The organism is Pseudomonas mercuritolerans, from assembly GCF_025706525.1.
Lineage (GTDB): Bacteria > Pseudomonadota > Gammaproteobacteria > Pseudomonadales > Pseudomonadaceae > Aquipseudomonas > Aquipseudomonas mercuritolerans.
The window spans coordinates 513,960-629,022 of the sequence record NZ_JAMSHA010000003.1 but is presented as its reverse complement, the minus strand read 5'-3'; the positions used below and the strand labels follow the sequence as shown (position 1 = coordinate 629,022).

At 60.6% G+C, this 115,063-nt stretch carries 98 protein-coding genes and 4 tRNA genes (1 of these 102 running past the window's edge); 52 read left to right on the top strand and 50 right to left on the bottom strand.

Going from position 1 to position 115,063, the window contains the following annotated elements:
* Positions 1-195: 195 nt before the first annotated feature.
* A complete protein-coding gene (locus tag ND528_RS11365) occupies positions 196-759 on the top strand; it encodes a DUF4174 domain-containing protein (RefSeq protein ID WP_016775365.1) in 564 nt (187 codons plus the stop codon).
* Positions 760-1,049: 290 nt separating this feature from the next.
* On the opposite strand, the gene ampC is transcribed toward ND528_RS11365, so the two are convergent.
* Positions 1,050-2,216 carry a class C beta-lactamase gene (ampC, locus tag ND528_RS11360; RefSeq protein WP_263470337.1) on the bottom strand — a complete coding sequence of 389 codons (1,167 nt, stop codon included), beginning with the start codon at positions 2,214-2,216 and terminating at the stop codon, positions 1,050-1,052.
* 159 nt (positions 2,217-2,375) lie between these two features.
* On the opposite strand from ampC, the gene ND528_RS11355 reads away from it, so the two are divergent.
* Positions 2,376-3,248 (top strand): LysR family transcriptional regulator, encoded by an 873-nt coding sequence (locus ND528_RS11355; RefSeq protein WP_122611228.1) that lies wholly within the window; start codon positions 2,376-2,378, stop codon positions 3,246-3,248.
* Between the two features lie 118 nt (positions 3,249-3,366).
* On the opposite strand, the gene gudD is transcribed toward ND528_RS11355, so the two are convergent.
* Positions 3,367-4,710: a glucarate dehydratase gene (gene gudD / locus ND528_RS11350; protein ID WP_263470336.1), complete on the bottom strand. Its 1,344-nt coding sequence runs from the start codon at positions 4,708-4,710 to the stop codon at positions 3,367-3,369.
* A 25-nt stretch (positions 4,711-4,735) separates the two neighbouring features.
* Positions 4,736-6,082 (bottom strand): MFS transporter, encoded by a 1,347-nt coding sequence (locus ND528_RS11345; RefSeq protein ID WP_263470335.1) that lies wholly within the window; start codon positions 6,080-6,082, stop codon positions 4,736-4,738.
* A 355-nt stretch (positions 6,083-6,437) separates the two neighbouring features.
* On the opposite strand from ND528_RS11345, the gene ND528_RS11340 reads away from it, so the two are divergent.
* Both ND528_RS11340 and ND528_RS11335 read left to right on the top strand, forming a co-directional pair.
* A complete protein-coding gene (locus tag ND528_RS11340) occupies positions 6,438-7,151 on the top strand; it encodes a FadR/GntR family transcriptional regulator (RefSeq protein WP_016775357.1) in 714 nt (237 codons plus the stop codon).
* Between the two features lie 91 nt (positions 7,152-7,242).
* Positions 7,243-7,473, top strand: a complete 231-nt coding sequence (locus ND528_RS11335) for a hypothetical protein (protein WP_071172961.1) — start codon at positions 7,243-7,245, stop codon at positions 7,471-7,473.
* Between the two features lie 168 nt (positions 7,474-7,641).
* Here the strand turns inward: ND528_RS11335 and trhP are convergent, their stop codons facing one another.
* On the bottom strand, positions 7,642-8,970 hold the full coding sequence (gene trhP, locus ND528_RS11330) for a prephenate-dependent tRNA uridine(34) hydroxylase TrhP (RefSeq protein ID WP_263470334.1): 1,329 nt from the start codon (positions 8,968-8,970) through the stop codon (positions 7,642-7,644).
* Positions 8,971-9,126: 156 nt separating this feature from the next.
* Here trhP and ND528_RS11325 point away from each other — a divergent pair, with 156 nt between their 5' ends.
* Positions 9,127-10,188, top strand: a complete 1,062-nt coding sequence (locus ND528_RS11325) for an AI-2E family transporter (RefSeq protein WP_263470333.1) — start codon at positions 9,127-9,129, stop codon at positions 10,186-10,188.
* Here ND528_RS11325 and ND528_RS11320 read toward each other — a convergent pair.
* The 3 genes from ND528_RS11320 to ND528_RS11310 all read right to left on the bottom strand — a co-directional run bounded on the left by ND528_RS11320 (position 10,185) and on the right by ND528_RS11310 (position 11,275).
* Positions 10,185-10,367 carry a hypothetical protein gene (locus ND528_RS11320; protein WP_130910467.1) on the bottom strand — a complete coding sequence of 61 codons (183 nt, stop codon included), beginning with the start codon at positions 10,365-10,367 and terminating at the stop codon, positions 10,185-10,187. The two genes, ND528_RS11325 and ND528_RS11320, sit on opposite strands and share 4 nt — an antisense overlap.
* Positions 10,368-10,470: 103 nt before the next feature.
* Positions 10,471-10,665 (bottom strand): hypothetical protein, encoded by a 195-nt coding sequence (locus ND528_RS11315; RefSeq protein ID WP_016770691.1) that lies wholly within the window; start codon positions 10,663-10,665, stop codon positions 10,471-10,473.
* A gap of 229 nt (positions 10,666-10,894) precedes the next feature.
* Positions 10,895-11,275 carry a hypothetical protein gene (locus tag ND528_RS11310; RefSeq protein ID WP_024013471.1) on the bottom strand — a complete coding sequence of 127 codons (381 nt, stop codon included), beginning with the start codon at positions 11,273-11,275 and terminating at the stop codon, positions 10,895-10,897.
* Positions 11,276-11,518: 243 nt separating this feature from the next.
* Between ND528_RS11310 and ND528_RS11305 the strand changes: the two genes are divergently transcribed.
* The gene (locus ND528_RS11305) at positions 11,519-12,337 is read left to right on the top strand and encodes a shikimate 5-dehydrogenase (protein WP_137214739.1); all 819 of its coding nucleotides are present in this window, start codon (positions 11,519-11,521) and stop codon (positions 12,335-12,337) included.
* Between the two features lie 201 nt (positions 12,338-12,538).
* On the top strand, positions 12,539-13,057 hold the full coding sequence (locus ND528_RS11300; RefSeq protein WP_263470332.1) for a cupin domain-containing protein: 519 nt from the start codon (positions 12,539-12,541) through the stop codon (positions 13,055-13,057).
* Between the two features lie 132 nt (positions 13,058-13,189).
* On the opposite strand, the gene ND528_RS11295 is transcribed toward ND528_RS11300, so the two are convergent.
* On the bottom strand, positions 13,190-13,834 hold the full coding sequence (locus ND528_RS11295; RefSeq protein ID WP_263470331.1) for a YceH family protein: 645 nt from the start codon (positions 13,832-13,834) through the stop codon (positions 13,190-13,192).
* A 125-nt stretch (positions 13,835-13,959) separates the two neighbouring features.
* Between ND528_RS11295 and ND528_RS11290 the strand changes: the two genes are divergently transcribed.
* On the top strand, positions 13,960-14,469 hold the full coding sequence (locus ND528_RS11290) for a DUF1993 domain-containing protein (protein ID WP_041477165.1): 510 nt from the start codon (positions 13,960-13,962) through the stop codon (positions 14,467-14,469).
* A gap of 158 nt (positions 14,470-14,627) precedes the next feature.
* Here the strand turns inward: ND528_RS11290 and sstT are convergent, their stop codons facing one another.
* Positions 14,628-15,860, bottom strand: coding sequence for a serine/threonine transporter SstT (gene sstT, locus ND528_RS11285; RefSeq protein WP_024013468.1), 1,233 nt, complete (start codon positions 15,858-15,860; stop codon positions 14,628-14,630).
* Between the two features lie 307 nt (positions 15,861-16,167).
* On the opposite strand from sstT, the gene ND528_RS11280 reads away from it, so the two are divergent.
* Positions 16,168-17,325, top strand: a complete 1,158-nt coding sequence (locus ND528_RS11280; RefSeq protein ID WP_122612098.1) for an MFS transporter — start codon at positions 16,168-16,170, stop codon at positions 17,323-17,325.
* Here the strand turns inward: ND528_RS11280 and nhaR are convergent.
* The gene (gene nhaR / locus ND528_RS11275) at positions 17,320-18,219 is read right to left on the bottom strand and encodes a transcriptional activator NhaR (protein ID WP_016775345.1); all 900 of its coding nucleotides are present in this window, start codon (positions 18,217-18,219) and stop codon (positions 17,320-17,322) included. The two genes, ND528_RS11280 and nhaR, sit on opposite strands and share 6 nt — an antisense overlap.
* A 133-nt stretch (positions 18,220-18,352) precedes the next feature.
* On the opposite strand from nhaR, the gene ND528_RS11270 reads away from it, so the two are divergent.
* Positions 18,353-18,595, top strand: a complete 243-nt coding sequence (locus tag ND528_RS11270) for a hypothetical protein (RefSeq protein WP_137214744.1) — start codon at positions 18,353-18,355, stop codon at positions 18,593-18,595.
* A 29-nt stretch (positions 18,596-18,624) separates the two neighbouring features.
* Complete coding sequence (locus tag ND528_RS11265; RefSeq protein WP_071172950.1) at positions 18,625-19,374, top strand: TerC family protein; 750 nt, start codon at positions 18,625-18,627, stop codon at positions 19,372-19,374.
* A 260-nt stretch (positions 19,375-19,634) separates the two neighbouring features.
* Here the strand turns inward: ND528_RS11265 and ND528_RS11260 are convergent, their stop codons facing one another.
* Complete coding sequence (locus ND528_RS11260; RefSeq protein WP_178083741.1) at positions 19,635-19,802, bottom strand: hypothetical protein; 168 nt, start codon at positions 19,800-19,802, stop codon at positions 19,635-19,637.
* 234 nt (positions 19,803-20,036) lie between these two features.
* Between ND528_RS11260 and ND528_RS11255 the strand changes: the two genes are divergently transcribed.
* The 3 genes from ND528_RS11255 to ND528_RS11245 all read left to right on the top strand — a co-directional run bounded on the left by ND528_RS11255 (position 20,037) and on the right by ND528_RS11245 (position 21,224).
* On the top strand, positions 20,037-20,708 hold the full coding sequence (locus tag ND528_RS11255) for a cysteine peptidase family C39 domain-containing protein (RefSeq protein ID WP_263470411.1): 672 nt from the start codon (positions 20,037-20,039) through the stop codon (positions 20,706-20,708).
* Between the two features lie 90 nt (positions 20,709-20,798).
* Positions 20,799-21,005, top strand: coding sequence for a DUF6021 family protein (locus tag ND528_RS11250; RefSeq protein WP_024013462.1), 207 nt, complete (start codon positions 20,799-20,801; stop codon positions 21,003-21,005).
* Positions 21,006-21,017: 12 nt separating this feature from the next.
* Entirely contained in the window at positions 21,018-21,224 is a 207-nt protein-coding gene (locus tag ND528_RS11245) for a hypothetical protein (RefSeq protein WP_137214746.1), read from the top strand.
* 53 nt (positions 21,225-21,277) lie between these two features.
* Here ND528_RS11245 and pbpG read toward each other — a convergent pair whose 3' ends face one another.
* Both pbpG and folD read right to left on the bottom strand, forming a co-directional pair.
* Positions 21,278-22,216: a D-alanyl-D-alanine endopeptidase gene (gene pbpG / locus ND528_RS11240; RefSeq protein WP_212616707.1), complete on the bottom strand. Its 939-nt coding sequence runs from the start codon at positions 22,214-22,216 to the stop codon at positions 21,278-21,280.
* Between the two features lie 230 nt (positions 22,217-22,446).
* The gene (gene folD, locus ND528_RS11235; RefSeq protein ID WP_016775338.1) at positions 22,447-23,301 is read right to left on the bottom strand and encodes a bifunctional methylenetetrahydrofolate dehydrogenase/methenyltetrahydrofolate cyclohydrolase FolD; all 855 of its coding nucleotides are present in this window, start codon (positions 23,299-23,301) and stop codon (positions 22,447-22,449) included.
* A 275-nt stretch (positions 23,302-23,576) separates the two neighbouring features.
* Between folD and ND528_RS11230 the strand changes: the two genes are divergently transcribed.
* The 10 genes from ND528_RS11230 (at position 23,577) to ND528_RS11185 (ending at position 32,973) form a co-directional block, all read left to right on the top strand.
* Positions 23,577-23,653, top strand: a tRNA-Arg gene (locus tag ND528_RS11230).
* A gap of 32 nt (positions 23,654-23,685) precedes the next feature.
* Positions 23,686-23,761 (top strand) — tRNA-His (locus ND528_RS11225).
* 57 nt (positions 23,762-23,818) lie between these two features.
* Positions 23,819-23,903, top strand: a tRNA-Leu gene (locus tag ND528_RS11220).
* Between the two features lie 77 nt (positions 23,904-23,980).
* Positions 23,981-24,056 (top strand) — tRNA-His (locus ND528_RS11215).
* Between the two features lie 401 nt (positions 24,057-24,457).
* Positions 24,458-25,768, top strand: coding sequence for a trigger factor (gene tig, locus ND528_RS11210; RefSeq protein ID WP_042609166.1), 1,311 nt, complete (start codon positions 24,458-24,460; stop codon positions 25,766-25,768).
* A 92-nt stretch (positions 25,769-25,860) separates the two neighbouring features.
* The gene (gene clpP / locus ND528_RS11205; RefSeq protein WP_016775336.1) at positions 25,861-26,496 is read left to right on the top strand and encodes an ATP-dependent Clp endopeptidase proteolytic subunit ClpP; all 636 of its coding nucleotides are present in this window, start codon (positions 25,861-25,863) and stop codon (positions 26,494-26,496) included.
* 112 nt (positions 26,497-26,608) lie between these two features.
* Positions 26,609-27,892, top strand: a complete 1,284-nt coding sequence (clpX, locus tag ND528_RS11200) for an ATP-dependent Clp protease ATP-binding subunit ClpX (RefSeq protein WP_016775335.1) — start codon at positions 26,609-26,611, stop codon at positions 27,890-27,892.
* A gap of 163 nt (positions 27,893-28,055) precedes the next feature.
* A complete protein-coding gene (gene lon / locus ND528_RS11195) occupies positions 28,056-30,452 on the top strand; it encodes an endopeptidase La (protein ID WP_263470330.1) in 2,397 nt (798 codons plus the stop codon).
* A gap of 149 nt (positions 30,453-30,601) precedes the next feature.
* Positions 30,602-30,874 (top strand): HU family DNA-binding protein, encoded by a 273-nt coding sequence (locus ND528_RS11190; protein WP_003183171.1) that lies wholly within the window; start codon positions 30,602-30,604, stop codon positions 30,872-30,874.
* 227 nt (positions 30,875-31,101) lie between these two features.
* Complete coding sequence (locus ND528_RS11185; RefSeq protein WP_263470329.1) at positions 31,102-32,973, top strand: SurA N-terminal domain-containing protein; 1,872 nt, start codon at positions 31,102-31,104, stop codon at positions 32,971-32,973.
* Between the two features lie 727 nt (positions 32,974-33,700).
* Here ND528_RS11185 and ND528_RS11180 read toward each other — a convergent pair.
* Positions 33,701-34,906: an MFS transporter gene (locus tag ND528_RS11180; RefSeq protein WP_263470328.1), complete on the bottom strand. Its 1,206-nt coding sequence runs from the start codon at positions 34,904-34,906 to the stop codon at positions 33,701-33,703.
* A gap of 118 nt (positions 34,907-35,024) precedes the next feature.
* Between ND528_RS11180 and ND528_RS11175 the strand changes: the two genes are divergently transcribed.
* Both ND528_RS11175 and ND528_RS11170 read left to right on the top strand, forming a co-directional pair.
* Positions 35,025-35,924 (top strand): LysR family transcriptional regulator, encoded by a 900-nt coding sequence (locus tag ND528_RS11175; RefSeq protein WP_263470327.1) that lies wholly within the window; start codon positions 35,025-35,027, stop codon positions 35,922-35,924.
* A 92-nt stretch (positions 35,925-36,016) separates the two neighbouring features.
* Positions 36,017-36,871, top strand: coding sequence for a DUF2242 domain-containing protein (locus ND528_RS11170; RefSeq protein WP_263470326.1), 855 nt, complete (start codon positions 36,017-36,019; stop codon positions 36,869-36,871).
* A gap of 389 nt (positions 36,872-37,260) precedes the next feature.
* Here the strand turns inward: ND528_RS11170 and ND528_RS11165 are convergent, their stop codons facing one another.
* Together ND528_RS11165 and ND528_RS11160 are read right to left on the bottom strand one after the other, a co-directional pair.
* Entirely contained in the window at positions 37,261-38,301 is a 1,041-nt protein-coding gene (locus ND528_RS11165; RefSeq protein WP_263470325.1) for an AraC family transcriptional regulator, read from the bottom strand.
* A gap of 3 nt (positions 38,302-38,304) precedes the next feature.
* Positions 38,305-39,435, bottom strand: a complete 1,131-nt coding sequence (locus tag ND528_RS11160; protein WP_263470324.1) for a nitrilase-related carbon-nitrogen hydrolase — start codon at positions 39,433-39,435, stop codon at positions 38,305-38,307.
* Positions 39,436-39,645: 210 nt separating this feature from the next.
* Between ND528_RS11160 and ND528_RS11155 the strand changes: the two genes are divergently transcribed.
* Both ND528_RS11155 and ND528_RS11150 read left to right on the top strand, forming a co-directional pair.
* The gene (locus tag ND528_RS11155) at positions 39,646-41,685 is read left to right on the top strand and encodes an NADPH-dependent 2,4-dienoyl-CoA reductase (protein WP_137214755.1); all 2,040 of its coding nucleotides are present in this window, start codon (positions 39,646-39,648) and stop codon (positions 41,683-41,685) included.
* 178 nt (positions 41,686-41,863) lie between these two features.
* Positions 41,864-42,790: a 1-aminocyclopropane-1-carboxylate deaminase/D-cysteine desulfhydrase gene (locus ND528_RS11150; RefSeq protein WP_263470323.1), complete on the top strand. Its 927-nt coding sequence runs from the start codon at positions 41,864-41,866 to the stop codon at positions 42,788-42,790.
* A gap of 3 nt (positions 42,791-42,793) precedes the next feature.
* Here the strand turns inward: ND528_RS11150 and ND528_RS11145 are convergent, their stop codons facing one another.
* From ND528_RS11145 to ND528_RS11135, 3 genes are all read right to left on the bottom strand, one after another.
* Complete coding sequence (locus ND528_RS11145) at positions 42,794-43,342, bottom strand: cytochrome b (protein WP_130911137.1); 549 nt, start codon at positions 43,340-43,342, stop codon at positions 42,794-42,796.
* A 196-nt stretch (positions 43,343-43,538) separates the two neighbouring features.
* On the bottom strand, positions 43,539-44,366 hold the full coding sequence (gene phnX, locus ND528_RS11140; RefSeq protein WP_212616698.1) for a phosphonoacetaldehyde hydrolase: 828 nt from the start codon (positions 44,364-44,366) through the stop codon (positions 43,539-43,541).
* A gap of 141 nt (positions 44,367-44,507) precedes the next feature.
* On the bottom strand, positions 44,508-45,617 hold the full coding sequence (locus tag ND528_RS11135; protein WP_263470322.1) for a 2-aminoethylphosphonate--pyruvate transaminase: 1,110 nt from the start codon (positions 45,615-45,617) through the stop codon (positions 44,508-44,510).
* 113 nt (positions 45,618-45,730) lie between these two features.
* On the opposite strand from ND528_RS11135, the gene ND528_RS11130 reads away from it, so the two are divergent.
* The gene (locus tag ND528_RS11130; RefSeq protein ID WP_263470321.1) at positions 45,731-46,591 is read left to right on the top strand and encodes a LysR substrate-binding domain-containing protein; all 861 of its coding nucleotides are present in this window, start codon (positions 45,731-45,733) and stop codon (positions 46,589-46,591) included.
* Between the two features lie 96 nt (positions 46,592-46,687).
* Here ND528_RS11130 and ND528_RS11125 read toward each other — a convergent pair whose 3' ends face one another.
* Positions 46,688-47,560: a LysR family transcriptional regulator gene (locus ND528_RS11125; RefSeq protein WP_122612111.1), complete on the bottom strand. Its 873-nt coding sequence runs from the start codon at positions 47,558-47,560 to the stop codon at positions 46,688-46,690.
* A 271-nt stretch (positions 47,561-47,831) separates the two neighbouring features.
* Between ND528_RS11125 and ND528_RS11120 the strand changes: the two genes are divergently transcribed.
* Positions 47,832-49,157 (top strand): MFS transporter, encoded by a 1,326-nt coding sequence (locus ND528_RS11120; protein ID WP_016775327.1) that lies wholly within the window; start codon positions 47,832-47,834, stop codon positions 49,155-49,157.
* A 72-nt stretch (positions 49,158-49,229) separates the two neighbouring features.
* Positions 49,230-50,621, top strand: coding sequence for an FAD-dependent oxidoreductase (locus ND528_RS11115; RefSeq protein WP_263470320.1), 1,392 nt, complete (start codon positions 49,230-49,232; stop codon positions 50,619-50,621).
* An 8-nt stretch (positions 50,622-50,629) separates the two neighbouring features.
* Here ND528_RS11115 and ND528_RS11110 read toward each other — a convergent pair whose 3' ends face one another.
* Entirely contained in the window at positions 50,630-52,018 is a 1,389-nt protein-coding gene (locus tag ND528_RS11110) for a type VI secretion system Vgr family protein (RefSeq protein WP_130910305.1), read from the bottom strand.
* A 221-nt stretch (positions 52,019-52,239) separates the two neighbouring features.
* Between ND528_RS11110 and ND528_RS11105 the strand changes: the two genes are divergently transcribed.
* Positions 52,240-52,944 (top strand): YebC/PmpR family DNA-binding transcriptional regulator, encoded by a 705-nt coding sequence (locus ND528_RS11105; protein WP_016775324.1) that lies wholly within the window; start codon positions 52,240-52,242, stop codon positions 52,942-52,944.
* A 102-nt stretch (positions 52,945-53,046) separates the two neighbouring features.
* On the opposite strand, the gene ND528_RS11100 is transcribed toward ND528_RS11105, so the two are convergent.
* The 4 genes from ND528_RS11100 to ND528_RS11085 all read right to left on the bottom strand — a co-directional run bounded on the left by ND528_RS11100 (position 53,047) and on the right by ND528_RS11085 (position 57,179).
* Entirely contained in the window at positions 53,047-54,360 is a 1,314-nt protein-coding gene (locus ND528_RS11100; protein WP_212616692.1) for a protein kinase, read from the bottom strand.
* Between the two features lie 220 nt (positions 54,361-54,580).
* A complete protein-coding gene (zapE, locus tag ND528_RS11095) occupies positions 54,581-55,711 on the bottom strand; it encodes a cell division protein ZapE (RefSeq protein WP_263470319.1) in 1,131 nt (376 codons plus the stop codon).
* Between the two features lie 209 nt (positions 55,712-55,920).
* Complete coding sequence (locus ND528_RS11090) at positions 55,921-56,676, bottom strand: anti-sigma factor family protein (protein ID WP_263470318.1); 756 nt, start codon at positions 56,674-56,676, stop codon at positions 55,921-55,923.
* Positions 56,673-57,179, bottom strand: a complete 507-nt coding sequence (locus ND528_RS11085) for an RNA polymerase sigma factor (protein WP_212616689.1) — start codon at positions 57,177-57,179, stop codon at positions 56,673-56,675. Before ND528_RS11085 ends, ND528_RS11090 begins: the two co-directional genes overlap by 4 nt.
* Positions 57,180-57,335: 156 nt before the next feature.
* On the opposite strand from ND528_RS11085, the gene ND528_RS11080 reads away from it, so the two are divergent.
* Both ND528_RS11080 and ND528_RS11075 read left to right on the top strand, forming a co-directional pair.
* A complete protein-coding gene (locus tag ND528_RS11080) occupies positions 57,336-58,442 on the top strand; it encodes a catalase family peroxidase (protein ID WP_137214766.1) in 1,107 nt (368 codons plus the stop codon).
* The gene (locus ND528_RS11075; protein WP_263470317.1) at positions 58,439-58,984 is read left to right on the top strand and encodes a cytochrome b; all 546 of its coding nucleotides are present in this window, start codon (positions 58,439-58,441) and stop codon (positions 58,982-58,984) included. The genes ND528_RS11080 and ND528_RS11075 overlap by 4 nt, the downstream gene beginning before the upstream one ends.
* 59 nt (positions 58,985-59,043) lie before the next feature.
* Here the strand turns inward: ND528_RS11075 and ND528_RS11070 are convergent, their stop codons facing one another.
* Both ND528_RS11070 and ND528_RS11065 read right to left on the bottom strand, forming a co-directional pair.
* Positions 59,044-60,195 carry a M14 family metallopeptidase gene (locus ND528_RS11070; RefSeq protein ID WP_263470316.1) on the bottom strand — a complete coding sequence of 384 codons (1,152 nt, stop codon included), beginning with the start codon at positions 60,193-60,195 and terminating at the stop codon, positions 59,044-59,046.
* A 418-nt stretch (positions 60,196-60,613) separates the two neighbouring features.
* On the bottom strand, positions 60,614-61,012 hold the full coding sequence (locus ND528_RS11065; RefSeq protein WP_130910313.1) for a DUF6124 family protein: 399 nt from the start codon (positions 61,010-61,012) through the stop codon (positions 60,614-60,616).
* Positions 61,013-61,142: 130 nt separating this feature from the next.
* Here ND528_RS11065 and ND528_RS11060 point away from each other — a divergent pair, with 130 nt between their 5' ends.
* Positions 61,143-61,802, top strand: a complete 660-nt coding sequence (locus ND528_RS11060) for a LexA family protein (RefSeq protein WP_212616686.1) — start codon at positions 61,143-61,145, stop codon at positions 61,800-61,802.
* A gap of 42 nt (positions 61,803-61,844) precedes the next feature.
* On the opposite strand, the gene ND528_RS11055 is transcribed toward ND528_RS11060, so the two are convergent.
* The 4 genes from ND528_RS11055 to ND528_RS11040 form a co-directional block, all read right to left on the bottom strand.
* Positions 61,845-63,794 carry an acetyl/propionyl/methylcrotonyl-CoA carboxylase subunit alpha gene (locus tag ND528_RS11055; RefSeq protein WP_263470315.1) on the bottom strand — a complete coding sequence of 650 codons (1,950 nt, stop codon included), beginning with the start codon at positions 63,792-63,794 and terminating at the stop codon, positions 61,845-61,847.
* Positions 63,794-64,606, bottom strand: a complete 813-nt coding sequence (locus ND528_RS11050; RefSeq protein WP_263470314.1) for a gamma-carboxygeranoyl-CoA hydratase — start codon at positions 64,604-64,606, stop codon at positions 63,794-63,796. The genes ND528_RS11055 and ND528_RS11050 overlap by 1 nt, the downstream gene beginning before the upstream one ends.
* 120 nt (positions 64,607-64,726) lie before the next feature.
* Positions 64,727-66,331, bottom strand: coding sequence for a carboxyl transferase domain-containing protein (locus tag ND528_RS11045; RefSeq protein ID WP_263470313.1), 1,605 nt, complete (start codon positions 66,329-66,331; stop codon positions 64,727-64,729).
* A 100-nt stretch (positions 66,332-66,431) separates the two neighbouring features.
* Complete coding sequence (locus ND528_RS11040) at positions 66,432-67,595, bottom strand: isovaleryl-CoA dehydrogenase (protein WP_263470312.1); 1,164 nt, start codon at positions 67,593-67,595, stop codon at positions 66,432-66,434.
* 300 nt (positions 67,596-67,895) lie between these two features.
* Here ND528_RS11040 and ND528_RS11035 point away from each other — a divergent pair, with 300 nt between their 5' ends.
* Positions 67,896-69,593: an AMP-binding protein gene (locus ND528_RS11035; RefSeq protein ID WP_263470311.1), complete on the top strand. Its 1,698-nt coding sequence runs from the start codon at positions 67,896-67,898 to the stop codon at positions 69,591-69,593.
* Positions 69,594-70,250: 657 nt separating this feature from the next.
* Here the strand turns inward: ND528_RS11035 and ND528_RS11030 are convergent.
* From ND528_RS11030 to ND528_RS11020, 3 genes are all read right to left on the bottom strand, one after another.
* Positions 70,251-71,150, bottom strand: coding sequence for a hydroxymethylglutaryl-CoA lyase (locus ND528_RS11030; RefSeq protein ID WP_137214772.1), 900 nt, complete (start codon positions 71,148-71,150; stop codon positions 70,251-70,253).
* Positions 71,151-71,295: 145 nt separating this feature from the next.
* Positions 71,296-71,691: a MerR family transcriptional regulator gene (locus ND528_RS11025; RefSeq protein WP_137214773.1), complete on the bottom strand. Its 396-nt coding sequence runs from the start codon at positions 71,689-71,691 to the stop codon at positions 71,296-71,298.
* Between the two features lie 198 nt (positions 71,692-71,889).
* Entirely contained in the window at positions 71,890-72,819 is a 930-nt protein-coding gene (locus ND528_RS11020; protein ID WP_056788837.1) for a LysR family transcriptional regulator, read from the bottom strand.
* Positions 72,820-72,990: 171 nt separating this feature from the next.
* Between ND528_RS11020 and ND528_RS11015 the strand changes: the two genes are divergently transcribed.
* Complete coding sequence (locus tag ND528_RS11015; protein ID WP_263470310.1) at positions 72,991-74,220, top strand: acyl-CoA dehydrogenase; 1,230 nt, start codon at positions 72,991-72,993, stop codon at positions 74,218-74,220.
* 121 nt (positions 74,221-74,341) lie between these two features.
* On the opposite strand, the gene ND528_RS11010 is transcribed toward ND528_RS11015, so the two are convergent.
* Positions 74,342-75,676, bottom strand: a complete 1,335-nt coding sequence (locus ND528_RS11010) for a phosphate ABC transporter substrate-binding/OmpA family protein (protein WP_263470309.1) — start codon at positions 75,674-75,676, stop codon at positions 74,342-74,344.
* A 179-nt stretch (positions 75,677-75,855) separates the two neighbouring features.
* Positions 75,856-76,668, bottom strand: coding sequence for an exodeoxyribonuclease III (gene xthA / locus ND528_RS11005; RefSeq protein ID WP_073471316.1), 813 nt, complete (start codon positions 76,666-76,668; stop codon positions 75,856-75,858).
* A 260-nt stretch (positions 76,669-76,928) separates the two neighbouring features.
* Here xthA and ND528_RS11000 point away from each other — a divergent pair, with 260 nt between their 5' ends.
* From ND528_RS11000 to ND528_RS10970, 7 genes are all read left to right on the top strand, one after another.
* Entirely contained in the window at positions 76,929-77,579 is a 651-nt protein-coding gene (locus ND528_RS11000) for a GNAT family N-acetyltransferase (protein ID WP_130910729.1), read from the top strand.
* A 66-nt stretch (positions 77,580-77,645) separates the two neighbouring features.
* Positions 77,646-79,373 (top strand): autotransporter assembly complex protein TamA, encoded by a 1,728-nt coding sequence (locus ND528_RS10995; RefSeq protein WP_263470308.1) that lies wholly within the window; start codon positions 77,646-77,648, stop codon positions 79,371-79,373.
* Positions 79,370-83,044, top strand: coding sequence for a translocation/assembly module TamB domain-containing protein (locus ND528_RS10990; RefSeq protein WP_263470307.1), 3,675 nt, complete (start codon positions 79,370-79,372; stop codon positions 83,042-83,044). The genes ND528_RS10995 and ND528_RS10990 overlap by 4 nt, the downstream gene beginning before the upstream one ends.
* Positions 83,045-83,279: 235 nt before the next feature.
* Positions 83,280-83,762: a MarR family winged helix-turn-helix transcriptional regulator gene (locus ND528_RS10985; RefSeq protein WP_130910732.1), complete on the top strand. Its 483-nt coding sequence runs from the start codon at positions 83,280-83,282 to the stop codon at positions 83,760-83,762.
* Positions 83,752-85,221 (top strand): efflux transporter outer membrane subunit, encoded by a 1,470-nt coding sequence (locus ND528_RS10980; RefSeq protein ID WP_263470306.1) that lies wholly within the window; start codon positions 83,752-83,754, stop codon positions 85,219-85,221. Before ND528_RS10985 ends, ND528_RS10980 begins: the two co-directional genes overlap by 11 nt.
* A gap of 15 nt (positions 85,222-85,236) precedes the next feature.
* A complete protein-coding gene (locus tag ND528_RS10975) occupies positions 85,237-86,439 on the top strand; it encodes an HlyD family secretion protein (protein ID WP_016775298.1) in 1,203 nt (400 codons plus the stop codon).
* A 163-nt stretch (positions 86,440-86,602) separates the two neighbouring features.
* Complete coding sequence (locus ND528_RS10970; RefSeq protein ID WP_024013426.1) at positions 86,603-88,132, top strand: DHA2 family efflux MFS transporter permease subunit; 1,530 nt, start codon at positions 86,603-86,605, stop codon at positions 88,130-88,132.
* A 122-nt stretch (positions 88,133-88,254) separates the two neighbouring features.
* Here the strand turns inward: ND528_RS10970 and lpxH are convergent, their stop codons facing one another.
* Positions 88,255-89,007: a UDP-2,3-diacylglucosamine diphosphatase gene (gene lpxH / locus ND528_RS10965; RefSeq protein WP_041477093.1), complete on the bottom strand. Its 753-nt coding sequence runs from the start codon at positions 89,005-89,007 to the stop codon at positions 88,255-88,257.
* Positions 89,004-89,510 (bottom strand): peptidylprolyl isomerase, encoded by a 507-nt coding sequence (locus ND528_RS10960; RefSeq protein ID WP_263470305.1) that lies wholly within the window; start codon positions 89,508-89,510, stop codon positions 89,004-89,006. The genes lpxH and ND528_RS10960 overlap by 4 nt, the downstream gene beginning before the upstream one ends.
* Positions 89,511-89,761: 251 nt before the next feature.
* Here ND528_RS10960 and ND528_RS10955 point away from each other — a divergent pair, with 251 nt between their 5' ends.
* Both ND528_RS10955 and cysS read left to right on the top strand, forming a co-directional pair.
* Positions 89,762-91,459 (top strand): glutamine--tRNA ligase/YqeY domain fusion protein, encoded by a 1,698-nt coding sequence (locus ND528_RS10955; RefSeq protein ID WP_186566387.1) that lies wholly within the window; start codon positions 89,762-89,764, stop codon positions 91,457-91,459.
* Between the two features lie 18 nt (positions 91,460-91,477).
* Positions 91,478-92,860 carry a cysteine--tRNA ligase gene (gene cysS, locus ND528_RS10950; RefSeq protein ID WP_263470304.1) on the top strand — a complete coding sequence of 461 codons (1,383 nt, stop codon included), beginning with the start codon at positions 91,478-91,480 and terminating at the stop codon, positions 92,858-92,860.
* 346 nt (positions 92,861-93,206) lie between these two features.
* On the opposite strand, the gene ND528_RS10945 is transcribed toward cysS, so the two are convergent.
* Positions 93,207-95,045, bottom strand: a complete 1,839-nt coding sequence (locus tag ND528_RS10945; protein ID WP_263470303.1) for a sigma-54-dependent Fis family transcriptional regulator — start codon at positions 95,043-95,045, stop codon at positions 93,207-93,209.
* Between the two features lie 383 nt (positions 95,046-95,428).
* Between ND528_RS10945 and ND528_RS10940 the strand changes: the two genes are divergently transcribed.
* From ND528_RS10940 to ND528_RS10915, 6 genes are read left to right on the top strand one after another with little or no spacing between them, the layout of a single operon-like run.
* Positions 95,429-96,523, top strand: coding sequence for an ABC transporter ATP-binding protein (locus ND528_RS10940; RefSeq protein ID WP_016775291.1), 1,095 nt, complete (start codon positions 95,429-95,431; stop codon positions 96,521-96,523).
* Positions 96,523-97,635, top strand: coding sequence for an ABC transporter ATP-binding protein (locus ND528_RS10935; RefSeq protein ID WP_016775290.1), 1,113 nt, complete (start codon positions 96,523-96,525; stop codon positions 97,633-97,635). The genes ND528_RS10940 and ND528_RS10935 overlap by 1 nt, the downstream gene beginning before the upstream one ends.
* Positions 97,632-98,498, top strand: coding sequence for a carbohydrate ABC transporter permease (locus ND528_RS10930; RefSeq protein WP_007912484.1), 867 nt, complete (start codon positions 97,632-97,634; stop codon positions 98,496-98,498). The genes ND528_RS10935 and ND528_RS10930 overlap by 4 nt, the downstream gene beginning before the upstream one ends.
* A gap of 9 nt (positions 98,499-98,507) precedes the next feature.
* Positions 98,508-99,308 (top strand): carbohydrate ABC transporter permease, encoded by an 801-nt coding sequence (locus ND528_RS10925; RefSeq protein WP_024013421.1) that lies wholly within the window; start codon positions 98,508-98,510, stop codon positions 99,306-99,308.
* Between the two features lie 10 nt (positions 99,309-99,318).
* The gene (locus ND528_RS10920) at positions 99,319-99,591 is read left to right on the top strand and encodes a DUF2160 domain-containing protein (RefSeq protein ID WP_038861868.1); all 273 of its coding nucleotides are present in this window, start codon (positions 99,319-99,321) and stop codon (positions 99,589-99,591) included.
* A gap of 47 nt (positions 99,592-99,638) precedes the next feature.
* Positions 99,639-101,381: an ABC transporter substrate-binding protein gene (locus tag ND528_RS10915; RefSeq protein ID WP_016775286.1), complete on the top strand. Its 1,743-nt coding sequence runs from the start codon at positions 99,639-99,641 to the stop codon at positions 101,379-101,381.
* 383 nt (positions 101,382-101,764) lie between these two features.
* Here ND528_RS10915 and nuoN read toward each other — a convergent pair whose 3' ends face one another.
* The 11 genes from nuoN to nuoC form a co-directional block, all read right to left on the bottom strand.
* Positions 101,765-103,228 carry an NADH-quinone oxidoreductase subunit NuoN gene (nuoN, locus tag ND528_RS10910; RefSeq protein WP_024013420.1) on the bottom strand — a complete coding sequence of 488 codons (1,464 nt, stop codon included), beginning with the start codon at positions 103,226-103,228 and terminating at the stop codon, positions 101,765-101,767.
* 7 nt (positions 103,229-103,235) lie between these two features.
* On the bottom strand, positions 103,236-104,768 hold the full coding sequence (gene nuoM / locus ND528_RS10905) for an NADH-quinone oxidoreductase subunit M (RefSeq protein WP_016775285.1): 1,533 nt from the start codon (positions 104,766-104,768) through the stop codon (positions 103,236-103,238).
* Positions 104,769-104,807: 39 nt separating this feature from the next.
* Positions 104,808-106,661: an NADH-quinone oxidoreductase subunit L gene (nuoL, locus tag ND528_RS10900; protein WP_263470302.1), complete on the bottom strand. Its 1,854-nt coding sequence runs from the start codon at positions 106,659-106,661 to the stop codon at positions 104,808-104,810.
* A complete protein-coding gene (gene nuoK, locus ND528_RS10895; protein WP_003180046.1) occupies positions 106,658-106,966 on the bottom strand; it encodes an NADH-quinone oxidoreductase subunit NuoK in 309 nt (102 codons plus the stop codon). The genes nuoL and nuoK overlap by 4 nt, the downstream gene beginning before the upstream one ends.
* 3 nt (positions 106,967-106,969) lie before the next feature.
* Positions 106,970-107,470 (bottom strand): NADH-quinone oxidoreductase subunit J, encoded by a 501-nt coding sequence (gene nuoJ / locus ND528_RS10890; RefSeq protein ID WP_007951462.1) that lies wholly within the window; start codon positions 107,468-107,470, stop codon positions 106,970-106,972.
* Between the two features lie 9 nt (positions 107,471-107,479).
* Positions 107,480-108,028 carry an NADH-quinone oxidoreductase subunit NuoI gene (gene nuoI / locus ND528_RS10885; protein WP_016775283.1) on the bottom strand — a complete coding sequence of 183 codons (549 nt, stop codon included), beginning with the start codon at positions 108,026-108,028 and terminating at the stop codon, positions 107,480-107,482.
* 11 nt (positions 108,029-108,039) lie between these two features.
* Positions 108,040-109,047: an NADH-quinone oxidoreductase subunit NuoH gene (gene nuoH / locus ND528_RS10880; RefSeq protein ID WP_016775282.1), complete on the bottom strand. Its 1,008-nt coding sequence runs from the start codon at positions 109,045-109,047 to the stop codon at positions 108,040-108,042.
* Positions 109,044-111,758: an NADH-quinone oxidoreductase subunit NuoG gene (nuoG, locus tag ND528_RS10875; RefSeq protein WP_263470301.1), complete on the bottom strand. Its 2,715-nt coding sequence runs from the start codon at positions 111,756-111,758 to the stop codon at positions 109,044-109,046. The genes nuoH and nuoG overlap by 4 nt, the downstream gene beginning before the upstream one ends.
* A 136-nt stretch (positions 111,759-111,894) precedes the next feature.
* Positions 111,895-113,250, bottom strand: a complete 1,356-nt coding sequence (gene nuoF / locus ND528_RS10870) for an NADH-quinone oxidoreductase subunit NuoF (RefSeq protein WP_263470300.1) — start codon at positions 113,248-113,250, stop codon at positions 111,895-111,897.
* Entirely contained in the window at positions 113,247-113,744 is a 498-nt protein-coding gene (nuoE, locus tag ND528_RS10865) for an NADH-quinone oxidoreductase subunit NuoE (RefSeq protein ID WP_003223804.1), read from the bottom strand. Before nuoE ends, nuoF begins: the two co-directional genes overlap by 4 nt.
* 2 nt (positions 113,745-113,746) lie before the next feature.
* Positions 113,747-115,063, bottom strand: partial view of an NADH-quinone oxidoreductase subunit C/D gene (nuoC, locus tag ND528_RS10860; protein WP_137214783.1) — the 3' portion only. 468 nt of this gene lie beyond the right edge of the window; the window shows 1,317 of its 1,785 coding nt (coding positions 469-1,785); the start codon falls outside the window, past its right edge; its stop codon occupies positions 113,747-113,749.

Sequence of the window (115,063 nt, the reverse complement as noted above, 5' to 3'; positions counted from 1 at the left end):
ATTTCGTTGGCAGAACGGCCACCCTAATGCGCTCATGATCGGTAATCAAATCTGCTTAGCGATCACACCTATTGTGTTGCGCAAAGTTCTCCCTGACCTAAGCTTCTGACAGGGCAATGCCTTTTTGCCAGACGCCGCCGGAACAATCGCCACGATGCGCAATCAGTAGTGCGTGGATATCAAAAGGAGATGCGCATGCTCATCAGGTCCCTGACCCTGACCCTCTTGCTGGCAATCGCTGGCCCCCTGTTCGCCGCCGACAGCGATTCACCCCTGGCCGGGGACGTGGGCCGCGCCCGCCCGCTGATCGTGATTGCGCAAAGCACTGTCGACCCGGTGTGGCTGAGCCTGAAAAAGTCACTGGAAGACCCGGCCAACAAAAAAGGCGTCACCGACCGCAACATCAAGGTCTACACCATCCTCAGCATGTCCGGCCAGCTCGACGGCAAGGACATGGGTCAGCAGGACACCATGGCCCTGCTGCGTTCGCTGAAGCTCGGTGCCGGCGCTTATCCAAAAGTGTTCCTGGTGGGCAAGGACGGCGAAACCAAGCTCTCCGCCTCGGGTGATGAAGCCAAGGCATTGAGCCTGGCAAAAATCTTCGAAACCATCGACGCCATGCCCATGGCCGAAAAAGAAGCCGCCGCTGCGGCCGCCGCCGCACAAACGCCTGCCGCCACCGAGCCGGAACCGGCCAAAGGCGCTAAGGGCAGCAAACCGGCGAAACCGAGCAAACCGCCGCAGATGCCGGATGATTGATTGCGCGTTGACTGAATGAAGCAAAATCCCTGTGGGAGCTGGCAAACCAGCTCCCACATTTTTTTGTGAAGTGCACAGTTCAAATGTGGGAGCGAGCCTGCTCGCGATAGCGGTTTTTCAGGCGCTGAAAGGTGACTGATCGAGCGCATTCGCGAGCAGGCTCGCTCCCACAAGTCATCTTCTGATCGAAAGTTGTTGCAGTCTGCGACACCTCCAACGTTAACCGAGTGAAAACCCGATCCTGTAGAAGCTGCCGCAGGCTCGGGCCGCGATCGGACGATCTCTCACTCCTAATCCGCCAACGCCGCGAAAACCGTATGCGCAATCTTCACCCGTTCGGCATTCGGGTAGTTCTTGTTGGCCAGAATCACAATGCCCATGTCACGCGACGGCACGAACGCCACATACGCGCCAAAGCCCCGCGTAGATCCGCTTTTGTTGAACAGCACGTTGGCCGGTTCAGCTTGCGGTGGGGTCAGCCACTCGACTTTGTGCGGTTCCATGGCCATGGGGGTCGAGTTGCCGTTTTGCAGCTTTTCAAGGCTGATCGGGTAGGCGTAGCGCTCCCAGCCCAGGCCTTGGGTCATGTCGCCGACGCGGTAATAACCGATGTGGGTGTTGGCGATGGCTTGGTGCAGATCAGGCGCAAGGCTGGCCGGTTTCAGCTGTGCCTGGACGTAACGCAGCAGGTCGGTGGCGCTGGTTTTGATGCCGTAGGCTTCGGCGTCGAGGGCGCCGGGGCTGACGCGTACCGGTTGGTCGGCGCTGTCGTAGCCTTGGGCATAAAGCTTCGACTGCGCTGACGGTACGCTGAGGAAGGTGTGCTGCAAACCGAGTTTTGGCAGCAGGGTTTGCGTCATTGCCTGGTCGAAGGGCTGGCCGAGGCTTTTCGCCGTCAGGTAGCCGAACAGGCCCAGGCTCGGGTTGGAATACAGGCGATGGCTGCCGGCGGGAAACTGCGGTTTCCATTGTTGGTAATAGCCGAGCATCCTGTCGGAAGAGTCCGCCTCAGCGGGGAATTGCAACGGCAGTCCGCCGGCGCTGTAGGTGCCCAGTTGCAGCACGCTGATGTTGTCGAAGGCGCTGCCCTTGAGCTCCGGCCAGAGTTGGCTGGCCTTGCTCGACAGGTCGAGTTTGCCTGTGGCCTGGGCGTAACCGGCGAGGGTGGCGGTGAAGGTTTTACTCACCGAGCCGACTTCGAAGAGGGTGTTTTCGCTGACCTTTTGCGCGGTGTCTTTAGCGGCGACCCCGTAGTTAAAGTAATGTGCCTGGCCATTCAGCGTGATCGCTACGGTCAGCCCCGGGATGTTGTTTTGCTGCATCACCGGGGTGACGGCTTGGCTGACCAGTGCCTGCAATTGCGCATCCGTCGGCGTTGCGGCATGACAGGCAACGCTGCCGAAGAACAGTGCGAAAGCGCTGTAGGAAAAGACCTTTCTCGGTTCTAAGGAACACATGATTGAATCACTCTCCATGAGTGTCGATTGTTGTATCCCGCTACACTGCGGGTGATTTTTCATCGGGCGGCCGATCAGCGCGGCCAATTTAGGCACTTCGCCGGCCATCGACAAACGATGAAAACTCGCATGAGCCATTAGAAAAATTTGGGGCAACGCATGATTCGACCGCAACTGCCGCTCAACGCTCTGCGCGCATTTGAAGCCTCGGCACGTCACTTGAGTTTTACCCGTGCTGCCGTCGAGTTGTGCGTGACACAAGCGGCGGTGAGCCATCAGGTCAAAAGCCTGGAAGCGCAACTCAACCTGACCCTGTTCAAACGCCTGCCCCGTGGGCTGATGCTGACCAGTGAAGGCGAAACCTTGCTGCCGGTACTCAGCACATCATTCGATCATATTGCGCAGATGCTCGAGCGTCTGGCCGGTGGGCAGTATCGCGACATGTTGACGGTCGGCGCGGTGGGTACATTTGCAGTGGGCTGGCTGTTGCCGAGGCTGGCGGACTTTCGGGGGAAACATCCGCTGATAGATTTACGCCTGTCGACCAATAACAACCGGGTTGACGTGGCGGCGGAAGGGCTGGATTACGCCATTCGTTTCGGTGCTGGCGCCTGGCATGGCATCGAGGCGACACGCTTGCTCGATGCGCCGTTGTCGGTATTGTGCGTGCCGGAGATTGCCCGGCAGCTGCACTCGCCGGCGGACCTGTTGCAGCAGACCTTGCTGCGTTCCTATCGCACCGATGAATGGCCGGAGTGGTTTCACGCAGCGGGCCTGGCGACGCAGGCCGCGCCACCGCAAAGCATCGTGTTCGATTCGTCGCTGGCAATGATGGAAGCCGCATTGCAGGGCGGCGGCGTGGCGTTGGCACCACCGCTGATGTTCGCCCGGCAACTGGCGGCAGATGCGATCTGCCAGCCGTTTGCGATCGAGATCACCACCGGCAGTTACTGGCTGACACGGTTGCAGTCGCGAGCGGAAACGGTGGCGATGAAAGCGTTCAAAACCTGGTTGCTGCAGATCTCAAGCTGAAAACCGATTTGTAGGAGCTGCCGAAGGCTGCGATCTTTTGATCTTCAAAACAGAATCAAAAGATCGCAGCCTTCGGCAGCTCCTACTCCCACAATTGAAATCAGCGGCGCCTGCTGGATTACCGCACCAGACACGGCCGCTTGTTATCGAATTTCCACCCCGAAATCAGGAACTGCATCGCCACGCTGTCATCCCGCGCGCCGAGGCCCATGCCTTTGTACAGTTCGTGGGCCTTGGCCACTTGATCCATGTCCAACTCCACACCCAGCCCGGGTTTTTTCGGCACCTGCACGAGACCATCGACAATCTGCAGCGGTGCCTTGGTCAGGCGCTGACCGTCCTGCCAGATCCAGTGGGTGTCGATGGCGGTGATCTCGCCCGGTGCGGCGGCGGCGACGTGGGTAAACATCGCCAGGGAAATATCGAAGTGGTTGTTGGAATGCGAGCCCCAGGTCAGGCCCCACTCGTGGCACATCTGCGCGACGCGTACCGAACCCTGCATGGTCCAGAAGTGCGGGTCGGCCAGCGGGATGTCCACTGACTGCAACTGAATCGCGTGGCCCATTTCGCGCCAGTCGGTGGCGATCATGTTGGTCGCGGTTTTCAGGCCGGTGGCGCGGCGGAATTCAGCCATGACTTCGCGCCCGGAATAACCGTTTTCCGCACCGCACGGGTCTTCGGCGTAGGCGAGTACGTGGTGCTGATCGCGGCACAGACGAATCGCCTCTTTCAGCGACCAGGCGCCGTTCGGATCGAGGGTGATTCGCGCTTCAGGGAAGCGCTCGGCCAGTGCCGTGACCGCTTCGATTTCGGCATCGCCGCTGAGCACGCCGCCCTTGAGTTTGAAATCCTTGAAACCGTACTTGGCGTGCGCCGCCTCGGCCAGGCGCACGACTGCTTCGGCGGTCATGGCCTTCTCGTGGCGCACACGGAACCAGTCGTTGTCGGCGTCCGGTTCGCTGCGGTAGGCGAGATCGGTTTCGTGTTGATCGCCGACGTAGAACAGATAACCGAGCATCTTCACTTCGTCGCGTTGCTGACCTTCACCGAGCAGCGCCGCCACCGGCACGTCGAGATGCTGGCCGAGCAGGTCGAGGAGGGCGGCTTCCAGGCCGGTGACCGCGTGAATGGTGATGCGCAGGTCGAATGTTTGCAGGCCACGGCCGCCGGCATCGCGGTCGGCGAAGGTCTGGCGCACCTGGTTGAGGATCTTCTGGTAGGTGCCGATGGGGCTGCCGACCACCAGATTGCGCGCGTCTTCCAGGGTCTGGCGAATGCGCTCGCCACCGGGCACTTCGCCGACGCCGGTGTGGCCGGCGTTGTCCTTGAGGATGACGATGTTGCGGGTGAAAAACGGCCCGTGGGCGCCGCTCAGGTTGAGCAGCATGCCGTCGTGACCGGCCACCGGAATGACCTGCATCTCGGTGATGATCGGAGCTTTGGCGGTGTCATGAACAGTCATTGTTGTTTTCCTTGTCGAGACGTAGTCAGGCGTGTTTCGGCGTGGCGTCGGCCACAGCCTTTTCAGCAGCGGGTTTCGGCGTGGTGCGCGCGGCGAAGACGATGATTGCGGCGATGATCGAGGTCGCGGCCAGACCATACAGGCCGCCCTGAATCGAACCGGTGTGTTGCTCCAGCAGACCAAACGTGGTCGGCGCGACGAAGCCGCCGAGGTTACCCACCGAATTGATCAGCGCAATCACCGCCGCCGCGATGCGTGCATCCAGATAAGCCTGGGGAATCGGCCAGAACAGCGACGAGGCGGATTTGAAACCCAGCGCCGCAAAGCAGATCGCGACGAAGGCAAAGATCGGCCCGCCAGTGGTGGACATGAACATCCCCGCTGCCGCGATCAACAGGGCAGTGGCGACCCAAGCTTGTTGATGTTTCCACTTCGCCGACAGCGAGGCGAAGGCGTACATGCCGACGATCGACAGCAACCATGGAATCGAGTTGAACAGGCCGACCTGCACGTCGCTGAGTTCGCCCATCTTCTTGATGATGCTCGGCAGCCAGAAAGTCGCCGCATAAATGGTCAACTGAATGAAGAAGTAGATCAGGCAGAACAGAATGATCTGCCGGTCCTTGAGCAGTTTGCCCAGCGACGGCCGGATCGGCGTCGCGGCTTCGCGGGCCTTTTGCTCGTCGTCGATGGCGCTGACCAACGCATCCTGTTCGGCGCGGCTCAGCCATTTGGCGTCGTGGGGTTTGGCATCCAGCCAGAACCAGACGAAAACGCACAGGCACACCGAAAACATCCCCTCGATGAAATACATCCACTGCCAGCCGTGCATGCCCAATCCGTTGATCTGCAGGAGCAGGCCGGACAGCGGGCCGGAGATCAGCGAGGCCACGGCCGAGCCGCTGAGGAAGATCGCGATCGCCTTGCCCCGCTCAACGCCAGGCAGCCAACGGGTGAAGTAATAAATCACCCCGGGAAAGAACCCGGCCTCGGCGACACCGAGCAGGAAACGCAAAATGTAGAAGTGGGTTTCGTTCTGAATGAACGCCATGCAGGCCGCGACTATGCCCCAGGTGAACATGATGCGGGTCAGCCAGATGCGTGCGCCGACTTTCTGCAAAAGCATGTTGGACGGCACTTCGAACAGCGCGTAACCGATGAAGAACAGCCCGGCGCCGAAGCCATAGGCGGCAGCACCGATGCCCAGATCGGTTTCCATGTGGGTGCGGACGAAGCCGATGTTCACCCGGTCAATGTAATTGACGATGAACATGATCACGAAGAGCGGCAGGACGTGGCGTTTGACTTTGGAGATGGCTGAGGCGAGCGTCGGGTCGACGCTGTCCTGCATCCCGGAGATGGAGGTTTTCACTGATGTTTCTCCCACTGATTATTTTTATGCGGGTAGGACTGGGCGCTGCGTTGTTGCTAGACATCATACAACTGTAATTTTTTGTCCTACAAGTGGGGAGGGGTGATTAAATTCTTCTTATTGTTCTGTTCTTTATGCGAAAACCGTATTTTAGCTCCTGTTCATTGAACATTTCGCCAGTCGAGCGCAGCGCCTCTTTGAGATGTGAATGGTGATGCGTAGTGGCTGGCTATGAAAAATATTCGACGTAATTGAGTGTTGTCATACAAGTTGATGGCCCGTCGACCGCTAAAATCCATCTCAACCGTCATCCCGCAGTGCTACGATCGGCAAGCCCCGATCACCGGAACCGATCATGCAAGAAGACCTCGACGCGCCCGCGCGCAAACGCACGCACAACCTCGCTCATGACCTGGTGGAAAAGCTCACCCAGAGCATCCTGCTCGGGCAACTGTCGCCCGGTGACAAGCTGCCTTCGGAGAACTCCATCGTGCAGGAGCACGGGGTCAGCCGTACGGTGGTGCGCGAGGCGATCTCCAAGTTGCAGGCCTCGGGGCTGGTCGAGACGCGTCACGGCATCGGCACTTTCGTGATCGAGCGCGCAGCGGAGCAGGGCCTGCGTCTGAATGTCGACACGGCGCTCGGTGTGCGCAGCATTCTCGAATTGCGCATGGGCCTGGAGACGCAAGCGGCGGCGCTGGCGGCGCAGCGGCGCAGTGAGCAGCAGGTGCAGCAGATGCGTCAGGCGCTGGATGACTATCAACGGCTGCTGGCGAACAACGACAGCTGCGTGGAGGCCGATCGGCGTTTTCATCTGCTGATCGCCGAGGCCACCGGTAACGCTTGCTTCAGCGAAATCATGCAGCACCTGGGCAGTGCGATGATCCCGCGCAATCGCCTGAATGCTGCCGAGCGCGGCGCGGCGGATCTGAGCAAGCTCGGCCACTTGGCCAATCTGGAACACGAGGCGATCCTGAATGCGATCAAGCGCCAGGACGCCGATGCCGCCCGCGCTGCGATGTGGCTGCACTTGACCAACAGTCGCGATCGCTTTATCGCCCAAGGCTGATGCCGCTGGTCTGACGTATCGCACACCGCCGACGGCCGCGCTTCCAAACAATACGCCCCGGATAATCCGGGCCAGTATTGTGAGGTGCAGCATGGCTGATGACTCGCTTGTTCCCGGTGGCATGGCGCCCACCGACCAGACCCGCCCCGTATCCGGCACCGACGAGCCGACCCTGAGCGATCACGATGCACCGCCGGGCATGGACCCGGGGCGCGATCCGCTGAGCGATGCCGACCGCCCGGATGACTGGAAGGATCCGCCGGATGACGAGGATGTACCGCCGGCGGATGAGCCGACACCATTGTCGGATGATATGCGCTGAGGTCTGGATTATTCATTGAGTGGGCCGGCCTCTTCGCGAGCAGGCTCGCTCCCACAATGGATGTATGTACGACACAGATCCACTGTGGGAGCGAGCCTGCTCGCGAAGACGGCATCGGCTTCGCCAGCAAATCACGGCCATGCTGCGAGTGCCAGACAAAATCGCCAGTCAACCAACACGCAAATCCCGCATCAACAACCCAAAGCGCAAATCCACTGCGTCCGGTATCGGCACGTACACCGTATGCCCATCCCCAGGCGCCACTTCGATCGCTTGGCCGCTGACACTCTGCAATTCATGCAGATCAAAATGGAAATTGCCCTTGGGCGTCATCAGTTCCAGATGATCGCCCACGGTAAAACGATTCTTCACTTTCACCTCGGCCAGGCGATCCCGGCGCTCGCCGGTCAGTTCGCCAACGAACTGCTGCCGCTCCGACACCGAACTGCCGTGCTGATAGTTCTGATATTCGTCATGCACATGCCGGCGCAGAAAACCTTCGGTGTAGCCGCGCTGGGCCAGCGACTCGAGATCCAGCATCAGGCTGCGATCAAACTCGCGCCCGGCCACGGCATCATCGATCGCCCGGCGATATACCTGGGTGGTGCGCGCGCAGTAGAAATGCGATTTGGTCCTGCCTTCGATTTTCAATGAATGCACGCCCATACGCGTCAGCCGCTCGACATGCTGCACCGCGCGCAGATCCTTGGCGTTCATGATGTAGGTGCCGTGCTCGTCCTCGAAAGCCGGCATCAATTCATCGGGGCGGTTGGCTTCCTGCAACAGGAAGACCTGATCGGTCGGAGCGCCGAGGCCCAGGGTCGGCTCGGGTTGAAAGGTCTGGACGATCTCGCCGAGCTGGTTTTCCGTGGCTTGTTGCGCCGTGTACTTCCAGCGGCAGGCGTTGGTGCAGGTGCCCTGATTGGCATCGCGCTTGTTCATGTAACCGGAAAGCAGGCAGCGCCCGGAATAGGCCATGCATAGCGCGCCGTGCACGAACACTTCCAGCTCCATGCCCGGCACCTGCTCGCGGATTTCGCCGATCTCTTCCAGCGACAGTTCGCGCGACAGAATGATCCGGCTCAGCCCCTGTTGCTGCCAGAACTCGACGCTCGCCCAGTTCACCGTGTTGGCCTGCACCGACAGGTGAATCGGCATCTGCGGAAAATGTCGGCGCACCAGCATGATCAGGCCCGGATCGGACATGATCAGCGCATCCGGGGCCATCTCGATCACCGGCGCCAGATCCTTGAGAAACGTCTTCAGCTTGGCGTTGTGCGGGGCGATGTTGACCACCACGTAGAAGCGCTTGCCCTGCGCCTGCGCCTCTCGAATGCCCAGCGCCAGGTTGGCGTGGTCGAACTCGTTGTTGCGCACCCGCAGGCTGTAGCGCGGCTGGCCGGCGTAGACCGCATCGGCGCCGTAGGCGAAGGCGTAGCGCATGTTTTTCAGGGTGCCGGCGGGGGCGAGAAGCTCGGGGGCGATGAGAGTTGGCATTTGGGTGTCGGTCGCAAAAGCCACGCAGGGTAGGGCAGCTGTCGCGAGGGTTTATTGATCTGCATCTATGCTCCATGAATAAACATGGCACTCGCGCGCTCGGCGGCTGACTAAGTGGGGCGGGCGTGCGTGACGCCTGACTGACATGGACCGGATATGAACGAAAAGAGTCTGCAATTCAAATCCCTGACAGTGCTGCTGGTGCTGGTCACGGTGGCCTTCATCTGGATCCTGCTGCCGTTCTACGCCGCGGTGTTCTGGGCTGTCATCCTCGGCATTCTGTTTGCGCCGGTGCAGCGCAGGGTGCAACAGAAATTCGGCTGGCCACGCAACGTAACGTCGCTGTGCACCCTGAGCCTGTGTCTGGTGATCGCGATTCTGCCGGTGATCATCGTCAGCATCCTGCTGGTGCAGGAAGGGGCGACGGTCTACAAGAACATCGAAAGCGGTGAACTGGATATCGCCGCGTATCTGGCGCAGTTCAAACACAGCCTGCCGCCGTATTTCCAGAACCTGCTCGATCGTTTCGGTGTGGGCGAACTTGACAGCCTGCGCGAGAAGATCGTCAAAGCGGCGATGCAGGGCAGCCAGGTGCTGGCGACTCAGGCGTTCAGCTTCGGCCAGGGCACGTTCGAATTCGTGGTGAGCTTTTTCATCATGCTTTACCTGCTGTTTTTCTTCCTGCGTGACGGCCCCGAGCTGGCGCGCAAGATGCGCACTGCCGTGCCGCTGGAAGAAAACCACAAGCGTCGCCTGCAACTGAAGTTCAACCGCGTGGTGCGCGCCACGGTCAAGGGCAACGTGGTCGTGGCCGTGACCCAAGGCGCGCTGGGCGGGCTGATTTTCTGGTTTCTCGATATTCCCAGCGCATTGCTCTGGGCGGTGCTGATGGCGTTTCTGTCGCTGTTGCCAGCAGTCGGCGCGGGGATTGTCTGGGCGCCGGTGGCGGCGTACTTCCTGCTTAGCGGCATGATCTGGCAGGGCGTGGTGCTGGGCTTGTTCGGCGTATTCGTGATCGGCCTGGTCGACAACGTGCTGCGCCCGATTCTGGTGGGCAAGGACACGAAAATGCCCGATTACCTGATCCTGGTCTCGACCCTTGGCGGCCTCGCAGTCTTTGGCCTCAACGGCTTTGTGATCGGGCCGCTGATTGCCGCGTTGTTCCTGTCGAGCTGGGCGCTGTTCGTCGAGACCAAGCCCAAGGTGCAACTGCCTTAAGCACGGAACGAGGCGCTGGCGACCTGTTGCGACAAAGCCTGCGCTGCCGGCAACGAAGTGAGCGGGCCGCTGATCGGCTCGCCATCGCGCACCAGATACCAGCAGGCGAGCAAGCCCGAGGCGCGGAGTGAAGCGGGAACTGCGCTGCCGATCACCGACATGATTTGAACCTGTGCCATGGGGAAACCTCCATCAAACTGATGGGGCTACCTTAGGGGCTCGTTGGCGCTGCGGAAAATCAACGCTTTCGATAGTGGTCATTGATGCCAGTGAGGTCTGCCGTCATTCGACCACTTGATCGAGCATGTGCATGACTTCGCGTTCATTGAGCAGGCCCTTGTGCACGAGGTTTTCGGCGAGCAGGGAAAGCAGCTTGGCGCAGCGATGGCCTTCCAGATGCTTGAGTTCGGTGAGCGCGCTGTACACCTTGCTCGAGGTGCACAGACCGACGATGCGGTGCGGGTTTTGTGTGGGCATACAGTCGTCCTTGTTGTTATCGATCTGTTGTTTACGGACGGATTCAGATTGCGGTTCCGTCATGACAAAGCGGTGACCGTTTGATGAAAAAAGCCCGACGGTCGATTCCATCATGCCGACTTTAGCTGCTCGAACTGTCCTCACAGCGACCTTGGCGAGATTTTTTCAGACGTTGGCCGACCAGCGGTCATAAAAAAGCCCCGCTCGAAAGCAGGGCTCTGTGTTGCGCTTACCAGCGTGGACCGCCGTAGTAGCCATGCGGGCCGCCGTAGTAGCCGTGGGGACGACCGTAATAACCACGAGGCGGGCCATAGTAGACGGGGGCCGGCTGCACGTAGACCGGTTGTTGCACATACACCGGCGCCGGTTGGTAGTAGACCGGTGGCGGCGGTTGCTGCACGTAGACCGGTTGCGGCTGAACATAAACCGGTTGTTGCTGCACATACACCGGTCGATCCTGGTTGATCAGTGCCGAGCCGATGATGGCCGAGCCGACGATCGCGCCAAACACTGCAGGGCCCTGCCAGCCATGGCCACCACCCGCTTCAGCCTGGCCGGTGACGGCAAGTGCGCCAATCAACAAAGCCATGATGGGAAGTTTACGAATCATGATAAGTCCTCGGTTCTTCGACCCGGCGCCGCGGCCTGAATCAGGCCCACAGTTGTCGCGGGGATACAGCTAAGACAGCAAATTTGAGAAATTCAGCACAGCCGCTGGGTAAATTTTGTGTAAGGTCTGTACCGGCTTCTTTACCCGGCTGCGCGGCGCCACAAACAAGCCTCAATGATGATTCAGAACCCGGTGGGCTGGCCAATCCCGTCCATCCGAAAGTGCGTTTGAAGGAGAAGTTTCATGCAGATGAACCCGAACAAAGACACCCAACTGTGCATGTCCCTGTCCGGGCGGCCGGGGAATTTCGGTCTGCGTTTTCACAACCATTTGTATGAACAGCTGGGCCTGAACTTCTACTACAAAGCGTTCAGCAGCCAGGACCTGACCGGCGCGGTCGGCGGCATTCGGGCACTGGGCATTCGTGGCTGCGGCGTGTCGATGCCGTTCAAGGAGGCCTGCATTGCGCTGGTCGATGAACTGGATGCCTCGGCAGCGGCGATCCAGTCGATCAACACCATCGTCAACACTGGCGGCCATCTCAAGGCCTACAACACCGACTACATCGCTGTCGCGCAGTTGCTGGAGAGCCACGCGGTGCCGAAACATTCAACCTTCGCCCTGCGCGGCAGCGGCGGCATGGCCAAAGCGGTGGCCAGCGCCCTGCGCGATGGTGGCTACAAGAACGGTTTGATTGTCGCCCGTAACGAGCGCGCCGGCCGCGCCCTGGCGGATTCGCTGGGTTATCGCTGGCAGGCCGAGCTTGGCAGCGAGCGCCCGCAGATGCTGATCAATGTCACCCCGGTAGGCATGGACGGCGGGCCGGAGGCGGGGCAACTCGCGTTTGAGCCTGAAGTGATCAAAGCGGCTGAGACTGTATTCGACGTGGTGGCAATCCCTTCGGAAACCCCACTGATTGTGCGTGCACGAGCCGAGGGCAAGCGGGTAATCACCGGGCTTGAGGTGATTGCGATTCAGGCGCTGGAGCAGTTCGTGCTGTACACCGGGGTGCGGCCGAATGAGGCGCAGTTTGCGGCGGCGGTGGATTTTGCGCGTAGCTGATTGAGTTTTGTGGTGGCGGGTCTGGCCGCTTCGCGAGCAGGCTCGCTCCCACAGGTTGAGCGTGTTCCTCCAGTTGGAATGCGATTGAATGTGGGAGCGAGCCTGCTCGCGAAGGCGGCGCTGCGGTTCTGGATCACTATCTATAATCCTCGCCAGCACGCACAGACGTGCCCACCACAAAAACCATAACCGAGGCCGCCCATGCATCCGCCCATCCTCAACCTCAACGAGGTCGAACTCGAACCCCTTCCCGAAGCCCTGGCCCCTGAAGGCGAAACCGCCGGGCGTTATCAGCAGCGTTTCGCGCGGATCGGCCAGCAACTCGGTGCGCAGAAGCTCGGTTATCGCCTGTATGCACTGCCAGCGGGCATGCGCGGCAGTCCGTTCCACAGCCATCGCGTCAATGAGGAGATGTTCTACGTGGTGGCCGGGGAGGGCGAGGTGCGGTTGGGAGGCGAGCGTTTTCCGATCCGCGCCGGTGATGTGATTGCCTGCCCACCGGGCGGACCGGAAAAGGCTCACCAGATCATCAATACCAGTGCGGATGAGCTGCGTTATCTGGCGATCAGCACTCAGCAGCAGCCAGAGATCTGCGAGTATCCGGATTCGAACAAGTATGCGGTGATGGATAATTTCGCGGTGGATGCCGAGGGCAACGCCTCGGGCTTTGTCGCTGTCGCGCGGCAGGTGGATGGGGTGGATTATTGGGATGGGGAATGAAGCGGGCAGCTGAATATCGCGCAGACCCTGGGGGAGCGAGCCTGCTCGCGAAGGCGGTAGGTCATTCGAGGTCGTGGTGACTGACACTACGCTTTCGCGAGCAGGCTCGCTCCCACAATGGCTTTGCGGTGGTTATTCGAGGCGGGCCAGGCGTTCTTCCAGTGCCGCGATGCGGGCCTCGAGTTCTTCGATATGCTCCAGGGAAACGCCACTGCTCGAGCGCTCCCCGGGATTCTGCCGCGCCGCCAGGATCGCTTCGATATCCGCCGGATCGCCCAAGGCATGGGTATAACGATCCTCACGCTGCCCGGCCTGACGCGGAATCAATACCGCCAGACCGCGTGCGATCAGGCGTTCGAGCTGATGCACGACCTGCTCGGCGTCTTCGAATTCGTGCATGCGCCCGCTGCGGGTCAGCAGTTCGTTGACGGTCTGCGGACCGCGCAGAAACATCAGACCCGTCAGAATCACCTGCGCCGGCACCAGTTCCAGCGCCTTGTCGACCTTGTGCTCCCAGCGGTCGGCACGGCTGCCCATGACCAGCCGGGTAAACCCACGACCCTCCAGAGCGCGCAGGCTCTGCCCGACCTGGCCCTGATTGAGGTTCATCACCGGTTCGCGACTGGTTTTCTGATTGCAGGCCAGCACCAGCGCGTTGAGGGTCAGCGGATAGGTTTCCGGGCTGGTGGCCTGTTTTTCGATCAGCGCACCGAGAATGCGGATTTCCGTGGCATTGAGCCGTGGCTGGTCGGAGGTGGATTCTTGTTCGTTGCTCATCGCGCGTTCCCTCTGCAGTCGAAGCCGCCTAGCCTAGTCCTTGCCAAACAAAAGGCAAGCCGTGTGCTCATCAAGCATGGCTATAATCGCCACCACGTATTACCCAGCCATCACATGAGATTGCCATGACCATTTCACTGTACGCCGCATCCGTCCCGGTTTTTCAACAAATGCTCAACGCCCTGAGCGATGTGCTGAAAAAGGCCGAAGCCCACGCCAGCGCGAAAAACATCGACCAGAGCGTCTTCCTGCAAGCGCGTCTGTACCCGGACATGTTCCCGCTGGTGCGTCAGGTGCAGATCGCCGTGGATTTCGCCAAAGGCGTGTCGGCGCGTCTGGCTGAAGTCGAACTGCCGAAGTACGACGACACTGAAACCACCTTCGCCGAACTGCAAGCGCTGATCACCAAGGTCCTGGCGTTCATTGGCGAGATCAAGCCAGAGCAGATCGATGGCAAGGAAGGCATCGAAATCGTCACCCGTCCGGGCACGCCGAAAGAGAAGCGCTTCAGTGGTCAGGCGTATCTGCTGACTTACGGCTTGCCGCAGTTCTTCTTCCACGTCACCACCACCTATGCGTTGCTGCGTCATAACGGCGTTGAAGTGGGCAAGCGCGATTACATGGGCGCGTTCTAAACCCCCGGATACGAAAAAGCCCGCCAAGGTTCGCGCCTTGGCGGGCTTTTGTTTTCCTGTGGGAGCGAGCCTGCTCGCGAATGCGGCGTATCAGGCGCTATTAATGCTGAATGTCTCGCCCCTTTCGCGAGCAGGCTCGCTCCCACAAGGTAAGGCGGTTACGCCGTACGCTGAGCCTTCTCTTCTTCGCCCAGGCAAGCCGCCGCGGTAAACAGTACGTCAGTCGACGAGTTCAGCGCGGTCTCCGCCGAATCCTGCAGCACGCCAATAATGAAGCCCACTGCCACGACCTGCATGGCGATCTCGCTCGGGATGCCGAACAGGCTGCACGCCAGCGGAATCAGCAGCAGCGAACCACCGGCCACACCCGAAGCGCCACAGGCGCAAATCGCGGCGACGACGCTGAGCAGGATCGCGGTCGGAATGTCCACAGCGATGCCCAAGGTGTGCACCGCCGCCAGGGTCAGCACGGTAATGGTGATCGCCGCACCGGCCATGTTGATCGTCGCGCCCAGCGGGATCGATACCGAGTAGGTGTCTTCGTGCAGGCCCAGGCGCTTGCTCAATTCCAGATTGACCGGAATGTTCGCCGCCGAGCTGCGGGTGAAGAACGCGGTGATGCCGCTTTCGCGCAGGCACATCAGGGTCAACGGGTACGGATTGCGGCGCAGCTTCCAGAACACGATCAGCGGGTTCATCACCAGCGCGACGAACAGCATGCAGCCCAGCAGCACCGCCAGCAGGTGCGCGTAGCCGAGCAGCGCGCCAAAACCGGAGGTGGCCAGTGTCGACGCGACCAGGCCGAAGATGCCCAGCGGCGCGAAGCGAATGACCACGCGGACGATAACTGTGACGCCGTTGGACAAGTCACCGAGCACTTCGCGAGTGGTGTCGCCAGCGTGGCGGATGGCAATGCCCATGCCGATCGCCCAGGCCAGAATGCCGATGAAATTGGCATTCATCAGCGCGCTGACCGGGTTATCGACGACGCTCAGCAACAGGCTTTGCAGCACTTCGCCGATGCCGCCGGGCGCAGTCACGGCAACGTTTTCGGTGGACAACACCAGATTCGACGGGAACGCCATGCTGGCGACCACGGCCACCACCGCAGCGCTGAATGTACCCAGCAGGTACAGGAACAGGATCGGCCGGATGTGGGTTTCCTGGCCGTGCTTGTGGTTGGCGATCGAGGCCATCACCAGCACGAACACCAGAATCGGCGCCACGGCTTTCAACGCCGAGACAAACACCTTGCCGATGAACGCGGTGGACTTCGCCAGCTCCGGTGCAATCAGGGCCAGGGCAATACCGGCGATCAGACCAATGACGATCTGGCTGACCAGACTCAAGCGTTTCAGGCGTTGCAGTAACGAAGGGGATGAAGCGGTCATAGCGGCATCTCTGTTTTTTATAGGGTGCGAAGCGTCGTGGGCAGTCACGAAACGCCTGTCGAAGTGACATCAACGCCGCCAAACGGCACGTTGAACAGCTGTACGATTTTCAGGGCGCGGACTTTATCACAGCGTAGGCGTGAACCTTCAGGCCTGTGACGATCTGCCACCGGATCGGCCCGGCAGATCGGCAGTTTTGGGCAACTCAGTGCGGACGCAGTCTGTTAAGCTTCGCCATCCTCATTTTCAAGTTCTGCCAGCGGGCCTCCGGGTCATCGCTGGTGTCGTCGTTTTGCTGGAGTTGCGCATGCTGTTGCCTATTCTTCTGTTGTCCGCCGCCGGATTCACGGTGCTGACCACGGAATTCGTCATTGTCGGCCTGCTGCCGGCGATCGCCCGCGACCTCGAAGTCAGCATCCCGCAAGCCGGGCTGCTGGTGACCTTGTTCGCCTTTACCGTGGCGCTGTTCGGCCCATTCCTGACCGCTTATTTCGCCCGTTTTGAACGGCGCAAACTGTTCATCAGCATTCTGATCATGTTCGGTCTGGCCAATACCGTTGCAGCGTTGGCGCCGAATATCTGGGTGATGGCCATCGCGCGTCTGATTCCGGCGTTGGGTTTGCCGGTGTTCTGGGCATTGGCCAGTGAAACCGCCGTCGACATCGTCGGCCCGGATTTCGCCGGCCGCGCCATCGCCAAGATCGGCTTCGGTATCGTCTGCGCCACGGTGTTCGGCATTCCGGTCGGCACGCTGATTTCCGACGCGTTCGGCTGGCGCAGCGCATTCGGCATTCTGGCGCTGATCGCGTTTGCCAAAGCCTTGCTGCTGTTTGTCTACCTGCCGAAAACCAGTCTGCACCAGCATCAGGTCAGCTTCCGTTCGCAGTTCAAGATCCTGCGCAGCCCGCTGATGCTCGGCCATATCTTGTTGTCGATCCTGGTGTTCAGCGGCATGTTCACCGCTTACACCTACCTTGCTGACATCCTCGAACGACTTGCCGGTTTCAACGGCACCGTGGTCGGTTGGTGCCTGATGGCGTTTGGCGCCGTCGGGCTGATCGGCAACTCGCTCGGTGGGCGAGCGGTGGATCGGCATCCGCTGGGGGCGTCGGTGTTGTTCTGTGCGTTCATGATCGCCGGCATGGTTTCGCTGGTGCCGAACATTCATTCGCCAGTGGGTCTGGCGGTGGCGATGGGCATCTGGGGCGTGACTCAGGCGGCGCTGTTCCTGGTCAGCCATGTGCGCCTGATGAAAGCCGCGCCGGAAGCGCCGGCCTTCGCCGCGTCGCTGAACATCGCCGGGGCCAATCTCGGCATTGGTCTGGGCGCGATGGTTGGCGGCCGGGTGATCGACACTGCCGGGCTGGGCTTTCTCGGCTTTGCCGCTGCCGGCTTCATTTTGCTTTCGGTGTTCCTCGCCATGGTGCTGATGACGCTGAAGCCGCGTGAAGTCTGCGCTTCATAACCCGGTAAACAGCTCGCGTCGGGCACCCTCGGTAATCGCTACGATGCCAGGGTGCTTGACCTTGCGCTCAACGGAAATGGCATAGAACGACTCGCTCACGGCGTCGGTCTGGCCGATCAACTCGACGCCGTACTGGCGCTTCACTTCCTCGGCAATTACGCTCGGACCGATAAAGATCCCGCTGCCGGATTGGCCGAAGGCCTGCATCAAAGCACTGTCATCGAACTCGCCGACGATCTGCGGCTGGATCTGCTGTTCGGCGAACCAGCGCTGCAAACGGCTGCGCACCACGGTTTCCGCGCCGGGAATCAGCAGCGGTGCGCCGTGCAGGCTGCGCGGGAAATCCTGGCCATACTGCGCGGCGAGTTCGGCGGTGGCGAAAAAACTGATCCCGCATTCACCGAGCTTCTGGCTGTAGCCTTTGATGTCCAGATGCGAAGGCATCGGACTGTCGGAAATCACCAGATCCAGACGCTGAATGGCCAGATCGGCGAGCAGGCGCTCGAGCTTGTCTTCGCGGCAGGTGATGCGCAGCGGCTCGCTCAATTCCATGGTCGGCGCGATCAGGCGATAAACAATCGATTTGGGCACCACGTCGGCCACGCCGACGCGAAAGAGGATCTGCTGCTCGTTGGGCTGCGCACGCAGCATCAGCTCCAGCTCGCCGCCCAACTGAAACATCTGCTCGGCGTAGGGCAGGGCCTGGCGCCCGGCTTCGGTGAGTTCCAACTGGCGGCCAACCCGGCGAAACAATTCCACGCCATAGGTTTGTTCAAGCAGTGAGATCTGTCCGCTGATGGTCTGTGGCGTTAGGTTCAGTTGCTCGCAGGCGCGGACGATGCTGCCGGTTTTGGCCACAACCCAGAAGTAATGCAGTTGTCGGTAATTAAGCATATCGGTCGCCACTTCGTGAAAACCGAAGTATAGCCGCTAAAAATACGAATTTTCCTGAAGTGTTCATCTCCCTAGAATGCCCAGCCATCGACGGCCGGTGTGTGCGCCAGTCTGTTCATTCGAAGGAAACCTTATGAAATACACATTTCCCGCAGTGATGTTTGCGTCTTTACTGGTTCTGGCCGGTTGTGATCAGGCGGAAAAAAGCGCCCAACAACTGATGGGCGCGGCGGCTGAAACCGCCAAACAAGCGATTGACGACACCCATAAAGCCGCTGAGCAAGCGCTCAGTGATGCCACCGGTGGTTTGATCGAGAAAAAAGAAACCCCGGAAAAATCAGCGGAAGAATCCGAATCTTCCTCCAAGACCATCTAAACCGTCTTACACAGAGTCAGGACTGACCCATGGAATATCTGTTAGAACTCGCCGCCAGCCCCACCGCTTGGGTTGCTTTGGCCACACTGGTGGTAATGGAAATCGTGCTCGGCATCGATAACCTGATCTTTATCTCGATCCTGACCAACAAGTTGCCCGAACAGCATCGGCAGAAGGCGCGCCGTATCGGTATCGGCATGGCCCTGATTCTGCGTCTGGCACTGCTGAGCACCATCGCGTTCATCGTGCAGTTGACCGAGCCTGTGATCGAAATCCTCGGCCAGGCGTTCTCCTGGAAGGACATGATCCTGATCGCCGGTGGCCTGTTCCTGGTGTGGAAAGCCACGACCGAGATCCATCACAGCATGGACCCGTCGCCGGAAGACCCGAAAACAGCGACTTCGACCGTAACGCTTGGTTTTGCCGCAGCTATCGGTCAGATCCTGATGCTCGACATGGTGTTCTCGATCGACAGCATCATTACCGCTGTCGGCATGACCGAACACTTGCCGATCATGATCATCGCGGTGGTGGTGTCGGTGCTGGTGATGCTGCTCGCGGCTGACCCGCTGGCCAAGTTCATCAACGATAACCCGACGGTGGTCATGCTGGCGCTGGGCTTCCTGATCATGATCGGCATGACGCTGATCGCCGAAGGCTTCGGCGCTCACGTACCGAAAGGTTATGTGTACGCGGCCATGGCTTTCTCGGCCGGTATCGAGGTGTTGAACATGATGTCGCGCCGGGCGAAGCAGAAGAAGGTTGCTCAGCAGGCGTAATTGCTGAGAACACAAAAACCGCCTGGGCTGGTTGAGCTCAGGCGGTTTTTTTCGCTTTGATATTGGCGGTGTGTTTGAGAACCAGCCCCTCATCGGAACGCCGCCCGCCCAGCCCTCTCCCGAGGGAGAGGGAGACGATTTTTGGGCTTTTCAAATGCTGAGTTCGGCTGGATATTTCAAGTCGGCGTAACTCAAAAGAACAACCCCGGTCAGTTCCCTCTCCCTCCGGGAGAGGGCTAGGGTGAGGGCGCTTTTAATCTTCAATGCGCAGTAACGTGTCGCACTGGATGTTTCTCTGTCTTCTCATCCGGCATCGTCTGCACCGGATGATGATGGCGCCGCGAAATCCGCAGCACGCCCCACAACATGGCAGTCGCCACGGCCAGCCAGCCGGCTATCAACATCACGATGGTCATGGTCAGGCTCATTGATGCCTCCTCTTCGCCCTGCATCGGGCGCCCGCTTTTCGCAATTCGCTCTATTTGAGTGACAGTCTAGTCAATGGGGTGTTTCAAGCTATTGACCAAAGGTCGTTAGCCACCAATCAGTTTGCTCTATGCAATCGCAGAGTCTGCGGTTTAAGGCTATACCGCGGGCGGGTGCGGCTCTATGATCGCTGGCGTTGCCGGAACACGATGACCGGCGTCTGGAAGAGAGTGACGATGGTGCAGGTATTTTCTCGAGTGCGTGGAGCGTTGCTTGCCAGCGTTTGCGTGGTGTTGCTGAGCGGATGTGCGGGCAACGTAGCGCCAGAAGTCAAACGCTTGCCGGAGCGGGTTGAGCTCAGTGGCACCTTCTATCGTGGCGAAGCCAACCAGAGTGGGCCACAGGTGCTGGCCAGTCTGCTGTCGCAACAAGGCATCGTCATCACCCCGGGCCTTCTCGAAAAGCCGCTGCACTTGCCGGGTGCCGAGGACAAGCTGCAGCAGAACATGCAGAACCTCGCCCGCGAATACGGTCTGGTGGTTTATCCGCTCGACAGCAAGCTGCCGGCCTTGCTGACCCAGGTCGCAGCGGGCTACCCGGTCATGGTGCGTTTCAGCGAAGGTTCGGCATTCTGGGCCGAGCCGCGTTACGCGATCCTGTCCGGCTACGATCGCAATAAACAGAAGGTCCTGCTGCGCGCCGGCATGAACCGTCGGCAGTTGATGGATTTCGGCAGCTTTCAAGCAGCGCTCGAAAAGGCCGGTGGCTGGGCAATCCTGATTCAGAAACCGGCGCAGATCCCGGCAGCCGTCGACCGCTCCCGTTGGCTGAAAGCCGCCGATGAACTGGCGCAGGCCGGTGAGGAAAACGCTGCGGCGCAGGCTAGAAAGGCTTTGGCGGCGCAATAAGCCTCCGTTCGTCATCTGCCGGGCACGACTGCGCCCGGCCAGCCTCTGAAGATTAATGCCCGTGCTTCGCGGGTGAATCAAGGAGGCAACATGGCAGATTCCCCAAACCCGAAAGGCCCGCACTCGTCCGAACATTCCTCCGGTGACGATCTGGGATTCGATCCGGATTCGCCGGACCTTGACGATCCGCAAGTCGATCCGGTCGGGCCGGCGAAGGCGCCGCTGGATGTCGAGCCCGGTGAAGATCCGAAGAAACCGGCCAAGCCCTATGATCCGTTAGCCGATCTGAAACCTTGATGTGAGGTGCATATGAGTACCGATTCAAGCTTCGATGACCACAAACCTGACAGCGTACCGACCACTTCGGAGCCAGAAGTTGATCCTGTGCTGGATCCAGACAGCCCGATGCGCGACCCGCTGGCGCGGCCAAATGTGCTGACTCCGGACGTTTCGCCAGAGCCGAGCTCTGGCGATGGCATCCCCGATGACGACAAGATGCCGCTGCCCAACGACTGATGCGCAGACGAAAAAAGCCCCGAAGATTCGGGGCTTTTTCATCAACGCTGGATTTACTTGGCCGCCTCGACTACGCCGCTCTGACGGCTCTTGAGGTTTTTGTCGGCTTTGTACTGCTGTGCCACCGCAGGAACACTGGCGCTGCGCCCGGTTTCCACCCAGCTGCGGATACGGCTGGCATCGGCAAAATGCGTGTATTTGCCAAACGCATCGAGAATCACCAAGGCGACCGGACGGTTGCCCATCTTCGTCACCAGCACCAGGCAATGGCCGGCCGGGTTGGTGAAGCCGGTCTTGGTGATCTTGATGTCCCAATCGGCCTTATTGACCAAGTGGTCGGTATTGCGGAAGCCCAGGGTGTAGTTAGGCTTGCGGAACGCCACGGTTTTTTCCTTGGTGGTGGTCAGTTGCACCAGAAGCGGTTGCTTGTGCGCAGCCACCAGCAGTTTGCTCAGGTCGCGGGCGGTGGAAACGTTGCGCTCCGACAAGCCGGTCGGCTCGACAAAGTGCGTGCTGGTCATGCCCAGCGCCTTGGCCTTGGCGTTCATTGCCGCGATAAAAGCAGCGTAGCCGCCCGGATAGTGATGGGCGAGGCTGGCGGCAGCGCGGTTTTCCGAGGACATCAAGGCGATCAGCAGCATCTCGCGGCGTGGCAGCTCACTCTTGAGTTTGACCCGGGAGAACACGCCCTTCATTTCCGGAGTGTTCCTGATGTCGACATCGATCCATTCGTCCATGTTCTGTCGAGCTTCTACCACTACCAGGCCAGTCATCAGCTTGCTGACGGAGGCGATCGGCACGATCACGTCAGGGTTGCTGGAATAAATGACTTTATTGGTCTGCATATCCATGAGCAGGGCGCTGCCGGACGCGATCTTCAAGCTCGAAGCGTCCCGTGGGGCCGCAGTGGTTTCCGCAGCGTTGATCGTTGGCGTGATGAATGTGCCTGTAACAGCAAAAAACAGGCTCAGAATCGAGAGACGAATTTTCACGCGGGCGAACTCTAAAAGGTTGGATATACCGTTAGTTTGTAACGGGTTATTTCTTTAAACCGGCGCATTTTAGGAGTATGGCTGAAGAACTGTCGATGGTTGTTTGAAAGACCTGAAAATCTCGTGAAAAGGCCTGTAAAAAGAGCGGTTTCCGGCGAACGGTTGAAGTTTTTTCTCAGACATGAAAAACCCCGCGCGGGGCGGGGTTCTTCTCTTGCCGAAAAAACCGCTCAGACGTGCAGGGTTTCTGCCGCGTAGAGGGTATTTTCCAGCAGGCAGGCGCGGGTCATCGGGCCAACGCCGCCTGGTACCGGGGTGATCCAGCCAGCGCGGGGCAGGGCGGTTTCGTAGACGACGTCGCCGACCAGTTTGCCGTCGTCCTGACGATTGATGCCGACGTCGATCACGATCGCGCCTTCCTTGATCCACTCGCCCTTGACCAGACCCGGCTTGCCAGCGGCAACGACCACCAGATCAGCACGGCCGACGTGGCCGGCCAGATCCTTGGTGAAGCGGTGGGTCACGGTCACGGTGCAGCCGGCCAGCAACAATTCCATGGCCATCGGGCGACCGACGATATTGGAGGCGCCGACGACCACGGCGTCCATTCCGTAGAGATCTGCACCAGTGCTTTCGAGCAGGGTCATGATGCCTTTCGGTGTGCAGGGGCGCAGCAGTGGGATGCGCTGGGCCAGGCGACCGACGTTGTACGGGTGGAAACCGTCGACGTCTTTGTCCGGGCGGATGCGTTCCAGCAGTTTGGAGGCGTCGAGGTGTTCGGGCAGAGGCAACTGCAGGAGAACGCCGTCGATGGCCGGGTCGTCGTTGAGGCGATCGATCAGATCGGTCAGGGCGTCCTGAGTGGTGTCGGAGGGCAGGTCGTAGGCTTGAGAGAGGAAGCCAACCTCTTCACAGTCTTTACGCTTGTGCGAGACATAAACCTGAGAGGCAGGATCGCTGCCGACCAGGATCACCGCGAGGCCGGGGGTGCGCAGGCCTTGCTGGCGACGCTCGGCAACTCGTTGGGCGATCTGCTGGCGCAGGCTGGCGGCGATCGATTTGCCGTCGATTAGTTGTGCAGTCATTGCGCGTGATTAACCATCGAGAGGGGAAAAAATGAGAACGCATTCTCGCATGTCGAGCGGTGAGGGCAAAGGCGCTTGGTCAGCAAATTCCGCTAACTCCTTTAATTAAATGAATTTTTTTCAAAAAGGATTTGACGACCTTTGGAGCCCTCTATACTATTCGTCGCACTTGTCGGGCACAGCCTAGCACTGGTTAAGAAGGTGAAGCGGAATCAAGGTTCTGCGACACTGGAAAGCACTTAGTTTGTAGTCCTTTAAGAGTACAGATTAACAAGGCGCCCGTAGCTCAGCTGGATAGAGCATCCGCCTTCTAAGCGGATGGTCGCAGGTTCGAGTCCTGCCGGGTGCGCCATTAGGCAGCTTTGGCACAAGTAACGCGATATGGTGGGCGTAGCTCAGTTGGTAGAGCACGGGATTGTGACTCCCGTTGTCGTGGGTTCGATCCCCATCGTCCACCCCATATTTCGAAAGGCGCCAGATTTAACGGTCTGGCGCCTTTGCTTTAAAAGCTTCATCCGCGGATGTGGTGGAATTGGTAGACACACTGGATTTAGGTTCCAGCGCCGCGAGGCGTAAGAGTTCGAGTCTCTTCATCCGCACCAAATAAAGCTTCATCAATGCCTCGGGCCTGATGAAGTTTCGACAAAGAAGTTGTTTGGCTTTTTTGTTACGCAATATGGTGGGCGTAGCTCAGTTGGTAGAGCACGGGATTGTGACTCCCGTTGTCGTGGGTTCGATCCCCATCGTCCACCCCATATTTCGAAAGGCGCCAGATTTAACAGTCTGGCGCCTTTTTTGTTTTAGCGGTTTCGAAATCCGGCCATGGCCGATTTCGAAGCGCAGGGCAGGGCACTTCATCGCTTTTAAAGGATCGGATGACGCTGAACTGCTCGTCGTTCCGGTTTTGCTGGAATGGCTGTCAGGGCTGATCTGATTGTTTCTTCTATATATAGAAGCGTTGATGCAGGGCCCTGACCTGAGCACTTGTATTCGCCAGTGGAGTGCACGGCATTCGTGCGGCGCTCCCTATAAATTGCCTGCTGTTTTTTTACCCGTTTCCAGTAGGGTGACTTCTTGAGTTTGACCCACTAGAATGCATGCCCTTGATTCTGGGGTCGGAAACGGCCGGCTAACGTCTGTGCAACGAGGAATATCCATGCAAGTTTCTGTTGAAAATACTACTGCTCTCGAGCGCCGCATGAGCGTCACCGTGCCGGCAGAGCGCATCGAGACTCAGGTCAACAAGCGTCTGCAGCAGACTGCCCAAAAGGCCAAAATTGCTGGCTTCCGTCCAGGCAAAGTGCCAATGAGCGAAATCAAGCGCCGTTTCGGTGCTGATGCGCGTCAGGAAGCTGTAGGCGATGTGATCCAGTCTTCGTTCTACGAAGCTGTGGTTGAGCAGAAGCTCAACCCTGCCGGTTCGCCTTCGATCGAGCCAAAGTCGCTCGAAGCGGGCAAGGATCTGGAATACGTTGCTGTATTCGAAGTCTTCCCTGAGTTCACCGTTGCTGGCTTCGAAGGCATCACCGTTGAGCGTCTGAGCGCTGAAGTGGCTGACGCTGACCTGGACAAGATGCTCGACATCCTGCGCAAGCAGAACACCCGTTTCGAAGTGGCCGACCGTGCCGCGCAGAACGAAGACCAACTGAACATCGATTTCGTTGGCAAGGTTGACGGCGAAGTGTTCGCTGGCGGCTCCGCCAAGGGCACTCAGCTGGTACTGGGTTCCGGTCGCATGATCCCGGGCTTCGAAGAAGGCCTGGTTGGCGCTAAGGCTGGCGAAGAGCGCGTTCTGAACCTGACCTTCCCTGAGGACTATCAGAACCTGGACCTGGCTGGCAAAGCCGCCGAGTTCACCGTGACCGTCAACACTGTGTCCGAGCCTAAGCTGCCTGAGCTGAACGAAGAGTTCTTCGCTCAATTCGGCATCAAGGAAAGCGGCATCGACGGTTTCCGCACCGAAGTTCGCAAGAACATGGAGCGTGAACTGCGTCAGGCGATCAAATCCAAGGTCAAGAATCAGGTAATGGATGGTCTGCTGGCCACCAACCCGATCGAAGTGCCAAAGGCTCTGCTGTCCAACGAAGTTGACCGTCTGCGCGTGCAGGCTGTTCAGCAATTCGGCGGCAATATCAAGCCAGACCAACTGCCGGCCGAGCTGTTCGAAGAGCAAGCCAAGCGCCGCGTCGTGCTGGGTCTGATCGTTGCTGAAGTGGTCAAGCAGTTCGATCTGAAGCCTGATGAAGCTCGCGTTCGCGAAATGATTCAGGAAATGGCTTCCGCTTACCAGGAGCCTGAGCAGGTCGTGTCGTGGTACTACAAAAACGAGCAGCAACTGAACGAAGTGCGTTCGGTTGTGCTGGAAGAACAAGTTGTGGATACTGTTCTGCAGAAAGCTAGTGTGACCGACAAATCGGTCTCCTACGAAGAAGCAGTCAAGCCGGTAGAAGCTCCAGCAGCCGACTGATTGATTTTGCGTTAGAAGTGCACACCATAAGCCAGCTCTCGAGCTGGCTTATGCGTATTCAAGACATAACTATTTGGGAGCGACTGCAGAGCATGTTCCGTAATTCTTATATTCAGCAGAACTCTGATATCCAGGCCGCCGGCGGCCTGGTCCCGATGGTTGTCGAGCAGTCCGCTCGTGGCGAACGCGCCTACGACATCTACTCGCGCCTGCTCAAGGAGCGAGTGATCTTTCTGGTGGGCCCGGTAGAGGACTACATGGCCAACCTGATCTGTGCGCAACTGCTGTTCCTTGAAGCGGAAAACCCGGACAAGGACATCCATCTGTACATCAACTCGCCGGGCGGTTCGGTGACTGCCGGCATGTCGATCTACGACACCATGCAGTTCATCAAGCCGAACGTATCGACCACCTGCATCGGTCAGGCCTGCAGCATGGGCGCATTCCTGCTCACCGCAGGTGCACCGGGCAAGCGTTTCTGCCTGCCGAACTCGCGCGTGATGATTCACCAGCCACTGGGCGGTTTCCAGGGCCAGGCGTCGGACATCGAAATCCACGCCAAGGAAATCCTCTTCATCCGCGAGCGTCTGAACATGCTGATGGCCAAGCACAGCGGCCGTACTCTGGAAGAAATCGAGCGCGATACCAATCGCGACAACTTCATGAGTGCCGAAGCTGCGAAGGAATACGGCCTGATCGACGAAGTGATCAACCAGCGTCCAGCTTAATATAAGCAGCGCAAAACAGGCCTGATCGGCATGTCCGATCAGCGGCGGGCTTGAAAAAGCCCGCAATAGCCTTCATCTTGTGTTGCAAGCCTATCGGATTTGGATCGAACGAATGACTGACACCCGCAACGGCGAGGACAACGGCAAGCTGCTCTATTGCTCCTTCTGTGGCAAAAGCCAGCATGAAGTGCGCAAATTGATTGCCGGCCCCTCGGTCTTTATCTGCGACGAGTGCGTCGACCTGTGCAATGACATCATCCGCGAGGAGGTGCAGGAAGCACAGGCCGAAAGCAGCGCGCATAAATTGCCTTCGCCTAAAGAAATCAGCGGCATCCTTGACCAGTACGTCATTGGTCAGGAGCGTGCGAAAAAGGTTTTGGCCGTAGCGGTGTACAACCACTACAAGCGCCTGAACCAGCGTGACAAAAAGGCTGACGACGTCGAACTCGGCAAGAGCAACATCCTGCTGATCGGCCCGACAGGCTCCGGTAAAACCCTGCTGGCCGAAACACTGGCCCGCTTGCTGAACGTTCCGTTCACCATCGCTGACGCAACTACCCTCACCGAGGCAGGTTACGTGGGTGAAGATGTCGAGAACATCATTCAGAAGCTGCTGCAGAAGTGCGATTACGACGTAGAGAAAGCCCAGATGGGCATTGTCTACATCGACGAAATCGACAAGATTTCCCGCAAGTCCGACAACCCGTCGATCACCCGTGATGTTTCCGGTGAAGGCGTGCAGCAGGCCTTGCTCAAGTTGATCGAAGGCACGGTCGCTTCGGTACCGCCGCAAGGTGGCCGCAAGCATCCGCAGCAGGAATTCCTGCAGGTCGACACCCGTAACATCCTGTTCATCTGCGGCGGCGCGTTCTCTGGCCTGGAAAAGGTCATTCAGAATCGTTCCACCAAGGGCGGCATCGGCTTCAACGCCGAAGTGCGCAGCAAGGAAGAGGGCAAGAAAGTCGGCGAATCCCTACGCGAAGTCGAGCCTGACGATCTGGTCAAGTTCGGTCTGATCCCGGAATTCGTCGGTCGTCTGCCGGTCCTGGCGACACTGGACGAGCTCGACGAGGCTGCGCTGATGCAAATCCTCACCGAGCCGAAAAATGCTCTGACCAAACAGTATGCCAAGCTGTTCGAGATGGAAGGCGTGGATCTGGAATTCCGCTCCGACGCGCTTAAATCGGTCGCCAAGCGTGCCCTGGAACGTAAAACCGGTGCCCGTGGCCTGCGTTCGATTCTCGAAGGTGTATTGCTCGACACGATGTATGAAATCCCCTCGCAGTCCGAGGTGAGCAAAGTCGTGATCGATGAAAGCGTCATCGAAGGCAAGTCCAAGCCACTGTATATTTACGAAAACAGTGAGCCGACGGCCAAGGCAGCGCCGGACGCGTAAGTGTCTACCGCGCCGCAACAAGGAAGGGGCCTTCGGGCCTCTTTTTTTTTATGTCATTTTTTACCTCCGCATTACGCTTGTTTTTTTTCGAGGCAGCCCCCATCTTGGTTTCAAGCTTAATTCCATCTGATTACGGCCATACGGCCGCCGTAGAGGCGAAATCATGAAGACAACCATCGAATTGCCTCTCCTGCCATTGCGTGATGTCGTGGTTTATCCGCACATGGTTATCCCGCTGTTCGTGGGGCGCGAGAAATCCATCGAAGCCCTCGAGGCCGCGATGACGGGTGACAAGCAGATTCTGCTGCTGGCTCAGAGAAACCCGGCTGACGATGATCCCGGTGAAGACGCTCTCTATCGCGTGGGTACGATTGCCACGGTTCTGCAGCTGCTGAAGCTGCCTGATGGCACCGTCAAGGTTCTGGTCGAAGGTGAGCAGCGTGGCACCGTCGAACGCTTCAGCGAAGTCGAAGGCCACTGCCGCGCCGAAGTCTCGCTGATCGAAGAAGTCGACGCCGCCGAGCGCGAGTCGGAAGTCTTCGTGCGCACGCTGCTGTCGCAGTTCGAACAATACGTCCAGCTGGGCAAGAAGGTTCCGGCTGAAGTCCTGTCGTCGCTCAACAGTATCGATGAGCCCGGTCGTCTGGTCGACACCATGGCCGCGCACATGGCGCTGAAAATCGAGCAGAAGCAGGAAATCCTCGAGATCATCGATCTGTCGGCCCGTGTCGAACACGTGCTGGCGCTGCTGGATGCCGAAATCGACCTGCTGCAGGTTGAAAAACGCATCCGCGGTCGCGTCAAGAAGCAGATGGAGCGCAGTCAGCGCGAGTACTACCTGAACGAGCAGATGAAGGCCATTCAGAAAGAACTCGGTGACGGCGACGAAGGCCACAACGAAATCGAAGAGCTGAAAAAGCGCATCGATGCTGCCGGCCTGCCGAAAGACGCGCTGGCAAAGGCGACTGCCGAGCTGAACAAGCTCAAGCAGATGTCGCCGATGTCGGCTGAAGCCACCGTGGTGCGTTCCTACATCGACTGGCTGGTGCAGGTGCCGTGGAAGGCGCAGAGCAAAGTACGCCTCGACCTGGCCCGTGCAGAAGACATTCTCGACGCCGATCACTACGGCCTCGAAGAGGTCAAGGAGCGCATCCTTGAATACCTCGCCGTGCAGAAGCGCGTGAAGAAAATCCGTGGCCCGGTGTTGTGCCTGGTCGGTCCACCAGGCGTGGGTAAAACCTCGCTGGCGGAATCGATTGCCCATGCCACCAACCGTAAATTCGTACGTATGGCCTTGGGCGGCGTGCGTGACGAAGCGGAAATCCGTGGTCACCGCCGGACCTACATCGGTTCGATGCCGGGAAGATTGATTCAAAAGATGACAAAAGTGGGCGTACGCAACCCGCTGTTCCTGCTCGATGAAATCGACAAGATGGGCAGCGACATGCGTGGCGATCCGGCGTCGGCGTTGCTGGAGGTGCTCGATCCCGAGCAGAACCACAACTTCAACGATCACTATCTGGAAGTCGATTACGACCTGTCCGATGTGATGTTCCTGTGCACCTCGAACTCGATGAACATCCCGCCAGCGCTGCTGGACCGGATGGAAGTGATTCGTCTGCCGGGTTACACCGAAGACGAGAAGATCAACATCGCCGTGAAATACCTCTCGCCGAAACAGATCGCCGCTAATGGTCTGAAGAAGGGCGAGCTGGAGTTCGACGAGGAAGCCATCCGCGACATCATCCGTTATTACACCCGTGAAGCGGGCGTGCGGGGTCTCGAGCGGCAGATCGCCAAGGTCTGCCGCAAGGCAGTCAAAGAGCATGCGCTGGAAAAACGCTTCTCGGTAAAAGTGACAGCTGACTTGCTCGAGCATTTCCTTGGCGTGCGCAAGTTCCGCTACGGCCTGGCCGAGCAACAGGATCAGGTGGGGCAGGTGACTGGCCTGGCGTGGACTCAGGTTGGTGGCGAATTGCTGACCATCGAGGCCGCAGTGATTCCGGGTAAAGGGCAACTGATCAAGACCGGTTCGCTCGGTGATGTGATGGTCGAATCGATCACTGCCGCACAGACCGTTGTGCGCAGCCGCGCCAAGAGCCTGGGCATCCCGCTGGACTTCCACGAGAAGCGCGACACCCACATTCACATGCCGGAAGGTGCTACGCCGAAAGACGGACCTAGCGCTGGCGTGGGCATGTGCACCGCGTTGGTCTCGGCATTGACCGGCATTCCGGTGCGCGCCGATGTCGCCATGACCGGTGAGATCACTCTGCGTGGGCAAGTGCTGGCAATTGGCGGTTTGAAAGAAAAACTGCTGGCGGCACATCGCGGCGGAATCAAGATTGTGATTATTCCGGAAGAAAACGTCCGCGATCTGAAGGAGATTCCTGACAATATCAAGCAGGATCTGCAGATCAAACCGGTTAAATGGATTGACGAGGTCCTGCAAATTGCGCTGCAATACGCGCCGGAGCCCTTGCCGGATGTGGCTCCGGAGATAGTTGCCAAGGACGAAAAACGCGAGTCTGATGCCAAGGAAAGAATTAGCACGCATTAATACGTTTTAGCCTGGGGGGCTTTCCTTGACAGCATTTTAGAGCCCTTGTTATAAAGCGGCTCTTAAGTGTCTGTAGGCCATTCAGCACTCGTTTTTGCTTTCACCAAAAAACTTAGAAACATCTCAAAATAGATATAAGGGGACTTAGAGTGAACAAGTCGGAACTGATTGATGCTATCGCTGCATCCGCTGATATCCCGAAAGCTGCTGCTGGCCGTGCGCTGGACGCTGTAATCGAATCCGTCACTGGCGCTCTGAAGGCTGGCGACTCCGTTGTTCTGGTTGGTTTCGGTACTTTCTCCGTGACTGACCGTCCGGCTCGTACCGGTCGCAACCCGCAAACCGGCAAGACTCTGGAAATCCCGGCTGCCAAGAAGCCAGGTTTCAAAGCCGGTAAAGCGCTGAAAGAAGCTGTTAACTGAGTTTCCAGGTTTTTACCCATCCGGGTCGGGGTCAAGCCTGACTTGGCAGCGGAGCGGTAGAGCAGGTGGCTGAAAGAGCCACCTGTAACGCCGGGATCGAGGGTTCGAGCCCTGTCCGCTCCGCCAGTTACGAGAAGGCGCATCCTCGGATGCGCCTTTCTTCTATCCGGATTCTACCCACGCTCCACGGTTGCCTAAATTGAAGTTCAACCGTTTCTGGGGGACGCATGCTGCAGAATATCAGGGACAATTCACAAGGCTGGATTGCCAAGACCATTATCGGGGTCATCGTTGCACTGATGGCCCTGACCGGTTTCGATGCCATTTTCCAGGCCACGACTCACAAGAACGAGGCGGCCAAGGTCAACGGTGACGAAATCAGCCAGAACGAGCTGAGCCAGGCCGTTGATATGCAACGCCGTCAGCTGATGCAACAGCTGGGCAAGGACTTCGATGCTTCCTTGCTCGACGAAAAGATGCTGCGCGAATCGGCGCTCAAAGGCCTGATCGACCGCAAGTTGCTGCTGCAAGGCGCCGAACAGGCGAAGTTCTCGTTCTCCGAAGCCGCGCTGGATCAAGTGATCCTGCAGACGCCTGAATTCCAGGTCGATGGCAAGTTCAGCTCCGAGCGTTTCGACCAGGTGATCCGTCAACTGGGCTACAGCCGCATGCAGTTCCGCCAGATGCTGGCTCAGGAAATGCTCATCGGCCAATTGCGCGCAGGCGTTGCCGGCAGCGGTTTCGTCACCGACGCCGAAGTGCTGGCATTCGCCCGTCTGGAAAAACAGACCCGTGATTTCGCCACTCTGAACGTCAAGGCCAACCCGGCTGCGGTCAAGCTGACCGATGACGAGGTCAAGGCTTACTACGACGAGCACGCCAAGGAATTCATGACGCCGGACCAGGTGATCATCGATTACGTCGAGCTGAAGAAGTCGTCGTTCTTTGATCAGGTCGCAGTCAAGGATGAAGATCTTGAGGCGGCGTATCAGAAAGAGATCGCCAACCTGGCGGAACAGCGTCGTGCCGCGCACATCCTCATCGAAGTGAACGACAAGACTACCGAAGCGCAGGCCAAGGCGAAGATCGACGAAGTCCAGGCGCGTCTGGCCAAGGGCGAGAAGTTCGAAGCGCTGGCCAAAGAGTTCTCACAGGACCCGGGTTCCGCCAACAATGGTGGTGACCTTGGTTATGCCGGTCCTGGCGTTTACGATCCGGCCTTCGAAAAGGCTCTGTACTCGCTGTCGAAAGACCAGGTGTCCGAGCCGATTCGTACCGACTTCGGTTATCACCTGATCAAGCTGTTGGGCGTGGAAGCGCCTGAAGTGCCGACCCTGGCCAGCCTGAAAGACAAGCTGACCCGCGAGCTGAAAGCGGCTCAGGTCGAGCAGCGTTTTGTTGAGGCGACCAAGCAACTGGAAGACTCGGCGTTCGAAGCCTCTGACTTGGCGCAGCCAGCAGCGGATCTGAAACTGACCGTGCACACTTCCAAACCGTTCGGCCGTGAAGGTGGCGAAGGTGTTGCAGCCAACCGTGCCGTGGTCACTGCCGCGTTCAGCCCGGAAGTGATTGATGAAGGTGCCAACAGCACCGCCATCGAGCTGGATCCGGAAACCGTGATCGTGCTGCGTTCCAAGGAGCACCTGAAGCCTGCGCAACTGCCGCTGGAAAGTGTGAGCGCGGCGATCCGTACTCAGCTGACCAAGGAGCACGCCAGTGCCGAGGCCAAGACCCGTGCCGAGAAGCTGATCGCTGATCTGCGCGATGGCAAGGCGCCGCTGGACAAGGCCATTGACGGTCAGAACTGGAAGATCACCGAAGCGGCCACCCGTGGTCAGGAAGGGGTTGATCCGGCTGTGCTGCAGGCACTGTTCCGTATGCCGAAGCCGGCTGCCAAGGACAAGCCGACGTTCTCCAGTGTTACGTTGCCGGATGGCAGCCTGATGGTTGTGCGACTCAACGGTGTTAACGAAGCTGCCGCGCCTACTGATGAAGAGAAGGCGCAATATCGTCGCTTCCTGGCTTCCCGTGAAGGGCAGCAGGACTTTGCGGCGTATCGCAAGCAGTTGGAAGCTGAGGCGAAGATCGAGCGGTTTTGATCTTTTGACTGACCTTTGAAGGAGCCCCGGCCTGATGGTCGGGGCTTTTTTGTTTTTTGGGCGTGGCGGCCTTTGGGCCGGCCATGCTGTTGGGTTTTGGGTGAATATCCGTTTTTTGCGGTGTTGCGGGTGGCGGTTTCGCCCTTACGGCGAGTCACCTTTTCCAAACGCCGGAGTGCCGGCCCAGCGAAAAGGTAACCGAAAAGGCTTGCTCCTACGTTCGGCCCTCGCAGGCTCGGGTTCCTTCGCTACTGGACTGATCCGGGCGCAGCGGCTCCGGTTTGCTTCGCTGCACCTCCTTCCGCTGTGTCTGGCTGCGCCAGACGGTCGCTGCGCTCCCACGCCCGGATCAATCCCTGCGCTCAGCCTTCCGACGTCGCCGGTGGATCAAGATCAAAAGCACTCGAGCTTGCGCTCATTGTTGAGTGGGGCGGCTTTGCCGCGGGCAGCTGCGCTGCTTTGCTTTTCTGTGGGAGCGAGCCTGCTTGCGATGGCGCCCTGCTGGTCAACCAGTTTCCATCAGATACCTACGATCCAACTGTAGGAGCTGCCGAAGGCTGCGATTTTTTGATCTTGCTTTTGCTTTTCTGTGGAAGCGAGCCTGCTGGCGATGGCGGCGCGTCAGCCGCACGATCTGCAGCTGACTGACTCGGTTCAAATGTGGGAGCTGGCTTGCCAGCGATAGCCCTTTTCTCACGACTGATCTCTTGCAGGACACCCCGCAATCTCACCGCCCCGATGCAAACCCATGCCCCCTGGCCATCACCGCCGCATACAGCGTCAACACCAGCAACCCCGCAACAATCCAGGGAAATGCCCCGACCCCGACATTCCCCATCAACAACCCGCCCGCCAATCCTCCGCCGGCAATACCGACATTCCAGAGTGTTACCAGCATCGATTGCGCGGTGTCGGCTGCTTGAGAAGCAGTTTTCGCTGACGCGGTTTGCAGGAGCGAGGGCATTGCGCCGAATGCCAGTCCCCAGACGCTAACGGCCGCGTAAACCACGGCGGGCGATGCGCGCCACAGAGCCAAGGCTATCGCCGCGAGCAGGAACAGTGCCGCACTCCCGAGTACCAGTTCACGCAACCAGCGATCAATCAGGCTGCCGACGATCCACAGGCTCAGCACCGAGGCCAGGCCAAACGCCAGTAGTACACGGTCAATTTCCGAAGCCAGGCCAGAAGGTTGCAAAAACGGTGCGATGTAGGTGTACAGCAGGTTATGCGCCACGACGTAGGACAAGGTCACAAACAGCACCGACCTTATGCCGGGGAGGGTAAATACCTGACGCAAGGGCAGGCGCTTTCCTTCAGGTTCGCCGGCGAAGTCCGGGACTCGCAGGCGCACCCAGATCACCAGCACCAGGGTCAGCGCCGTCATGATCGCAAAGCTCAGTTGCCAGCCCACCATCGTTCCCAATAGCGTCCCGGCTGGTATGCCAAGGGATAACGCCAGTGGCGCGCCGAGCATGGCGACGGTGATGGCACGGCCTTGCAGGTGGGGAGCGACCATGCGGCTGGCGTATCCGGCCAGGAGCGCCCAGAGCAGGCCGGCGAAGATGCCAGCGATGAAACGTGCGCCAAGGGTCAGCCAGTACAGCTCGGACACGGCAGTGATGCTGTTGGCCACGGCGAAGCCGGCGATTGCGGTCAACAGCAATGGTTTGCGGCGCCAACTGCGGGTGGCGAGGGTCAGGGGGATCGCTGCGAGCATTGAACCGACGGCGTACAGCGTGACCAATTGCCCGATCAGCGCTTGAGATACGTTCAGGCCGGCGCTCATTTGTGGCAGCAGTCCCGCTGGCATCGCTTCGGTCATGACAGTGATGAAACCTGCCGTGGCCAGCGCCAGCAGTGCGCCGTAGGGCAGGCGTTCGCGGTTTTCGGTCGGTTGCGCAAGCGCAGAGGAGGCGAGGTGTGCGTCGGTCATTTTGCTGCGTCTCTGTTGTGGTCAATGTCGAGACACAGGGTAGGGCGCTGCGCATTGCGGAAAAACAGGTTAGGGTTCCGAACATATCGGACACGGATGTCGCTAATCGGAGGTATTAATGGACAGCCTGGGTAGCATCTCGGTATTTGTGCAGGTCGCCGAGACTCGCAGTTTCACTGAAGCCGGCCGCTTGCAAGGGGTGTCATCGTCGGCGATCGGCAAAAGCATTGCGCGGCTGGAAGCGCGGCTTGGCGTGCGCTTGTTCAATCGCAGCACTCGCAGCATCACCCTGACCTCGGAAGGCGCGTTGTTTCTCGAGCGTTGCCGCAGGATTCTGGCGGAGGTGGAGGCGGCGGAGTTCGAGCTGTGCAATGCCACCTCGGCGCCCCACGGTCGGCTGCGGATCAGCCTGCCTCAGGTGCACGAACTGGTCATGCCGGTGATGACCGAATTCATGGCGTTGTACCCGCACATCGAGCTGGATCTGGACCTCACCGACCGTATGGTCGATGTCATTGATGAGGGTTTCGATGCGGTGATTCGTACCGGCAAGCCCAAGGATTCACGGCTGATGGCGCGGCCGCTGGGCGAGTTTCATCTGGTGCTGGTGGCGAGCCCGGAGTATCTGCAACAGTGGGGCGAGCCGCGCACCCCGGGCGATCTGGCCGATCACGACTGTCTGCGCCACACCTTTCATGCTACCGGCAAACTGGAAGCCTGGCCGTTGCGCCGCGCGGAGGGGGCGCCGGAACCGATATTGCCGCTGCGCCTGCTCAGTACCTCGATCGAGGCGGTGCAGCATGCGGTGCTCGCAGGGATGGGCATCGCCTGTCTGCCGGATTTCATGGTGCGCGAAGCGGTGCGCGAGGGTCGCTTGCGCCGGGTACTTGATGAGCATGTCGAGCACGCGGGACAGTTCTGGGTATTGTGGCCGTCGAGCCGACAAGCCACGGCGAAATTGCGCGCGTTGATCGATCATTTGTCCACGCGGCTTTTTCCCGGCGCTCATGACCGGTAAAGTTGTAACCGATTCTTGACACTATTCCATGCGCCATGGGGCGGCGATCTGTTGCACAATACGCCCCGGACTGTTTTCCCTCAGGATGTTCAATGTTGATTTCCACTCCCATGCGTGTTGTCGGGCTGGCGCTTTTGTTGACTGCGGTGGCCGGTTGTTCGAAGGACAAGCCGATCTATGAGCATGAGAACTTCGATGACTCCGGCACCTTTTCGCGCAACTATCCGGTAACCGACACCGCCAGTTGCGAAGCGGCCCGGCGTGCGTTGCTCAGTCAGGGCTACATCATTACCAGCAGTGATTCGAAACTGGTCAGCGGTCACAAGAGTTTCCAGCAGACCGGCGAGACGCACCTCGAGATCAGCTTCAACGTGGTCTGTGCCGAAGATGGCAGCGCCGGGCATCACGCGACGGTGTTCGCCAACGCCTTGCAGGACCGTTACGCGCTGAAGAAGACCAACAACTCGGCCAGCCTCGGGGTTGGTGTATTGGGCTCGGTGTCGATGCCGATCGGCTCTTCGGACGACTCGATGGTCAAGGTCGCCAGTGAGACCGTCACCGCGCAGAAGTTCTACGAGCGTTTCTTCACTCTGGTCGAGCAATTCCTGCCAGCCGATGCGAAGAAAGCGGCGCATATCGAAGAAAAACCGAGAACCGACTTAGGTGTGCCGGAGCCAAAGGCCGCGCCTGCAGCTGCTCCTCTGGCGCCTTCAGCGGAACCGGCAGCAACGCCAGCGCCGGCTGCGGAACCTGCACCGGCCCCGGTTGAAGCCGCGCCAGTGAGTTCCGAGCCGGTGGTGCCGCCAGCGGAGTCGACGCCGATTACGCCTGCGCCAGCGCCCGTGGAAGAGCCAGCGCCGGCCAGCGAAGCCATCACGCCTTCGACCAACCCGGATATTCCGCCACCGTCCGAGCCGATTCCGGCGATGCCCGCGTCGGGCCAATAAGAGACCCAGCGAAACCCTGTGGGAGCGAGTCTGCTCGCGAAGGCGGTGTATCAGTCGACAGATGATCAGACTGACACACCGCCTTTGCGAGCAGGCTCGCTCCCACAGTGGTTTACGGGTTGGCTTAAGATCTGGTTACACACCTGCGACACCATCGCCGCGATAAATCCCTAACCACCTGCTACGTTTTATTGATGAAGGTCGCGTTTCACTTTTCCTTCACACGGGCACTTTATGCTCGGGGCACTGGTCGATTGATCAGGCCATTTTCACAGCGAGCAGTTGGGGGGATTTATACGATGGATGAGTATCAGGAAGAACTGCTCGAATATCAGGCCTTTGAACTGGATCAACCAGAGCCGGCAGACGACGCGACGGAGCTCTGAGCTTCAGGCTCCCGAGCGGTAATTTCGTCGGGATTCGCCGGGCGTCTGCCCGCTCCAGCGTTTGAATGCGCGTTGGAAAGCTTCGGCTGAGGCGAAGCCCAGCAGGTAGGCGATTTCGCCGAACGCCAGTTCGGTGTCGCGGATATAGGTCATCGCCAGGTCCCGGCGTGTGTCATTGAGGATCGCGCGGAACTGCGTGCCTTCCTCGGCGAGTTTGCGCCGCAAGGTCCAGGTCGGCAGTTTCAGGCGTGCCGCGACTTCTTCAAGGTCCGGCTCGCGGCCACCATTGAGCAACGGCCCCAGCAGCTGAGTGATGCGTTCGCGCAGGCTGCGGGTGCGGGTAAGCTGTTCCAGCTCCCGCTCACACAGCTGCAGCAGATGTCGCCAGGTGCTCGGGCAGTGTTCTGGATTGCGCAGGGCGAGGCTGCTCAGGCTCAGCCGCAGTTGATTGCGCTCGGCGCTGAACTGGATCGGGCAATCGCCGAGTACCGCGTAAGCCTCGCGGTAGTCCGGCGCTTCGAACTCAATTTCGATCCGCTCGGCGCGCAACGTTTCGCCGCACAGGCTCGACAACTGATGCAGCCAGCCGGCGAGGATCGAGTCGACCACGAAGCGGTTATAGGCGTTGTAAGGGCTGATCGAATAGAAGCGCAGCCACGCACCGTTGGCGTCTTCGTGGAAACTGGACTGCCCGCGATAGTTCGAGCCGTAAAGCGGCTCGAAGCGAGTCAGGCAGCGGGCCGCTTCGCGCACGGTGGGCGCTTGCGCGGCGGTGATACCGGCCAGGCCTGCCTGATTCAAGCGGATCATCCGCCCCATGCGCAGGCCCAGGGCCGGATCGCTGGTAAGTTGAATCGCCGCATGGCCCAGGCGCATGTAACGCGGGATCGACAAGCGCGCCCCGGCCTCGGCCAGCCGCGCGGCATCGAGGCCGTATTGCTCAAGCAGAGGCAACGGGTCGGCGCCATGGCTACGCACGGCGTCGGCCAGACTATGGACGAAGCCCACCGACAGATCCCCGAGGCGCATCGGCTGTGGCTTCATGGTTTACAGCCAGACGTTCAGCAAACGCGCACCACGGGCCTCGCCATCGGCGAACTGCTGGCCGTTGCTGCTGAGGAAGCTTCTACCGGTACTCGGCTTGTCCCAGAACTGCCCGCGCATGAACACACTGACGCCGGCAATCGCGCGGCTGCTTGGCGGTTGCGCGGTCAGGGTCAGTCGATGCCAGGCCTGACCTTCGCTGAGGTCGCCGGGCTTGAGGCTGACCGACCCCGGCGTGCTCGAACCCTTGTAGCCGCGCCATGGTTTATCCCAGGCGCCATGGCCGATGACTTGCGCCGGCACGGCCACCAGTTGCGCGCCTTGTTCATCGAGGGTGCGGTAGTTGCCGGGGTACCAGCTGTCGCTGCCGATCAGGATGCCGAGACGTCCGGCCGGGGTGTCGACAACCTGGATGGCGTGCTTGTCTTCGGCCTTAATCACTCCCTGCTGGTCGAAAATCGGGTGCATCTGCCGTTGCGGCTGGCCCAGCGGTATGCCGTCGCGACCAAACACCACGCTGCTGTTGAACAGGGCGCCGCTGCCGGGCTTGAGCTGGCCGTCGCGGATGCTTGGCTCCGGCAGCACGATGGAGCCGGCTACAAGAGTGACCTGGAATTCCTTGGCCAGACCGCCGAACAGCGCCTGGTAATCCTTGGCCATGGCCTTCGCTTTCATCCGCAGATAAGCATCGTCCAGACGTTGCTCGCCCTTGGCCCGCAACCACGCGCGGGCGAACAGCAGCGGATTGCTTGCCGCCAGCCAGTTCATCGCTTCCGCCAGGGTCGGCGCCTGATACAACTCGTCTTTCTCGCCGCTGATCATCAGCCAGGTGCCGACGTGCTCGGGCAATACCACCACGGTTTTTTCGTTGAGCAAGCCTTGCTCGCGGGCCTGCTGAAGATACGCCGCAAGCTTGCGGTGCAGGCGTCCGGAGCTTTGGTAATCGGTGGGGAACAATTCGGGCTGGATGCCGAGCAGATTGCCACGGTCGCCGGGCGTGCCCTGATCGACAGCGAGCTTGATGCGCAGATCCGACAGGTAATGCCCCGCCGGCCGGTCTGCCGCCCACATGGCGTAGGTGGTCAGGACGGCAACGAGGGCCATGGAGAAAAACAGATACAGAAGTTTGCGCATGAAGAACCAACAACAGCCGGGTACAGGATGTGCCGACTAGGGTAGGGCCCATGGCTCGGGTTGCCAAGGGGCGCTGTGCATTTGGATCAATAACTTGTCAGTTACGGTCATTGAGTGACAGCGGTGCGACTCTTAGTCTGTCGAGCATGAACTGATGGGGGACGCAGAGCTCCCGCAATTTTTCCGTGATCGCTCGTTGTGGAGTTACCGATGACCGCCGCTCATTACCCGCATCTGCTGGCCCCGCTGGACCTGGGATTCACCACGCTGCGTAACCGCACCCTGATGGGCTCGATGCACACTGGCCTGGAAGAAAAGCCGGGTGGCTTCGAACGCATGGCGGCGTACTTCGCCGAGCGTGCCCGTGGCGGTGTCGGCCTGATGGTCACCGGCGGCATCGGCCCCAATGATGAGGGCGGCGTGTATTCCGGCGCGGCCAAGCTGACCACCGAGGAAGAAGCGCTCAAGCACCGCATCGTCACCCGTGCGGTGCATGAGGCGGGCGGCAAGATCTGCATGCAGATTCTCCACGCGGGCCGCTATGCCTACAGCCCGAAACAGGTAGCGCCGAGCGCGATTCAGGCGCCGATCAACCCGTTCAAGCCCAAGGAGCTGGACGAAGAGGGCATCGAAAAGCAGATCAGCGATTTCGTCACCTGCTCGGTATTGGCGCAAACCGCCGAATACGACGGCGTCGAAATCATGGGTTCGGAAGGTTATTTCATTAACCAGTTCCTCGCCGCCCACACCAACCACCGCACCGACCGCTGGGGCGGCAGTTACGAAAACCGCATGCGCCTGCCGGTGGAAATCGTCCGCCGCGTACGCGAAGCCGTTGGGCCGAATTTCATCATCATCTTCCGCCTGTCGATGCTCGATCTGGTCGAAGGTGGCAGCACCTGGGATGAAATCGTCATGCTGGCCAAAGCCATCGAGCAGGCTGGCGCGACCATCATCAACACCGGTATCGGCTGGCACGAAGCGCGGATTCCGACCATCGCCACCAAGGTTCCGCGTGCGGCGTTCAGCAAGGTCACGGCCAAGTTGCGCGGCTCGGTGAGCATTCCGCTGATCACCACCAACCGCATCAATACCCCGGAAATTGCTGAGCAGATCCTTGCCGAGGGCGATGCCGACATGGTCTCGATGGCCCGGCCGTTCCTCGCCGACCCGGATTTCGTCAACAAGGCTGCCGAAGGCCGCGCCGATGAAATCAACACCTGCATCGGCTGCAACCAGGCGTGCCTCGACCACACCTTTGGCGGCAAGCTCACCAGTTGCCTGGTCAACCCGCGCGCCTGTCATGAGACTGAGCTCAACTACCTGCCGGTGCAGCAGATCAAGAAAATCGCCGTGGTCGGTGCCGGCCCTGCCGGTTTGTCCGCTGCCACCGTGGCCGCCGAGCGCGGTCATCAGGTGACGCTGTTCGATTCGTCCAGCGAGATCGGTGGCCAGTTCAATATCGCCAAACGCGTGCCGGGCAAGGAAGAGTTTTTCGAAACCCTGCGCTACTTCAAGCGCAAGTTGCAGACCACCCATGTCGAGGTGTGCCTCAATACTCGCGTCGACGTGGCGAAGCTGGTTGAAGGCGGCTACGACGAGATCATTCTCGCCACCGGTATCGCCCCGCGCGTGCCGGCGATTCCGGGTGTCGAGAATGCCAAGGTGTTGAGTTATCTGGACGTGATCCTCGAGCGCAAGCCGGTTGGCAAGCGTGTCGCGGTGATCGGGGCGGGTGGTATCGGTTTTGACGTTTCGGAATTCCTCGTCCATCAAGGCGTCGCCACCAGTCTGGATCGCGCGGCGTTCTGGAAAGAGTGGGGCATCGATACGCAACTGGAGGCCCGTGGTGGTGTGGCAGGAATCAAAGCGGCGCCGCATGCGCCGGCCCGTGAGGTGTTCCTGTTGCAGCGCAAGAAGACCAAGGTCGGCGACGGTCTGGGCAAAACCACCGGCTGGATTCACCGCACCGGTCTGAAGAACAAGCAGGTGCAGATGCTCAACAGCGTTGAATACCTGAGTATCGATGATCAGGGCTTGCACATCCGCATCGGCGAAACCGGCGAGCCGCAATTGCTGGCGGTGGACAACATCGTGATCTGCGCCGGACAGGATCCGTTGCGTGAGTTGCATGACGGTCTGGTCGAGGCCGGACAGAAAGTGCACTTGATCGGCGGCGCGGATGTCGCGGCGGAGCTGGATGCCAAGCGCGCGATCAACCAGGGTTCGCGCCTCGCGGCTGAGCTCTAGAAATACCGCGTAACCTGTGGGAGCGAGCCTGCTCGCGAAAGCGGAGTGTCAGCTATAAAGACTTCGACTGACACGACGTCTTCGCGAGCAGGCTCGCTCCCACATTGGTGTACGGCGAATGGCAGGATTTTTGCGGCTCGCTGTTAAAATGCCGGCTCTTCAAACAGAATCGGCATTTATGCTTTCGCGTCCCCCCGACTGGCTACCCCTGGCCCCTCTCGAACCCCTGCATCTGGACTGGCTGACAACCGCCGGCGTCGAAGTCGCGATCCTGCGTCTCGACCAGATTGATCCGCTGATCAGCGGCAACAAGTGGTTCAAACTCGTCGAACACCTCAAAGCCGCAGAGCGAGCCGGCGCCGAGGGCATCATCAGCCTTGGCGGTGCGCATTCCAACCACCTGCATGCGCTGGCGGCGGCGGGCAAACGGCTGGGCTTCAAAACCGTGGGACTGCTGCGCGGGCACCCGCAGGACACGCCGACGGTGCAGGATCTGCGAGCTTTCGGCATGCAGTTGCATTGGCTGGGTTACGCCGGCTATCGCGCGCGGCACGAAACTGGGTTCTGGACACCATGGCAGGCGCAATATCCGACGTTGCACGCGGTGCCCGAGGGCGGTGGTGGACTGGCCGGCGCGCTGGGTTGCGCAGCGATCAGCAAGCAGGTCGATGAACAGTTGGCCAAGTTGGGCTGGGATGATTTCGACACCTGGTGGCTGGCCTGTGGCACAGGCACAACCCTGGCCGGACTGGCGCTCGCCGAGAAAGGCAGGCGCTCACTGTATGGCGCGCTGGCCGTGCCGGACGATCACGGGGTAGCGCCGAACATCGAGTCGATCCTTGCGCAAGCCGGAGATACCGCGTCGGGCTATCAGTTGATTGATGCCAGCCGTGGCGGTTTCGCCAAGGTAGACGAGGCGTTGCTGACCTTCATCGAACAGACCGAGCAGGCCAGTGGTATCCCTCTGGAACCGCTATACACCGGCAAGGCTTTGCTGGCGCTCCGGCAACGTATCGAATCCGGTGGATTCGCCGCCGGCACGCGTCTGATCTTCATCCACACGGGTGGCCTGCAAGGGCGACGCGGGTTTGCCGCAACGCCCTGACGCTCAGCCGCGCTTGGGCATCATCCGCAGAAGGGTGTTATCGCGCACCACGTAATGGTGATAAATACCCGCCAGCGCATGCAGGCCGATCAGCCAATAGCCGAGCGTGGCGACCAGCACATGCCAGCCTTCGACTTGCTTGGCGAACGCCTTGTCTTCACCCACCAGCAGCGGCAGATCGAAACCGTAGAACATCACTTGATGGCCCTCGGCGCTGGTGATCAGCCAGCCCAATATCGGCATGCTGAGCATGAACAAGTACAACGCCCAGTGCATCAACCGCGCCACGATGGTTTGCCAGGCGGGTGACGCGGGGAAGATTTTCGGCGCAGGGCCGAGGCTGCGCGCGAGCAGGCGAAACCAAACCAGCACGAATACGGTGAGGCCGAGCAAATAGTGCATTTCGCGAATCAGCGTGCGGCCGCCGCTGCCCTTGGGGAAGAAACCACGCAATTCCATGCTGGCGTAAACCAGCACCAACAACACCAGCATCAGCCAATGCAGCAACACCGAAACGGTGCTGTAACGCGATTCCGAGCTTGTCCACGGCATACGTTGCTTCCTCACGGGTCAGGGATGAAACCGACCGTTCTTGAGTGACGGCATGGGTTAACTGTAATCCGCTTTGGCTGTTTTGCCCGAGGCTGACTGGACTTTCCCTGCGCTGGATCAGCGGTTTGTGCATTCTTCATGAAAAAACGCCAGTGTCGCGAGGGACACTGGCGTTTTTCGGTGATGCGCGGCGCGATCAGCTCGATTGCGGCATCTCGCCGTTGCCCAGTCGCTTGTTGATGTCGGCGATCACTTGCGGCAGGTCGCTGATGGTGTCGATCATGTAGTGCGGGCGCGAACTTTCAAACAGCGCGTGGATGCGCTGGCGTTCGCTGGCCAGTTCGTCGCTACCCAACGCGCGGAAACCTTCATAGTCCAGGCCCAGCGCATTGCCCGAGCAAATCAGCGCAACCGTCCACATGCCGGCCCGGCGACCTTCGAGAATGCCCGGCACGGTGTCGTCGATCTTCACGCATGCCGCAACATCGTCGATGCCCAGAGCGATCACGTTGGCCAAGGCTTGCGCCGGCCATGGCCGACCATTTGGCACTTCGTCGGTGGCGACAACGTGGTCGGCGACGTAGCCGTTACTGGCGGCGAGTTCGACGACTTTGTCCATCACCGCTTTCGGGTAGCCGGAGCAGGAACCGATCTTGATCCCTTGCTCGCGCAGTTGGGCGATGGCGTCCAGCGCGCCGGGAATCAGTGCCGAGTGCTCGGCGATTTTCTCGATCTGCAACGGCATGAAGCGGTTGTAGATAGCGGTGACGTCATCGTCGGTCGGCGTGCGGCCGAACACCTTGCGATAACGCTCGGCCACTTGCGGCTGATCACAGAGGGTGCGGATGTGATCCCACTTGCCCATGCCCATCGGCCCACGGGCTTCTTCGATCGATACCTGCACGTCGAATTCGGCGAAGGCCTCGACGAAAATCTGCGTTGGCGCGAACGAGCCGAAATCGACCACGGTACCGGCCCAGTCGAGGATCGCGGCTTGCAGCTTGCTTGGATTGGTGTAGTTCATGGCAATCAATTCCTGAGTTGTAATGCAGTTCAAATGTGGGAGCGAGCCTGCTCGCGAAAGCGGTCTGACATCAGCCTATGTGTCGCCTGGGACGACGCTTTCGCGAGCAGGCTCGCTCCCACAAGGGATTTTTGGTGGGGCTCAGATGTCGAGCACTTCCATTTCGCGCAGTACTTCACCCACCGCTGCCACGGCCTGGCGCATTTCGTCCGGGGTGACGTGGCCGATGCAGCCGACGCGGAAGGTTTCGACCTGGGTCAGTTTGCCCGGATAGAGGATGTAACCCTTGGCCTTGACCCGCTCGTAGAAGTCCTTGAACTGGTAACGCGGATCCTGCGGCGCATGGAAAGTCGCGATGATCGGCGCCTGAATCGCCGCCGGCAGGAAACTGCGCAAGCCGAGCTTGTTCATCTCTTCCATCAGCGCCTGACAGTTCGCCGCATATCGCGCATGCCGCGCCGGCAGGCCGCCTTCTTCGCTGTATTGCAGCAGTGCTTCGTGCAGCGCCGCGACCACATGGGTGGGCGGGGTGAAGCGCCATTGCCCGGTTTTCGTCATGTAGGCGTGCTGGTCGTACAGGTCCATCGCCAGCGAGTGCGAGTTGCCAGCCGCGGCGGCCAGCGATTCCTTGCGGGCGAAGACAAAACCCATCCCCGGTACGCCTTCCAGGCATTTGCCGGAAGCGGCAATGAGCGCGTCGAATGGCACTTTTTGCGCATCCACCGGCAACGCGCCAAAGGAGCTCATGGCGTCGATGATCAGACGTTTGCCATGTTGCGCAACGACCTCGGCGATCTCGGCCAGCGGATTGAGAATGCCGGTGCTGGTTTCGCAGTGGATCAGCGCCACGTGGGTGATGTCAGCGTCGGCGCGCAGCAAGCGGTCGACGTCGGCGGCGGTGGTCGGTTCGTCTTCGGCGGTTTCGAAGGTGCTGAACGACCGGCCGAGCACTTCGCAGATCTTCGCCAGACGCTTGCCATACGCGCCATTGATCAGCACGAGGATTTTGCCGTCGCGCGGCACCAGTGTGCCGATCGCCGCTTCGACGGCGAAGGTGCCACTGCCCTGTAACGGCACGCAATGGTGGCTGGCGGCGCCGTTGAGGATGGCCAGCAATTGCTCGCAAAGGCTGGCGGTCAACTGGTTGAAGCGGTCATCCCACGAACCCCAGTCGACCAGCATGGCCTGGCGGGTGCGGGCCGAAGTGGTCAACGGGCCGGGAGTAAGCAGAATCGGTGCGGCGGTACTCATTCGTTTGTCCTCGCGAAAACGCTGTGGGATGAAGCTACGGGGCCTACGTTGCAATTCGCCGTTGCATCAATCAAATTGTTTGTTGTTATGCCAGCCATCAGTGAGGGTTATTCATGAACCTGTTTCAGCTCCGTGCCTTTGATGCCGTGGCCCGCGAAGGCAGCTTCACCCGCGCGGCTGCGCGGTTGTTCATCAGCCAGCCAGCGGTCACCGGACACATCAAGGCACTGGAAGAGCACTACCAGATCACCTTGCTGCGGCGTACCGCGCGACGGGTGGAGCTGACCGAGGAGGGCACCAAACTGGCGGCGATCACCCGCGCCATGTTCGGCCTGGCCGAGGAAGCGCAGACGCTGCTCGAGGCGAACCGGCAGTTGTTGACCGGGCGTCTGGAGGTGGCGGCGGATGGGCCGCACATGGTCATGCCGATGCTGGCGAGCCTGCGCGCACGCTATCCGGGCATCACCGTGAACCTGCGTCTGGGCAATGCCCAGGAAACCCTGGCGGCGCTGTTGTCGGAACACGCCGATGTAGCGGTGCTGACCGAGGTCGAGCCGCGCAAGGGCCTGCATCTGCAAGCACTGAGCGAGTCGCGGATCTGCGCGCTGGTGCCGGCGGGGCATCGCTGGGCGAATCGCTCCGGAGAAGTGAAACTCAAGGAGCTGGACCAAGTGATCATGGTCCTGCGTGAGCCGAGTTCGATTACTCGGCGCACTTTTGATCAAGCGTGTGCGCAGGCCTCGATTCAGCCGCGGGTGTTGCTGGAGCTGGACAGTCGTGAGGCGGTGACCGAAGCGGTCGCGGCCGAGTTGGGTGTCGGTGTGGTGTCATCGGTGGAAGTCAGCCATGACCCGCGCGTGGTGGCGATCCCGATTGCCGGGGCAGGGCTGGTTAACCGGCACATGATCGGCTGCATGGAGCGCCGGCGCGAATTGCGCTTGATTCAGGCCTTTTTTGATCTGGCTCCTGTCTGAAAACCGTGTCGACTCCTTCGCGAGCAGGCTCGCTCCCACACTACAGAGCGCGCTCCCATGTGGGAGCGAGCCTGCTCGCGAAGGGGCCAGTGCTGCTTACACAAGGCTCTCGCGAACCATATCAAGAAATGTCGCCACTACTCGCCGCGAACTCTGTTCGCGCAAGCACACCAGCGTCTCGGTCAGGCGCCTCGTGCAGTCGGTGATCGGCAACGCGCAGACCCGTGAGTCGGCGCCGAACTCCGCCGCTGAAACCACGCCTACGCCAATCCCCACCACCACCGCCTCACGCGCCGCTTCTCGGCCTTCAACCTGAATCGCCGGGCGGATGCGCAAACCTGCGCGGGCCATTTCCTCTTCCAGCGTCTGCCGTGTCACCGAGCCGATCTCACGCAGCACCAGTGGCGTGTCGTCCAGATCGGCCAGACAGATCGATTCGCGCTCGGCCCAAGGATGATTACGCGAAACAAACGCCACCATCGGATCGTTGCGCAGCGGTACACACAGCAAGCGTTCATCGGTTACGTCGCGGCCGAGCAGCGCCAGATCGGCCTGATAGTTGAACAGGCGAAACAGCGATTCATCGGTATTGCCGGTCTCGATTTTCACGCTGATGCCCGGGTAGCGCTCGCAGAACCGCGCGATCTGCGGCAACACGTGGATCGGCGCATCCACCGCGAGAATCAGGCTGCCGGTTTGCAGGGCCTGGGATTCCTGCAGTAATTCCTGCGCTTCGGCTTCGATCACGAACAGGCGCTGGGTGATCGCCAGCAGGCGCTCGCCAAGGTCGGTCAGGCGTACGGAACGTTTATTGCGGTGAAACAGCAGCACGCCGAAGCGTTCTTCGAGTTTGCGTACCTGGTCGGAAATCGCCGGTTGCGTCAGATAAAGCCGCTCGGCGGCTCGGGTGAAGCTGCCATGGACGGCCACCGCGTGGAACGCTTTGAGTTGGGCGTGAGAGACGGACATGGTGGCTCCAGTAACAAGCTCGGCTTATTTGTGAAATACGATAAATCGATTTTATTTATTAAACAGTAATTGCTTTGATCGGCTCACGCCATCGCTGACTGCTCGGTCGAGCAGCGGCGTCGGCCCATGAGCCTGTGCGTGCAACAGCAGACTCATCTGACCGTTATCGCCGAAGGGAAGGGGCGGTAATGCAGTGCTCAACAATAAAAAACACAGGCGTTTTTCTTAATCGATTCTGCCGGCACACTCACACCCTGAGGTCAGAACCACCATGAACAAGCACATCGGCACCCTGGCGCGTTGGCGCGTGCAGATCTTCGCTATTACCTGGCTCGCGTACGCCGCGTTCTACTTCACCCGCAAAGCCTTTTCGGTAGCCAAACTGGGCATCGCCGAAGACCCTGATTTCACCCTCGACAAAATGGCCATGGCCAACCTCGACGCGATCTATCTGGCGGCGTATGCCCTCGGACAGTTCACTTGGGGCATGCTCGCCGATCGCTTTGGCCCCCGGGTCGTGGTGCTTGGCGGCTTGCTGATATCCGCCGCTGCGGCGCTGGTGATGGGCAGTTTCGCTACATTGCCGATCTTCGCCACGTGCATGTTGATTCAAGGTTTGGCGCAGTCCACTGGCTGGTCCGGGCTGTGTAAAAACCTTGGCAGCTTCTTCCCGTCAGAGCAGCGCGGGCGGGTGCTCGGCTTGTGGAGTTCCTGTTACGCGTTTGGTGGTCTGGTCGCCTCGCCGTTCGCCGGCTGGTGGGCCTACACGCTGGTCGGCACCTGGCACGCGGCATTCATTTCCAGCGCGGCGGTGGTCGCGGTGGTCGCCGTGCTGTTCTTTATCTTCCAGCGCAACAAGCCGGAAGACGTCGGCTTGCCGGCGGTGGAGCCCGAGCCGGAACTGACCGCCGAAGAAACCGCAGCCAACAGCAAACTCAGCGTCTGGGAGCCACTGAAGGAAATCCTGCGCAACCGTACGGTGCTGGTGCTGGGCCTGGCGTATTTCCTGTTGAAACCGGCGCGCTACGCGATTCTGTTGTGGGGGCCAGTGATTGTTTTCGAGCAGATGCCCAGTGTCGGCAAGGTCGGCGCGGCAATCATCCCCACCGCATTTGAGCTGGCCGGATTGCTCGGGCCGATCATGATCGGCCTGGCCTCGGACAAACTCTTCGGCGCCCGACGCATGCCGGCCTGCGTGCTGAGTCTGCTGGCGCTGACCGTGACGCTGGCGTTGTTCATGGCCGCGCTGAACACCGGCAGCGTGTTGTTGGTCGTCGCGTTGCTGTTCGTCATGGGCCTGACGTTGTACGGCCCGGACTCGATGATCAGCGGTGCGGCGGCCATCGATTTCGGCAAGGCCAAGGCCGGTGCCACCGCCGCCGGTTTCGTCAACGGCTGCGGCTCCGTTGGCGCGGTGCTCGGCGGTTTGCTGCCGGGCTACTTCGACTCGGTGACGGTGTTTATCGTCTTCGCCGGATGCGCGCTGTTCTCGGCGCTGGTGCTGATTCCGCACTGGAACAGTCGGCCGGTCGGCGTGATGGAGCCGCGCGCGGCGATCCCCAACTGCCCGCTGAGCGTCAAACCGCTGCGTTCCTGAAACCCTTCGCCCCGTGGCCTGCTGCGCGGTACGCGGCAGGCTACGTCGTGGCCTTCTGACTGGAGATTTCCCATGCGACCGTTCTGGCTCGAGCAGGCCTTGCAGGCCGATCCATCCGAACAGTGCCCACCGCTGCGAGGCGAGGTGCGCACGGATGTGTGCATTGTTGGCGGTGGTTACACCGGACTGTGGACGGCGATCATGCTCAAACAGCAAAACCCGGAGCTGGAGGTGCTGCTGATCGAAGCAGACATCTGCGGTGCCGGCGCCAGTGGCCGTAACGGTGGTTGCGCACTGTCATGGTCGGCCAAGTATTTCACCCTGGAGCGCTTGTTCGGCGTTGAAGAAGCGGTGCGTCTGGTCAGGGAATCGGAGCGCAGCATCCATGCGATCGGCGAGTTCTGCGAGCAGTACGGCGTCGATGCCGACTACCGCCTCGACGGCACGCTGTACACCGCGACCAATCGCGCCCAGGTCGGCGCAACTGATGCGGTGATCGCGGCGCTGGAGCGTAATGGCATCAACTCGTTCAGCCAGCGCCCGCTTGCCGATGTGCAGCGTATGGCCGGTTCGGCAAAACATCTGGAAGGCTGGTTTTCCCCGGCGGCCGCCAGCGTGCAACCGGGCAAACTGGTGCGCGGTCTGCGCCGGGTGGCGCTGCAATTGGGCGTGAAAATCCATGAGGGTACGGCGATGACCGGTCTGGAAGAAGGCCGCCCGGCACGCATCCACACACCCTGCGGCAAGGTCATCGCCGACCGCGTGGTGCTGGCGATGAATGCGTGGATGGCCCGCGCGTTTCCTCAGTTCGGGCGCAGTGTGGCGATTGTTTCCAGTGACATGCTGATCACCGAACCGCGCCCGGACCTTCTGCAGCAAATCGGTTTGACCAGCGGCGTCAGCGTCCTCGATTCGCGGATCTTCGTGCACTACTACCACAACACCCCGGACGGCCGGATCATGCTCGGCAAGGGCGGCAACACCTTTGCCTATGGCGGACGGATGCTGCCGGTGTTCGATCAGCCGTCTCCCTATGCAGAATTGCTCAAGCGCAGCCTCGCCGATTTCTTCCCGGCGTTTGCCGAGGTGAAAATCGACGCGACGTGGAATGGCCCGTCGGATCGTTCGGTGACCGGTTTGCCGTTCTTCGGCCAGATGAGCGGGGCGGGCAACGTGTTTTACGGCTTCGGTTATTCCGGCAGCGGCGTCGGCCCGTGTCACATGGGCGGGCAGATCCTCGCCGCGCTGGTGCAGGGCCTGGACAATCCTTGGACCCGCTCGCCGCTGGTCAACGGGCCGCTGGGTTATTTCCCGCCGGAACCGATTCGCTACCTCGGCTCGCTGATGGTGCGCAACGCCATCCGCCGCAAAGAGCGCGCCGAAGATCACGGACGCCGACCCAGACATCTGGACGTGCGCCTGGCCACGTTCGCGGCGGCGGCGGGCAAGGCCGACAAAGGCTGAGCCGGCGACTAGTGCTCGGCGCGGTTGATCAGCCAGTCGAGCAACAGGCTGTCGCGCACGGGCTCTGATTCGCGCTCCGGTGGCTGGTGCGCGTGGCCGAGGCACAGAATCGGTCGGTCCGGATCGCTGTCGAGGAAACTCACCCACACTTCGCTGCCGGCCCGTGGCAATTGGTCGACGGCGACGGCGCCGTTGATTCGACTCATGGCAATCGGCAGCCACAAGGCGCCGCTGTCGGATTTACCCTCAGCAGGCCACAAGCTCACAGCGAGGCAGCCGTTTTCGTCCAGTTGCGCGGGTTGCCCGGGCGCGCCCGCCACTTGCGCAAGGTGGTAGCCGGCGATATTCGGACGTGATTGTTTGAGTGGCGGACGGAAGTCGGTCGACCACGGTAGCGCGATGAAGTCGTTGTGATAACGGTGTACGGTTGGCGTCGGATCAAGGATCGAAGGGTGCTGACCGTGGTGGCGCACGGCGCTGATCAACCATTGTTCGTTGAAATGATGGATCGGATGCTCTGCCACAAGCAGCAATCGGCCGCTGAGCAAATCGCTGCAATCACTGCGCCCGTGGATGGTGCGCAGTTGGCAGCGTTGGCGTTGCAAATGCCGCCGGCTGCGTTGCTCGGCGTACAGGCGCTCCGGTGATCGCGCTGGCATCGCCGGCTCTGTCGAGACTTCGTTGGCTGCGTCGATACTGGCGGTCGGCTGACCGCGATTGCGCACTACATGCAGCACCGGCACCGGCGCCGCGCGATGCTGTTGATACAGAGTGCTGACGCAGGGCGATGGCGGTTGCGCATCGGCGTTGAAAGGTATTTCGACCGGTTCCTGCGGCAGGCTCAGGCTGTCGTCGGCGAACACTGCGACATGCCCGTCCGGCCCGTGTTCGAAGTGATAGTGGATGCCTTCTTCTTCGCAAAGCCGCTGCAGCAGGGCCAGATCGCTTTCTTCGTACTGAACGCAAAACGCCCTTGCCGGGTAGTGACCGACGCTCATTTCGATGCGATAGCTATGTGCCGGCAGGGCATGTTCTTCGAGCAGTTGTTGAATGATCTGCGGCGTACTCAGATGGGTAAACACGCGTCGGTTATGCGTTTGCGCCAGTTGTTGCAGATGCGGCACCAGAATCAGTCGATAGCCGACCCGATGGGTGCCGCGGTGTTCGCAGCTGGCGCTGGAAATGACCCCATGGAAACCGTGCTGCTCACTCAGCCGCAAAAACGCCGGCCGTTGCAAAAAGGCGCCCGGGACGATGGCCGGGGCGAGGCCGAGTACTTCGATGTCGAAACGGTAGGGCTGGTTGAGCGCTTCCTCGCCGCGAAAACGCACCACCGGCAGGCGCAATCCACTGTCGGTCAGAGTAAGGGTGAACGGACTTTCCTTGTCATTGAGCATTCGAGCAGGCCCTGTCAGGCGATACGGGGTTTCAAGGGTACGAAACCGTCGGGCTGAATGGTCATGTCAAAGGTGCTTTTCAGAATTCCCCTACATGCTTTGGTGAAGATGTCGATTCCGCCGGCGATTTTTTTGGTCGATTGCCGACTTTAGGCCGTATAAACTTGCCGCCACGCGTCGGCCAATAGATGTCTCGGCGCCACAGATCAAGAGAGTGAGTAATGGGCGCACAGTGGAAGGTTAAACACAAAGAAGCGGCAGCCAACGCCAAAGGGAAGATCTTCGGCAAACTGGTGAAGGAAATCACCATTGCTGCGCGCAACGGTGCCGATACCGCCACCAACGCACACCTGCGTCTGGTGGTCGAACAGGCGAAGAAAGCCTCGATGCCAAAAGAAACCCTCGATCGCGCGATCAAGAAAGGCGCTGGTCTGCTGGGTGAAACCGTGCAATACCATCGCGTGACCTACGAAGGCTTCGCGCCGCATCAGGTGCCGCTGATCGTCGAGTGCGTCACCGACAATATCAACCGCACTGTCGCGGAAATTCGCGTGGCGTTCCGCAAGGGCCAGTTGGGCGCTTCCGGTTCGGTGGCGTGGATGTTCAACCACGTCGGCATGATCGAAGCCGCGCCGGACAGCCCGGATGCCGATCCGGAAATGGCTGCGATCGAAGCCGGTGCCCAGGATTTCGAGCCGGGTGAAGAGGGCGCGACGCTGTTCCTCACCGACCCGACCGACCTCGACGCTGTGCAGAAAGCCCTGCCTGAACAAGGTTTCACCGTGTTGTCGGCGAAACTCGGCTACCAGCCGAAGAACCCGGTCAGCGGCTTGAGCGACGAGCAGATGGCTGAAGTCGAAGCGTTCCTTGAAGGCCTCGACAACCATGATGACGTGCAGGACATGTTTGTTGGTCTGGCTGGCTGATCTGTCGCGCCAGTAATGACCTCTTCGCGAGCAGGCTCGCTCCCACATTTGAAATACATTCCATTGTGGGAGCGAGCCTGCTCGCGAATGACTGCGCAGCGGTCAAAGATTCTCCAGCACCTCGATCACTTCACTGAACCCCGGCCGCCCCAGCACATCGGCCTGACAGCAACGTCGCTCCAGCGCCTGCAGTTGCGCGCGCCGCTCCGTACTCAATCCTGAGTCGACACGCTCCAGCAATTCCCCCAACAACACACCGAACGCACGGACCTCCAGGCGCTGCAATGCGCACGTCTGCACATCATCGCCGGTGGCATGAAACGACGCCGCGCCGAAATCCCCGAGCAGACAATCGCCACGATCGTTTAACAGAATGTTGTGGCCATACAGATCGCCGTGGGTGATGCCTTGGCGGTGCAGGTGCTCGGCCGCTGAGGCGATGCCTTTGGCGACGCGCAGGGCAACCTCGGCGGAGAACCGGCAACCTTCGGCATAAACATCCCGCGAGCACGAGGCCAGGCTGGGCAAACCGGCGAGATTGCCGAAGCTCGGATCAATCAGTTGCATCACCAGCCCCTGCTGTTGATCGGGATGGCCGCTGATGCGCCCTTCGACGCGGATCAGGTTCGGGTGCAAGCCTGCGGTGATGCAGGCGTTCATCTCATGCAACGGCGAGCCGTCGCTGGTCATCTCGCCTTTGTACAGCTTCACCGCAACCGCCTGCGCCGTGCCGTCGTCGCGCTGCCAGACTGCCCGGGAAATCACCCCGGAAGCGCCTTCGCCCAGTTGCTGTTCAAGGCGTAGCGCCGACCAGTCGATCAGCGGCGTGGCCTCAAGTGCAGCGGCATCGGCTTCGGTCTCCAGCGGATTGCCGGCGTAGGCCAGCCAGGTCAGGCTCGGCAAGGTCAGCAACCACTGCGGCAGTTCGCTGAGTTGGTTGGCAGCGATGCGGAGCAATTCCAGCCGATGGCAGTGGCGCAGGGAGTCTGGCAGCGATTGCAGGCGATTGCCGGCGAGCATGAGCTTCTGCAGAGCGGGGCGTTCACCGAGTTCGCTGGGCAGGCTTTCGATGCGGTTATCGGTGAGGATCAGCCAGCGCAGCTGCGGCGGCAGGGCGGCACCGGGCACAGTGACGATGCGGTTGGCCTTGAAGCCGACCATGGTCAGCGCGGTGCACTGGCCGAGGCACGCCGGCAGTTCGCTGAACTGGTTGTCGGAGCAGAACAGCACGCGCAGGCGGGTCAGGCGGTGCAGGTCAGCGGGCAGGCTGGATAACGCGTTGCCGCTGAGGTTGAGCACTTCCAGCGTGTCGGCCAGTTGGAAAACTTCGCGGGGGAATTCAGTCAGCCCGCAAGACAGGTCGAGGCGGGTAATGCCTGACAGCTCGCCGGCGCGCAGTTGAGCAAGGGTGTGCATGTCTGGTTTCGCTATTGATCGGTGGAGCGACGCGGGGGCGCTGGGAATGGGCGACATGATAGCGGTAAAGCGGATGCTGAACGGATTTTGAGTTGTCCCGGGACCTTGTGGGAGCGAGCCTGCTCGCGAAAGCGGTGTATCAGTTAAATGAATTCTGACTGACATACCGCTTTCGCGAGCAGGCTCGCTCCCACAGGGCTCGCTCTCACAGGGTAGGGAGTCAGTTGGGTTCGTGGATTTCCTGCAATTGCCCCAACCGGCTGCGCGTGCGCGCCAGGTCAATGGCGTGACCTTCCAGGCTCTGACCCAGCGGCAACTGGCCGAGCAGGGTCAGGTGTTTGTCCTGATCGTAGAGCACGTCGATCAGATTGATGAAGCGCTGCTGCACGGCGATCGGACACTCGCCGAGCTGCGGCAGGTCATCGATGATCCACTGGTCGAAACGCTGGCACAGTTGCAGATAATCCATCACTGCTGTTGGCTGTTCACACAGATCGTTGAAGGTGAACGCGACTCGCCGGCCTTGGCAAAAACGGGCGTGAAGCTGGCGCTTGCCAACTTCGAGGGCCAGGGCAGGCGCGTCGGCTGGTGGCAGGTCCAGAGTCTGACGTTGAGCTGCCGTCGCCGGCCAGACGTAATGTCCTTGGGTAAACACTTGATGCGTGTGTTGGCGGTTGAGTGCGCGGTAGTCGTGGGCGCCGCCGACTTCCATCACTTGCATGCGCGTGTTGATCAGCTCGATCACCGGTTTGAAGCGCGCGTGATACAGCGGATTGGGCAGCAGGCCCTCGGGTGCATAGTTGGAGGTCACCAGCAGCATGATCTGCCGTTTGAACAGGGCCTTGAACAGTCGCGTGATCAGCATCGCGTCGCCGATGTCATGCACGTGAAATTCGTCGAAACATAGCACCTGGCAATCTTCCAGCAGTTCGTCCAAGGTGATTTTCAGCGCGTCTTCCTCCTGGCGATGACGGAACATGCCGTCGTGCAACCGAGCGAAGAACTGATGGAAATGCAGGCGGCGTTTGCGCGTGATCGGCAGCGCCTGGAAGAAACCGTCGAGCAACCAGCTCTTGCCGCGCCCGACGGCGCCGTACAGGTACAGACTCGGCGGGGTGTGGCCGCTGTCGCCGAGCAGCACGCTGGCTTGCTGCGCCATGCAGTCGATGACTTGCTGCTGACTGCGGCTGAGGGTGTAACCCTGACTGTGGGCCTTGTCCCGGAAGTAATCGCGGATGCTCGCGGCATGAGCATCGTGCCCGGCGCTGGCGGGAAGGCCTTTGCCGAACAGGCGGCGCAGCAACGGCCAGCGTTGGCTCAGTCGTGATCGTTTCGGCGGTCGGGCGGGCACGCGGGACAGGCTCCTGGTTGATTGGACCGACTCCACCGGGAGCGCGGTGGCCCAAGTGTAACCAGAGCTCAGGGGCTGGCTCCATGAAATATGTGCACGTTCCCCTGTAGGAGCTGACGAGTGCAACGAGGCTGCGATCTTTTGATCCTGGGTTGCCGCCAACAGATCGCAGCCTCGTTGCACTCGTCAGCTCCTGCAAGGGGCGGATTTCAGAACGGTGGCGATTGCTTGAGCAACTCTGCTGCCGGCGAGTCGGTCGGGCTGACCACCGCATAGTTGTAGCCCGGCCCTGACCAGTAATCGGCCTGCAGATCGCCATCGCTGCGCGAGCCACGCGGCAGCAGGGTGTTTTTCGGCCCTGGCGGACGCAGGTAGAAACTGACCTTGTGACCGCTGCCATCCTCATACATCACCATCGCCGCCGCGCCTTCATCGGTGCTGAGCAAGCGCCCGCTGACCGGCTCGAATCCGGCTGCTTTCAAGTCCGGCAAGCGCCCGGCACCGCTGAAGTAGCGGTCGAGCCAACGCTGCATGTCGCCATCGCTGTCGACCTTGTAATCGGCGGGCAGTACGCCTTGCTGGGCGATCAGGCGATAGGCTTGCAACGCGTCAGTCATCGGCAGTTGCGCAGGGCGCGCCAGGGTCATTTCCCGCGCCTGCCAGCCACTGAAACCGCCAATGCTCACGGCAATCAGCAACACCGCCGCGCTGGCCAGGTGCCGACGGGACTGCTGGCGGCGGCGCTGGCGAATCATCAGCGGGTCGAGCGCCGGATTGGCCGGTTGCTGCAACGCGCCACTCAGCACTGCGCGCAACTGTTGGGCATCGCGTTGCCAGGCGCGCACCTGCGCCGCTTCTTCGGGGTGGCTGGCCAGCCAGGTCTCGAGCACGCGCCGGTCGGCGTCGCTGAGCTGGTGGTCGACGTAGGCGTGCAAATCACGTTCGCTGGGAGGCAGGCTGATCATTTGAGTATCCGCAAGGAAGGGCTGCTGATTTCGCCGTCGCTGAGTTGGCGCAAGGCCTGGCGGGCGCGGGACAGGCGCGACATCACGGTGCCGATCGGGGCGCCGAGGATCTCGGCGACCTCTTTATAGGACAGGCCTTCCACCGACACCATCAGCAGCAAAGCGCGCTGTTCGGTGGGCAGGCGTTCGAAGGCTTGCAGGGTCGACCGGGCGATCACCGTGCGTTCCACCGAGGGTTCGGCATCGTCGCGACCGGTGAAAAATTCCAGCATCCGCGCATAGCGCCGCGAACGACGGTGCGCGTCGAGAAATTGCCGATAGAGGATCGCAAACAGCCAGGCGCGCAGGTCGCCCTCGGCGCGTTTCTCGCCCCAGGCCGACAGCGCCCGCTCGAGGCTGGCCTGGACCAGATCGTCGGCGCTGCTGCTGTTGCGCGTCAACGACACGGCGAAGCGGCGCAATCTGGGAATGATTTCTCTCAACTGTTCGTCGAATTCGCTCATGAATTTCTGCTGGTCGCTACGCTGTGGACTAGGAAGACGCCCGTCAGCGCAGGTTATTCCCCGTGCGCAAAAATAAATACCGCGCCGTGGAATAAACCCGGACGGGGTGCGTCTTGCTGACTCTTTCCACTTGTGGCCGATGGCCTGGAGATATTCATGGTTGATCGCTCGTCCCCCAACGCTGCACCGCCCGGCAGGCCGCCGCGCCAGCCACTGAGCGCCGCGAGTCTGGTTTTTCGCCTGGGCGGCATTGCCGTGATTGTCGCCGCCGTGGCCGGGGCGTTTGCCTACGTGCATGGCAACCTTGACCCCCAACGACTGACGCCAAAAGCGCTGGTCGATGTGCTGGAGAAAAACAACGGCGTGCATCCCGGCTTTCGTCGCAATCACGCCAAGGGCGTGTGCGTGATCGGCCATTTCGAAAGCAGCGGCGAGGCGCGCGCGTTCTCCACCGCGCAAGTGTTCAATCTGCCGCAGACGCCGGTGGTGGGGCGTTTCGCCTTGCCGGCCGGCAATCCCTATGCGCCGGACAGCGCCGTGCCAATCCGCAGCCTGGCGCTGCGCTTCACCCAGGCGAACGGTCAGCAATGGCGCACCGGCATGAACAGCATGCCGGTGTTTCCGGTGGGCACGCCTGAAGCGTTCTACCAATTGCAGCAGGCGCAGTCACCCGATCCAGCCACTGGCAAGCCCGACCCGACGAAGGTGCCGGCGTTCTTTGCTGCACACCCGGAAGCCGTGCCGTTCTTGACGTGGGTGAAGACCGCCAAGCCTTCGGCCAGCTACGCGACCGAAACCTATAACAGCATCAATGCGTTCTATCTGGTCGATGGCAACGGTAAAAAGCAGGCCGTGCGCTGGAGCATGACCCCGTTGGCGCAGGACGCAACAGGTGCCACGGCCCCTGAAGGCGCGGACTTTCTCGAGAAGGACCTGGTGCAACGCCTGGCCGCCGCACCATTGCGCTTCCAGTTGAACATCACCCTGGCCAACGCCGACGACCCGGTCAACGATGCCAGCAAGACCTGGCCCGCAAATCGCAAAGTGCTGAACGCCGGGACGTTGGTGCTGGAGAAAACCCAGCCACAGCTCAGCGGTGAATGCCGCGACATCAACTACGACCCGCTGGTGCTGCCGGCCGGGATTCAAGGCTCGGCAGATCCACTGCTGGCCGCGCGTTCTGCCGGCTATGCCGATTCCTACCTGCGTCGCACCAGCGAAGTCAGCCAGTTGCCCGCCGCCAAACAGGAGGCTCGTCCATGAACAAGCAACCGACGCATTTCGTTTTGCTGGCGCGCCTGCTGCACTGGCTGATGGCGCTGATGATCATCGCCATGCTGTTTATCGGCGCGGGGATGGTCACTTCGGTGTCGTCTCGCCATGAATGGCTGATTCATCTGCACAAGCCGCTGGGCATCGCGATTCTGGCGCTGGTGATCGTGCGCCTGCTGGTGCGCTTCACCACGCGTCAGCCGCCGTTGCCGGATGATCTGCCGGGCTGGCAGGTGCTGGCGGCCAAGGCTTCCCACCTCTTGTTGTATGCGTTGATGCTGGTGTTGCCGCTGCTTGGCTGGGCGATGATCAGTGCCTCGGGCGAACCGGTGATGCTCACGGCGTCGCTGCATCTGCCGTCGATTGTGCCGGCCGATGCGCAACTGTTTGCGTTGCTGCGCAAGTCGCACGGCTATCTGGCCTATCTGCTGTTTCTGACGGTGCTGCTGCACCTGGCGGCGGCGCTGTTTCATGGCTGGGTACGTCGTGACGAGGTGCTCGGCAGCATGTTGCGCGGGCGCGATCGCGGCTGACCGGCTAAAGCAAAAGATCGCGGACAGGCCGCGATCTTTTGTTGTTGCAGGGGAGGGGATCAGCGCAGGGTGTCGACCATGTCGGCGAAGGTGGTCAGCACATCTTTGCCCAATTGCTTCGAACGTTTGCCCGACCAGCCGGTGATCTTGTCCGGGTGGTCGTCGTGGTCCTTGAACGGCATCTCCAGGGTCAGCGACAGGCAGTCGAATTTCTGCCCGACGCTGTTGCAGGCCAGGGTCATGTTGGCCTGTCCCGGTTCGTCGCGGGTGTAGCCGTAGGTGGTCTGGAAGTCTTTGGTGGTGTGCTTCAGATGGCTGCGGAAATGCTCTTCAAGCTTTTCGATGCGCGGTGTAAAGCCAGGATTACCTTCACAGCCGGCGGTAAAGACGTGGGGGATTTCCTCGTCGCCGTGCACGTCGATAAACGCATCGACGCCATATTTTTCCATCTGCTGCTGGACGAAAAGCACTTCCGGACTGATGTCCTGGCTCGCGTTCTGCCAGGCCCGGTTCAAGTCCTGGCCCATGGCATTGGTGCGCAGGTGGCCGTGGAAGGCGCCATCCGGGTTCATGTTCGGCACCAGATACAGATCGGCGCTCGCCAGCAGTTTATTCAGAATCGGGTCGTCATGGCGCTCCAGACGCTCAATCACGCCTTCCATGAACCATTCCGCCATGTGCTCGCCCGGATGCTGCTGGGCGATGATCCAGATCTTGCGCTGGCCTTCGGCACCGGTGCCTTTGCGCAGTAGCTGAATGTCGCGGCCCTCGACACTTTTGCCGGTCGCCAGCAATTCGGTGCCAGCCTTGCTCAGCGCTTGCTCGATCAACCAGTCGTGGCGGCCGCGGCTGTAGGGTTCGAAATAGGCGAACCAGGCGTGGGTCTGTTCGGCTTCGAGGCAGAAGCGCAGGCTGTCGCCTTCGAAGCTGGTGGGGATGCGGAACCAGTTGACGTGATCATACGATGCCACCGCCTGATAGCCCGGCCAGCCTTTGCTGTAGGTCGATTGGCTGGCGTTGACCAGACGAAACCAGTGTTCCTGATGCACATGCAGGCCGCTGGCCTTGAAGTGGAACCACTGAAAATGAGCGCTGCGGGTGTCCGGGCGGATGGCCAGAACCGGATTGAGCGGGTTGCTGATGTCGATGACTTGGATATTGCCGCTGTCGAAATTGGCGCTGATGTCGAACGAAGATTTGGCCACGGTCATAATCGCTTCCAGAGCAGGATTTTTATGACCGGTACTCTACACGCAGGCTGGGGTGAAACCGAGGGGAATTGCGGGTGTAGCGGGGGGGCGTCTTCCGTGACGCGCCAGCAGCTTAGAGGCTATGCGATTGATTCTCAAGTGCTGATTGCCATTGTTTGGCCCAATGTGGCCGGGCTCGGCTTGCCAATCAATATTCTTTTGATATTATCCGCGCCATCGAATTTGCAGCACTCAAAGACTTCATTAGCCTGAAGACACAAGCCCGAAAAACGGGCAAAAAAAGACCCGGCAAAAAGCCGGGTCAAAAACCGTGATTAGCCTGATGAGGAGATAGTCCAGAAGACCGACCTAAGGTCTCTGGTCCATCGACTGATCTCGCGACCAGCTGCTTGCAATAATAATCATTATCATTTGCAAGTCAAACGTTTTTATCTGCACGATGGGAAAATTCTTTCCTGTCCGCCCGCACCTTGTTCGCCGTGACTTCGTCGTTGTCGATCGAATGGTCGACCATCGCCCGTGCCATATCCACCATGTGCACCACCGAAAAGGCCAGATCGCGACTGGTGCCCTGCAGGTTTTCTGCCGCCTTGAACGCGGTGGCGGCCGCACATCGCAACAAGTCCGAGGCGTGCACCAGTGCTTCCTCGCCACTGAGATGGTTTTTGACATCGAAGAAACGTTCGTCCGTCTCGGATTTCGAAACAGTCGGTTTCAAGTAGTAGTCGAGAGCGCGCTGTGCGGCGGCATTGCCCTGAGGCGAGGTGAAGCTGGTGTCGATATGCAGATCGGGCAGGTCTTTGCTGCTGATGTTCATCATGAAACGTCACTCCATGTTCGATTGAAAGTCCGTTTCCCTAGGATAGTATCGCGTGTATTTGTGACCAGAATTTAAATACTACAATATGTGTTTTGCCGGTCGAAGACGTCCGCGTAAGGTGCGGCACATGGATAAATGGATTGAGTTGGTCAAGGCCAAGATGAGTGAACTCAAAGTCACTCAAACAGAGCTCGGAGAGCGCGTCGGCATGTCCCAGGGCGGGATCGGTCATTGGCTGAACAAGCGTCGCGAACCCGGTGTTACCGAAATGAACCGCGTGCTCAAGGCGCTGGGAATGGACTTCCTCGAAGTCGTCCTGGTGATCCGCGAACCGCAGGCGACGCCGGAAGACGAGATGCCGCTGGCGCAGAAGTACAACCCGTACTTCCGTTATCCGGTCTGCGATTGGCGTGCGCCGTGCGAAGTGCGTGACACTGCGGCGAGCTATCCCGGAGCATCAGCGAAGCAGCGCTTCGAACTCACGGATTACCACGCTCGCGGCGGTGCCGCGTTCTGGCTGACGGTGACGGGGGATTCGATGACCGCGCCGAGCGGCCAGAGCATTGCCGAGGGCATGCTGATTCTGGTTGACCCGGAGTTGGAGGCAGTGCCTGGCAAATTGGTGATCGCCCAGTGGCCGGACAGCGAAGAAGCGATTTTCCGCAAACTCGACGAGCAGGCCGGCCAGCGCTACCTGGTTCCGCTCAATCCAACCTGGCCGAAAACCCTGCTCACCGATGAATGCCGGATTATCGGCGTGGTGGTTCAGGCAACGGCGCGTTACTGAACGGATCGATCCTCGCTCAAGGCCAGGATCGACCCTTTTATTTCATCCCTCTTCCAGTTCAACCAAAGCACTGCCTTCACTGACCATATCGCCTTCCTGGCAATACAGCGCTTTGATCACACCGGCGTGCGGCGCGCGGATGCTGTGTTCCATCTTCATGGCTTCCAGCACCACCAGTTGCGCCCCGGCCTCAACCGACTGTCCCGTTTCGACCAGCACGCGCACGATGCTGCCGTTCATTGGCGCGGTCAGACCGCCCTGATGGCTGTGGCTGGCTTCGACGGCACTGATCGGATCGAACGCTTCGATGCGCCGCAACTCGCCGTCCCATTGCAGATACAACGCGCCACCCTGACGAATCGCCCGCAATGTGCGGCGCACGCCGTCATGCTCGATGGTCAGCGCCTCGCCCAACAGTTTTGCATGGGCCGCAGTTCTCAAGGTCAACGCGCGATCCTGCCCCTCGCAACTCAGATGCAAGGTGATTTCCGCCAGCAAGCCTGCGCGCAAACCACTGCTGCAAGACCAGGGGGAGGCGGGATCATCCGCCCGCGCACGCTTCGGCAAACTCTGCACAAACGCCTGCGCCGCCGCTTGCCAGAACTCGTCGCTCAGCGTGCCTGACGCTGGCAGCAATTGCTCCTGATAGCGCGGGATAAACCCGGTATCCAGCTCTGCCGCCGCAAACGCTGGATGCGCGATGATCCTTCGCAGGAAATTGATGTTGGTCCTCAGCCCGCCAATCGCAAACTCGTCGAGCATGCTCAACAGACGCAAGCGCGCCTGTTCGCGATCTTCACCCCAGGCAATCACTTTGCCGAGCATCGGATCGTAGAACGGCGATATCTCGTCACCTTCCTCAACGCCGCTGTCTACCCGCCGCCCCGGTCCCTGCGCCGATTCGCGGTACAAGTCCAGACGCCCGGTGGCCGGCAGGAAATCATTCGCCGGATCTTCGGCATACAAGCGCACTTCAATCGCATGACCGTTGAGCGGCACCTGCGCCTGGGTGATCGGCAGCGCTTCCCCACGGGCGACGCGAATCTGCCAGGCGACCAGATCCAGCCCGGTGATTGCTTCGGTCACCGGGTGCTCGACTTGCAGCCGCGTGTTCATCTCCATGAAGAAAAACTCGCCGCGCGCATCCAGCAAAAACTCCACGGTGCCGGCGCCGACATAACCGATCGCCTGCGCCGAACGCACAGCCGCTTCGCCCATTGCCCGGCGCAACTCGGGCGTCAGGCCCGGCGCCGGGGCTTCTTCGACGACTTTCTGGTGCCGACGCTGGATCGAGCAGTCGCGTTCGTTGAGGTACAGGCAGTTGCCGTGCTGATCGGCGAACACCTGAATTTCCACGTGACGTGGCTTGAGCAAATACTTTTCCACCAGCATCCGCGAGTCGCCAAACGACGATTGCGCTTCGCGCTGCGCCGAGGCGAGGGCTTCAGCCAGTTGGCTGACATCCTCGACGACTTTCATGCCTTTGCCGCCACCACCCGCAGTGGCCTTGAGCAGCACCGGATAACCGATGCGTTCGCAGGCTTCACGGAAGGTGTCGAGGTCCTGCGCTTCGCCGTGATAGCCCGGCACCAGTGGCACGCCAGCCTTTTCCATCAGCGCCTTGGCGGCGGATTTGCTGCCCATCGCATCGATGGCCGCGGCGGGCGGGCCGAGGAAGATCAGCCCGGCGGCTTCGATGGCGCGGGCGAATCCAGCGTTCTCCGAGAGGAAACCGTAGCCGGGATGAATCGCCTGGGCACCGCTGGCCTTGGCGGCGGCGATCAATTTATCGATTTGCAGATAACTCTCGGCAGCCTTGCTGCCGCCCAGATCCACGCGGATATCGGCTTCACGGCTGTGCCGCGCATCGCGGTCGGTGGCGCTGTGCACGGCGACGGTGGTCAGGCCCAGGGCCTTGGCGGTGCGCATCACGCGGCAGGCGATTTCGCCGCGGTTGGCCACCAGCAGGGTGGTAATCACAGGTGCGCTCATCAACGCGACTCCTTGGTGGATGCGGCTTGCCAGTTCGGCGGGCGTTTTTGCAGAAAGGCGCGCAAGCCTTCCTGGCCTTCAGGGCTGACGCGAATCCGCGCGATGGCATTTTCCGTGTAACGACGCAGGGCCGGGGTCAGCGCGCCGTTGCCGACTTCACGCAGCAAGTCCTTGCTGGCGCGCATGGCGGCGGGGCTGTTGAGCAACAGGTTGTCGATCCACTGTTCGACCTGTTGCTCCAGTTCAGTCGCAGGATAGCTTTCGGCGAGCAAGCCGATCTCCCGCGCCCGCTGCCCGCTGAAGCGCTCGGCGGTCAGCGCATAACGCCGCGCCGCCCGCTCACCGATCGCCTGCACCACGAACGGGCTGATCACGGCCGGTGCCAAGCCGATGCGTACTTCCGACAGGCAGAACTGCGCGTCATCGGCGCCGATCGCCATGTCACAGCAGCTGATCAAGCCCAGCGCGCCACCAAACGCCGCGCCCTGAACCACAGCCAGAGTGGGGATTTTCAGCTTGGCGAGGTTGTACATCAGCTCGGCCAGTTCGCGGGCATCGTCAAGATTGGTGTGGTAATCGAGTTCCGCCGATTGCTGCATCCACGCCAGGTCGGCACCGGCACTGAAATGCTTGCCACGCCCGCGCAGCAGCAGGAAACGCAGGCTCGAATCGCTGGCGACCTTGTCGAGGGAGAGGATCAGTTCGCGGATCATTTCGGCATTGAAGGCGTTGTTTTTCTCGGCACGGTTGAGCCACAAGGTCGCAAAACCGCGTGGGTCGTTTTGCAGTTCGAGGGTATTGAAGTCGCTCATATTCATCCGTCTCCACGGTTCTTGTGGGAGCGAGCCTGCTCGCGAAAGCGGGGTATCAGTCGATCTATCCGCTGCCTGACAGAGCGCATTCGCGAGCAGGCTCGCTCCCACAAAAAAACATCACATCCGGAACACGCCGAAGCGGCTCGGTTCGATTGGCGCGTTCAGCGACGCGGACAAGGCCAGGGCCAGTACATCGCGGGTCTGCGCCGGGTCGATGACGCCGTCGTCCCACAGCCGCGCGCTGGAGTAGTAGGGGTGACCCTGTTCTTCGTACTGATCGAGAATCGGCTGCTTGATCTCGGTCTCCTGCTCGGCGGTGAACGCCTGACCGCTGCGTTCAGCCTGTTCGCGTTTGACCTGCACCAGCACACCGGCGGCCTGTTCAGCACCCATCACGCCAATTCGCGCGTTCGGCCACATCCACAAAAAACGCGGATCGTAAGCGCGCCCGCACATGCCGTAGTTGCCGGCACCGAAGCTGCCGCCGATGATCACGGTGAATTTCGGCACTTTGGCGCAGGCCACCGCGGTCACCAGTTTCGCGCCGTGCTTGGCGATGCCGCCGGCTTCGTACTTCTGGCCGACCATGAAACCGGTGATGTTCTGCAGAAACAGTAGCGGGATGCCGCGCTGGCAGGCCAGTTCGATGAAGTGCGCGCCTTTCTGCGCGGCTTCGGCGAAAAGGATGCCGTTGTTCGCCAGAATCGCGATCGGGTAGCCATGCAAGTGTGCGAAACCGCAGACCAGCGTGGTGCCGAACAGCGCTTTGAATTCATCGAACACCGAACCGTCGACCAGCCTCGCAATCACTTCGCGCACATCGAATGGCTGCTTGGCGTCAGCCGGAACCACGCCGTACAACTCATCGCTGGCGTACAGCGGCGCAATCGGCGTGCGCTGCTGCACCTCGCCGAGCTTGCGCCAGTTGAGGTTGGCGACGCTGCGGCGGGCGAGGGCAAGGGCGTGTTCGTCGTTCTCGGCGTAATGGTCGGCCACGCCGGAGGTCTTGCAGTGCACATCGGCGCCGCCGAGGTCTTCGGCGCTGACCACTTCACCGGTCGCGGCTTTCACCAGCGGCGGGCCGGCGAGGAAAATCGTCGCCTGGTTGCGCACCATGATCGCTTCGTCCGCCATGGCCGGCACATACGCGCCGCCAGCGGTGCACGAGCCCATGACCACGGCGATCTGCGGGATGCCCATGGCGCTCATGTTGGCCTGATTGAAGAAGATCCGCCCGAAGTGCTCGCGATCCGGAAATACTTCGTCCTGACGCGGCAGGTTGGCGCCACCGGAATCCACCAGATACATGCACGGCAGGCGATTTTGCTGGGCGATGGTCTGCGCACGCAGGTGCTTCTTCACGGTGAGCGGATAATACGAGCCACCTTTCACCGTCGCATCGTTGGCGACGATCATGCACTCCACGCCTTCGACGCGGCCGATGCCGGCGATCACCCCGGCAGCTGGCACGTCTTCGCCATACACGGCGTAAGCGGCGAGTTGGCTGATTTCGAGAAACGGCGAGCCCGGATCGAGCAAGCGATTGATGCGCTCGCGCGGCAGCAATTTACCCCGCGAGGTGTGGCGTTCCTGCGCTTTGACACCGCCGCCCTGCGCCACCTGGGCGAGGAGGGTGTGCAGCGCGTCGACCTGTTTGAGCATCGCCGCGCTGTTGGCGGCGAACTCCGCTGAACGCGGGTTGAGCTGAGTGTGCAGAATCATGGGGCTTACTCCGTAAGCAGCTTCTAGCTACAAGCGGCAAGCTGCAAGTTGGGGCAAGAGCGCGGTTCTCTTGCAGCTTGTAGCTTGCCGCTGACGAAATTCATTTCGTCTCGTTGAACAGTTCGCGGCCAATCAGCATGCGGCGGATCTCGCTGGTGCCGGCGCCGATTTCGTAGAGCTTGGCGTCGCGCAGCAGGCGGCCGGCGGGGAATTCGTTGATGTAGCCGTTGCCGCCGAGAATCTGGATCGCGTCGAGGGCCATTTGCGTGGCGCGTTCGGCGGTGTAGAGGATCACCCCGGCCGCGTCCTTGCGCGTGGTTTCGCCGCGCTCGCAGGACTGGGCCACCGCGTACAGATAAGCGCGGCTGGCGTTGAGCTGGGTGTACATGTCGGCGACTTTGCCCTGGATCAGTTGGAATTCGCCGATGCTCTGGCCGAACTGTTTGCGGTCGTGGATGTACGGCACGATCAGGTCCATGCACGACTGCATGATCCCGGTCGGGCCGCCGGAGAGCACCACGCGTTCGTAATCGAGGCCGCTCATCAGCACTTTCACGCCACCGTTGAGCACGCCAAGAATATTTTCCTCCGGCACTTCGACGTCATCGAAAAACAGCTCGCAGGTGTTGGAGCCGCGCATGCCGAGCTTGTCGAACTTGTTGCTGCGGCTGAAGCCTTTCCAGTCACGCTCGACGATGAACGCGGTGATGCCGTGCGGGCCTTTTTCCAGGTCGGTCTTGGCGTAGATCACGTAGGTGTTGGCGTCCGGACCGTTGGTGATCCAGGTTTTGCTACCGTTGAGGACGAAGCGGTCGCCGCGTTTGTCGGCGCGCAGTTTCATAGAGACCACGTCGGAACCGGCGTTGGGCTCGCTCATCGCCAGGGCGCCGACGTGCTCGCCGCTGATCAGCTTCGGCAAGTATTTGCTTTTCTGTTGGTGATTGCCGTTGCGGTTGATCTGGTTGACGCAAAGGTTGGAGTGCGCGCCATAGGACAACGCCACCGACGCCGAACCGCGGCTGATTTCTTCCATCGCCACAACATGCGCCAGGTAACCCAGGCCAGCGCCGCCGTACTCTTCCGGCACGGTGATACCGAGGAGGCCCATGTCACCGAACTTGCGCCACATGTCTGCCGGGAACAGGTTGTCGTGGTCGATCTGCGCGGCACGCGGGGCGATCTGATCGGCGACGAAGGACTGCACCTGATCGCGCAGCATGTCGATGGTTTCACCGAGGGCGAAATTCAGGGATGGATAGCTCATGTGGCACCTTTTGGCTTTTTTATCGGGTGGAGCGCACGACGAATCGGCGTTCAGCTTTACGTTAACGTAAAGCTTCCAGAGATCGACTGTCAATCGGCTTTACGTAAGCGTCAACTTGGGCGAGAGTAAGGGCAGTTCAGGATCAGATATCGGTTTGTTTCTGGTGGGAGCGAGCCTGCTCGCGAAAGCGCTGTATCAGTCGCCCCCAAGGCTGAATGACGCAGCGTATTCGCGCGCAGGCTCGCTCCCACAGGGATTCAAAATCGGGAAAACCCACTAATAAAGACAATAGGGGTCGTCATGGATCAACCCAGTGCAAACCCGCAGCGCAGCTACACCCGTGGCTCTCAGGACCAAGCTCTGCTGGCGATGACCATCGGTCAGCGCTTCGATCAGACTGTCGCGCAGTATCCGGACGGCGAGGCGTTGGTGGTGCGCCATCAACAGTTGCGTTACTCCTGGCGGCAGCTGGCCGACGCGGTGGATGAGCAGGCCAGGGCCTTGCTCGCCCTGGGCTTGCAGACCGGCGATCGACTCGGCATCTGGGCGCCGAATTGCGCGCAGTGGTGCATTACCCAGTTCGCCACGGCGAAGATCGGCGTGATCCTGGTCAATATCAATCCGGCCTACCGCAGCTCCGAACTCGAGTACGTGCTCAAGCAATCCGGCTGCCAGTGGCTGGTCTGTGCCGGAGCGTTCAAGACCTCGAATTACCACGAAATGCTCCAGAGCCTGACGCCACAGTTGGCTGAACACGCCATCGGTCAGCTGCGTAGCGAACGCTTGCCGGAGCTGCGCGGCGTGATCAGCCTCGATGCCAATCCGCCGCCCGGTTTTCTGCCGTGGTCGCAGCTCAGCGATCTGGCGGTCAGCGTCTCGCCCGATCAATTGCGTGAACGCAGTGCCAGCCTGCATTTCGATCAACCGGTGAACATCCAGTACACCTCCGGCACCACCGGTTTCCCCAAGGGCGCGACCCTCAGTCACTACAACATCCTCAACAACGGTTACATGGTCGGCGAAAGCCTCGGCCTGACGGCTGCCGATCGTCTGGTGATTCCGGTGCCGCTGTATCACTGCTTCGGCATGGTCATGGGCAACCTCGGTTGCGTCACCCATGGCAGTACGATGATTTACCCCAATGACGCGTTCGATCCGGCGCTGACCCTGCAAGCGGTGGCCGAAGAGCAGGCCACGGCGCTGTATGGTGTGCCGACCATGTTCATCGCCATGCTGGATCAGCCGCAGCGGCAGACTTTCGACCTGTCGAGCCTGCGCACCGGGATCATGGCCGGCGCCACCTGTCCGATCGAGGTCATGCGGCGGGTCATCAACGAAATGCACATGAGTGAAGTGCAGATCGCGTACGGCATGACCGAAACCAGCCCGGTGTCGTTGCAGACCGGGCCGGCGGACGAGCTGGAGTTGCGCGTCACCACGGTCGGGCGCACCCAGCCGCAACTGGAAAGCAAGATCATCGACACCGCTGGCAACCTTGTGCCGCGCGGCACCATCGGCGAATTGTGCACGCGCGGTTACAGCGTGATGCTCGGTTACTGGAACAACTCGCAGGCCACCGCCGAAGCCATCGATGAGGCGGGGTGGATGCACACCGGCGACCTGGCGAGCATGAACGAGGAGGGTTACGTCAACATCGCCGGGCGTAACAAGGACATGATCATTCGTGGCGGTGAGAACGTTTACCCCCGTGAGCTGGAGGAATTCTTCTTCACCCATCCGGCGGTGGCCGACGTGCAGGTGATCGGTATTCCGTGCTCACGCTACGGTGAGGAAATCGTTGCCTGGATCAAATTCCACCCCGGCCACAGCGCCTCGGAGCTGGAGCTGCAAACGTGGTGCAAGGAACGCATCGCCCATTTCAAGACACCGCGTTACTTCAAATTCGTCGACGCGTTTCCGATGACGGTGACGGGCAAGATTCAGAAATTCAGGATGCGCGAGATCAGTATCGAGGAGCTGAAAACAATCGACCGATAACCACAAAACTCCTGTGGGAGCGAGCCTGCTCGCGAATGCGGTGTGTCATTCAGCGTAAATGTGTCTGATACACCGTTTTCGCGAGCAGGCTCGCTCCCACAGGGATGCAGTGATAGAGAGACGAATCGCAGAAAGCACAAAGGGGAGCCGAAGCTCCCCTTTAATTTGTCGTTGCGTGCTCTTTTTATTATTGAGGGTCGGTCTGTTGTTGTTTTTGGCAACCGTGGCCCTGTACAGCTTTTTGGCGACCCCCATCCGGGGTCAAGAGCAAACGTATTTTTTTGAGCGCTGATCTGCTTTCTCGTTTAACGATCCAACCGATTCGGGAGCTACCTGAAGGTAGTTTTATTGTTCTCTGCCCGGTTGCGGGTCACTCCTGAGAGCACCCTGAAAAGCACACCTTCTCCAAAAAAATCTGTTAGCTGCGTCTCTGCCGTGTTGTTCTTGTTATGTCAGAGTCGTTTCGTCTTGTTTTTATTGGTTTGCGGCTTTTTATTCTTGTTATGCGATAGAGATAGCAGGTGTCGTGCCAACTTTTAAAAATCCTTTTGAATCAACCACTTAGGATTTCGAGGCTTTTTCAGCTTGGGGCAAAGCCAGACAATTTGTTTCCGTGTTACTCGCTTTTGCCCACATCACTGACGCAGCGGTAACACCTCACTGCGCGCTGCGCGCCTTGGCCACTCGCGAACCGCTCGGGCGGCCGAGCACTGCGCTGATCTGCTGGCCCGCGGCAATCAAGGCGTCCAGGTCGATACCGGTCTCGATGCCCAGGCCGTTGAGCAGGTACACCACGTCCTCGGTGGCAACGTTACCGCTCGCGCCTTTGGCGTACGGGCAGCCGCCGAGGCCGGCGATAGAGCTGTCGAACACCGCAATGCCTTCGAGCAGGCTGGCGTAGATGTTGGCCATGGCCTGGCCGTAGGTGTCGTGGAAATGCCCGGCGAGCTTGTCCCGTGGCACCTGCGCCGAGACCACCTCGAACAGGCGCCGGGTCGCGCCCGCCGTGCCGGTGCCGATGGTGTCGCCCAGCGACACTTCATAGCAGCCCATCGCGTACAGTTCGCGCGCGACCATCGCCACTTGCTCCGGCGCGACCGTGCCTTCATACGGACAGCCCAGCACACAGGAAACGTAACCGCGCACGGTAACGCCGTGTTGTTTGGCGGCCTCCATGATCGGCGCAAACCGCGCCAGGCTTTCGCTGATCGAGCAATTGATGTTGCGCTGCGAGAACGCCTCGGAGGCGGCGGCGAACACCGCGACTTCCTTGACCCCGGCGGCAAGCGCGTCTTCAAAACCGCGCAGGTTCGGCGCCAGCGCGCCGTAGGTCACGCCAGGTTTGCGCTGGATCTGCGCGAACACTTCGGCGGATCCGGCCATCTGCGGCACCCATTTCGGCGAGACGAAACTGCCGACTTCGATGTAGCCGAGCCCTGCGGCGCTCAGCGCATCGACCAATTGCACCTTGTCAGCGACGCTGATCGGTTGGGCTTCGTTCTGCAGGCCATCGCGCGGGCCGACTTCGATCAGGCGTACTTGGGAGGGGAGGGACATGGGTGGGACCTGCCTGTTTTTTCAGTTCACGAAGATCCCTGTGGGAGCGAGCCTGCTCGCGAAAGCGGTGGATCAGTCACCGTTAATGGTGGATGACAGAATGCATTCGCGAGCAGGCTCGCTCCCACAGGGGCACCAATATTTGCTAGACCGCCTGGCTTTTGAGCGTCTGCTCCAGCGCCTGGACGCAGCGCTCTTCGGCAGTGTCCAGCTCAAGCTTCATCTGTTCGATATCCAGCAACTGCTGTTCGAGCTGTTCGCGGCGTTCGCTGATTTTCGCCAGCATGCTGTTGAGCTGTTTGGTGTTACCGCCGGACGGGTCGTAGAGTTCGATCAGCTCGCGGCATTCGGCCAGGGAGAAACCGATGCGCTTGCCGCGCAGGATCAGCTTCAGAGTGACCTTGTCGCGCGGCGAATAGATACGTTCCTGGCCACGACGCTCGGGGCTGAGCAGGCCTTGCTCTTCATAAAAGCGGATCGCCCGGGTGGTGATGTCCAGCTCGCGGGCGAGGTCGGAAATGCTGTAGGTCTGACTGCTCATGAAAGCGCTCGGAAAATGGGCATGGCGCTAAGCTAATCGGTGGTTTACGTTTACGTCAAGAAGGATGGTTGTGGTTGTCTGTACAGGCCCCTTCGCGAGCAAGCTCGCTCCCACATTCGACCGCGTTCCTTCAGATGAAATGCAATTCATTGTGGGAGCGAGCCTGCTCGCGAAGAACGATAACGCGGTAAAAAAGCCCTACACCTTCTCCAGCTTCTTCTCCTGCGCCGTCACCTGCTGGCACAACTCGATCATCTGCTCGCGCATCCAGCGGTTGGCCGGGTCCTGGTCGGTGCTTTCGTGCCAGTACAAATGCGTTTCCACCGACGGCACATCATTCACCGGCAAATTGAACGACTGCAAATCATGGCGGCGGGCGAAGCGTTCCGGCACGGTCATGACCATGTCGGTCTGCTGCATCACTTGCGAAGCCATCAAATAGTGCTGCGAGCGCAGGGCGATCTTGCGCTGGATGCCCATTTTGCCCAGCGCCAGATCGACATAACCCAGACCGCTGCGGCGGCTGGAAATATGGATGTGAGTCAGCGACAGGTAGTCATCGAGGCTGAGTTTTTCCTTGCCCGCCATTGGGTGGCCCTTGCGCATGGCGCAGACGTAACGGTCGTCCATCAGCTTGACGTGGCGCACCTGCGGGTCGGTGTTGAGCGGCGCATCCACGGCGAAATCCAGCCGCCCGGCCGCGAGTTCCTTGGTGGTTTCCCGGCGCTTGGACAGAAAGCTTTCGATGATCACCGTTGGCGCCAGGCGGCGCAGGCGCTGGAACAGTGGCGGCAGAATGATCGCTTCCGTCAGGTCGGTCATGCTGATGCGGTAAGTCTTGGCCGCCTGCGCCGGGTTGAAAATGCGGCTTTCCTGCACCGACACGCGCAGCAGTGACAGGGCGTTGCGCACCGGGCCGATGATGTTCTGCGCCATCGGCGTGGGCACCATGCCCTGAGCGGTGCGGACGAAGAGCGGGTCGTTGAAGGTTTCGCGCAACCGCGCCAGGGCGTTGGACACCGCCGGCTGGGTGATGCCGACAATCTGCCCGGCGCGGGTCAGGTTGGCTTCGGTGTAGATCGCGTCGAAGACGATGAAAAGGTTCAGGTCGACCTTGCTCAGATTCATAACGCGGCTTCTCTTGTTATTAAGTGCAAATGTTTTGGGGCTGACGATCAGCGGATCATATATTGGTGATGAATGTTTATACACGCCGAGAATAGGCTAGGTAAATGATCAGCGCTGTTCTAGCATCGATTGCATGACTTGAACAACCTCTGCCCGAGAAGGTAACTACCCATGGATTTCGCTTATTCGCCCAAGGTTCAGGAACTGCGTGAGCGCGTGACTGCGTTCATGGACACTTACGTTTACCCGGCCGAAGCGGTGTTCGAACGCCAGGTCGCCGAGGGCGATCGCTGGCAGCCGACCGCGATCATGGAAGAGCTCAAGGCCAAGGCCAAGGCTGAAGGGCTGTGGAATTTGTTTCTGCCTGAGTCCGAGCTGGGCGCCGGCCTGAGCAACCTCGAATATGCGCCATTGGCGGAAATCATGGGCCGTTCCCTGCTGGGGCCGGAGCCGTTCAACTGCTCGGCGCCGGACACCGGCAACATGGAAGTATTGGTGCGCTACGCCAACGAAGAGCAGAAACAGCGCTGGCTCGAGCCGCTGCTGCGCGGCGAGATCCGTTCGGCGTTCGCCATGACCGAGCCTGACGTGGCGTCTTCCGACGCAACCAACATGGCCGCCCGTGCTGTGCGCGATGGCGATCAGTGGGTAATCAACGGCAAGAAATGGTGGACTTCCGGCGCTTGCGATCCGCGCTGCAAGATCCTGATCTTCATGGGCCTGAGCAACCCCGACGCGCCGCGTCACGCCCAGCACTCGATGATCCTCGTGCCGGTCGATACCCCCGGGGTGGAGATCGTCCGGCCGCTGCCGGTGTTCGGTTACGACGATGCACCGCACGGTCACGCCGAAGTGCTGTTCGACAACGTTCGGGTGCCGTACGAAAACGTCCTGCTCGGTGAAGGACGCGGCTTCGAAATTGCCCAGGGTCGCCTTGGCCCAGGCCGCATTCACCACTGCATGCGTTCGATCGGCATGGCCGAGCGTGCACTGGAACTGATGTGCAAACGCTCGGTGAGCCGCACCGCGTTCGGCAAGCCGCTGGCGCGCCTGGGCGGCAACATCGACAAGATCGCCGACTCGCGAATGGAGATCGACATGGCGCGCCTGCTGACGTTGAAAGCGGCGTACATGATGGACACCGTCGGCAACAAAGTGGCGAAAAGCGAGATTGCGCAGATCAAAGTGGTGGCGCCGAACGTGGCCCTGCGGGTGATCGACCGGGCGATCCAGATGCATGGCGGGGCAGGGGTGTCGAACGATTTCCCGCTGGCCTACATGTATGCCATGCAGCGCACCCTGCGTCTGGCCGACGGCCCCGACGAAGTGCACCGCGCGGCGATTGGCAAGTTCGAGATTGGCAAGTATGTGCCGAAGGAGATGATGCGTAGCGGCCAGTAACACCGCGTCGCCTCATTCGCGAGCAGGCTCGCTCCCACAAGATTTGTGCACGCCACAGATCCAATGTGGGAGCGAGCCTGCTCGCGAAAGGGCCTGTACATTCAGCACATCGACATCAGGATCAATACACCCAAACCTCAACCCGCCGATTCTTGATCCGCCCCTCATCCGCGCTGTTGGTCGCCACCGGCATCAGCGCACCAAAGCCGCGTACTTCGCGCATGACCACACCGTTTTTGACCAGCTCACGCCGCACTGCCATGGCTCTCAGCTTCGACAGCAGATCGGCCCGCGCCGGGTCATCCTTCAAATCACCAAACCCCACCAGCGTCACCGCGCGCTCGGTCTTGCCATGGCGCTTTATATAGTCGAGCACCCGCGCCAGATCCTGCCGCGCCTTGTTGTCCAGACTGGCGCTGCCCTCGGCAAAACGGAAATTCACTGTCAGACGCTGGGCATGCCGGCTGAGGGATTGGTAACCCTCGGGCATCAGCGCGTTCGGCGCCACGCTCATGGCTTGCACGGTCTGGCTGACAAAACCGCTGGTCGCGACGATCGCCTGTCCCTGTGGACTTTGCGCGAACGTTGCCAACGCCTGCGCCCACGGATTCTGGCTGTCCGGCGGTAGATAAAAGAACAAGCGCCGCGACAGCGGATAATCTTCGGTGGCGATCAGACTGTTCAGCGGCAGCATCGCTTGCGAGGCGCCATCGGCAATCGCCACGGCTTTGGCCTGACGCACGTAAGGCAAGCCGATGAAGCCGATACCTTGCGGATCGGCGCTGACCGCGTCGGACAACTGCTCGCTGGATTCGAAACGCTTCGCCGCGCTGCTGAGACTTTTCCCACGCCGGCTCAGGACCAGTTCCTTGAACGTGTCGTACGTCCCGGACTGATCATCCCGCGCATATAAATGGATGGCGCCGCCACGGCTACCGAGCTCTTCCCAGGTTTTCACTTCGCCGGCAAAAATCCGCGCCAATTGCTCGGTGTTCAACTGCTCAAGCGGGTTGGCCGGGTTGAGGATGATCGCCAGGCCATCGATGGCAATGACTTGCTCGGCCGCCGGGCTTTTCAGATCGCCGAGGGCTTGCAGGGCAAGCAGTTCGCTGTCCTTGATCTCACGGGAAGAGGCGGCCAGATCGGCGCTGGCGTTTTTCAACGCAGCGAAACCGGTGCTGGAACCGTGGGCGGCGACCTCGATGATTACGCGTTGCCCTTGTGCGGTCTGGCCGACGATGCGTTGTTCGTTGGCGGTGTCCGGGGTTTCGCGGTGGATTTTCAGCAGGCCTTGTTCCTGCAACAGGCCTTCGACCAGCGCCGGGCCAAGTTCGGCGCCGATAGTGTTGGAGCCTTGAATGCGCAATGCCGGGCCGTTTTCGGGAATCGGCAGGGCGGCGGCGGATACCGACAGCCAGCCACTCAACAGGAAAACGCAGAGAACACGCAGGGTCATGCCGGCACCGAATCAAGCCAAGGGGATTGCCGGGGAGATTAAGTCAGGCGCGTGACCGAAATATGACAGGGGATTACCTGTGGGAGCGAGCCTGCTCGCGAAGGCGGCGTGTCAGGCGAAAAATTTGTCGCTGATCCACCGCTTTCGCGAGCAGGCTCGCTCCCACAATGAAAATTCCCTCAGGCCAGCTCAAGCCAGATCGGCGCATGGTCCGATGGCTTTTCCATGCCGCGCAGTTCGTAGTCCACGCCGGCATCCTTGACCCGTGGCAGCAGGCCATGGGACGCCAGAATCACATCGATGCGCAGCCCACGCTTCGGCTCATCTTCGAAACCACGGCTGCGGTAGTCGAACCAACTGAACATGTCGCTCACGTCGGGGTTGAGGTGCCGATAGCTGTCGGTCAGGCCCCAGTTCTTCAGGCGCGCCATCCACTCGCGTTCTTCCGGCAGGAAGCTGCATTTGCCGGTTTTCAGCCAGCGCTTCATGTTGTCCGGGCCGATGCCGATGTCGCAGTCTTCCGGGGAAATGTTCACATCACCCATCACCACCAGTGGCTGTTCATTGTGGAACTGGCTTTCCAGCAGCGCTTGCAGGTCGCTGTAGAAACGCTCCTTGGCAGGGAACTTGGTCGGGTGATCGCGGCTTTCACCTTGTGGGAAATAGCCGTTCATGATCGTCACCGGCACGCCATTGGCATCAGCGAAAGTACCCCAGATGAAGCGCCGCTGCGCGTCTTCTTCATCGGTGGCGAAGCCTTTATGGATGGCGATCGGTTCGTTGCGCGAGAGCAGGGCGACACCGTAATGGCCCTTCTGGCCATGGAAGTGCACGTGATAGCCAAGGGCGCGGATGTCTTCGTGGGGGAACTGGTCGTCGTGAACCTTGGTTTCCTGCAGGCCGATCACGTCGGGCTGATGTTTTTCGATCAGCGCTGCCAGCTGATGCGGACGGGCACGCAGTCCGTTGATGTTGAAGGAAACAATCTTCATGGTCGGCAGTCCTGGCAAAAGGGCGATGCTAGCTGACATGGGGGAGATGGGCCAGTGTGGGACAAATCATTTTGCCCTGTGGGATTTGTGATGCCCTATGCAGCGCCTCTGTGGGAGCGAGCCTGCTCGCGAAGTGGCCGGCAAGATCGATGAAGATCCCGACTTGGTCTATACCTGTCAGGGGAACCACCACATCCGCCCAAGGTTCGTACCAACAAGCGCGCCAGCCTCCGAGCGCGCCTCCGGGGAGAATCACTGCAATGCCTGAAACCCAGTCCGCCGTTGCCGACGTCCACATGCTCGACCGCGGCTATTCACGCGAAGCCCGCTCGTTGCTGTATCAGGCCTATCGCCACGAGCCGACCTTCGGCTATCTGTTCGAAGCCGAACGTCCCGGCTACGAACAGCGCGTGCGCGCGACGGTGCGCGAGTTGGTCAAACAGCATTTCCTCCAGGACCTGCCGGCAATCGGCCTGTTGGTCAACGATCGCTTGATCGGCATTGCCCTGATCGCACCACCGCAACGGCGCCTGGGCGTTACCGAGAGCTGGGCGTGGCGCTTGCGCATGGTGCTCAGCACCGGTTTTCGCTGCACCCGGCGTTATCTGGAATACCACGATGCCGTCGCCGCGTGCGTGCCCGGTGACTCGGTGCATATGCTGCCGCTGCTCGGCGTTCACCCGCAGTTTCAGGGCAAGCACTACGGCGAACAGTTGCTCACTGCCGTGCACAACTGGTGCGCGGTTGATGAAACCTCGCAAGGGGTGGTGCTCGACACCGGCAACCCGCGCTACCTGGAATTCTATAAAAGGCAGGGTTATCAGGAGATCGGCGAGGTTGCCGTCGGACCGGTGCGCGAACACGTATTTTTCCATGCCAATCCGCAGGTGTTACAAACAGCAACGGGATAATCATCGAACTTCTTCACAAATTACCTGTTCTATCAGGCTCCCGAGCCCGTGATAGCATCCGCGCCTATGAAGTTTCCACGAAGATTTACCAGCGGCGTGCTGATGCTGTTATCCAGCTGCGCGGCGCTGGCGCAAAGTGAATTGGATGTACGGATCAAGCCGTCCAACGATGAACTCAAGGCCAATATAGAAGGCTATATCGGCAGCCTCGGCGATCGCGACGAAGAAGCCTTGCTGCGTTTCAGTCGCGGCGCCGAAGAGCAGGCGCGCAAAGCCGCGCAGGCGCTGGGCTACTACCAGCCGCAGATCGACAGTGACGTCAAGGGCGGGGAAAAACCGCGTCTGGTGCTGAACATCGATCCCGGCGAGCCGATTCGCCTGCGCAACGTCACCGTGCGTGTCGACGGCCCGGCGGCGTCGCTGAAATCCTTTCGCGTACCGAAAAGCGACCTGCTCAAGTCCGGCGCCGTGCTCAACCATGGCCGTTACGAAGATGCCAAACGGGTGATCCAGAATCAGGCCTCGCGCTTCGGTTACTTCAGCGGCCATTTCACCAGCCAGAAGCTCATGGTCGATCCGCGCGCGGGCGTGGCCGACATCGAATTGATCTACGACAGCGGCCCGCGCTATGCGCTGGGCAAAGTCAGTTTCGAGGGCGACACGCCGTTCGACGAAGACCTGCTGCAACGCATGGTGCCGTTCAAGGCAGGCGAGCCTTACGATTCGGAACTGATCGCCGAACTCAACCGCGACCTGCAATCGAGCGGCTATTTCGAAGGCGTGCGCGTCGATGCAGCACCGACGGCAGCGCAGAACGATGTGATTCCGGTCGCCGTCAAACTCGACACGCGCAAGCCACGCACCATGGGCCTTGGTCTCGGTTACTCGACAGACGTCGGGCCGAGGATCAAGGCCAACTGGACGCGTCACTGGGTCAATCCGCAGGGCGACAGCTATGGCTGGGAGGCCGAACTCTCGGCGCCCCGGCAGAACGTCGGGCTGTTTTACGACATCCCGCTCGACCCGCCGTTGACCGACAAACTGCGTTGGGCCGGCGGCTATCAGTTCGAAGACATCGAAAGCTCCGACACCCTCAGCAAGCTGCTGACCTTCGGCCCGGAATGGCACAGCAAGTTGCCCAGCGGCTGGCAGCGGGTGATCTCGCTGAAATGGCAACGCGAGGAATACGAACTCGGCGACGACTCGGGCCTGAGCACGTTGCTGATGCCCGGTATCAGTTATTCGTACCTCAAAAGCGACAACCGCATCGATCCGCGCAACGGCTACCGCCTGAGCTTCGAAAGCAAAGTGGCCAAGGAAGGCCTCGGTTCGGACAACAACCTTTTATATGGCACCGCGCTGGTCAAAGGCCTGACTACGGTGTTCGACAAGCACCGCTTGCTCGGCCGCGTGCAGGTCGGCGGCAGCGCCACCAATGGCTACAACTCGATTCCGCCGTCGCTGCGCTTCTTTGCCGGTGGCGATCAGAGCGTGCGCGGTTACGACTACCAGAGCCTGTCGCCAAAAAACTCTGACGGCGACCGCATCGGTGGCCGCTACATGATCGCTGGCAGCGTCGAGTATCAATATTCGATTGCCGAGAAATGGCGGGTCGCGACCTTCGTCGACCAGGGCAACTCTTTCAACAAACTCGAACTGCCCGACCTCAAGACCGGCGTCGGTGTGGGTGTGCGCTGGGTGTCGCCGGTCGGGCCGATCCGCCTCGACCTCGCTCGCGGGCTGGATGACGACGGCGGCTTCCGACTGCACTTTTCCATGGGGCCTGAGCTGTGAAGCGTGGTTTGAAAATAACGGCGCTGACGGTGTTGGCGCTGGTCTTGCTGATCGTCCTGAGCCTGGCCGCACTACTTGGTACGCAAGCGGGCAGTCGTTGGGCGTTGGGCCTGGTGCCGGGCCTGAAGGTGGAGAATTTCCAGGGTCGCCTCGGTGGCCAATGGAGCGCCGATCACTTGGTGTGGCAGCAGGACACCAGCCGTGTCGAGCTGAACAAGGCGATCTTCGCCTGGTCACCGCTGTGCCTGACGCGCATGACCTTGTGCATCGATCAGCTCAAGGCCGATCAGGTGATCCTGCAGTTCCCGCCCAGCGAAGAAACCACCGAGAGCGGCCCGATCAAACTGCCCGATCTGCAGTTACCGTTGGCCATTGAACTCGGCGATGTCGAGGTCGGCAGCCTGTTGTTTAACGGCAGCGAACAGCTCAAGGGCTTGCAACTGGCGGCGCACTGGACCGCTCAGGGCCTGCAGATCGACAGCGTGAAATTGCAGCGTGACGAGCTCAGCCTGAACCTGTCCGGCCTGCTGCAACCGAGCGGTAACTGGCCACTGAATATTCAGGGCGATCTGACCTTGCCCGCTCCCGGCAGCGAGCCGTGGACCCTGGCGCTGAAAGTTGAAGGCGACCTGCTGAAAACCCTCAACCTGCACGCCGACAGCCGTGGTTACCTCGACGGCCAGTTGAGCGGCGAGCTGCAAGCACTGGCGGAAAACCTCCCGGCCAAGCTGCGCATCACCAGCGACGCGTTCAAACCCAGCGCCGATCTGCCGGACACCCTGCAATTCAATCAGCTTGTACTCACCGGCGAAGGCGACCTGAAAAACGGTTATCAACTGCTCGGCAACGCCACGCTGCCCGCCGAAAAATCGCCAGTGGCGCTGCTGCTCAAAGGCAAGGTCGACGCCAACGGCGCGCAGATCGCCGGGCTCGATCTCAACGCCAACGACCAGCAAAGCCTCAAACTCAGCGGCAGTGTCGACTGGAGCAAGGGCCTCAGCGCTCAGGCCAATATCAACTGGCAAGACTTCCCGTGGCACCGGCTCTATCCCGAGATCGACGAGCCGCAAGTCGCGTTGCGTACTTTCACTGGCGAAGTGTCCTACACCGACGGCCAGTACCTCGGCAATTTCGACGCTGCGCTGGATGGCCCGGCCGGGGCGTTCACGCTGAGCAGTCCGTTCAGCGGCAGCCTCGAACAGATCGCCTTGCCGCAACTGGTCATGCAGGCCGGGCAGGGCAAGGCCGAAGGGCACGTCAATGTGCGCTTCGCCGACGGCATCGCCTGGGATACCGCGCTGGATCTGTCGGCGCTCAACCCGGCTTATTGGGTCGCCGAACTGCCGGGCACGCTGGCCGGGCCGTTGAAAAGCAAAGGCGAGATGAAGAATGATCAGCTCAGCCTCAGCGCCGACCTCGACCTCAAAGGCAAATTGCGCGGTCAGCCGGCGGTCCTGCAAGCGAAGGCTGACGGTGCGGGCGAGCGGTGGAACCTCAACGCCCTGCAAATCCGCCTCGGCGATAACAGCATCAACGGCAAGGGCAGCCTGCAGGACAAACTCGGCGGGCAGATCGATATCAAGTTGCCGCGTCTGGCCCAGCTCTGGCCGCAATTGCGCGGGCAGGTCAACGGTCAGGTCAATGTTGCCGGCACGTTGAAGGCGCCGCAGGGCAAGCTTGATCTGCAGGGTTCGCAACTGGCCTTTCAGGACAATCGCCTGCAAAGCCTCAACCTCGACGCCACGCTCGACAGTGCGCAGCGGGCGAAGATCAATCTCAAAGGCAGCGGCATTCAGACCGGCGATACTTCGCTCGGCACCCTGACCGCCAGTGCTCAGGGCGACATCAAGAGCCAGAAACTCAACCTCGACCTGATCGGACCGAAGTTGAAACTGGCGCTGGGTCTGGACGGCAATCTGGACAAGGGCAACTGGCGCGGACGTCTGGCCAGTGGCGACATTCAGGCCGGTGGCCAGGACTGGAAGCTGCAAGGCCCGGCAAAACTGGAGCGCCTGGCGGACGGCCAGATCAATTTCGGCGCGCATTGCTGGCTGTCCGGCAACGCCAGCCTGTGTGGCGAAGACCAACGCCTGATGCCCGAGCCGAAGCTGCGTTATCACCTCAAGCAATTCCCGATCGAAAGCCTTGCGCAATGGCTGCCCAAAGACTTCGCCTGGCAAGGCCGGCTCAATGCCGATCTGCAACTGGACCTGCCGGCGAGCGGCCCGAACGGCGCGGTCAGTGTCGATGCCAGCGGCGGCACCCTTCGCGTGCGCGACAAGGATCGCTGGCTGGATTTTCCCTATCAGACCCTCAAACTCAGCAGCAAACTCACGCCCAAGCGCGTCGACACCGAGCTCAATTTTGTCGGCGGCAAACTCGGCGAATTGATGGTCCAGGCGCAGCTCAATCCGCTGCCGAAAAACAAACCGCTGAGCGGCTCGTTCCGCCTTTCCGGCCTCGATCTTTCGGTTGCGCGACCGTTCGTGCCGATGGTGGAAAAACTCACCGGCCGGCTCAACGGCAGCGGCACTATTTCCGGTGGCCTGCTCGCGCCATTGGTCAACGGCACCGTGCAGCTCAGCGATGGCGAAGTGTCCGGCGCCGAACTGCCGATGGAGCTGCAGAACCTGCAACTGACGGCGGCGATCGCCGGCGAATCGGTGCGCCTGGACGGTGGCTGGGACAGCGGCAAGACTGGCAAAGGCAGTCTCAACGGCAACGTCGCTTGGGGTCAGGCACTGGTGGTCGATCTGGCGCTCAAGGGCACGCAATTGCCGGTCAGCGTCGAACCCTACGCCAAACTGGAAATGGCTCCGGATCTGAAAATTTCCATGGCCGGCGATGAGCTGAAAGTTGCCGGTAAGGTGTTGGTGCCGAAGGGCGAAATCACCGTGCGCGAACTGCCGCCATCGACGGTAAAAGTCTCCGACGACACGATCATCGTCGGCGCGCAGACCGAAGAGGGCAAACCGCCGATCGCGATGAAAATGGACATCGACGTGATCGTCGGCCAGGACAAGCTGAGCTTCGCCGGTTTCGGCCTGACCGCGAATCTGCAAGGTCAGGTGCACATCGGCGACAACATGGACACCCGTGGCGAACTCTGGCTCAACGACGGCCGCTATCGCGCCTACGGCCAGCGCCTGACGGTGCGTCGCGCGCGTCTGTTGTTCGCCGGTCCCATCGACCAGCCGTATCTGGATATCGAAGCGATCCGCCAGACCGACGACGTCATCGCCGGTATTCGCCTGAGCGGCAGCGCCGAACAACCGACCACGCAGATCTTCTCCGAACCGGCGATGAGTCAGGAACAGGCGCTGTCGTACCTGGTGCTGGGCCGTCCGCTGAGCACCAGCGGCGAAGACAACAATATGCTCGCGCAAGCCGCGCTGGGCCTGGGCCTGATGGGCAGCTCGGGCATCACCAGCGGCCTGGCCAAGGATCTGGGTATTCAGGACTTCCAACTCGACACCCAAGGCAGCGGCAACGACACCAGCGTGGTCGCCAGCGGCAACATCTCCGAAAAACTCAGCCTGCGCTACGGCGTCGGCGTCTTCGAACCGGCCAGCACCATCGCCTTGCGCTACAAGCTGAGCAAGAAGGTCTACGTCGAAGCGGCGAGCGGCGTGGCGAGTTCGCTGGATATTTTCTACAAGCGGGATTTCTAGAGCGCACCTGCTCATTTGAACCGAGTCGCACCCTTCGCGAGCAGGCTCGCTCCCACATTGGAACGTGTTTTCCCTGTGGGAGCGAGCCTGCTCGCGAATGCGGTCGCTCACGCGATAAAACCCAGCCCACAGGTCAACTAATTACCAAGCCCCCTAACTATTGCGTTGACATTCGCTGCCTAAGCAGTAACATCTCGACATACATTCACTGCCTAGGCAGTTATCAGGTCGGCCCATGAAGCATTTCACCCCGGAAGAATTCAAACATTGCCACCTTGGCCTGTTGCTCGGCCGTGCCGCGCTGCTCAAGGACCGGATCATCGACACCCACATGGAACCGCACGGCATCACCGCCGCGCAGTTCAAGGTGTTGATCATCATGGCCCAGTTCGGCGTCGACACCCCGACCGAGCTGTGCCGGCATCTGTCGCTGGACAGCGGGTCGATGACGCGCATGCTCGATCGTCTGGAGCAGAAGGGCTTCCTGATTCGCCAGCGCAGCGAAGATGACCGGCGTCAGGTGCAGCTGAAGCTGACCGAGCAGGGCCAGCAGTTGACCGATCGTCTGCCGCAGATTGGTGCCGAGGCGATGAATGAACTGGCCGGTGCCATTACCCGCGAAGAGCTGAAGACCCTGGAATACATCCTCAAGAAAATCCTCCTGGCCGCCGGTGACCCGATTACCGTCCAGCGTTTGGGTGAACACAATGAGCGCTAAGACCTTGCGCAGCAGTCTGACGCTGTTGTTGTCGGCGATGATCCTCGCCGGTTGCGCCAACTACAGCGGCCTCGACACTGAAGGCCAGCGCCTCGACGCGGCGCAGTTGAAGACAGCGCAGTCTCTCGATGGCGTGACCCTGTCTCCAGCGGCGTGGCCGAAAAGCGATTGGTGGAGCAGCCTCGGCGATCCGCAGCTCGACGGCCTGATCCGCGAAGCCCTGCGCGACAGCCCGGACATGCAGATCGCCGAAGCCCGTGCGCACCAGGCCAGCGCCGCCGCGTATGCTGCCGATGCCGAGCGTTATCCGACCCTCGACGCCAGCGCTGGCATCAGCCGTTCGCGTCTGGCCCGCGATCAGGATCCGCGCGGGCAGGGCGGGGCTTATGCGACGGTGCGCAATGTCAGTGCCGGCTTCAATTACAACTTCGACTTGTGGGGCGGCCAGCGCGATGCCTGGGAAGCCGCACTCGGTGAGGCCCGTGCTGCTGAAGTCGACCGTCAGGCCGCGCAGCTGACCCTCGCCGCTGACGTCGCCCGCGCTTACAGCGATCTCGGTCAGGCGCACATCGTTTATGACCTCGCCAGCGAAGACCTCAAGCGCACCCGGCAAATGCTTGACCTCAGCCAGCGCCGCTTGAGTTCCGGGATCGACAGCCAGTACCAGTTTCAGCAAACCCAGAGCCTGGAAGCCAGTTCTCAGGCCAGCCTGATCGATGCGGAAAAACGCCTGAACAGCGCGAAAATCGCCTTGGCCGTATTACTCGGCAAAGGCCCGGATCGCGGCAACGAGATCGCCCGGCCGAAAGTCCTGCAAGCCAGCGCCGTGGCGGTGCCCTCGGTGTTGCCAGCGGAACTGCTCGGACGCCGCCCGGATCTGGTCGCGGCGCGCTGGCGTGTCGAGGCGGCGAGCAAAGACATCGATGCGGCGAAAACCCGCTTTTATCCCAACCTCAACCTGTCGGCCTCGGCCGGCGCCGAGTCGTTGTTGGGTGATGCGATGTTCGGTTCGGCCAGTCGTTTCTTCAACATCGCGCCGACCGTGTCGCTGCCGATCTTCGATGGCGGACGCCTGCGCGCCAACCTCGATGCCCGCGACGCCGATTACGATCTGGCGGTGGCGCAGTACAACAAGAGCCTGGTCAAAGCCCTGGGTGATGTCGGCGACACCATCAATCAGCTGCGCGATATCGGCCGGCAGATCGGCGCGCAGCAACATGCCACCGACGTCGCTCAGGATTCTTACAACACCGTCGTCCAGCGTTACGGTTCCGGCATCGGCAACTACCTGGACGTGCTCAGCATCGAGCAGCAATTGCTCCAGGCCCAGCGTCAGCTGGCGACCCTCAATGCCGAGCAGATCGACCTGTCGATTCAACTGATGCAAGCGCTGGGCGGCGGCTTTCAGGGTGAAAACCTGAACGCAGCCAACGCCAGCCCAGCCTCGTCGCACCCATAATTCAAGGTATTTGTCATGGCCACTGCCGAAAACACCCAAGCTCAAGACAACACCCCGGACACCGGCAACCCGCGCAAACGCAAGGTGATGCTGCTGGCCCTCGCTGTGGTGGTCCTGCTCGCCATTGCCGGCGTCTGGGCCTATCACGAGTTCATCGGGCGCTTTAACGAAAGCACCGACGATGCCTACGTCAATGGCAACGTCGTGGAAATCACGCCGCTGGTCACCGGCACCGTGGTCAGCATCGGCGCCGACGACGGGGATCTGGTCCAGGAAGGCCAGGTGCTGGTCAACTTCGACCCCAACGATGCCGAAGTCGGCCTGCAAAGTGCCAAGGCGAAACTGGCGCGCACTGTGCGTCAGGTGCGCGGCCTGTATAGCAACGTCGACGGCATGAAAGCTCAGGTCAACGCGCAGCAGGCCGAAGTGCAGAAAGCCCAGGACAACTACAATCGGCGGAAAAATCTCGCCCAGGGCGGGGCGATTTCCCAGGAAGAGCTGTCCCACGCCCGCGACGACCTGACCTCGGCGCAGAACGCCTTGGCTAACGCCAAACAGCAACTGAAAACCACCAGCGCACTGGTCGACGACACCGTGGTTTCGTCGCATCCAGACGTAATGTCGGCGGCTGCCGATCTGCGTCAGGCCTACCTGACCAATGCCCGCAGCACCTTGATCGCGCCGGTCACCGGTTACGTCGCCAAGCGCACCGTGCAGCTCGGTCAGCGTGTGCAGCCGGGCACCGCGTTGATGGCGGTGATTCCGCTGGATCAGCTGTGGATCGATGCCAACTTCAAGGAAACCCAACTGCGTGACATGCGCATCGGCCAGCCAGTGGATATCGAGGCCGATATTTACGGCAGCGATGTGAAATACAGCGGCACCGTCGACAGCCTCGGCGCCGGTACCGGCAGCGCATTTGCCTTGCTGCCGGCACAGAACGCCACCGGTAACTGGATCAAGATCGTCCAGCGCGTGCCAGTGCGTATCCACATCAATGCCGAAGAGCTGGCCAAGCACCCGCTGCGTGTCGGTCTGTCGACCAATGTCGAGGTCAATCTGCACGACCAGAGCGGCCCGGTGCTGGCCCAGCAACCGCCGCAAAAGGCCTCGTTCAGCACCAACGTCTACGAGCGCCAACTGGCCGAAGCGGACGCGATGATTGCCCAATTGATTCACGACAACAGCGCAGCAGCAGGCAAGACCGCACAGCGCTGAATGCTGACTCCAACCCCTGTGGGAGCGAGCCTGCTCGCGAATGCTGACTGACATTCAACATAAATGTCGACTGATCCACCGCCTTCGCGAGCAGGCTCGCTCCCACAAAGGGCTGCTGTGTCTGTAACTGACGCAGCGCCTACCTGGTTTCAAGGGATTCACAATGAGCAATAACGCTTCTTTCACGCCGCCCAGCCTGTTGCTCAGCACCATCGGCCTGTCGCTGGCGACGTTCATGCAAGTGCTCGACACGACCATCGCCAACGTGGCGTTGCCGACGATTTCCGGCAACCTCGGGGTGAGTTCGGAGCAGGGCACCTGGGTTATTACTTCGTTCGCCGTGAGCAACGCGATTGCGCTGCCGCTGACCGGTTGGCTCAGCCGCCGCTTCGGCGAGGTGAAGCTGTTTCTGTGGGCGACGATGCTGTTTGTGCTGGCGTCGTTTCTCTGCGGTATCTCCACTTCGATGCCCGAGCTGATCGGCTTTCGCGTGCTGCAGGGCCTGGTCGCCGGGCCGCTGTACCCGATGACGCAGACGCTGTTGATCGCGGTGTATCCGCCGGCGAAACGCGGGATGGCCCTGGCATTGCTGGCGATGGTCACGGTGGTCGCGCCGATTGCAGGTCCTATTCTCGGCGGCTGGATCACTGACAGTTACAGCTGGCCGTGGATCTTCTTCATCAACGTGCCGATCGGCATCTTTGCGGTGATGGTGGTGCGTTCGCAACTGGCGAAACGGCCGGTGGTGACCAGTCGCCAGCCAATGGATTACGTCGGTCTGATCACCCTGATCATTGGCGTTGGCGCGTTGCAGGTGATCCTCGACAAGGGCAATGACCTGGACTGGTTCGAGTCGAATTTCATCATTGTCGGCGCGGCGATTTCCGTGGTCGCGCTGGCGGTGTTCGTGATCTGGGAAATGACCGACCGCCATCCGGTGGTCAACCTGCGCCTGTTCGCCCATCGCAACTTCCGCATCGGCACGCTCGTGCTGGTGCTGGGTTATGCCGGGTTCTTCGGCATCAACCTGATCCTGCCGCAGTGGTTGCAGACGCAAATGGGCTACACCGCGACCTGGGCGGGACTTGCCGTGGCGCCGATCGGGATTCTGCCGGTGTTGCTGTCGCCATTTGTCGGCAAGTACGCGCACAAGTTCGACCTGCGCCTGCTCGCCGGCATTGCGTTTCTGGCGATCGGCCTGAGCTGCTTCATGCGTGCCGAGTTCACCAACGAAGTCGACTTCCAGCACATTGCGCTGGTGCAGTTGTTCATGGGCATCGGTGTGGCGCTGTTCTTCATGCCGACCCTGAGCATTCTGATGTCGGACTTGCCGCCGAGCCAGATCGCTGACGGCGCAGGCCTGGCGACGTTCCTGCGGACACTGGGCGGCAGCTTCGCGGCCTCGCTGACCACCTGGATCTGGATTCGCCGGGCCGATCAGCATCATGCGTATATGAGCGAAAGCATCAGCACGTTTGAGCCAGCCACCCGCGAGACCTTGAATCAATTGGGCGGCGCGAGCCAGTCGGCGTATGCGCAGATGGATCAGATCCTCACGAGCCAGGCGTACATGCTCTCCACCGTGGATTACTTCACGTTGCTGGGCTGGGGATTCATGGGGTTGATTCTGATTGTGTGGCTGGCTAAGCCGCCGTTCGCCGCCAAGGCCGGGCCTGCCGCCAGCGGGCATTAACCTGAAACGCAGCACCTGTGGGAGCGAGCCTGCTCGCGAAAGCGGTGTGTCAGACACTCGACTGCTGAGTGACACACTGCATTCGCGAGCAGGCTCGCTCCCACAGGGTTTTGTGTTTGGCTTTAAATCGTAGGGGCGGGCAGGGCGGGTGGCGGGGCGAAATCGAACGGCGCCAAGGCATACCCGCTCTCATCGACCTGCAACGCCCAACCCTGACGATCCCAATCCCCCAGCACAATCCGCTTCGCCGCCTGCTCACCAAGCTGCAACTTGTGAATTGCCGGGCGGTGGGTGTGGCCGTGGATCAGAGTCTTCACGCCGAATTCCTGCATCACTCGCGGAATCTCTTCCGGGGTGACATCGACGATGTCGTTGGCCTTCATCCGCGTCTGTGCACGGCTTTCGCTGCGTAGCTTGCGTGCCAGTTTGTGGCGGCTGCGCAGTGGCAGGTGACGGAGGATGAACAGGGTGATCGGGTTGCGCAGGTAGCGGCGCAGCTTCATGTAGCCAACGTCGCGGGTGCACAGGCTGTCTCCGTGCATCAGCAGCACCGGCTCGCCGTAGAACTGCACGACACTCGGGTCCTTCAACAGCGTGCAGCCGGCCTGTTTGCAGAAGGCCTTGCCGAGCATGAAGTCGCGATTGCCGTGCATGAGAAAAATCGCCGTACCGCTGTCGCTCAAATCGCGCAGGGCCTGGCAGATGGAACGCTGAAAGGGCGTCATGGCGTCGTCGCCAATCCATGCCTCGAAGAAGTCGCCGAGGATGTACAACGCACTCGCCGAGCGGGCGCGTCCGGCGAGCAAATCCAGAAACGCCCGGGTAATGTCCGGGCGCTCCTCTTCCAGATGCAAGTCTGAAATCAGCAATATCACGCTGCGATGATCTCGGCTTTCTCGATGATCACGTCGTCTGCTGGTACGTCCTGGTGGCCGGCCTTGGAAGTGGTCGACACGCCTTTGATCTTGTCGACAACGTCGGTGCCGGCGGTCACTTTACCGAATACCGCGTAGCCCCAGCCCTGCACGTTCTTGCCGCTGTGGTTGAGGAAGGTGTTGTCGGCGACGTTGATGAAGAACTGCGCCGATGCCGAATGCGGCTCCATGGTGCGGGCCATGGCGACGGTGTATTTGTCGTTGGAGAGACCATTGTCCGCTTCGTTCTGGATGCTTGGACGCTTGTCTTTCTTTTCTTTCATGCCAGGCTCGAAACCGCCGCCCTGGATCATGAAGTTGCCGATGACGCGGTGGAAAACAGTGTTTTCGTAGTGACCGGCCTTCACGTACTCGATGAAGTTGGCAACGGTGATCGGCGCCTTTTCAGCGTTCAGTTCGATGACGATGTCGCCATGGTTGGTGGTCAGTTTGACTTGAGTCATGGTCATTACTCTTCATAGGGAATTCGTGGTTCTGGGACATTGAGCCCCACAACCGGTTCAGCCTGCTTCGGCCAAGGTGCGCAGTTTAGCGTGACAGGCGCGAATTTCGAGGCGGTTTTTCATTTCCCGGCGATTAAATGCGTGCCTTTATAAGAGCTGCTCTGTCAGGCCCTTGACAGCATCGGCTATGATAGCGGCTTTGTTTTGTCTGGCCCCTCTTTGCGGCCGCGCACCTGTACGTCAAGGATCCTATGAGCAAGCCCACTGTCGACCCTACCTCGAATGCCAAGTCCGGCCCTGCCGTGCCGGTCAACTTCCTGCGGCCGATCATCCAGGCAGACCTGGACTCGGGCAAGCACACCCAGATCGTGACTCGCTTCCCGCCGGAGCCCAACGGCTACCTGCACATCGGCCACGCCAAGTCGATCTGCGTCAACTTCGGCCTGGCCCAGGAGTTCGGTGGCGTCACGCACCTGCGTTTCGACGACACCAACCCGGCCAAGGAAGATCAGGAATACATCGACGCCATCGAAAGCGACGTCAAATGGCTGGGCTTCGAATGGTCCGGTGAAGTGCGCTACGCCTCGCAGTATTTCGACCAGTTGCACGACTGGGCCGTCGAGCTGATCAAGGCCGGCAAGGCCTACGTCGACGACCTGACCCCCGAGCAGGCCAAGGAATACCGTGGCAGCCTGACCGAGCCGGGCAAGAACAGCCCGTTCCGTGACCGCACCGTGGAAGAGAACCTCGACCTGTTCGCGCGCATGAAGGCCGGTGAATTCCCGGACGGCGCGCGCGTGCTGCGGGCGAAGATCGACATGGCCTCGCCGAACATGAACCTGCGCGACCCGATCATGTATCGCATCCGCCACGCGCATCACCACCAGACCGGCGACAAGTGGTGCATCTACCCGAACTACGACTTCACCCACGGTCAGTCGGATGCCATCGAAGGCATCACGCATTCGATCTGCACCCTCGAGTTCGAAAGCCACCGTCCACTGTACGAGTGGTTCCTGGAGAACCTGCCGGTGCCGGCGAACCCGCGCCAGTACGAATTCAGCCGCCTGAACCTGAACTACACGATCACCAGCAAGCGCAAGCTCAAGCAACTGGTTGACGAGAAGCACGTCAATGGCTGGGACGATCCGCGGATGTCCACGCTGTCGGGCTTCCGCCGCCGTGGCTACACGCCGAAATCGATCCGCAACTTCTGCGAAATGATCGGCACCAATCGTTCCGACGGTGTGGTCGATTTCGGCATGCTCGAATTCAGCATCCGCGACGACCTCGACCACAGCGCACCGCGTGCCATGTGCGTGCTGCGTCCGCTGAAAGTGGTCATTACCAACTACCCGGAAGGCCAGGTCGAAAACCTCGAGCTGCCACGCCACCCGAAAGAAGACATGGGCGTGCGGGCTCTGCCGTTCGCCCGGGAAATCTACATCGACCGTGAAGACTTCATGGAAGAGCCGCCGAAGGGCTACAAGCGCCTGGAACCGGCCGGTGAAGTGCGTCTGCGCGGCAGCTACGTGATCCGCGCCGACGAAGCGATCAAGGACGCCGACGGCAATATCGTCGAACTGCGCTGCTCGTACGACCCGGACACCCTCGGCAAGAACCCGGAAGGGCGTAAGGTCAAAGGCGTGATCCACTGGGTGCCGGCCGCCGCCAGCGTCGAGTGCGAAGTGCGTCTGTACGATCGCCTGTTCCGTTCGCCGAACCCGGAAAAGGCCGAAGACAGCGCCAGTTTCCTCGACAACATCAACCCTGACTCGCTGCAAGTGCTGACCGGTTGTCGCGCCGAGCCATCGCTCGGCAATGCACAGCCGGAAGACCGTTTCCAGTTCGAGCGCGAAGGCTACTTCGTCGCAGACCTGAAGGACTCGAAACCCGGTCAGCCGGTATTCAACCGTACCGTGACCCTGCGTGATTCGTGGGGCCAGTGAGTGAGTCAAGGAACTAACGTGCTAACGATCTACAACACGCTCAGCAAAAGCAAAGAAGTCTTCAAGCCGCTGGATGGCAACAAGGTGCGCATGTACGTCTGCGGAATGACCGTGTACGACTACTGCCACCTCGGCCACGGCCGCAGCATGGTTGCGTTCGACCTGGTGACGCGCTGGCTGCGCTTCAGCGGTTACGACCTGACCTACGTGCGCAACATCACCGACATCGACGACAAGATCATCAATCGCGCGCGCGAGAACGGTGAGTCGTTCGAAGCGCTGACCGAGCGCATGATCGCCGCGATGCACGAAGACGAAGCGCGCCTGAACATCCAGAAGCCGGACATGGAACCGCGCGCCACCGATCACATCGCTGGCATGCACGCGATGATCCAGACCCTGATCGACAAGGGCTACGCCTACGCGCCGGGCAATGGCGACGTGTACTACCGCGTCGCCAAGTTCATGGGCTACGGCAAGCTGTCGCGCAAGAAGATCGAAGACTTGCGCATCGGCGCGCGCATCGAAGTCGACGAGTCGAAGGAAGACCCGCTCGACTTCGTCCTGTGGAAAGCTGCCAAGCCGGGCGAGCCGAGCTGGGAATCGCCATGGGGCGCCGGGCGTCCGGGCTGGCACATCGAATGCTCGGTGATGTCGACCTGCTGCCTCGGCGAGACTTTCGACATTCACGGCGGCGGCAGCGACCTGGAGTTCCCGCACCACGAGAACGAAATCGCCCAGAGCGAAGCGGCCACCGGCAAGACCTACGCCAATGCGTGGATGCATTGCGGGATGATTCGCATCAATGGCGAGAAGATGTCCAAGTCCTTGAACAACTTCTTCACCATCCGCGACGTGCTCGACAAGTACCACCCGGAAGTCGTGCGTTACCTGCTGGTATCGAGCCACTACCGCAGCGCGATCAACTATTCGGAAGACAACCTCAAGGACGCCAAGGGCGCGCTTGAGCGTTTCTACCACGCGTTGAAAGGCCTGCCGAACGTTGCACCGGCGGGCGGCGAAGCGTTCGTCGAGCGTTTCACCACGGTGATGAACGACGACTTCGGCACCCCTGAAGCCTGCGCCGTGCTGTTCGAAATGGTCCGTGAGATCAACCGTCTGCGTGAGAGCGATCTTGATGCAGCGGCGGGGCTGGCGGCACGTCTGAAAGAACTGGCGAGCGTGTTGGGTGTGTTGCAGTTGGAGGCGGATGACTTCCTGCAGGCGGGCGCTGAAGGGCGTGTCGATGCGGCGCAAGTGGATGCACTGATTGCCGCGCGTCTGGCTGCTCGGGCTGGCAAGGATTGGGCCGAGTCGGACCGGATTCGTGATCAGCTGACGGCGATGGGTGTGGTGCTTGAAGATGGCAAGGGTGGCACGACCTGGCGGTTGGCTGACTGATCTAAAAGCCAAAAGTCAAAAGCCCCTCACCCTAACCCTCTCCCGGAGGGAGAGGGGACTGACCGAGGTGTCTTTTGCTATACGCCGACCTGAACGACCGAGTCGATTATGGATTCGGTGAAGCCAGATCAGGTCGGCGCATCTCTCGAATATCCCCCAATCGGCTCCCTCTCCTCGGGGAGAGGGCTGGGGTGAGGGGCAAGGGGTTGATGCAGTAGCCGAACAGGACGATGTTCGCCTAATCCATAATCGACGCGTGTTTTTCAGGTCGATGTATAACGCAAGACACCTCGGTCGGCTCCCTCTCCTCGGGGAGAGGGCTGGGGTGAGGGGCAAAGGGGTGTACTCAGTTGCCAATTTGCCGCAACCGCTTATACAGCGTATTCCGACTCACCCCCAACCGCCGCGCCAAGTGCGAAATATTCCCTCCGGCCGCCTTCAACTCGCGATTCAGCGCCTCAACATCATTCAAATCCAGCCCCAGCGGCGCCGCCGTCTCCACCGGCTCCATCTCCAGATCGACAAAAAAATCATCCGGCAGATGCTCAGGCCGCACCGGTTGTTCCTCGGCCATGGCCAGCGCCACTTGCATCACGCTGCTGACCTGACGCAAATTCCCCGGCCACGGATGCTTTTCAAACAACTCCAGAACTTCAGGGCTCAGCCCCGCCCATTGCGTCGGCTCGCGATGCTGCTCCCACAGCCGTTTGAACAGCGCCTGCTTGTCGCTGCGTTCGCGTAACGGCGGCAGTTCCAGGGTCAGGCCACCAATGCGGTAATACAAATCTTCGCGGAAGCGGCCCAGTTGCACCTGTTCGCGCAATGATCGGTTGGTCGCCGAGATAATCCGCAAATCCACCGGAAACAACTCGCTGCTGCCCACCGGCTGCACGCAGCGCTCCTGCAACACGCGCAACAAACGCGCCTGAGTTGGCAGCGGCATGTCACCGATCTCATCGAGAAACAGCGTGCCTTTGTCGGCCTTGCGGATCAGGCCGATGCTGCCTTTCTGGTTGGCCCCGGTGAACGCGCCTTTCTCGTAACCGAACAACTCGGACTCGACCAGTTCAGCGGGGATCGCTGCGCAGTTCACCGCGATGAATGCCTGTTTGCTCCGCGAGCTGGCCTGGTGCAAGGCTTTGACGAAGACTTCCTTGCCGACGCCGGTCTCACCGTGAATCAGTAATGGAATGTCTTTCTCCAGCAAGCGCTCGGCCTGGCGCACGGCTTTTTCCACGCGGCTGTCGCCGAAATGCAGCGTATTGAGGCTGATCGCGCTGGCTGGCGCAGGCTTGTCCTCGGCGACAAATACCCGCGCCTGCACCGGCGTCTGTTTCGGCCGTTTCAGCAAGCACTGGAAGCGGTTGCGCCCCGAAGTCTGCAAGGCAAACGGCAAGCCCTCGGGTTGATTGATCAACTCCAGCAGCGACACCTTGAACAGGCTTTCGACACTCACCCGCGACAGACGCACACCGAGCAAATTGTCGGCGCGGCGATTGGCCGACAGCACCTGTCCGCTCTCATCGAAAATCAACAACCCGGCCCACTGGCTGTCGAGGTTGTTCAACCCGGTGTTGAAGGTCAGTTGAAAATGCTGGCCATGGAACAGGTTGAGGATCAGCCGGTTTTCCACGGTCTGGCTCATCATCTTGACCATGCCGAGGGTGTGCGAGGGCGGCAGGTAGCTGTCGCTGGAGACATCGAGCACGGCGATGACCTTGCGCTCGGCGTCGAAAATCGGCGCGGCGGAGCCGGTCATGAAGCGGTTGGCCTTGAGAAAGTGTTCGTCGTGTTCGATGTGCACCGCCTGCTCACAGGCCAGTGCGGTGCCGATCGCGTTGGTACCGCTGCTGCGCTCCATCCAGCTCGCCCCGGCCTGAAAGCCCCGGGCCAGACTCGGTTCGATAAAGCGCTGCGTGCCCCACGAGGTCAGCACCTGGCCTTGATTGTCGGCGAGCATGATCAGGCAGTTGGAATTGCTGAGGATGTTTTCGTAATAGGGCAGGACTTCCTGATGCGTGGTCTGCACCAGCGAATGATGGCTGTCGAGCAACCGCGCAATGCCGGCGGCGGGCAGTTGATCGAAAGCCGGGGCGCTCTGATGGTCGAGGCCGAACGCGCGGCAACGTTGCCAGGAGGTCTGGACGATCGCGTCGTGGGACAGCGGCGAAGCAGGTGCGGCCATGGGGGCGAGCCTCTGAGTGCAGCGATTTTATTATTGTTATGAACCCGATCTTCAAAACTACACAAATCCCCCTGTGGGAGCGAGCCTGCTCGCGAAAGCTTCGGTTCAGTCAATGGATTCATTGAATGACACACCGCTTTCGCGAGCAGGCTCGCTCCCACAGGGGATCTCTATCGCATTCAAGGTCGGCAAAAGCGTGCATAGAGTGTTGTTCACTATTGTTCATTGTCAATCACCCCGACTGTTCAAAAGTGTTCAGCTGTGAACGCCGCTTGCCCCCGTAAACACTGCTTCTCAAGACAAATCAAGCACTTGCCATTTCTGGCACGAATGTCGCTCTGTTGCTCCGGTCGCTTGACTCCAAAAATAACAAAGGCCGAGCCATGTCACTCACCCTGGAGCACGTCAGCCGTACCGTCGAGGGCCAGATCTGGATCGACGATGCGTGCCTGAAATTCGAACCCGGATCCTTCAACGTTCTGCTCGGGCGCACCCTGTCCGGCAAGACCAGCCTCATGCGTCTGATGGCCGGCCTCGACAAGCCCGACAGCGGCCGCGTGCTGATGAACGGCGTCGACGTCACCCAGCGCCCGGTGCGGCTGCGCAACGTGTCGATGGTCTATCAGCAGTTCATAAATTACCCGACCATGACCGTGTTCGAGAACATCGCCTCGCCACTGCGCCAGGCCGGCATCTCGAAAGAGATCATCCACAGCAAGGTGCAGGAAACCGCACGCATGCTGCGCATCGAGAAGTTCTTGCAGCGCTATCCGCTGGAGCTCTCCGGCGGACAGCAACAGCGCACGGCCATGGCCCGCGCGCTGGTCAAGGATGCTGAACTGATCCTCTTCGACGAGCCGCTGGTCAACCTCGACTACAAGCTGCGCGAAGAGCTGCGCCAGGAAATGCGCGAGCTGTTCAAGGCCCGTCACACCATCGCCATCTACGCCACCACCGAGCCCAACGAAGCGCTGGCCCTCGGCGGCACCACCACCATCCTGCACGAAGGCCGGGTGATCCAGAGCGGGCCGTCGACCGAGGTGTATCACCAGCCGCAATCGGTGCTCGCCGCTGAACTGTTCTCCGAACCACCGATCAACTTGATGCCGGGACGCATCGCCGGCAACGAAGTCAGCTTCGCCAATTTTGTGCACTTCCCGTTGAACGTCGATCTGCGCCCGGTAGGCGAGGGCGAGTTCCGCTTCGGCGTGCGCCCCAGCCATATCTCGCTGGTGCCGAGCAACGATGACGACCTCGAACTGGCGGTGACCGTCGAGGTCGCCGAAATCAGCGGTTCGGAAACCTTCCTGCATGTGCGCAACGAGCATTTCCTGCTGGTGCTGCACTTGCCGGGGGTTCACGAATACGACGTCGATGCGCCGATCCGCATCTATATCCCGACCCACAAACTGTTCGTTTTCGATGCGCAGGGCCGTCTGGTGCAAGCACCGGGCCGGCGTGTCGCGAGGGTTGCCTGATGGCCGAAATCCGTTTGCAGCACCTCGCCCACAGCTACAGCAAAACCCCCAGTGGCGCCGAGGATTACGCGATCCGCGAGATGGATCACGTCTGGGAGCAGGGCGGCGCCTACGCCTTGCTCGGCCCGTCCGGTTGCGGCAAGTCGACCTTGCTCAACATCATTTCCGGCCTGCTCAGCCCGTCCCAGGGCCACGTGTTGTTTGACGGCAAAGCGGTCAACGACCTGACCCCGGAGAAGCGCAACATCGCCCAGGTTTTCCAGTTTCCGGTGGTCTACGACACCATGACCGTGTTCGACAACCTCGCCTTCCCGCTGCGAAACCAGGGCATGGCCGAGGCGAAAGTGCACAGCAAGGTGCAGGAAATTGCCGAAGTGCTCGATCTGCAGAATCTGCTGAGCAAAAAAGCGCGCAATCTCACCGCCGACGAAAAGCAGAAAGTCTCCATGGGCCGTGGCCTGGTGCGCGACGACGTCTCGGCAATCCTCTTCGATGAGCCGCTGACGGTGATCGACCCGCACCTGAAGTGGAAACTGCGGCGCAAGCTCAAGCAGATCCACGAGCAGTTCAATATCACCATGGTCTACGTCACCCACGATCAACTGGAAGCTTCGACGTTCGCCGACAAGATCGCGGTGATGTACGGCGGCCAGATCGTCCAGTTCGGTACGCCACGGGAATTGTTCGAGCGGCCGAGCCACACCTTTGTCGGCTATTTCATCGGCAGCCCGGGGATGAATCTGATCGAGGTGCAGCCGCAGCCCGGTGGCGTCGGTTTCGCCTCGACGCACCTGCCGTTATCCGACGCCTTGCAGCGCCATATCGAACACGGCCAGTGGAAAAATCTCAAGGTCGGCATCCGCCCCGAATTCATTCATGTGTGGGACGAGCCGTTTGACGACGCGATGCAGGCCAAAGTCGTACACGTCGAAGACCTCGGCACCTACAAGATCATGACCCTCAACCTCGACGGAGCGCCGTTGAAAGTGCGTCTGGCCGAAGACAAACCGGTGCCGCAGGGCACGGCTTACATCAGTTTTCCGGCGCAATGGCTGATGGTCTATGCCGACGAATTTCTCCTGGAAGTCAGCGACGAGGAGGCGCAGCCATGAACAAAGTGCAGAACAACAAGGCCTGGTGGCTGGTGTTGCCGGTATTCCTGCTGGTGGCGTTCAGTGCGGTGATCCCGATGATGACCGTGGTCAATTATTCGGTGCAGGACATCTTCGACCAGTCCAGCCGCTATTTCGTTGGCGCTGACTGGTACAAGCAAGTGTTGCTTGATCCGCGTCTGCACGATTCGCTGCTGCGCCAGTTCATCTATTCAGCCTGCGTGCTGCTGATTGAAATCCCGCTGGGCATCGCCGTCGCGCTGACCATGCCGACCAAGGGCCGCTGGTCTTCGGTGGTGCTGATCATTCTGGCGATTCCGTTGCTGATTCCGTGGAACGTGGTCGGCACCATCTGGCAGATTTTCGGCCGCGCAGACATCGGCCTGCTCGGTTCCAGCCTCAACGCGATGGGCATCAGCTACAACTACGCGGCCAACACCATGGACGCCTGGGTGACGGTGCTGGTGATGGACGTCTGGCACTGGACTTCGCTCGTCGCGCTGCTGTGTTTCTCCGGTTTGCGAGCAATTCCCGACGTCTATTACCAGGCCGCGCGCATCGATCGCGCCTCGGCGTGGGCTGTGTTCCGCCACATTCAGTTGCCCAAGCTGAAAAGCGTGCTGCTGATCGCGGTGATGCTGCGCTTCATGGACAGTTTCATGATCTACACCGAGCCGTTCGTGCTCACCGGCGGCGGGCCGGGCAATGCCACGACCTTCTTGAGTCAGACGTTGACGCAGATGGCTGTAGGGCAATTCGACCTCGGTCCGGCAGCGGCGTTTTCGCTGGTGTACTTCCTGATCATCCTGTTGGTGTCGTGGCTGTTCTATACCGCCATGACGCACTCCGACGCCAACCGCTGAGGCCCGGCCATGAGCAAGAAAAAGCTTATTCCGTTGCTGGTGTACATCCTGTTCCTGCTGGTGCCGATCTACTGGCTGCTGAACATGTCGTTCAAGAGCAACACCGAAATCCTCGGCGGCCTGACGCTTTTCCCACAGGACTTCACGCTGGCGAACTACAAGGTGATCTTCACTGATCCGAGCTGGTACACCGGCTACTTGAACTCGCTGTATTACGTCAGCCTCAACACGGTGATTTCCCTGAGCGTGGCGTTACCGGCGGCTTACGCGTTTTCACGCTATCGTTTCCTCGGCGACAAGCATCTGTTCTTCTGGCTGCTGACCAACCGCATGGCGCCGCCGGCGGTGTTCTTGTTGCCGTTCTTTCAGTTGTATTCGTCGATCGGCCTTTTCGACACGCATATCGCCGTGGCTTTAGCGCACTGCCTGTTCAACGTGCCGCTGGCGGTGTGGATTCTCGAAGGTTTCATGTCTGGCGTGCCCAAGGAGATCGACGAAACGGCCTACATCGACGGCTACAGTTTCCCCAAGTTTTTCGTGAAGATTTTCATCCCGTTGATCGGTTCCGGTATCGGCGTCACGGCGTTTTTCTGCTTCATGTTTTCCTGGGTCGAGCTGCTGCTGGCGCGCACGCTGACCTCGGTCAACGCCAAGCCGATTGCGGCGGTGATGACGCGCACGGTGTCGGCGTCGGGGATCGATTGGGGCGTGCTGGCAGCGGCGGGGGTGTTGACCATCCTGCCGGGCATGCTGGTGATCTGGTTTGTACGCAACCACGTGGCCAAGGGCTTTGCCCTCGGTCGAGTCTGAGGAGCTGATGATGGAATGGATGAGCTGGACGACACCGACCGCCGCGTTCTTCATCGGCATCGGTCTGATTCTGGTGGGCATGACCACCTGGGAATTGCGCTCGCCGAGCATTCTGCGGCGCGGGTTTCTGCCGATTGCCACCACCCGTGGCGATCGCTTGTTTATCGGTCTTCTCGGCAGCGCCTACCTGCATTTGCTGGTAATCGGCGTCACCGACTGGAGCATCTGGGTGGCGTCCGCGTTGTCCCTGGTGTGGCTGTTGGCTGTGATGCGTTGGGGCTAGTCGAATCGTTCGGCAACGCGGCTCCACAACTTAAACAGGAGGTCTCTATGTTCGATAAAAACAATAAGCTGCGACATAGCATTTCATTGGCAGCCATGCTGGCACTCAGCGGTCTGAGCGCATCTGCCTGGGCCGACGCCTACGAAGATGCTGCAAAAAAATGGATCGGCAGCGAGTTCAAGCCCTCGACCCTGACGGCCGAACAGCAGCTCGAAGAACTGAAGTGGTTCATCAAGGCCGCCGAGCCGTTTCGCGGCATGGACATCAAGGTCGTTTCCGAAACCCTGACCACTCACGAATACGAGTCCAAGGTGCTGGCCAAGGCCTTCAGCGAAATCACCGGGATCAAACTCACCCACGACCTGCTGCAGGAAGGCGACGTGGTCGAGAAAATGCAGACGGTGATGCAGTCGGACAAGAACATCTACGACGGCTGGGTCAACGACTCCGACCTGATCGGCACGCACTTTCGCTACGGCAAGACCGAATCGATCACCGACCTGATGGCCAATGAGGGCAAGAATTTCACTTCGCCAACCCTCGACATCAAGGACTTCATCGGCATCTCTTTCACCACCGCGCCGGACGGCAAAATCTATCAACTGCCCGACCAGCAGTTCGCCAACCTGTACTGGTTCCGCGCTGACTGGTTCGAGCGCGCAGATCTGAAAGCCAAGTTCAAGGAAAAGTACGGCTACGAATTAGGCGTGCCGGTGAACTGGTCGGCCTATGAAGACATTGCCAAATTCTTCAGCGAAGACGTCAAGGAAATCGACGGCAAACGCGTCTACGGCCACATGGATTACGGCAAGAAAGACCCGTCGCTGGGCTGGCGCTTCACCGATGCCTGGTTCTCCATGGCCGGTGGCGGCGACAAGGGACTGCCCAACGGCTTGCCGGTGGACGAGTGGGGGATCCGCGTCGAGGACTGCCACCCGGTCGGCTCCAGCGTGACCCGTGGCGGCGACACCAACGGCCCTGCGGCCGTGTTTGCCACCACCAAATATGTCGACTGGCTGAAGAAATACGCGCCACCGGAAGCGGCCGGCATGACCTTCTCCGAGTCCGGCCCGGTGCCATCGCAGGGCAACATCGCCCAGCAGATCTTCTGGTACACCGCGTTCACCGCCGACATGACCAAACCCGGCCTGCCGGTGGTCAACGCCGACGGCACGCCGAAATGGCGCATGGCGCCGTCGCCTAAAGGCCCGTATTGGGAAGAGGGCATGAAGCTCGGCTATCAGGATGTGGGGTCGTGGACGTTCATGAAATCCACGCCTGAGAAACAGAAACTTGCGGCGTGGCTGTACGCGCAGTTCGTGACCTCCAAAACTGTTTCGCTGAAGAAAACCATCGTCGGTCTGACACCTATTCGCGAGTCGGACATCAACTCGCAGGCCATGACCGATCTGGCGCCGAAACTCGGTGGTCTGGTCGAGTTCTATCGCAGCCCGGCCCGCGTGCAATGGTCGCCGACCGGTACCAACGTGCCCGACTATCCACGTCTCGCTCAGCTGTGGTGGAGCCATATCGCCGAAGCCGCCAGCGGCGAGAAAACACCGCAACAAGCGCTCGATGGCCTGGCCAAGGATCAGGACCGCATCATGGAACGCCTCGAACGCTCCAAGGCCCAGGCCACTTGCGCGCCGAAGATGAACCCTGAGCGCGATGCGCAATACTGGTTCGATCAGCCGGGCGCACCGAAGCCGAAACTGGCCAATGAGAAGCCGAAGGGCGAAACCGTTAGCTATAGCGAACTGCTGAAATCGTGGGCGGATGCGCGTAAATGATATTGGAAATGTGAGAAGCGAACGGCACCGGAAGGTGCCGTTTTTTTTGCTGCCTGATCTGCCGCTTTCGCGAGCAGGCTCGCTCGCACAGGGATTTTGGGTGCCACCGATCTTGAGTAGCATTGATCCAATGTGGGAGCGAGCCTGCTCGCGAAAGCGCTGGGTCAGACGGCGGATTTTCAACTGACATGACACCATCGCGAGCAGGCTCACTCCTACAAGAGTTTGCGATGAACCCGGGTTTATGGGCGACACAAAAACCTTTGGAAGCGGGCATGCCCGCGATGAGGGCAGCACGAACGCCAGCGATATCGACTTCTGCTACAAACAAAAAACGGCACCCGAAGGTGCCGTTTCCATTTCCAGCCAGATCAGCCGAGCAATCAGCCCGCCAGACCCGCCTGCTGTACCAGCACCAGCAATGGCTGCGGGTACACGCCCAGGAAGAATGCGACCAGGGCGATGGCCAGCAGCATCACGCCGCCTGCCTTCTGTTCCCAGTGCAGTTGGGCGTCGTGGCGACGCAGGTTAGGCTCGATCAGGTACAGGGTGACCATCACGCGCAGGTAGTAGAAAACGCCGATGGCGCTGCCCAGTACCAGTGCGCCGACCAGCCACCACTGACGCGTTTCGACGCCGCTGGCGATGATGTAGAACTTGCCGATAAAGCCGGCGGTCAGCGGGATGCCGGCCAGGGACAGCATCATTACGGTCAGCACGGCAGTCAGGTACGGACGGCGCCAGAACAGGCCGCGGTACTCGTACAGGGCGTCAGCGTCGCGGCCGTTGTACGGCGACGACATTAGGGTGATCACGCCGAACGCGCCGAGGCTGGTGATGACATAAGTCACCAGATAGACGCCGATGGCTTCCACCGCCAGACCCTTGCTCGCCACCAGCGCGATCAGCAGATAGCCGAAGTGTGCAATCGACGAGTAACCGAGCAGACGCTTGAGGTTGCTCTGGGTCAGGGCCAGCAGGTTACCGAACAGGATCGAGGCGACCGCGATCACGCTGAGCACATCGCTGAGCACACCACTGCTGGCAGCAGGGGAGAGCTGGAACAGACGCACCATCACCGCAAACACTGCGACCTTCGAAGCGGTAGCGAGGAACGCCGCCACCGGTGCCGGTGCACCTTCGTAGACGTCCGGCGTCCACAGGTGGAACGGTACCAGCGACAGCTTGAACGCCAGACCGATCAGCATCATGCCCAGGCCCAGTTGCGCCAGCGGGCTTGGCAGGCCGGTTGCAGCCAGGGCCTGACCGATGCCAACGAAGCTCAGCGAACCAGCGTCGGCGTAGAGCAGCGCCATACCGAACAGCAGGAACGCGGAACCGGCAGCCGACAGCACCATGTATTTGATGCCGGCTTCCAGCGAACGCTTGTTGAAGAAGGCGTAAGCCACCAGACCGTAGACCGGTACCGAGAGCAGTTCCAGGCCAATGAACAAACCGGCCAGGTGCTGCGCGCTGACCAGAACCAGACCACCGGCGGCGGCCATCAGGATCAGCAGGTACAGTTCTTCGCGGTTGCCCGGGTAACCCGAACCGCCATCACCGAGATAGGCGTGGGCAAGGGTGACGCAGGCGAGGGTGGCGACCAGGATCATCGCCATGTACAGGCAGGCGAAGGCATCGATCTGCAGCAACGGGGTCACGGCCAGAGGCGCGACTTTCAACGCAGGCAGGATCGAAAGCAGGGCCAGGTTCAGACCCGCCACCGAAATCAGGAAGGTCTGCGAGTGGTTGCGGCGCCAGGCGATTGCCAGCATCACCACGATAATGGTGAGGCTGGTGATCAACAGTGGCGCAAGCGCAATAAAGTGTTGAATCGTGAATTCCATAGCGCTCTTACCGGGCCGAAGCGAGTTGAGAGAAGGCGGTGCCGAGCCACTGCTGCACGCCATGCATGGTGGCGGCAGAGGTGTCGAGGAACGGTTGCGGGTAGACGCCGAGGTAAATCAGCAGCACCGCCAGACCGAGCACCATGATCAGTTCGCGCGCGTCCATGCCGTGCAACACCGCGTCGGATTTCGACGGGCCGAAGTAGGCACGGTGGATCATGATCAGCGAGTAGACCGAACCGAACACCAGACCGGACGTGGCAATCGCCGTGACCCATGGAGCGCTGGCGAAGGAGCCGATCAGGATCAGGAATTCGCCGACAAAGTTACCGGTGCCCGGCAAGCCCAGCGACGCCGCAGCGAAGAACAGGCTGATGGCCGGCAGGTAAGCGATACGCGACCACAGACCGCCCATCTCACGCATGTCACGCGTATGCAGACGCTCGTACAACTGACCGCTGAGGATAAACAGCGCCGCTGCCGACAGACCGTGCGCCAGCATCTGGATCACTGCGCCTTGCAGCGCCAGTTGGCTGCCGGAGTAGATACCGATCAACACGAAGCCCATGTGGGAAACGGAAGAGAAGGCAATCAGACGCTTGATGTCGGTTTGTGCGAACGCCAGGAACGCGCCGTAGAAGATCCCGATCAGACCGAGGGTCATGGCGATCGGCGCGAACTCCGCCGAAGCGTTCGGGAACAGCGGCAGGGCGAAACGCAGCAGGCCGTAGGCCGCGGTTTTCAGCAGGATACCGGCGAGGTCGACGGAACCGGCAGTCGGCGCCTGGGCGTGAGCATCAGGCAGCCAGGAGTGGAACGGTACGACGGGCAGCTTGACCGCGAAAGCGATGAAGAAGCCGAGCATCAGAATGTACTCGGTGGTCATCGACATCTTGGTTTTCAACAGGTCGGCGTAGTTGAAGGTGATCACGCCGGTATTGTTGAAGTTGACCAGCACCAGACCGAGGATCGCCACCAGCATGATCAGGCCGGACGCCTGAGTGAAGATGAAGAACTTGGTCGCTGCGTAGATCCGGGTTTTCTTGCCGTCCGAAGAACTGTGACCCCAGAGCGCGATGAGGAAGTACATCGGCACCAGCATCATTTCCCAGAAGAAGAAGAACATGAACAGGTCGAGGGCGAGGAACACGCCGACCACACCGCCCAGGATCCACATCAGGTTGAGGTGGAAGAAGCCAACGTGACGTTGAATCTCCTTCCACGAGCAGAGTACCGAGAGGATACCCAGCAGGCCGGTCAGCAGGATCATCAACAGCGACAGGCCGTCGAGGGCCAGGTGCACGTTGATGCCGAAACGCTGGATCCAGACATGCTTGAACTCAAGCGCCCAGGTCGGATCGGCGCCCGGCGCCGGTGCGAATGAATAGTCACCGTGGGCCCACAGCCAGAGGCCGAGCGCGAGTTCCAGGGTCATGGTCAACAGCGCAATCCAGCGCGGGAGGGTAGCGCCGAAGCGCTCACCCATCCAGCACAGCAGGCCGCCGATGAAGGGGATCAGGATTAGCCAAGGCAGAATCATGACGGGCTCGTTTCCTTTCGCAAATTCGCAAGGTTCATATCAGACCGCTACCAGCACGATGGCGCCGATCACCAGCACGGCACCAGCAGCCATCGAGGCGGCGTACCAACGCAGTTGACCGGTCTCGGTGCGGCTCAGGGCAGTGTGACCACCCTTGGCCATACGCGGTATCAGACCGATGGTCTGGTCGAGCGGGTCTTTGCGCAGTACATGGCTGATCGCAAGGTACGGCTTGACGAACAGTTTGTCGTAGATCCAGTCGAAGCCCCAGGCAGCGAACCACCAGGCCGAAAGGAAACGGCCGATGCCGCTGTTGGCGATTGCCGTGACGAAGCGACGCTTGCCAAGGAACAGCAGCGCTGCCAGCAGGATACCGGCCAGGGCGATGGCGCCCGAGGCGATTTCCAGACTGTGCTTGGCCTCGCCACCGGCATGCCCGACGCTTTGCGGCAGCACGCCGTGCAGCGGCGGCACGATCATCGCGCCGACGAAAGTCGACAGCACGATCAGTACCGACAGAGGCAGCCAATGGGCAATGCCGTGGCCGGCGTGGGCTTCGGTCTTGGCTTCACCGTGGAACGCGATGAAGATCAGGCGGAAGGTATACAGCGACGTCATGAACGCACCGACCAGACCTGCGTAAAGCAGACCCTGGTTGCCGCTGGCGAACGCTTCCCAGAGGATTTCGTCCTTGGAGTAGAAGCCTGCGGTAACCAGTGGCAGAGCGGCCAGCGCGGCACCACCGACGATGAAGCTGGCGTAGGCCAGTGGCAGTTTCTTCCACAGACCGCCCATCTTGAAGATGTTCTGCTCGTGGTGGCAGGCAACGATCACCGCACCGGAAGCAAGGAACAGCAGGGCCTTGAAGAAGGCGTGGGTCATCAGGTGGAAGATCGCGCCTTCCCAGGCACCAACGCCCAGCGCCAGGAACATGTAGCCGATCTGGCTCATGGTCGAGTAGGCGAGGATACGTTTGATGTCGGTCTGCACCAGCGCGGCAAAACCGGCCAGTACCAAGGTCACGCCACCGACAATGCCGACGAGGTGCAGGATGTCCGGCGCCAAGGCAAACAGACCGTGGGTACGGGCGATCAGGTAAACACCGGCGGTGACCATGGTCGCGGCGTGGATCAGTGCCGAAACCGGGGTAGGGCCGGCCATCGCATCCGCAAGCCAGGTTTGCAGCGGCAGTTGCGCCGATTTACCGACAGCACCGCCGAGCAGCATCAGGGTTGCCAGAACGATCCAGAAGTCACCGACCTTGAAGTGCTCAGGCGCACGTACCAGCAATTCCTGGACGTTCAGCGTGCCCAGTTGCTGGAACAGGATGAACAGGCCGATGGCCATGAACACGTCGCCGATGCGGGTGACGATGAACGCCTTGAGTGCGGCGTTACCGTTGTTGCGGTTGCTGTAGTAGAAACCGATCAACAGGTACGAGCACAGGCCCACGCCTTCCCAACCGAAGTAGATGAACAGCAGGTTATCGCCGAGGATCAGGAACAGCATGCTGGCGATGAACAGGTTGGTGTACGAGAAGAAGCGCGAGTAACCGTCTTCGCCACGCATGTACCAGGACGCGAACAGGTGGATCAGGAAGCCGACGCCGACGACCACGCCGAGCATGGTCACCGACAGGCCATCCAGGTACAGCGCGAAGTTCGGCTGGAAGCCTTCCACCGACATCCAGCGCCACAGCACCTGGGTGTACACGCCACCCTCCGGCGGTGCGACGTTGAATTGCCAGATCACGTAAGCGGTGACGATGGCCGACAGGCCGATCGAACCGACACCGATCAGCGCCGAGAGGTTTTCCGAGAAGCGGCCGCGCGAGAACGACAGCAACATGAACCCGATCAGAGGGAATACGAAAGTCAGAAAGAGTAGGTTCATCCGCGCATCTCACTGGCAGCGTCGATATCGAGCGTGTGGAAGCGGCGATACAGCTGCAGCAGGATCGCCAGGCCAATACTGGCCTCGGCTGCGGCAAGGCTGATCACCAGGATGAACATGATCTGTCCATCCGGCTGCGCCCAGCGGGCGCCCGCGACGATGAAGGCCAGGGCAGAGGCGTTCATCATCACTTCCAGACTCATCAACACGAACAAAATGTTGCGGCGGACCATCAGGCCGACGAGACCAAGGCAGAACAGGATGCCGGCGACGGCCAGTCCATGTTCGAGAGGGATAGCAGGCATGTCTTACTCCTTCGCCTCGTTACGGCCCAAATGGAACGCCGTGACGGCTGCGGCGAGCAGCAGCATCGAGGCGAGTTCGACCACCAGCAGGTACGGGCCGAACAGGCTGATGCCCACGGCTTTCGCGTCTACGGTGGTGTGGCCGATGGCCTGGCCGCTCTGGTGAGCGAACAGCACATACAGCAGTTCGGCCAGCAGCAGCGCGGCAAGAATCACCGGTCCGGCCCAGATGCCGGGCTTGAGCCAGGTGCGTTCCTGCTGCACCGAGGCCGGGCCGAGGTTGAGCATCATCACCACGAATACGAACAGCACCATGATGGCGCCGGCGTAGGCGATCACTTCAAGGACGCCGGCGAACGGCGCGCCGAGGGCGAAGAAGGTCATGGCCACGGCGATCAACGAGATGATCAGGTAGAGCAGGGCGTGCACGGGGTTGGTGTTGGTGACCACACGCAGCGTGGACACCACAGCAATACCCGATGCGAAATAGAAAGCGAATTCCATCGTTCTTCCTTAAGGCAGCAAGCTCTTCACGTTGATCGGTTCGGCTTCGTTCTGCGCAGCGCCTTTCGGCTTGCCAGCGATTGCCATACCTGCAACACGATAGAAGTTGTAATCAGGGTTTTTGCCGGGGCCGGAGATCAAAAGATCTTCTTTCTCGTACACAAGGTCCTGACGTTTGAACTCGGCCATCTCGAAATCCGGGGTCAGCTGGATTGCGGTGGTCGGGCAGGCTTCCTCGCAGAGACCGCAGAAAATGCAGCGCGAGAAGTTGATCCGGAAGAAGTCCGGGTACCAGCGACCGTCTTCGGTTTCAGCTTTCTGCAGCGAGATGCAACCCACCGGGCAGGCCACGGCGCACAGGTTGCAGGCTACGCAGCGTTCTTCGCCATCGGGGTCGCGGGTCAGGACGATGCGGCCACGGTAGCGCGGCGGCAGGTAGACCTGCTCCTCGGGGTATTGCAGGGTGTCGCGCTTGCGAAAGCCATGGCCGAAAACCATGACCAGGCTGCGCAACTGGGTACCGGTACCCTTAACGATGTCGCCAATATATTTGAACATGGGTCAAATCCTCACTGAACCGCAACCGCAGGCGTGTTCATCAACACAACCGCAGCGGTCACCAGCAAATTGATCAGGGTCAGTGGCAGGCAGAATTTCCAGCTGAAATCCATCACCTGGTCATAACGCGGACGCGGGATGGAAGCGCGCAGCAGGATGAACAGCATGATGAAGAACGCGGTCTTCAGTGCGAACCAGACGAAGGACAGTTGCGGCAGGATGCCGAACGGACCGTGCCAGCCACCGAAGAACAGGGTGACCAGCAGCGCCGAGATCAGGATGATGCCGATGTATTCACCGACGAAGAACATGCCCCATTTCATACCGGCGTATTCAATGTGGTAACCGTCGGCCAGTTCCTGTTCCGCTTCCGGCTGGTCGAACGGGTGACGGTGAGTCACGGCGACGCCAGCGATGAAGAAGGTACAGAAGCCGAAGAACTGCGGAATGATGAACCACAGGTTCTGCGCCTGGTACTCGACGATGTCGCGCATGTTGAACGAGCCGACCTGGACCACGATGCCCATCAGGGCCAGGCCCATGAACACTTCGTAGGACACGGTCTGCGCCGAGGCACGCAAGCTGCCGAGCAGGGCGAACTTGTTGTTGCTCGACCAGCCGGCGAACAGCACCGCATACACCGACAGACCGGCCATGGCGAAGAAGAACAGCAGGCCGATGTTCAGATCCGCCACGCCCCAGGTTGGGGTGATCGGGATGATCGCGAAGGCGATCAGCAGGGCGGACATGGCCACCACCGGCGCCAGGGTGAAGATCACCTTGTCGGCGAACGGCGGGGTCCAGTCTTCCTTGAAGAACATCTTCAGCATGTCGGCGGCGATCTGGAACATGCCGAACGGGCCAACGCGGTTCGGACCGTAACGGTCCTGCCACCAGCCCAGCAGGCGACGTTCGACAAAGCTGAGCAAGGCGCCTGCAACCACTACGGCCAGCAGGATCACGATGGCTTTGATGACCGTCAGGATCACATCGATCACTTCAGGGGTGAACCAGGTCATTGCGCTGCCTCCTGCAGACCGTCGACGGACACACCGGCGAATGCCGGTGGAATGCCGGCGATGCCCGCAGGCAATGCCACCAGACCGGCGCCCAGTTCTTCATTGATGCGCAGCGGCAGACGCAATGTCTGACCGGCCACGTTCAGGCTCAGCAGGGCACCGTCGTTGACGCCGAGGCGATCCGCTTCGGATTTCGCCAGCGCTACGTAAGGTGCCGGAATGCGTTCCTGTACCGGGGCGGCTTTCGAAGAGTTTTCTTCGCTGCCGAACAGGTGGAAGAACGGCACGGCTTGCCAGGTACCCGGCGCCGGGTTGAACGCACGCGGGGCAGCAGCGAACCAGTTCAGCGAATCACCGGTGCTTTCGATCAGGCGTGCGCCCGGGTCGCCAGCGCGCAGATGACCACCGACTTCGTCCTGGAACTTGTTCCACGCTTGTGGCGAGTTCCAGCCCGGCGACCATGCGAATGGCACCTGCTGACGCGGTTCGGCGGAGCCCGAGTAACCTTCCATGGAGAAGGCGAACGCGGTGTCCTGGTCTTGCGGGGTGCGTGGTTCGTGAACGCTGATGTCGGCGCGCATGGCGGTGCGACCGGAATAACGCAGCGGCTCACGGGCCAGTTTCAGACCCTTGATGCGGAAAGCAGCCGACGGTGCAGCATCGACGATGCGCGCCAGTTGCGCGGTGCTCGAGGCAACGGCGGCGGTGACGTGGTCGAGTTGCGTCCAGTCGATCGGCTGGTTCAGCAGGGTCGCGCGCAGGGCGTGCAGCCAGCGCCAGCCTTCGTGCACCAGAATGCTCGCATCCATGTATTGCGGATCGAAAACCTGGAAGAAGCGCTGGGCGCGGCCTTCCTGGCTGACCAGCGTACCGTCGCCCTCGGCGAAGCTCGCCGCTGGCAGAACCAGCTGCGCGCGATCAGTGGTGGCGGTTTTCTGATGGTCGGCAACGATCACCACTTTCGCGGCGTTCAGTGCGGCATCGACCTTGGCTTTGGCGGTGCGGGTGTACAGATCGTTTTCCAGCACGACGATAGCGTCGGCCTTGCCATCGATGACCGCTTGCAGCGCGGCGTCGACCGATTCGCCACCGAGCATGGCCAGACCGAGGCTGTTGGCTTCCGGCACGATCAGGCTGATCGAACCGTTCTTCTCGCGCAGCTTCAGGGCTTTGGCGATGTTCGCGGCAGCTTCGATCAGGGCTTTGGAGCCCAGCGAAGTACCGGCGATGATCAGCGGACGCTTGGCGGCGAGCAGGGCATCGGCGATGCGCTGCGCCAGTTCCAGGGCTTCGGTGTCCAGACCTTCAACGGCCGGGGCACTGGCATCCAGAGCATGCGCAACGGCGAAACCGATGCGCGCCAGATCGTCGGGAGCTGCGTGTACGCATTCTTCAGCGACGTCGTCGAGCTTGGTTTCGGCGAGGCTGGCGATGAACAGTGGGTTCAGCGCGTGCTGGCCGATGTTCTTCACCGCCGCGTCGAGCCAAGGCTGGACGCGCATGGCTTCGGCCATGTCTTCAGCCTTGCCCTTGACCGACTGACGCAGAGCCAGCGCCATGCGCGCGGCGGTCTGGGTCAGGTCTTCGCCGAGGACGAAGATTGCGTCGTGATCTTCGATGTCGCGCATGTTCGGCACTGGCAGCGGGCTGTCGTTCAGCACCTGCAGGACCAGACGAATGCGCTCCAGCTCGGAGGCTTCGATACCCGAATAGAAATGCTCGGCACCGACCAGTTCGCGCAACGCGTAGTTGCTTTCAAGGCTGGCGCGTGGCGAACCGATGCCGACGATGTTGCGTCCGCGCAGCAGGTCGGCGGCTTTGTCCAGCGCAGCGTCGAGGCTGAGCTTGGTGCCATCGGCCAGCAACGGCTGACGTGGACGGTCGGTGCGGTTGACGTAGCCATAACCGAAACGGCCACGGTCGCAGAGGAAGTACTGGTTCACCGAACCGTTGAAACGGTTTTCGATACGACGCAGTTCACCGTAACGCTCGCCCGGGGAGATGTTGCAACCGCTCGAGCAGCCATGGCAGATGCTCGGGGCGAACTGCATGTCCCACTTGCGGTTGTAGCGCTCGGAGTGAGTCTTGTCGGTGAACACACCGGTCGGGCAGACCTCGGTGAGGTTGCCGGAGAATTCGCTTTCGAGGGTGCCGTCCTCAACACGACCGAAGTACACGTTGTCGTGGGCGCCGAATACACCGAGGTCGGTGCCGCCGGCGTAGTCCTTGTAGAAACGCACGCAGCGGTAGCAAGCGATGCAGCGGTTCATTTCGTGGGAAATGAACGGGCCGAGCTGCTGGTTCTGGTGGGTGCGTTTGCTGAAGCGATAACGACGCTCGTTGTGGCCGGTCATCACTGTCATGTCTTGCAGGTGGCAGTGACCGCCTTCCTCGCACACCGGGCAGTCGTGCGGGTGGTTGGTCATCAGCCATTCGACAACGCTGGCGCGGAACGCCTTGGATTCTTCATCGTCGATGGAGATCCAGGTGTTGTCGGTGGCGGGCGTCATGCAGGACATGACGATGCGACCGCGGGTGTCGTTCTCGTCGGTGTACTGTTTGACCGCGCACTGGCGGCAGGCCCCGACGCTACCAAGCGCGGGGTGCCAGCAGAAATATGGAATGTCGAGGCCCAGCGACAGACATGCCTGTAACAGGTTGTCTGCCCCGTCGACTTCGAGCGCTTTGCCGTCTACGTGGATAGTGGCCATGGTTCAAAGGTCTTCGTTGGCCCGGTGTCAGCGGGCGTGGCTAATGGAATCTTGTTATGCGTCCGAATCCAAACAGCCCCGGAGGGCGTCATCGGACGAAAGGCGAAGGGCACGGACCCTTCGCCTTTTTAAGCGTTTACGCGCCGATTACGATCGGCCTTGCCAGAGGCGGGACGGCGGCGCTGACAGGCGCGATACCGGCTTCGAACTCTGGACGGAAGTATTTGATGGCGCTGCCCAGCGGCTCCACGGCACCCGGTGCGTGAGCACAGAAGGTCTTGCCCGGGCCGAGGAAACCGACCAGACCCAGCAGGGTCTCGATGTCGCCCGGCTGGCCCTTGCCCTGTTCGATGGCCATCAGGAGCTTGACGCTCCATGGCAGACCATCGCGGCACGGGGTGCAGAAACCGCAGGATTCGCGCGCGAAGAACTGCTCCATGTTGCGCAGCAGCGAGACCATGTTGACGCTGTCATCCACCGCCATCGCCAGACCGGTACCCATCCGGGTGCCGACCTTGGCGATGCCGCCGGCATACATTTGTGCGTCGAGGTGCTCAGGCAGAAGGAAACCGGTACCGGCGCCCCCTGGTTGCCAGGCCTTGAGCTTGAAGCCGTCGCGCATGCCGCCGGCGTAGTCTTCGAACAGCTCGCGACCGGTGACGCCGAACGGCAGCTCCCACAGGCCCGGGTTCTTGACCTTGCCGGAGAAGCCCATGAGCTTGGTGCCCATGTCTTCGGAACCTTCGCGGGCCAACGATTTGTACCAGTCAACGCCGTCGGCAATGATCGCCGGCACGTTGCACAGGGTTTCGACGTTGTTCACGCAGGTCGGCTTGCCCCACACGCCGACGGCGGCGGGGAAGGGCGGCTTGGAGCGCGGGTTGGCGCGGCGGCCTTCGAGGGAGTTGATCAGTGCGGTTTCTTCACCGCAGATGTAACGCCCGGCGCCGGTGTGGACGAACAGTTCGAAATCAAAGCCCGAACCGAGGATGTTCTTGCCCAGCAGGCCAGCCGCTTTGGCTTCTTCCACGGCACGGTTGAGGTGCTTGGCGGCGGTGGTGTATTCGCCGCGCAGGAAGATGTAGCCACGGTAGGTTTTCAGCGCGCGGGCACTGATCAGCATGCCTTCGATCAGCAGATGGGGCAGTTGCTCCATCAGCATGCGGTCTTTCCAGGTGTTCGGCTCCATTTCATCCGCGTTGCACAGCAGGTAGCGGATGTTGATGGATTCGTCCTTGGGCATCAGGCCCCACTTCACGCCGGTGGGGAAGCCGGCGCCGCCGCGACCCTTGAGGCCAGCGTCTTTGACGGTCTGGACGATTGCGTCCTGATCCATCTCGGCGAAGGCTTTGCGTGCAGCAGCGTAACCGTTCTTGGCCTGGTATTCGTCGAGCCACACGGCTTCGCCGTCATCGCGCAGACGCCAGGTCAGCGGGTGTGTCTCGGCCGAACGCTGGATGCGGTTGGCTGGACCAAAAGATGTCAGGGTCATACGTAGCCCTCGAGCAGTTTGGCCACGCCAGCAGGCTGCACGTCGCCAAAGGTGTCGTCGTCGATCATCAGCGCCGGTGCCTTGTCGCAGTTGCCGAGGCAGCAGACAGGCAGCAGGGTGAAACGACCGTCGGCGGTGGTCTGACCCAGGCCGATGCCCAGATTGTTCTGGATTTCGCTGACCACCGACTCGTGGCCGCCGATGTAGCAGACCATGCTGTCGCAGACGCGAATGATGTGGCGGCCGACCGGTTGACGGAAGATCTGGCTGTAGAACGTCGCCACGCCTTCAACGTCGCTGGCCGGAATGCCGAGGATCTCGCCGATCGCGTACAGGGCGCCATCCGGCACCCAGCCGCGTTCCTTCTGCACAATCTTCAGGGCTTCGATCGACGCCGCGCGCGGGTCTTCGTAGTGATGCAGCTCGTGCTCGATGGCCGAGCGCTCGGTTTCACTCAAGGTGAAACGGTCTGTCTGGATAAGCGTGCTGTTCATGCTTAGCGGTCCACGTCGGCCATAACGAAGTCGATACTACCCAGGTACGCAATCAAGTCCGCGACCATGCTGCCTTTGATCACCGAAGGGATCTGTTGCAGATGCGGGAAGCTCGGAGTACGGATCCGGGTACGGTAGCTCATGGTGCCGCCGTCGCTCGTCAGGTAATAACTGTTGATGCCCTTGGTCGCTTCGATCATCTGGAAGGATTCGTTGGCCGGCATGACCGGGCCCCACGAAACCTGCAGGAAGTGCGTGATCAGGGTTTCGATGTGCTGCAGCGTGCGCTCTTTCGGCGGCGGCGTGGTCAGCGGGTGATCCGCCTTGTACGGGCCTTCCGGCATGTTGCGCATGCACTGGTCGATGATCTTGATGCTCTGGCGCATCTCTTCGACGCGGACCATGCAGCGGTCATAGGCATCGCCGTTGACGGCCAGCGGCACTTCGAATTCGAAGTTCTCGTAGCCCGAATACGGACGCGCTTTACGCAGGTCGAAATCGCAACCGGTAGAACGCAGGCCGGCACCGGTGACGCCCCATTCCAGGGCTTCTTTGGTGTTGTAGGCGGCAACGCCGACGGTACGCCCCTTGAGGATGCTGTTCTGCAGGGCGGCCTTGGTGTATTCATCGAGACGCTTGGGCATCCACTCGACGAAATCCTTGACCAGTTTTTCCCAGCCGCGCGGCAGGTCGTGGGCGACGCCGCCGATGCGGTACCAGGCCGGGTGCAGACGGAAACCGGTAATCGCCTCGATCACCGTGTACGCCTTCTGGCGGTCGGTGAAGGTGAAGAACACCGGGGTCATGGCGCCGACGTCCTGGATGTAGGTACCCAGGAACAGCAGGTGACTGGTGATACGGAAGAACTCGGCCATCATGATGCGAATGACGTCGACCTTCTGCGGCACCTTGATGCCGGCGAGCTTCTCGACCGAGAGCACGTACGGCAGGTTGTTCATCACGCCGCCGAGGTAGTCGATGCGGTCGGTGTACGGAATGTAGCTGTGCCAGGACTGACGCTCGCCCATCTTCTCGGCGCCACGGTGGTGGTAACCGATGTCCGGGACGCAGTCGACGATCTCTTCGCCGTCCAGCTGCAGGATGATGCGGAACGCACCGTGCGCCGAAGGGTGGTTCGGGCCGAGGTTGAGGAACATATAGTCCTCGTTGGCACCGGACCGCTTCATGCCCCAGTCTTCCGGACGGAAGCGCGCGGCTTCCTCTTCCAGCTGCTGCTTGGCGAGGTTGAGGCTGTACGGATCGAATTCGGTGGCGCGCGCCGGGAAATCCTTGCGCAGCGGGTGACCTTCCCAGGTCGG

Excerpts from the sequence above, each read along its gene's own strand:
- ND528_RS11100 (WP_212616692.1), bottom strand. The coding sequence starts at position 54,360 with ATGCACACCCTTGCTCAACTGCGCGCCGGCGAGCTGTCAGGCATTACC.
- ND528_RS11015 (WP_263470310.1), top strand. The coding sequence starts at position 72,991 with ATGGATTTCGCTTATTCGCCCAAGGTTCAGGAACTGCGTGAGCGCGTG.
- ND528_RS11130 (WP_263470321.1), top strand. The coding sequence starts at position 45,731 with ATGAACCTGTTTCAGCTCCGTGCCTTTGATGCCGTGGCCCGCGAAGGC.
- ND528_RS11270 (WP_137214744.1), top strand. The coding sequence starts at position 18,353 with ATGAAATACACATTTCCCGCAGTGATGTTTGCGTCTTTACTGGTTCTG.
- ND528_RS11065 (WP_130910313.1), bottom strand. The coding sequence starts at position 61,012 with ATGAACATCAGCAGCAAAGACCTGCCCGATCTGCATATCGACACCAGC.
- ND528_RS11355 (WP_122611228.1), top strand. The coding sequence starts at position 2,376 with ATGATTCGACCGCAACTGCCGCTCAACGCTCTGCGCGCATTTGAAGCC.
- nuoI (WP_016775283.1), bottom strand. The coding sequence starts at position 108,028 with ATGTTCAAATATATTGGCGACATCGTTAAGGGTACCGGTACCCAGTTG.
- folD (WP_016775338.1), bottom strand. The coding sequence starts at position 23,301 with ATGACTGCACAACTAATCGACGGCAAATCGATCGCCGCCAGCCTGCGC.
- ND528_RS11365 (WP_016775365.1), top strand. The coding sequence starts at position 196 with ATGCTCATCAGGTCCCTGACCCTGACCCTCTTGCTGGCAATCGCTGGC.
- gudD (WP_263470336.1), bottom strand. The coding sequence starts at position 4,710 with ATGACTGTTCATGACACCGCCAAAGCTCCGATCATCACCGAGATGCAG.
- ND528_RS11295 (WP_263470331.1), bottom strand. The coding sequence starts at position 13,834 with ATGAGCAACGAACAAGAATCCACCTCCGACCAGCCACGGCTCAATGCC.
- ND528_RS11000 (WP_130910729.1), top strand. The coding sequence starts at position 76,929 with ATGCCTGAAACCCAGTCCGCCGTTGCCGACGTCCACATGCTCGACCGC.
- ND528_RS10925 (WP_024013421.1), top strand. The coding sequence starts at position 98,508 with ATGAGCAAGAAAAAGCTTATTCCGTTGCTGGTGTACATCCTGTTCCTG.
- ND528_RS11050 (WP_263470314.1), bottom strand. The coding sequence starts at position 64,606 with ATGAGCGACTTCAATACCCTCGAACTGCAAAACGACCCACGCGGTTTT.
- clpX (WP_016775335.1), top strand. The coding sequence starts at position 26,609 with ATGACTGACACCCGCAACGGCGAGGACAACGGCAAGCTGCTCTATTGC.
- ND528_RS11035 (WP_263470311.1), top strand. The coding sequence starts at position 67,896 with ATGGATCAACCCAGTGCAAACCCGCAGCGCAGCTACACCCGTGGCTCT.
- ND528_RS10920 (WP_038861868.1), top strand. The coding sequence starts at position 99,319 with ATGGAATGGATGAGCTGGACGACACCGACCGCCGCGTTCTTCATCGGC.
- ND528_RS11315 (WP_016770691.1), bottom strand. The coding sequence starts at position 10,665 with ATGCCCACACAAAACCCGCACCGCATCGTCGGTCTGTGCACCTCGAGC.
- trhP (WP_263470334.1), bottom strand. The coding sequence starts at position 8,970 with ATGCCAACTCTCATCGCCCCCGAGCTTCTCGCCCCCGCCGGCACCCTG.
- ND528_RS10975 (WP_016775298.1), top strand. The coding sequence starts at position 85,237 with ATGGCCACTGCCGAAAACACCCAAGCTCAAGACAACACCCCGGACACC.
- ND528_RS11125 (WP_122612111.1), bottom strand. The coding sequence starts at position 47,560 with ATGTCCGTCTCTCACGCCCAACTCAAAGCGTTCCACGCGGTGGCCGTC.
- ND528_RS11320 (WP_130910467.1), bottom strand. The coding sequence starts at position 10,367 with ATGGCACAGGTTCAAATCATGTCGGTGATCGGCAGCGCAGTTCCCGCT.
- ND528_RS11070 (WP_263470316.1), bottom strand. The coding sequence starts at position 60,195 with ATGACCGTGGCCAAATCTTCGTTCGACATCAGCGCCAATTTCGACAGC.
- ND528_RS11300 (WP_263470332.1), top strand. The coding sequence starts at position 12,539 with ATGCATCCGCCCATCCTCAACCTCAACGAGGTCGAACTCGAACCCCTT.
- ND528_RS11305 (WP_137214739.1), top strand. The coding sequence starts at position 11,519 with ATGCAGATGAACCCGAACAAAGACACCCAACTGTGCATGTCCCTGTCC.
- ND528_RS11135 (WP_263470322.1), bottom strand. The coding sequence starts at position 45,617 with ATGAGTACCGCCGCACCGATTCTGCTTACTCCCGGCCCGTTGACCACT.
- ND528_RS11325 (WP_263470333.1), top strand. The coding sequence starts at position 9,127 with ATGAACGAAAAGAGTCTGCAATTCAAATCCCTGACAGTGCTGCTGGTG.
- ND528_RS11340 (WP_016775357.1), top strand. The coding sequence starts at position 6,438 with ATGCAAGAAGACCTCGACGCGCCCGCGCGCAAACGCACGCACAACCTC.
- ND528_RS11290 (WP_041477165.1), top strand. The coding sequence starts at position 13,960 with ATGACCATTTCACTGTACGCCGCATCCGTCCCGGTTTTTCAACAAATG.
- nuoN (WP_024013420.1), bottom strand. The coding sequence starts at position 103,228 with ATGGAATTCACGATTCAACACTTTATTGCGCTTGCGCCACTGTTGATC.
- ND528_RS11185 (WP_263470329.1), top strand. The coding sequence starts at position 31,102 with ATGCTGCAGAATATCAGGGACAATTCACAAGGCTGGATTGCCAAGACC.
- ND528_RS11030 (WP_137214772.1), bottom strand. The coding sequence starts at position 71,150 with ATGTCCCTCCCCTCCCAAGTACGCCTGATCGAAGTCGGCCCGCGCGAT.
- ND528_RS11080 (WP_137214766.1), top strand. The coding sequence starts at position 57,336 with ATGGTTGATCGCTCGTCCCCCAACGCTGCACCGCCCGGCAGGCCGCCG.
- ND528_RS10970 (WP_024013426.1), top strand. The coding sequence starts at position 86,603 with ATGAGCAATAACGCTTCTTTCACGCCGCCCAGCCTGTTGCTCAGCACC.
- ND528_RS11280 (WP_122612098.1), top strand. The coding sequence starts at position 16,168 with ATGCTGTTGCCTATTCTTCTGTTGTCCGCCGCCGGATTCACGGTGCTG.
- ND528_RS11260 (WP_178083741.1), bottom strand. The coding sequence starts at position 19,802 with ATGAGCCTGACCATGACCATCGTGATGTTGATAGCCGGCTGGCTGGCC.
- ND528_RS11110 (WP_130910305.1), bottom strand. The coding sequence starts at position 52,018 with ATGCTCAATGACAAGGAAAGTCCGTTCACCCTTACTCTGACCGACAGT.
- ND528_RS11025 (WP_137214773.1), bottom strand. The coding sequence starts at position 71,691 with ATGAGCAGTCAGACCTACAGCATTTCCGACCTCGCCCGCGAGCTGGAC.
- ND528_RS11090 (WP_263470318.1), bottom strand. The coding sequence starts at position 56,676 with ATGATCAGCCTGCCTCCCAGCGAACGTGATTTGCACGCCTACGTCGAC.
- ND528_RS11120 (WP_016775327.1), top strand. The coding sequence starts at position 47,832 with ATGAACAAGCACATCGGCACCCTGGCGCGTTGGCGCGTGCAGATCTTC.
- ND528_RS10985 (WP_130910732.1), top strand. The coding sequence starts at position 83,280 with ATGAAGCATTTCACCCCGGAAGAATTCAAACATTGCCACCTTGGCCTG.
- nuoE (WP_003223804.1), bottom strand. The coding sequence starts at position 113,744 with ATGAACAGCACGCTTATCCAGACAGACCGTTTCACCTTGAGTGAAACC.
- lon (WP_263470330.1), top strand. The coding sequence starts at position 28,056 with ATGAAGACAACCATCGAATTGCCTCTCCTGCCATTGCGTGATGTCGTG.
- sstT (WP_024013468.1), bottom strand. The coding sequence starts at position 15,860 with ATGACCGCTTCATCCCCTTCGTTACTGCAACGCCTGAAACGCTTGAGT.
- ND528_RS11040 (WP_263470312.1), bottom strand. The coding sequence starts at position 67,595 with ATGAGCTATCCATCCCTGAATTTCGCCCTCGGTGAAACCATCGACATG.
- ND528_RS11170 (WP_263470326.1), top strand. The coding sequence starts at position 36,017 with ATGTTGATTTCCACTCCCATGCGTGTTGTCGGGCTGGCGCTTTTGTTG.
- ampC (WP_263470337.1), bottom strand. The coding sequence starts at position 2,216 with ATGTGTTCCTTAGAACCGAGAAAGGTCTTTTCCTACAGCGCTTTCGCA.
- clpP (WP_016775336.1), top strand. The coding sequence starts at position 25,861 with ATGTTCCGTAATTCTTATATTCAGCAGAACTCTGATATCCAGGCCGCC.
- ND528_RS11310 (WP_024013471.1), bottom strand. The coding sequence starts at position 11,275 with ATGATTCGTAAACTTCCCATCATGGCTTTGTTGATTGGCGCACTTGCC.
- ND528_RS10935 (WP_016775290.1), top strand. The coding sequence starts at position 96,523 with ATGGCCGAAATCCGTTTGCAGCACCTCGCCCACAGCTACAGCAAAACC.
- ND528_RS10945 (WP_263470303.1), bottom strand. The coding sequence starts at position 95,045 with ATGGCCGCACCTGCTTCGCCGCTGTCCCACGACGCGATCGTCCAGACC.
- ND528_RS10955 (WP_186566387.1), top strand. The coding sequence starts at position 89,762 with ATGAGCAAGCCCACTGTCGACCCTACCTCGAATGCCAAGTCCGGCCCT.
- ND528_RS10980 (WP_263470306.1), top strand. The coding sequence starts at position 83,752 with ATGAGCGCTAAGACCTTGCGCAGCAGTCTGACGCTGTTGTTGTCGGCG.
- ND528_RS11060 (WP_212616686.1), top strand. The coding sequence starts at position 61,143 with ATGGATAAATGGATTGAGTTGGTCAAGGCCAAGATGAGTGAACTCAAA.
- ND528_RS11010 (WP_263470309.1), bottom strand. The coding sequence starts at position 75,676 with ATGACCCTGCGTGTTCTCTGCGTTTTCCTGTTGAGTGGCTGGCTGTCG.
- nuoF (WP_263470300.1), bottom strand. The coding sequence starts at position 113,250 with ATGACCCTGACATCTTTTGGTCCAGCCAACCGCATCCAGCGTTCGGCC.
- phnX (WP_212616698.1), bottom strand. The coding sequence starts at position 44,366 with ATGAACTACACCAATCCAAGCAAGCTGCAAGCCGCGATCCTCGACTGG.
- ND528_RS11085 (WP_212616689.1), bottom strand. The coding sequence starts at position 57,179 with ATGAGCGAATTCGACGAACAGTTGAGAGAAATCATTCCCAGATTGCGC.
- ND528_RS11045 (WP_263470313.1), bottom strand. The coding sequence starts at position 66,331 with ATGATTCTGCACACTCAGCTCAACCCGCGTTCAGCGGAGTTCGCCGCC.
- ND528_RS11255 (WP_263470411.1), top strand. The coding sequence starts at position 20,037 with ATGGTGCAGGTATTTTCTCGAGTGCGTGGAGCGTTGCTTGCCAGCGTT.
- nuoM (WP_016775285.1), bottom strand. The coding sequence starts at position 104,768 with ATGATTCTGCCTTGGCTAATCCTGATCCCCTTCATCGGCGGCCTGCTG.
- ND528_RS11160 (WP_263470324.1), bottom strand. The coding sequence starts at position 39,435 with ATGCGCAAACTTCTGTATCTGTTTTTCTCCATGGCCCTCGTTGCCGTC.
- nuoH (WP_016775282.1), bottom strand. The coding sequence starts at position 109,047 with ATGACCTGGTTCACCCCTGAAGTGATCGATGTGATCCTGACGGTCATC.
- nuoJ (WP_007951462.1), bottom strand. The coding sequence starts at position 107,470 with ATGGAATTCGCTTTCTATTTCGCATCGGGTATTGCTGTGGTGTCCACG.
- ND528_RS11180 (WP_263470328.1), bottom strand. The coding sequence starts at position 34,906 with ATGACCGACGCACACCTCGCCTCCTCTGCGCTTGCGCAACCGACCGAA.
- ND528_RS11245 (WP_137214746.1), top strand. The coding sequence starts at position 21,018 with ATGAGTACCGATTCAAGCTTCGATGACCACAAACCTGACAGCGTACCG.
- ND528_RS11175 (WP_263470327.1), top strand. The coding sequence starts at position 35,025 with ATGGACAGCCTGGGTAGCATCTCGGTATTTGTGCAGGTCGCCGAGACT.
- nuoG (WP_263470301.1), bottom strand. The coding sequence starts at position 111,758 with ATGGCCACTATCCACGTAGACGGCAAAGCGCTCGAAGTCGACGGGGCA.
- tig (WP_042609166.1), top strand. The coding sequence starts at position 24,458 with ATGCAAGTTTCTGTTGAAAATACTACTGCTCTCGAGCGCCGCATGAGC.
- xthA (WP_073471316.1), bottom strand. The coding sequence starts at position 76,668 with ATGAAGATTGTTTCCTTCAACATCAACGGACTGCGTGCCCGTCCGCAT.
- ND528_RS11020 (WP_056788837.1), bottom strand. The coding sequence starts at position 72,819 with ATGAATCTGAGCAAGGTCGACCTGAACCTTTTCATCGTCTTCGACGCG.
- ND528_RS11075 (WP_263470317.1), top strand. The coding sequence starts at position 58,439 with ATGAACAAGCAACCGACGCATTTCGTTTTGCTGGCGCGCCTGCTGCAC.
- nhaR (WP_016775345.1), bottom strand. The coding sequence starts at position 18,219 with ATGCTTAATTACCGACAACTGCATTACTTCTGGGTTGTGGCCAAAACC.
- ND528_RS10995 (WP_263470308.1), top strand. The coding sequence starts at position 77,646 with ATGAAGTTTCCACGAAGATTTACCAGCGGCGTGCTGATGCTGTTATCC.
- ND528_RS11055 (WP_263470315.1), bottom strand. The coding sequence starts at position 63,794 with ATGAGCGCACCTGTGATTACCACCCTGCTGGTGGCCAACCGCGGCGAA.
- ND528_RS11155 (WP_137214755.1), top strand. The coding sequence starts at position 39,646 with ATGACCGCCGCTCATTACCCGCATCTGCTGGCCCCGCTGGACCTGGGA.
- ND528_RS11105 (WP_016775324.1), top strand. The coding sequence starts at position 52,240 with ATGGGCGCACAGTGGAAGGTTAAACACAAAGAAGCGGCAGCCAACGCC.
- nuoL (WP_263470302.1), bottom strand. The coding sequence starts at position 106,661 with ATGAACCTACTCTTTCTGACTTTCGTATTCCCTCTGATCGGGTTCATG.
- ND528_RS10960 (WP_263470305.1), bottom strand. The coding sequence starts at position 89,510 with ATGACTCAAGTCAAACTGACCACCAACCATGGCGACATCGTCATCGAA.
- ND528_RS10930 (WP_007912484.1), top strand. The coding sequence starts at position 97,632 with ATGAACAAAGTGCAGAACAACAAGGCCTGGTGGCTGGTGTTGCCGGTA.
- ND528_RS11265 (WP_071172950.1), top strand. The coding sequence starts at position 18,625 with ATGGAATATCTGTTAGAACTCGCCGCCAGCCCCACCGCTTGGGTTGCT.
- ND528_RS10940 (WP_016775291.1), top strand. The coding sequence starts at position 95,429 with ATGTCACTCACCCTGGAGCACGTCAGCCGTACCGTCGAGGGCCAGATC.
- ND528_RS11150 (WP_263470323.1), top strand. The coding sequence starts at position 41,864 with ATGCTTTCGCGTCCCCCCGACTGGCTACCCCTGGCCCCTCTCGAACCC.
- ND528_RS11115 (WP_263470320.1), top strand. The coding sequence starts at position 49,230 with ATGCGACCGTTCTGGCTCGAGCAGGCCTTGCAGGCCGATCCATCCGAA.
- ND528_RS10915 (WP_016775286.1), top strand. The coding sequence starts at position 99,639 with ATGTTCGATAAAAACAATAAGCTGCGACATAGCATTTCATTGGCAGCC.
- ND528_RS11250 (WP_024013462.1), top strand. The coding sequence starts at position 20,799 with ATGGCAGATTCCCCAAACCCGAAAGGCCCGCACTCGTCCGAACATTCC.
- nuoK (WP_003180046.1), bottom strand. The coding sequence starts at position 106,966 with ATGCCTGCTATCCCTCTCGAACATGGACTGGCCGTCGCCGGCATCCTG.
- ND528_RS11335 (WP_071172961.1), top strand. The coding sequence starts at position 7,243 with ATGGCTGATGACTCGCTTGTTCCCGGTGGCATGGCGCCCACCGACCAG.
- ND528_RS11165 (WP_263470325.1), bottom strand. The coding sequence starts at position 38,301 with ATGAAGCCACAGCCGATGCGCCTCGGGGATCTGTCGGTGGGCTTCGTC.
- ND528_RS11145 (WP_130911137.1), bottom strand. The coding sequence starts at position 43,342 with ATGCCGTGGACAAGCTCGGAATCGCGTTACAGCACCGTTTCGGTGTTG.